This is a genomic window from Martinezella multihospitum (genome assembly GCF_900094585.1).
GTDB lineage: Bacteria > Pseudomonadota > Alphaproteobacteria > Rhizobiales > Rhizobiaceae > Rhizobium > Rhizobium multihospitium.
The window spans coordinates 507,810-620,184 of sequence record NZ_FMAG01000003.1 but is presented as its reverse complement, the minus strand read 5'-3'; the positions used below and the strand labels follow the sequence as shown (position 1 = coordinate 620,184).

At 60.6% G+C, this 112,375-nt stretch carries 106 protein-coding genes and 1 tRNA gene (2 of these 107 only partly in view); 54 read left to right on the top strand and 53 right to left on the bottom strand.

Going from position 1 to position 112,375, the window contains the following annotated elements:
• From pal to glmM, 6 genes are all read left to right on the top strand, one after another.
• Positions 1-320, top strand: partial view of a peptidoglycan-associated lipoprotein Pal gene (gene pal, locus GA0061103_RS14605; RefSeq protein ID WP_092712268.1) — the 3' portion only. 214 nt of this gene lie to the left of the window's left edge; the window shows 320 of its 534 coding nt (coding positions 215-534); its start codon lies beyond the left edge, outside the window; it ends in the stop codon at positions 318-320.
• Positions 321-481: 161 nt separating this feature from the next.
• Positions 482-1,498, top strand: coding sequence for a tol-pal system protein YbgF (gene ybgF / locus GA0061103_RS14600; RefSeq protein WP_092712266.1), 1,017 nt, complete (start codon positions 482-484; stop codon positions 1,496-1,498).
• Between the two features lie 5 nt (positions 1,499-1,503).
• Entirely contained in the window at positions 1,504-2,829 is a 1,326-nt protein-coding gene (gene tilS, locus GA0061103_RS14595; protein WP_092712264.1) for a tRNA lysidine(34) synthetase TilS, read from the top strand.
• 116 nt (positions 2,830-2,945) lie between these two features.
• Positions 2,946-4,889 (top strand): ATP-dependent zinc metalloprotease FtsH, encoded by a 1,944-nt coding sequence (ftsH, locus tag GA0061103_RS14590; protein ID WP_092712262.1) that lies wholly within the window; start codon positions 2,946-2,948, stop codon positions 4,887-4,889.
• A 232-nt stretch (positions 4,890-5,121) separates the two neighbouring features.
• Positions 5,122-5,331, top strand: a complete 210-nt coding sequence (locus GA0061103_RS35350) for a GDCCVxC domain-containing (seleno)protein (protein ID WP_425349506.1) — start codon at positions 5,122-5,124, stop codon at positions 5,329-5,331.
• A 306-nt stretch (positions 5,332-5,637) separates the two neighbouring features.
• Positions 5,638-6,990 (top strand): phosphoglucosamine mutase, encoded by a 1,353-nt coding sequence (gene glmM, locus GA0061103_RS14580; protein ID WP_092712258.1) that lies wholly within the window; start codon positions 5,638-5,640, stop codon positions 6,988-6,990.
• Between the two features lie 86 nt (positions 6,991-7,076).
• Here glmM and GA0061103_RS14575 read toward each other — a convergent pair whose 3' ends face one another.
• Positions 7,077-7,559, bottom strand: a complete 483-nt coding sequence (locus tag GA0061103_RS14575; protein WP_245304751.1) for an SH3 domain-containing protein — start codon at positions 7,557-7,559, stop codon at positions 7,077-7,079.
• Between the two features lie 398 nt (positions 7,560-7,957).
• Here GA0061103_RS14575 and GA0061103_RS14570 point away from each other — a divergent pair, with 398 nt between their 5' ends.
• Together GA0061103_RS14570 and GA0061103_RS14565 are read left to right on the top strand one after the other, a co-directional pair.
• Positions 7,958-8,809, top strand: a complete 852-nt coding sequence (locus GA0061103_RS14570; protein WP_092712254.1) for an outer membrane protein — start codon at positions 7,958-7,960, stop codon at positions 8,807-8,809.
• Positions 8,810-9,052: 243 nt separating this feature from the next.
• Positions 9,053-9,874 carry an outer membrane protein gene (locus GA0061103_RS14565; RefSeq protein ID WP_092712252.1) on the top strand — a complete coding sequence of 274 codons (822 nt, stop codon included), beginning with the start codon at positions 9,053-9,055 and terminating at the stop codon, positions 9,872-9,874.
• A 10-nt stretch (positions 9,875-9,884) separates the two neighbouring features.
• On the opposite strand, the gene GA0061103_RS14560 is transcribed toward GA0061103_RS14565, so the two are convergent.
• Complete coding sequence (locus GA0061103_RS14560; protein WP_092712250.1) at positions 9,885-10,637, bottom strand: glycosyltransferase family 25 protein; 753 nt, start codon at positions 10,635-10,637, stop codon at positions 9,885-9,887.
• A 300-nt stretch (positions 10,638-10,937) separates the two neighbouring features.
• Between GA0061103_RS14560 and GA0061103_RS14555 the strand changes: the two genes are divergently transcribed.
• From GA0061103_RS14555 to GA0061103_RS14515, 9 genes are all read left to right on the top strand, one after another.
• Positions 10,938-12,116: a phosphoserine transaminase gene (locus GA0061103_RS14555; RefSeq protein WP_092712248.1), complete on the top strand. Its 1,179-nt coding sequence runs from the start codon at positions 10,938-10,940 to the stop codon at positions 12,114-12,116.
• Positions 12,117-12,202: 86 nt separating this feature from the next.
• The gene (gene serA / locus GA0061103_RS14550; protein WP_068400412.1) at positions 12,203-13,798 is read left to right on the top strand and encodes a phosphoglycerate dehydrogenase; all 1,596 of its coding nucleotides are present in this window, start codon (positions 12,203-12,205) and stop codon (positions 13,796-13,798) included.
• Between the two features lie 206 nt (positions 13,799-14,004).
• Positions 14,005-14,652: a lysophospholipid acyltransferase family protein gene (locus GA0061103_RS14545; protein ID WP_092712246.1), complete on the top strand. Its 648-nt coding sequence runs from the start codon at positions 14,005-14,007 to the stop codon at positions 14,650-14,652.
• 2 nt (positions 14,653-14,654) lie between these two features.
• The gene (locus tag GA0061103_RS14540; protein WP_092712244.1) at positions 14,655-15,605 is read left to right on the top strand and encodes a phosphatidate cytidylyltransferase; all 951 of its coding nucleotides are present in this window, start codon (positions 14,655-14,657) and stop codon (positions 15,603-15,605) included.
• Complete coding sequence (locus tag GA0061103_RS14535; RefSeq protein ID WP_092712242.1) at positions 15,602-16,003, top strand: hypothetical protein; 402 nt, start codon at positions 15,602-15,604, stop codon at positions 16,001-16,003. Before GA0061103_RS14540 ends, GA0061103_RS14535 begins: the two co-directional genes overlap by 4 nt.
• Before the next feature lie 6 nt (positions 16,004-16,009).
• Positions 16,010-16,678 (top strand): CDP-alcohol phosphatidyltransferase family protein, encoded by a 669-nt coding sequence (locus GA0061103_RS14530; RefSeq protein WP_092712241.1) that lies wholly within the window; start codon positions 16,010-16,012, stop codon positions 16,676-16,678.
• A gap of 276 nt (positions 16,679-16,954) precedes the next feature.
• Entirely contained in the window at positions 16,955-18,154 is a 1,200-nt protein-coding gene (gene mnmA, locus GA0061103_RS14525; protein ID WP_092712239.1) for a tRNA 2-thiouridine(34) synthase MnmA, read from the top strand.
• Between the two features lie 163 nt (positions 18,155-18,317).
• Positions 18,318-18,394: transfer RNA gene (locus GA0061103_RS14520), tRNA-Met, on the top strand.
• 325 nt (positions 18,395-18,719) lie between these two features.
• The gene (locus tag GA0061103_RS14515) at positions 18,720-19,316 is read left to right on the top strand and encodes a hypothetical protein (protein WP_092712237.1); all 597 of its coding nucleotides are present in this window, start codon (positions 18,720-18,722) and stop codon (positions 19,314-19,316) included.
• A gap of 35 nt (positions 19,317-19,351) precedes the next feature.
• Here GA0061103_RS14515 and GA0061103_RS14510 read toward each other — a convergent pair whose 3' ends face one another.
• Both GA0061103_RS14510 and GA0061103_RS14505 read right to left on the bottom strand, forming a co-directional pair.
• Complete coding sequence (locus GA0061103_RS14510; protein WP_069611809.1) at positions 19,352-19,561, bottom strand: hypothetical protein; 210 nt, start codon at positions 19,559-19,561, stop codon at positions 19,352-19,354.
• 226 nt (positions 19,562-19,787) lie between these two features.
• Positions 19,788-20,042: a PilZ domain-containing protein gene (locus GA0061103_RS14505; protein ID WP_092712235.1), complete on the bottom strand. Its 255-nt coding sequence runs from the start codon at positions 20,040-20,042 to the stop codon at positions 19,788-19,790.
• Between the two features lie 386 nt (positions 20,043-20,428).
• Here GA0061103_RS14505 and GA0061103_RS14500 point away from each other — a divergent pair, with 386 nt between their 5' ends.
• Positions 20,429-20,743, top strand: a complete 315-nt coding sequence (locus tag GA0061103_RS14500; RefSeq protein ID WP_245304750.1) for a hypothetical protein — start codon at positions 20,429-20,431, stop codon at positions 20,741-20,743.
• 106 nt (positions 20,744-20,849) lie between these two features.
• Here GA0061103_RS14500 and GA0061103_RS14495 read toward each other — a convergent pair whose 3' ends face one another.
• The 4 genes from GA0061103_RS14495 to GA0061103_RS14480 all read right to left on the bottom strand — a co-directional run bounded on the left by GA0061103_RS14495 (position 20,850) and on the right by GA0061103_RS14480 (position 22,567).
• Positions 20,850-21,101: a DUF6074 family protein gene (locus tag GA0061103_RS14495; protein WP_092712231.1), complete on the bottom strand. Its 252-nt coding sequence runs from the start codon at positions 21,099-21,101 to the stop codon at positions 20,850-20,852.
• A gap of 120 nt (positions 21,102-21,221) precedes the next feature.
• Entirely contained in the window at positions 21,222-21,431 is a 210-nt protein-coding gene (locus tag GA0061103_RS14490) for a DUF982 domain-containing protein (RefSeq protein ID WP_174718628.1), read from the bottom strand.
• A 428-nt stretch (positions 21,432-21,859) separates the two neighbouring features.
• On the bottom strand, positions 21,860-22,111 hold the full coding sequence (locus tag GA0061103_RS35650; protein ID WP_425349505.1) for a DUF982 domain-containing protein: 252 nt from the start codon (positions 22,109-22,111) through the stop codon (positions 21,860-21,862).
• 195 nt (positions 22,112-22,306) lie between these two features.
• On the bottom strand, positions 22,307-22,567 hold the full coding sequence (locus tag GA0061103_RS14480; RefSeq protein WP_092712227.1) for a DUF982 domain-containing protein: 261 nt from the start codon (positions 22,565-22,567) through the stop codon (positions 22,307-22,309).
• A gap of 259 nt (positions 22,568-22,826) precedes the next feature.
• On the opposite strand from GA0061103_RS14480, the gene GA0061103_RS14475 reads away from it, so the two are divergent.
• Together GA0061103_RS14475 and GA0061103_RS14470 are read left to right on the top strand one after the other, a co-directional pair.
• Positions 22,827-23,522 (top strand): DNA-3-methyladenine glycosylase I, encoded by a 696-nt coding sequence (locus tag GA0061103_RS14475; protein ID WP_092712225.1) that lies wholly within the window; start codon positions 22,827-22,829, stop codon positions 23,520-23,522.
• A 54-nt stretch (positions 23,523-23,576) separates the two neighbouring features.
• Entirely contained in the window at positions 23,577-24,608 is a 1,032-nt protein-coding gene (locus GA0061103_RS14470) for a hydroxyacid dehydrogenase (protein WP_092712223.1), read from the top strand.
• A 63-nt stretch (positions 24,609-24,671) separates the two neighbouring features.
• On the opposite strand, the gene GA0061103_RS14465 is transcribed toward GA0061103_RS14470, so the two are convergent.
• From GA0061103_RS14465 to GA0061103_RS14450, 4 genes are all read right to left on the bottom strand, one after another.
• Complete coding sequence (locus tag GA0061103_RS14465; RefSeq protein ID WP_092712221.1) at positions 24,672-25,328, bottom strand: methionine ABC transporter permease; 657 nt, start codon at positions 25,326-25,328, stop codon at positions 24,672-24,674.
• The gene (locus GA0061103_RS14460; protein WP_092712219.1) at positions 25,318-26,403 is read right to left on the bottom strand and encodes a methionine ABC transporter ATP-binding protein; all 1,086 of its coding nucleotides are present in this window, start codon (positions 26,401-26,403) and stop codon (positions 25,318-25,320) included. Before GA0061103_RS14460 ends, GA0061103_RS14465 begins: the two co-directional genes overlap by 11 nt.
• A gap of 362 nt (positions 26,404-26,765) precedes the next feature.
• Positions 26,766-27,614 carry a MetQ/NlpA family lipoprotein gene (locus GA0061103_RS14455; protein WP_092712218.1) on the bottom strand — a complete coding sequence of 283 codons (849 nt, stop codon included), beginning with the start codon at positions 27,612-27,614 and terminating at the stop codon, positions 26,766-26,768.
• 209 nt (positions 27,615-27,823) lie between these two features.
• The gene (locus GA0061103_RS14450; protein ID WP_092712216.1) at positions 27,824-28,327 is read right to left on the bottom strand and encodes a cupin domain-containing protein; all 504 of its coding nucleotides are present in this window, start codon (positions 28,325-28,327) and stop codon (positions 27,824-27,826) included.
• Positions 28,328-28,668: 341 nt separating this feature from the next.
• On the opposite strand from GA0061103_RS14450, the gene GA0061103_RS14445 reads away from it, so the two are divergent.
• A complete protein-coding gene (locus tag GA0061103_RS14445; RefSeq protein ID WP_092712214.1) occupies positions 28,669-29,058 on the top strand; it encodes a BRA0787 family protein in 390 nt (129 codons plus the stop codon).
• Between the two features lie 55 nt (positions 29,059-29,113).
• Here the strand turns inward: GA0061103_RS14445 and GA0061103_RS14440 are convergent, their stop codons facing one another.
• Positions 29,114-29,527: a carboxymuconolactone decarboxylase family protein gene (locus tag GA0061103_RS14440; protein ID WP_092712212.1), complete on the bottom strand. Its 414-nt coding sequence runs from the start codon at positions 29,525-29,527 to the stop codon at positions 29,114-29,116.
• 239 nt (positions 29,528-29,766) lie between these two features.
• Here GA0061103_RS14440 and GA0061103_RS14435 point away from each other — a divergent pair, with 239 nt between their 5' ends.
• The 3 genes from GA0061103_RS14435 (at position 29,767) to GA0061103_RS14425 (ending at position 33,075) form a co-directional block, all read left to right on the top strand.
• Complete coding sequence (locus tag GA0061103_RS14435) at positions 29,767-30,927, top strand: CaiB/BaiF CoA transferase family protein (RefSeq protein WP_092712210.1); 1,161 nt, start codon at positions 29,767-29,769, stop codon at positions 30,925-30,927.
• A 42-nt stretch (positions 30,928-30,969) separates the two neighbouring features.
• Entirely contained in the window at positions 30,970-32,247 is a 1,278-nt protein-coding gene (locus tag GA0061103_RS14430) for an L-fuconate dehydratase (RefSeq protein ID WP_092712208.1), read from the top strand.
• A 78-nt stretch (positions 32,248-32,325) separates the two neighbouring features.
• Complete coding sequence (locus tag GA0061103_RS14425) at positions 32,326-33,075, top strand: dienelactone hydrolase family protein (protein WP_092712206.1); 750 nt, start codon at positions 32,326-32,328, stop codon at positions 33,073-33,075.
• A 102-nt stretch (positions 33,076-33,177) separates the two neighbouring features.
• Here GA0061103_RS14425 and GA0061103_RS14420 read toward each other — a convergent pair whose 3' ends face one another.
• The 3 genes from GA0061103_RS14420 to ggt form a co-directional block, all read right to left on the bottom strand.
• Complete coding sequence (locus GA0061103_RS14420; RefSeq protein WP_092712204.1) at positions 33,178-34,731, bottom strand: VOC family protein; 1,554 nt, start codon at positions 34,729-34,731, stop codon at positions 33,178-33,180.
• Between the two features lie 130 nt (positions 34,732-34,861).
• Entirely contained in the window at positions 34,862-36,316 is a 1,455-nt protein-coding gene (locus GA0061103_RS14415) for an MFS transporter (protein ID WP_092712202.1), read from the bottom strand.
• 355 nt (positions 36,317-36,671) lie between these two features.
• On the bottom strand, positions 36,672-38,414 hold the full coding sequence (gene ggt / locus GA0061103_RS14410; protein WP_092712807.1) for a gamma-glutamyltransferase: 1,743 nt from the start codon (positions 38,412-38,414) through the stop codon (positions 36,672-36,674).
• 389 nt (positions 38,415-38,803) lie between these two features.
• Here ggt and GA0061103_RS14405 point away from each other — a divergent pair, with 389 nt between their 5' ends.
• Positions 38,804-38,986: a hypothetical protein gene (locus GA0061103_RS14405; protein WP_092712200.1), complete on the top strand. Its 183-nt coding sequence runs from the start codon at positions 38,804-38,806 to the stop codon at positions 38,984-38,986.
• A gap of 17 nt (positions 38,987-39,003) precedes the next feature.
• Here GA0061103_RS14405 and GA0061103_RS14400 read toward each other — a convergent pair whose 3' ends face one another.
• Positions 39,004-40,269: a glycerate kinase type-2 family protein gene (locus GA0061103_RS14400; RefSeq protein ID WP_092712198.1), complete on the bottom strand. Its 1,266-nt coding sequence runs from the start codon at positions 40,267-40,269 to the stop codon at positions 39,004-39,006.
• A gap of 151 nt (positions 40,270-40,420) precedes the next feature.
• Here GA0061103_RS14400 and GA0061103_RS14395 point away from each other — a divergent pair, with 151 nt between their 5' ends.
• Positions 40,421-40,849 (top strand): OsmC family protein, encoded by a 429-nt coding sequence (locus tag GA0061103_RS14395; protein ID WP_092712196.1) that lies wholly within the window; start codon positions 40,421-40,423, stop codon positions 40,847-40,849.
• A 210-nt stretch (positions 40,850-41,059) separates the two neighbouring features.
• Here GA0061103_RS14395 and GA0061103_RS14390 read toward each other — a convergent pair whose 3' ends face one another.
• The 3 genes from GA0061103_RS14390 to GA0061103_RS14380 form a co-directional block, all read right to left on the bottom strand.
• On the bottom strand, positions 41,060-41,602 hold the full coding sequence (locus tag GA0061103_RS14390) for a carboxymuconolactone decarboxylase family protein (protein ID WP_092712194.1): 543 nt from the start codon (positions 41,600-41,602) through the stop codon (positions 41,060-41,062).
• Positions 41,603-41,626: 24 nt separating this feature from the next.
• Entirely contained in the window at positions 41,627-42,973 is a 1,347-nt protein-coding gene (locus GA0061103_RS14385; protein WP_092712192.1) for an LLM class flavin-dependent oxidoreductase, read from the bottom strand.
• Between the two features lie 137 nt (positions 42,974-43,110).
• Positions 43,111-44,022, bottom strand: coding sequence for a LysR family transcriptional regulator (locus tag GA0061103_RS14380; protein WP_092712190.1), 912 nt, complete (start codon positions 44,020-44,022; stop codon positions 43,111-43,113).
• A 122-nt stretch (positions 44,023-44,144) separates the two neighbouring features.
• On the opposite strand from GA0061103_RS14380, the gene GA0061103_RS14375 reads away from it, so the two are divergent.
• The 3 genes from GA0061103_RS14375 (at position 44,145) to GA0061103_RS14365 (ending at position 47,243) form a co-directional block, all read left to right on the top strand.
• Positions 44,145-44,885 (top strand): SDR family oxidoreductase, encoded by a 741-nt coding sequence (locus GA0061103_RS14375; RefSeq protein ID WP_092712188.1) that lies wholly within the window; start codon positions 44,145-44,147, stop codon positions 44,883-44,885.
• A gap of 89 nt (positions 44,886-44,974) precedes the next feature.
• Complete coding sequence (locus tag GA0061103_RS14370; RefSeq protein WP_092712186.1) at positions 44,975-45,877, top strand: SDR family oxidoreductase; 903 nt, start codon at positions 44,975-44,977, stop codon at positions 45,875-45,877.
• Between the two features lie 154 nt (positions 45,878-46,031).
• Entirely contained in the window at positions 46,032-47,243 is a 1,212-nt protein-coding gene (locus GA0061103_RS14365; protein ID WP_092712184.1) for an adenylate/guanylate cyclase domain-containing protein, read from the top strand.
• A gap of 18 nt (positions 47,244-47,261) precedes the next feature.
• On the opposite strand, the gene GA0061103_RS14360 is transcribed toward GA0061103_RS14365, so the two are convergent.
• From GA0061103_RS14360 to GA0061103_RS14325, 8 genes are all read right to left on the bottom strand, one after another.
• Positions 47,262-49,220, bottom strand: a complete 1,959-nt coding sequence (locus tag GA0061103_RS14360) for a 3-hydroxyacyl-CoA dehydrogenase NAD-binding domain-containing protein (protein ID WP_092712182.1) — start codon at positions 49,218-49,220, stop codon at positions 47,262-47,264.
• 123 nt (positions 49,221-49,343) lie between these two features.
• Positions 49,344-49,739: a RidA family protein gene (locus GA0061103_RS14355; protein ID WP_075851502.1), complete on the bottom strand. Its 396-nt coding sequence runs from the start codon at positions 49,737-49,739 to the stop codon at positions 49,344-49,346.
• A complete protein-coding gene (locus tag GA0061103_RS14350) occupies positions 49,717-50,148 on the bottom strand; it encodes an acyl-CoA thioesterase (RefSeq protein WP_092712180.1) in 432 nt (143 codons plus the stop codon). The genes GA0061103_RS14355 and GA0061103_RS14350 overlap by 23 nt, the downstream gene beginning before the upstream one ends.
• An 8-nt stretch (positions 50,149-50,156) precedes the next feature.
• The gene (locus GA0061103_RS14345) at positions 50,157-51,338 is read right to left on the bottom strand and encodes an acyl-CoA dehydrogenase (protein ID WP_077469569.1); all 1,182 of its coding nucleotides are present in this window, start codon (positions 51,336-51,338) and stop codon (positions 50,157-50,159) included.
• A gap of 14 nt (positions 51,339-51,352) precedes the next feature.
• A complete protein-coding gene (locus GA0061103_RS14340; protein ID WP_092712178.1) occupies positions 51,353-52,534 on the bottom strand; it encodes an acyl-CoA dehydrogenase family protein in 1,182 nt (393 codons plus the stop codon).
• A 3-nt stretch (positions 52,535-52,537) separates the two neighbouring features.
• Entirely contained in the window at positions 52,538-53,389 is an 852-nt protein-coding gene (locus GA0061103_RS14335) for an enoyl-CoA hydratase family protein (protein WP_092712176.1), read from the bottom strand.
• Between the two features lie 3 nt (positions 53,390-53,392).
• Positions 53,393-54,172, bottom strand: coding sequence for an SDR family NAD(P)-dependent oxidoreductase (locus tag GA0061103_RS14330; RefSeq protein WP_092712175.1), 780 nt, complete (start codon positions 54,170-54,172; stop codon positions 53,393-53,395).
• A gap of 7 nt (positions 54,173-54,179) precedes the next feature.
• Complete coding sequence (locus tag GA0061103_RS14325) at positions 54,180-56,498, bottom strand: bifunctional salicylyl-CoA 5-hydroxylase/oxidoreductase (protein WP_092712173.1); 2,319 nt, start codon at positions 56,496-56,498, stop codon at positions 54,180-54,182.
• Between the two features lie 298 nt (positions 56,499-56,796).
• Here GA0061103_RS14325 and GA0061103_RS14320 point away from each other — a divergent pair, with 298 nt between their 5' ends.
• Positions 56,797-58,410 (top strand): AMP-binding protein, encoded by a 1,614-nt coding sequence (locus tag GA0061103_RS14320; RefSeq protein WP_092712171.1) that lies wholly within the window; start codon positions 56,797-56,799, stop codon positions 58,408-58,410.
• Positions 58,411-58,425: 15 nt separating this feature from the next.
• Here GA0061103_RS14320 and GA0061103_RS14315 read toward each other — a convergent pair whose 3' ends face one another.
• From GA0061103_RS14315 to GA0061103_RS14295, 5 genes are all read right to left on the bottom strand, one after another.
• The gene (locus GA0061103_RS14315) at positions 58,426-59,274 is read right to left on the bottom strand and encodes an ATP-binding cassette domain-containing protein (protein WP_092712169.1); all 849 of its coding nucleotides are present in this window, start codon (positions 59,272-59,274) and stop codon (positions 58,426-58,428) included.
• Positions 59,271-60,143, bottom strand: a complete 873-nt coding sequence (locus GA0061103_RS14310; protein ID WP_092712167.1) for an ABC transporter ATP-binding protein — start codon at positions 60,141-60,143, stop codon at positions 59,271-59,273. The genes GA0061103_RS14315 and GA0061103_RS14310 overlap by 4 nt, the downstream gene beginning before the upstream one ends.
• Positions 60,140-61,033 (bottom strand): ABC transporter permease, encoded by an 894-nt coding sequence (locus tag GA0061103_RS14305; RefSeq protein ID WP_092712164.1) that lies wholly within the window; start codon positions 61,031-61,033, stop codon positions 60,140-60,142. Before GA0061103_RS14305 ends, GA0061103_RS14310 begins: the two co-directional genes overlap by 4 nt.
• A complete protein-coding gene (locus tag GA0061103_RS14300) occupies positions 61,026-62,033 on the bottom strand; it encodes an ABC transporter permease (protein WP_092712163.1) in 1,008 nt (335 codons plus the stop codon). The genes GA0061103_RS14305 and GA0061103_RS14300 overlap by 8 nt, the downstream gene beginning before the upstream one ends.
• Before the next feature lie 228 nt (positions 62,034-62,261).
• Positions 62,262-63,797: an ABC transporter substrate-binding protein gene (locus GA0061103_RS14295; RefSeq protein ID WP_092712161.1), complete on the bottom strand. Its 1,536-nt coding sequence runs from the start codon at positions 63,795-63,797 to the stop codon at positions 62,262-62,264.
• Between the two features lie 357 nt (positions 63,798-64,154).
• On the opposite strand from GA0061103_RS14295, the gene GA0061103_RS14290 reads away from it, so the two are divergent.
• Both GA0061103_RS14290 and GA0061103_RS14285 read left to right on the top strand, forming a co-directional pair.
• The gene (locus tag GA0061103_RS14290) at positions 64,155-66,308 is read left to right on the top strand and encodes a thiamine pyrophosphate-dependent enzyme (RefSeq protein ID WP_092712159.1); all 2,154 of its coding nucleotides are present in this window, start codon (positions 64,155-64,157) and stop codon (positions 66,306-66,308) included.
• A gap of 9 nt (positions 66,309-66,317) precedes the next feature.
• Positions 66,318-67,877, top strand: coding sequence for an indolepyruvate oxidoreductase subunit beta family protein (locus tag GA0061103_RS14285; protein WP_092712157.1), 1,560 nt, complete (start codon positions 66,318-66,320; stop codon positions 67,875-67,877).
• Between the two features lie 277 nt (positions 67,878-68,154).
• Here the strand turns inward: GA0061103_RS14285 and GA0061103_RS14280 are convergent, their stop codons facing one another.
• The 3 genes from GA0061103_RS14280 to GA0061103_RS14270 form a co-directional block, all read right to left on the bottom strand.
• Positions 68,155-68,661 carry a MarR family winged helix-turn-helix transcriptional regulator gene (locus GA0061103_RS14280; protein WP_092712155.1) on the bottom strand — a complete coding sequence of 169 codons (507 nt, stop codon included), beginning with the start codon at positions 68,659-68,661 and terminating at the stop codon, positions 68,155-68,157.
• A 24-nt stretch (positions 68,662-68,685) separates the two neighbouring features.
• Positions 68,686-70,275 (bottom strand): phytoene desaturase family protein, encoded by a 1,590-nt coding sequence (locus GA0061103_RS14275; RefSeq protein ID WP_092712153.1) that lies wholly within the window; start codon positions 70,273-70,275, stop codon positions 68,686-68,688.
• A gap of 72 nt (positions 70,276-70,347) precedes the next feature.
• Positions 70,348-71,130 (bottom strand): cyclase family protein, encoded by a 783-nt coding sequence (locus tag GA0061103_RS14270; protein ID WP_092712805.1) that lies wholly within the window; start codon positions 71,128-71,130, stop codon positions 70,348-70,350.
• 397 nt (positions 71,131-71,527) lie between these two features.
• Between GA0061103_RS14270 and GA0061103_RS14265 the strand changes: the two genes are divergently transcribed.
• Both GA0061103_RS14265 and GA0061103_RS14260 read left to right on the top strand, forming a co-directional pair.
• A complete protein-coding gene (locus GA0061103_RS14265) occupies positions 71,528-73,096 on the top strand; it encodes a phytoene desaturase family protein (RefSeq protein ID WP_092712151.1) in 1,569 nt (522 codons plus the stop codon).
• Positions 73,097-73,193: 97 nt separating this feature from the next.
• On the top strand, positions 73,194-73,709 hold the full coding sequence (locus GA0061103_RS14260) for a MarR family winged helix-turn-helix transcriptional regulator (protein ID WP_092712149.1): 516 nt from the start codon (positions 73,194-73,196) through the stop codon (positions 73,707-73,709).
• Here GA0061103_RS14260 and GA0061103_RS14255 read toward each other — a convergent pair.
• From GA0061103_RS14255 to GA0061103_RS14225, 7 genes are all read right to left on the bottom strand, one after another.
• Positions 73,706-74,380: an amino acid ABC transporter permease gene (locus GA0061103_RS14255; protein WP_092712148.1), complete on the bottom strand. Its 675-nt coding sequence runs from the start codon at positions 74,378-74,380 to the stop codon at positions 73,706-73,708. The genes GA0061103_RS14260 and GA0061103_RS14255 overlap by 4 nt on opposite strands.
• Before the next feature lie 93 nt (positions 74,381-74,473).
• Positions 74,474-75,271, bottom strand: a complete 798-nt coding sequence (locus tag GA0061103_RS14250; RefSeq protein WP_092712147.1) for an ABC transporter substrate-binding protein — start codon at positions 75,269-75,271, stop codon at positions 74,474-74,476.
• Positions 75,272-75,352: 81 nt separating this feature from the next.
• Entirely contained in the window at positions 75,353-76,561 is a 1,209-nt protein-coding gene (locus GA0061103_RS14245; protein ID WP_092712145.1) for a pyridoxal phosphate-dependent aminotransferase, read from the bottom strand.
• A gap of 188 nt (positions 76,562-76,749) precedes the next feature.
• Positions 76,750-77,532 carry an HpcH/HpaI aldolase family protein gene (locus tag GA0061103_RS14240; protein WP_092712144.1) on the bottom strand — a complete coding sequence of 261 codons (783 nt, stop codon included), beginning with the start codon at positions 77,530-77,532 and terminating at the stop codon, positions 76,750-76,752.
• 171 nt (positions 77,533-77,703) lie between these two features.
• Positions 77,704-78,984 carry a cysteine desulfurase-like protein gene (locus GA0061103_RS14235; RefSeq protein WP_092712142.1) on the bottom strand — a complete coding sequence of 427 codons (1,281 nt, stop codon included), beginning with the start codon at positions 78,982-78,984 and terminating at the stop codon, positions 77,704-77,706.
• Positions 78,985-79,086: 102 nt separating this feature from the next.
• Positions 79,087-79,809, bottom strand: coding sequence for a GntR family transcriptional regulator (locus GA0061103_RS14230; protein WP_092712140.1), 723 nt, complete (start codon positions 79,807-79,809; stop codon positions 79,087-79,089).
• Positions 79,810-79,891: 82 nt separating this feature from the next.
• Positions 79,892-80,851: a DMT family transporter gene (locus tag GA0061103_RS14225; RefSeq protein WP_092712138.1), complete on the bottom strand. Its 960-nt coding sequence runs from the start codon at positions 80,849-80,851 to the stop codon at positions 79,892-79,894.
• 135 nt (positions 80,852-80,986) lie between these two features.
• Here GA0061103_RS14225 and GA0061103_RS14220 point away from each other — a divergent pair, with 135 nt between their 5' ends.
• Entirely contained in the window at positions 80,987-81,748 is a 762-nt protein-coding gene (locus tag GA0061103_RS14220; protein ID WP_092712136.1) for an AraC family transcriptional regulator, read from the top strand.
• A gap of 3 nt (positions 81,749-81,751) precedes the next feature.
• On the opposite strand, the gene GA0061103_RS14215 is transcribed toward GA0061103_RS14220, so the two are convergent.
• Complete coding sequence (locus GA0061103_RS14215) at positions 81,752-82,636, bottom strand: sigma-70 family RNA polymerase sigma factor (protein ID WP_092712134.1); 885 nt, start codon at positions 82,634-82,636, stop codon at positions 81,752-81,754.
• Between the two features lie 134 nt (positions 82,637-82,770).
• Here GA0061103_RS14215 and GA0061103_RS14210 point away from each other — a divergent pair, with 134 nt between their 5' ends.
• A complete protein-coding gene (locus GA0061103_RS14210) occupies positions 82,771-83,229 on the top strand; it encodes a carboxymuconolactone decarboxylase family protein (RefSeq protein WP_092712132.1) in 459 nt (152 codons plus the stop codon).
• Positions 83,230-83,281: 52 nt separating this feature from the next.
• On the opposite strand, the gene GA0061103_RS14205 is transcribed toward GA0061103_RS14210, so the two are convergent.
• Positions 83,282-84,193, bottom strand: coding sequence for a LysR family transcriptional regulator (locus GA0061103_RS14205; protein ID WP_092712130.1), 912 nt, complete (start codon positions 84,191-84,193; stop codon positions 83,282-83,284).
• A gap of 234 nt (positions 84,194-84,427) precedes the next feature.
• Here GA0061103_RS14205 and GA0061103_RS14200 point away from each other — a divergent pair, with 234 nt between their 5' ends.
• The 6 genes from GA0061103_RS14200 to GA0061103_RS14175 all read left to right on the top strand — a co-directional run bounded on the left by GA0061103_RS14200 (position 84,428) and on the right by GA0061103_RS14175 (position 94,855).
• A complete protein-coding gene (locus tag GA0061103_RS14200; protein ID WP_092712128.1) occupies positions 84,428-85,240 on the top strand; it encodes an alpha/beta hydrolase fold domain-containing protein in 813 nt (270 codons plus the stop codon).
• Positions 85,241-85,411: 171 nt separating this feature from the next.
• Positions 85,412-86,599: an efflux RND transporter periplasmic adaptor subunit gene (locus GA0061103_RS14195; protein WP_092712126.1), complete on the top strand. Its 1,188-nt coding sequence runs from the start codon at positions 85,412-85,414 to the stop codon at positions 86,597-86,599.
• Positions 86,600-86,727: 128 nt separating this feature from the next.
• Positions 86,728-89,925: an efflux RND transporter permease subunit gene (locus tag GA0061103_RS14190; RefSeq protein WP_092712124.1), complete on the top strand. Its 3,198-nt coding sequence runs from the start codon at positions 86,728-86,730 to the stop codon at positions 89,923-89,925.
• A gap of 275 nt (positions 89,926-90,200) precedes the next feature.
• Positions 90,201-91,085 (top strand): NAD(P)-dependent oxidoreductase, encoded by an 885-nt coding sequence (locus tag GA0061103_RS14185; RefSeq protein ID WP_092712122.1) that lies wholly within the window; start codon positions 90,201-90,203, stop codon positions 91,083-91,085.
• A 7-nt stretch (positions 91,086-91,092) separates the two neighbouring features.
• Complete coding sequence (locus GA0061103_RS14180; protein ID WP_092712803.1) at positions 91,093-92,877, top strand: IlvD/Edd family dehydratase; 1,785 nt, start codon at positions 91,093-91,095, stop codon at positions 92,875-92,877.
• Between the two features lie 145 nt (positions 92,878-93,022).
• Positions 93,023-94,855 carry a bifunctional diguanylate cyclase/phosphodiesterase gene (locus GA0061103_RS14175; RefSeq protein ID WP_092712121.1) on the top strand — a complete coding sequence of 611 codons (1,833 nt, stop codon included), beginning with the start codon at positions 93,023-93,025 and terminating at the stop codon, positions 94,853-94,855.
• On the opposite strand, the gene GA0061103_RS14170 is transcribed toward GA0061103_RS14175, so the two are convergent.
• A complete protein-coding gene (locus GA0061103_RS14170) occupies positions 94,818-95,840 on the bottom strand; it encodes a YeiH family protein (RefSeq protein ID WP_092712119.1) in 1,023 nt (340 codons plus the stop codon). The genes GA0061103_RS14175 and GA0061103_RS14170 overlap by 38 nt on opposite strands.
• Positions 95,841-95,956: 116 nt before the next feature.
• Between GA0061103_RS14170 and GA0061103_RS14165 the strand changes: the two genes are divergently transcribed.
• Positions 95,957-96,838 (top strand): LysR family transcriptional regulator, encoded by an 882-nt coding sequence (locus GA0061103_RS14165; RefSeq protein ID WP_092712117.1) that lies wholly within the window; start codon positions 95,957-95,959, stop codon positions 96,836-96,838.
• 21 nt (positions 96,839-96,859) lie between these two features.
• On the opposite strand, the gene GA0061103_RS14160 is transcribed toward GA0061103_RS14165, so the two are convergent.
• A complete protein-coding gene (locus tag GA0061103_RS14160) occupies positions 96,860-97,669 on the bottom strand; it encodes a DeoR/GlpR family DNA-binding transcription regulator (protein WP_092712115.1) in 810 nt (269 codons plus the stop codon).
• 313 nt (positions 97,670-97,982) lie between these two features.
• On the opposite strand from GA0061103_RS14160, the gene GA0061103_RS14155 reads away from it, so the two are divergent.
• The 4 genes from GA0061103_RS14155 to ung all read left to right on the top strand — a co-directional run bounded on the left by GA0061103_RS14155 (position 97,983) and on the right by ung (position 103,129).
• Complete coding sequence (locus tag GA0061103_RS14155) at positions 97,983-98,861, top strand: choline/ethanolamine kinase family protein (RefSeq protein ID WP_092712114.1); 879 nt, start codon at positions 97,983-97,985, stop codon at positions 98,859-98,861.
• 9 nt (positions 98,862-98,870) lie between these two features.
• Positions 98,871-101,318, top strand: a complete 2,448-nt coding sequence (locus GA0061103_RS14150) for a GcvT family protein (protein ID WP_092712112.1) — start codon at positions 98,871-98,873, stop codon at positions 101,316-101,318.
• A gap of 160 nt (positions 101,319-101,478) precedes the next feature.
• Positions 101,479-102,312, top strand: a complete 834-nt coding sequence (locus GA0061103_RS34755; RefSeq protein ID WP_141694432.1) for a DUF7946 domain-containing protein — start codon at positions 101,479-101,481, stop codon at positions 102,310-102,312.
• A gap of 115 nt (positions 102,313-102,427) precedes the next feature.
• Positions 102,428-103,129, top strand: coding sequence for a uracil-DNA glycosylase (gene ung, locus GA0061103_RS14140; RefSeq protein ID WP_092712108.1), 702 nt, complete (start codon positions 102,428-102,430; stop codon positions 103,127-103,129).
• Here the strand turns inward: ung and GA0061103_RS14135 are convergent.
• The gene (locus tag GA0061103_RS14135; RefSeq protein ID WP_092712106.1) at positions 103,123-103,533 is read right to left on the bottom strand and encodes a type II toxin-antitoxin system VapC family toxin; all 411 of its coding nucleotides are present in this window, start codon (positions 103,531-103,533) and stop codon (positions 103,123-103,125) included. The two genes, ung and GA0061103_RS14135, sit on opposite strands and share 7 nt — an antisense overlap.
• Positions 103,533-103,787, bottom strand: a complete 255-nt coding sequence (locus GA0061103_RS14130) for a type II toxin-antitoxin system Phd/YefM family antitoxin (protein WP_092712104.1) — start codon at positions 103,785-103,787, stop codon at positions 103,533-103,535. Before GA0061103_RS14130 ends, GA0061103_RS14135 begins: the two co-directional genes overlap by 1 nt.
• A gap of 220 nt (positions 103,788-104,007) precedes the next feature.
• Here GA0061103_RS14130 and GA0061103_RS14125 point away from each other — a divergent pair, with 220 nt between their 5' ends.
• Together GA0061103_RS14125 and GA0061103_RS14120 are read left to right on the top strand one after the other, a co-directional pair.
• On the top strand, positions 104,008-104,940 hold the full coding sequence (locus tag GA0061103_RS14125; protein WP_092712102.1) for a VOC family protein: 933 nt from the start codon (positions 104,008-104,010) through the stop codon (positions 104,938-104,940).
• Between the two features lie 15 nt (positions 104,941-104,955).
• Entirely contained in the window at positions 104,956-105,567 is a 612-nt protein-coding gene (locus GA0061103_RS14120) for an alpha/beta hydrolase (RefSeq protein WP_092712100.1), read from the top strand.
• Between the two features lie 51 nt (positions 105,568-105,618).
• Here GA0061103_RS14120 and GA0061103_RS14115 read toward each other — a convergent pair whose 3' ends face one another.
• On the bottom strand, positions 105,619-106,044 hold the full coding sequence (locus GA0061103_RS14115) for a hypothetical protein (RefSeq protein WP_092712098.1): 426 nt from the start codon (positions 106,042-106,044) through the stop codon (positions 105,619-105,621).
• A gap of 243 nt (positions 106,045-106,287) precedes the next feature.
• Between GA0061103_RS14115 and GA0061103_RS14110 the strand changes: the two genes are divergently transcribed.
• The 5 genes from GA0061103_RS14110 (at position 106,288) to GA0061103_RS14090 (ending at position 109,711) form a co-directional block, all read left to right on the top strand.
• Complete coding sequence (locus GA0061103_RS14110) at positions 106,288-107,184, top strand: DMT family transporter (protein WP_092712096.1); 897 nt, start codon at positions 106,288-106,290, stop codon at positions 107,182-107,184.
• Positions 107,185-107,245: 61 nt separating this feature from the next.
• Positions 107,246-107,635 (top strand): RidA family protein, encoded by a 390-nt coding sequence (locus GA0061103_RS14105; protein WP_092712094.1) that lies wholly within the window; start codon positions 107,246-107,248, stop codon positions 107,633-107,635.
• Positions 107,635-108,141 (top strand): VOC family protein, encoded by a 507-nt coding sequence (locus GA0061103_RS14100; RefSeq protein WP_092712092.1) that lies wholly within the window; start codon positions 107,635-107,637, stop codon positions 108,139-108,141. Before GA0061103_RS14105 ends, GA0061103_RS14100 begins: the two co-directional genes overlap by 1 nt.
• Before the next feature lie 118 nt (positions 108,142-108,259).
• Positions 108,260-108,988 (top strand): class I SAM-dependent methyltransferase, encoded by a 729-nt coding sequence (locus tag GA0061103_RS14095; protein ID WP_092712091.1) that lies wholly within the window; start codon positions 108,260-108,262, stop codon positions 108,986-108,988.
• 183 nt (positions 108,989-109,171) lie between these two features.
• The gene (locus GA0061103_RS14090) at positions 109,172-109,711 is read left to right on the top strand and encodes a flavin reductase (protein ID WP_092712090.1); all 540 of its coding nucleotides are present in this window, start codon (positions 109,172-109,174) and stop codon (positions 109,709-109,711) included.
• 74 nt (positions 109,712-109,785) lie between these two features.
• On the opposite strand, the gene GA0061103_RS14085 is transcribed toward GA0061103_RS14090, so the two are convergent.
• The 3 genes in view from GA0061103_RS14085 to GA0061103_RS14075 are tightly spaced (at most 14 nt apart) and all read right to left on the bottom strand, a layout consistent with a single transcriptional unit that may run on beyond the window.
• On the bottom strand, positions 109,786-110,559 hold the full coding sequence (locus GA0061103_RS14085; RefSeq protein WP_092712089.1) for an alpha/beta fold hydrolase: 774 nt from the start codon (positions 110,557-110,559) through the stop codon (positions 109,786-109,788).
• 4 nt (positions 110,560-110,563) lie between these two features.
• Positions 110,564-111,568 carry an NAD-dependent epimerase gene (locus tag GA0061103_RS14080; protein WP_092712088.1) on the bottom strand — a complete coding sequence of 335 codons (1,005 nt, stop codon included), beginning with the start codon at positions 111,566-111,568 and terminating at the stop codon, positions 110,564-110,566.
• A 14-nt stretch (positions 111,569-111,582) separates the two neighbouring features.
• Positions 111,583-112,375 carry the 3' portion of a UDP-glucose dehydrogenase family protein gene (locus tag GA0061103_RS14075; RefSeq protein ID WP_092712087.1) on the bottom strand. The gene runs 530 nt beyond the window's last position, so the window shows 793 of its 1,323 coding nt (coding positions 531-1,323); the start codon falls outside the window, past its right edge; the stop codon is at positions 111,583-111,585.

The following is a 112,375-nucleotide window of genomic DNA, read 5'->3' as shown; positions in this document are numbered from 1 at the left end:
TCGTTGTCGATAGTTCTTCCATCAGCTCCGAAGCTGCCCAGACGCTTGATCGTCAGGCCCAGTGGCTCGCTCGCTATCCGAACTACTCCATCACGGTCGAAGGTCATGCCGACGAGACCGGCACGCGCGAATATAACCTCGCTCTCGGCGCGCGTCGCGCAGCAGCTGCGAAAAGCTATCTCGCTTCGCGCGGCGTTCCCGCGAACCGCATGAAGACGATTTCCTACGGCAAGGAACGCCCGGTCGCGACCTGCGACAATGAATCCTGCTGGTCGCAGAACCGCCGCGCAGTTACCGTGCTCAACGGCGCCGGCTCCTGATCGTCGAAGAAAGACTGATCGAACTATAAAAGGCGGCCCCTGGGCCGCCTTTACTTTTTTGACCACACTTTGGCCGAACTCCGTTGCTTTTTGAGAGCAATTGTAAAAATCTCCTGTTCGAGCCCTCCGGCCCGAAGAATCAATAGGACAGGAAGATCCATATGAAAAAACTTGTCGTGGCGAGCATGCTTTGTCTCGCTGCCGTTATGGGTAGCGAACGCGATGCTTCTGCCTTGTCGTTGTTCGGAATCCATCTCGGGGGCCGCGAGGCTTCCGCGCAATCGGCTTCCGGCAACCCCCAAAGACAAGCACAATACGGTCAGGCACCGGTCATCAACGTTCAAAACAGCGATGCCGAAGTTCGCCTGCAGCAGCTTGAGGACCAGATGCGCCAGCTGAACGGCCGTGTCGAGGAAATGAGCTATCAGCTGCTGCAGATGCAGGAGACGATCCGTAAGGCGCAGGAAGACAACGAGTTTCGCTTCCAGCAGCTTGAAAAGCGTGGTGGCGGCGGTGCTGCTGCGCCGGCTGCCGGCGGCACGATGAAGAAGAGCGAAGCCGATGTGCCCGCGCAGAATGGCGGCGGTCAGCAGGACGATATTGCCGGCGTCATCACCGATTCGCAGAACGGCAGCGCCGCGCCGCGCGGCGCCAGCGGTGGCAAGCCGCCGAGCCAGCTTGGCTCCATCCAGTTCGACCAGAGCGGCGACCAGATCGGTTCCTCGATGACGGGGGCCAACAATGGTTCGGGTGCGCCGCCAAGTGCGGGCTCCGGCTCACAGACGGCTTCACTCGGCAGCGAGAACGACCAATACAAGGCTGCTTACGGCCATGTCCTGTCCGGCGACTATAGCGTCGCCGAACAGGAGTTCCGCCAGTATCTCGACAGCTACCCGAGCAGCTCCCGGGCTGCGGATGCGAATTTCTGGCTCGGCGAAGCGCTTTATTCGCAGGGCAAATACAACGACGCTGCGAAGACCTTTCTGAATGCGCACCAGAAATACAGCACCTCCGAAAAGGCGCCCGAAATGCTTTTGAAGCTCGGCATGTCGCTTGCTGCGCTCGATAACAAGGACACGGCCTGCGCCACGCTTCGCGAAGTGACCAAGCGTTATCCCAAGGCCTCCAAGGCTGTGACCGGCAAGGTTGCCAGCGAAGAGAAGCGGCTTGCCTGCTGATTGCCATGTCCATTGACGCTGTGACCGGCGGTGCCACAGTCCTGATGCCCGAAGCCGCCGCGACGGAATTTCTTCATTCCCTTTCGAAGCCTGCTCATATTTTGGTCGCCGTTTCCGGCGGCAGCGACTCCACCGGGCTTCTGATTGCCCTTGCCGAGCGGCTGAAATCTCATCCTCACAAAGATATTACTCTGAGCGCCGCGAGCATCGATCATGGCCTGCGCGCCGCAGCAGCAGATGAAGCGCGCGAGGTCGCCGCATTCTGTGCTTCGCGCGGCATTTCCCATTTCGTCCGCCGCTGGGAGGGGGAGAAGCCTCCGACCGGCATCATGGCCGCAGCGCGTGAGGCGCGCTACGGGCTGCTTGCAGATCTGGCCTCCGACATTTCGGCCGATGTGATCGCAACAGCCCATACGCTTGACGATCAGCGCGAGACGATGGCCATGCGCAGCGCGCGCCGTGGGCAGGGCGGTCATGGCACAGGTATTGCCGATGCGGTCTTGTTCGATCGGCGCATCTGGATCGTCAGGCCGTTTCTCGCCTGCCGGCGGGCGGATATCAGAGCCTTTCTCGAGGCGCATGGCGTATCCTGGTTCGACGACCCGAGCAATGAGGATATAAAATACGAGCGTGTGCGTACGCGCAGAGATCTCCAAGCAGAGCCGATGGCGGGCGTGCCCGGGGATGGCGGCGCCGATCGCGCCGTTCTTTCCGGGAGGGCGGCTGCATGGCTCGATAATTGGGTCACAATCCACGCACAGGCGCTTTGCGTCATCGACAGAGCCGGACTTTCGGCGGACCAGGTTGCTGTCGCTTATGCGCTATCCCATCTTGCTGCCGTCTTCGGCGGCAAGGCGTATGCGCCCGGACGTGTGCAAATGGAGCGCGTTCTCGAATTTGTGAACGGTGCCAGCCCCGGTCGACGCACGGCCGGCGGCGTAGTCTTCGATCTCAGGCGCGACGGACTCTATCTTATGCGGGAAAGCCGCAATATCGCGCCGCTGCCGCTGTTGCCAGGCGCGAAAAGCATTTGGGATGGTCGCTTCGAGATCAGCAATTCGCGCGAGGCCCCGGTTCGCGTGATCGCCGCAGGCATGGAAAATATGACGATTTTTCCGGCGACTATGCCGAAGGGCGTGGTGCTGCGCGCCCGGGCGGCGATGCCGCTCGCAGTGACGGAAGGGGAGGCAAAGGCGGCAGCGATGACGGTTGTGCCCTATCTTGCGCCCTTCGACCGCTTTTTGACACGATTCGACCTCACATTCGCCAATCGCCTTTCCGCGGCTTTTGGCCGCGAAGCCTATATGCGGCTGCCGCTTTCGGCCCTATAGACGGAAAAAACATGCGGCGATGCGGTTTGCCTTGGCAAGGGCTTGGCGCAACCCTATGTTAGGGATCAAGTAATGCCGTCGCTCAAGCGGCGGAAGTTTCAGTGCTGGGGAGTTCGATGAACCCTAATTTTCGTAATTTCGCTCTGTGGGCAATCATAGCTCTGCTGCTGATCGCCCTGTTCAGCATGTTTCAGAACGCGCCGGCACAAACAGGCTCCAGGGAAATACCGTATTCGCAGTTCCTCCGGGAAGTTGATTCCGGCCGTGTTCGTGACGTGACCGTCACGGGCAATCGCGTCGTCGGCAGCTATGTCGAAAACGGCACGCCCTTCCAGACCTATGCTCCGGTCATCGATGACAGCCTGCTTGAACGCCTGCAGACCAAGAACGTCAACATCGTCGCCCGTCCGGAATCGGACGGTTCCTCGAGCTTCCTGAGCTATCTGGGCACGCTGTTGCCGATGCTCCTGATCCTTGGCGTCTGGCTGTTCTTCATGCGTCAGATGCAGGGCGGCTCGCGCGGCGCCATGGGCTTCGGCAAGTCAAAGGCAAAGCTTCTGACGGAAGCGCATGGCCGCGTCACCTTCGATGATGTCGCCGGTGTCGATGAAGCCAAGCAGGATCTGGAAGAAATCGTTGAATTCCTGCGGGATCCGCAGAAGTTCCAGCGTCTCGGCGGTCGTATCCCGCGCGGCGTCCTGCTTGTCGGTCCTCCCGGTACGGGTAAGACACTTCTGGCACGCGCCATCGCCGGCGAGGCCAATGTGCCGTTCTTCACCATTTCGGGTTCCGACTTCGTCGAAATGTTCGTCGGCGTCGGTGCAAGCCGCGTCCGCGACATGTTCGAGCAGGCGAAGAAGAATGCGCCCTGCATCATCTTCATCGACGAAATCGACGCCGTCGGCCGCCATCGTGGCGCCGGTCTGGGTGGCGGCAATGACGAGCGCGAACAGACGCTCAACCAGCTGCTGGTCGAGATGGACGGCTTCGAGGCCAATGAAGGCATCATCCTGATCGCGGCGACCAACCGTCCCGACGTTCTCGACCCCGCGCTGTTGCGTCCGGGCCGTTTCGACCGTCAGGTCGTGGTGCCGAACCCGGATATCGTCGGCCGCGAGCGCATCCTCAAGGTTCACGCCCGCAACGTGCCGCTCGCTCCGAACGTCGATCTGAAGACGCTTGCCCGCGGTACGCCCGGCTTCTCCGGTGCAGATCTGATGAACCTCGTCAACGAAGCTGCCCTCATGGCCGCCCGCCGCAACAAGCGGCTGGTGACGATGCAGGAATTCGAAGACGCCAAGGACAAGATCATGATGGGCGCCGAGCGCCGCTCTTCGGCCATGACGGAGGCGGAAAAGAAGCTCACCGCCTATCACGAAGCCGGTCACGCGATTACGGCGCTCAATGTCGCCGTCGCCGATCCATTGCACAAGGCGACCATCATTCCGCGCGGCCGTGCGCTCGGCATGGTCATGCAGCTCCCCGAGGGCGATCGCTACTCGATGAGCTACAAGTGGATGGTGTCGCGCCTCTGCATCATGATGGGCGGCCGCGTCGCCGAAGAACTGACCTTCGGCAAGGAGAACATCACGTCGGGCGCATCCTCCGATATCGAGCAGGCCACGAAGCTTGCCCGTGCGATGGTGACCCAGTGGGGTTTCTCCGATGAACTCGGTCAGGTCGCCTATGGCGAGAACCAGCAGGAAGTCTTCCTCGGCCACTCCGTTTCGCAGTCCAAGAACGTCTCGGAAGCAACGGCTCAGAAGATCGACAATGAGGTTCGCCGCCTGATCGACGATGCCTATCGCCAGGCCAAGGACATCCTCACCTCCAAGCACGACGAGTTCGTCGCACTGGCAGAAGGCCTGCTGGAATACGAGACGTTGACCGGCGAGGAAATCAAGGCGTTGATCCGCGGCGAAAAGCCGGCGCGTGACCTCGGTGACGATACGCCGCCGAGCCGTGGTTCGGCCGTGCCGAAGACCGGCGCCAAGAAGGACGGTTCACTCGGTGCCAAGGGCGATGAACCCGAAGGCGGTTTCGAACCGCAGCCGCGTTGACGCACGGAGCCGATTGACCATGTAGACAAAGAGGCCAGTTCTCCTTTGATTAGGGAACTGGCCTTTTTCTTGATGGTTGCGGATGACGAACAGAAGCTGAGGGTTGGTACCGATGATGGCCCGCATCGGAATTGAGCGGAGAATGGGCCGCAACTCGTAAATCGACATTCGGTCGGTCTCGTCGTCGGCATTGCCCTACTGATGATCGGATATCTCCATGCGCAAAGCATCCGTGATCCTCGGTTCTACGATTACCTGCCCGATCTGCGGTTTCAAGGCGAGGGAAACGATGCCAACCGACGCCTGCCAGTATTTCTATGAATGCAAGGGCTGCAATGCCGTGCTCCAGCCGAAGGCCGGCGATTGTTGTGTGTTCTGCTCGTTCGGAACCGTTCCTTGCCCGCCGATCCAGGCTCAAGGCGGGCGGAGCCGTTGCTGTTGATCGGCTGATGCCACAGTGATGACACGGCAAGGGTAGCCCGACGATGCACAATCGTCGTAGCCGAGGGAAGTAATATGGGCAGTTTATGTTGTGAATTGGAATATTGTCCGCCTCCACCCGATGCGGTTTTTTAGTGCTTATTAATGGTAACGCGTTGTAATAGGCGGTCTCGGTAATTTAAGTGCCGAGTTTTACAATCTGTGGCATGAGCCATAGGCATCGATGCTCGAAGCGTCTCTGGATTCGGAGCAGTGCTTTCGATGCCGCTGCATGTTTCGCGAAAATGCAGCAACGACAGGAGTGCATATGAAACGTCGCTATTTCGGAACTGACGGAATTCGCGGTCAATCCAATATCTATCCGATGACGCCGGATCTTGCCATGCGCGTGGGTATCGCTGCCGGCACGATCTTCCATCGAGGCAGCCATCGCCATCGCGTCGTTATCGGCAAGGACACGCGCCTTTCCGGCTATATGCTGGAAAATGCCATGGTGGCGGGATTTACCGCGGCCGGTGTCGATGCCTTCGTTCTCGGCCCTATCCCGACGCCGGCAGTCGCCATGCTGACGCGCTCGCTGCGCGCCGATATCGGCGTGATGATCTCTGCCTCGCACAATCCCTATGAGGATAACGGCATCAAGCTTTTCGGCCCGGATGGCTACAAGCTCTCCGACGATCTGGAAATGAGAATCGAGGACATGCTCGACAAGGACATGTCGGAGCATCTTGCCAAGTCGGAGAATATCGGCCGCGCCAAGCGTATCGACGGCGTGCATGACCGCTACATCGAACATGCCAAGCGCACGCTACCGCGCGATGTGACGCTGCAGGGGCTGCGGATCGCCATCGACTGCGCCAATGGCGCCGCCTACAAGGTCGCTCCGGCCGCTCTTTGGGAGCTCGGCGCCGATGTCGTGACTATCGGCAATGAGCCGAACGGCACCAATATCAATCTGAATTGCGGTTCCACCAGCCCCGTCGCCTTGCAGAAAAAGGTGGACGAAGTCCGCGCCGATATCGGTATCGCGCTGGATGGGGATGCCGACCGCGTCATCATCGTCGATGAAAATGGTACGATCATCGATGGCGACCAGCTGATGGCGGTCATTGCCGAAAGCTGGGCCGAGAGCCAGACGCTGCGCGGCAATGGCATTGTCGCAACCGTCATGTCCAATCTCGGCCTCGAGCGCTTCCTGGACGATCATGGCATGTCGCTTGCGCGCACGGCCGTCGGCGATCGCTATGTCGTCGAGCATATGCGCCAGCACAATTACAATGTCGGCGGCGAGCAGTCCGGTCACATCGTATTGTCCGACTATGGCACGACGGGCGACGGCCTCGTGGCTGCACTGCAGATCCTTGCTGCGGTGAAGCGTACGGGCAAGCCGGTCAGCGAGGTCTGTCGCCGTTTCGAACCGGTACCGCAGCTGTTGCGCAATGTGCGCATTTCCGGCGGCAAGCCGCTGGAGGACATTCAGGTGCGCCAGGCAATTGCCGATGCAGAAAGCGAGCTTTCCCGCAACGGCCGTCTGGTGATCCGCCCTTCCGGCACGGAGCCTTTGATCCGCGTGATGGCGGAAGGCGACGATCGCGGCCAGATCGAGCGCATCGTCGGCGGACTGATCGACGTGATCTCAAGCGTGCGTTCGGCCGCCTGAGCAAACGAAAGAAGTAATTCCGGAATAATACTATGGCCGCCTCATCGAGGCGGCCATAGTATTTTCAACTTGGGAATGACAGTCAGCTACTGGAACATTTCTCCGGGATAGGCGCCCCAAAGCTTGTCCTGCCTCACATAGCCTCTGGCAGAGTGCTCCCGGACCGAAACACGGCACCACGTTCCGGTGCAGGATTGCAGCGAGACCAGCACGTGCGGCTGCAGCTCTGCGATTGCGCTGGCGGCGGGATTCGGATCGGTGCGCAGCATGGCATTCTTCGTCAGCCATGGGGCGATTACGGCCGTACGTGTTCCGGAGAGCAGGGCGCTGTGCATCCAGCCGGTCACTCCGGTATCATCGCGGACCTGTCGCCAATGGCCGTATTCGTCGATGATTTCCAAGGGAAGACCCGGCTTCATATAGATCCACTTCGTGGCATAGATCGTCGACGGCCCGACGCGCATGCGTGCTTTATGGGCTCGGAGCGAAACGTAGCGCGGGATCGGCAAGCCCGTCTCGCGCCCCTTGTTCCAAGCAATGGCCGTGGCCGCTGCCGGCTTGACCGGCATCGCTCCTGCCAGAGTGGCGGGGCTCAGGAAGATGAGAGCAAGGCCCAGGCTGGCCCATATTGTTCGACGGTAAGTCAGCGACTTCCTCCTGAGTTATCTCCCGGCCGAAGCACTGTAATGGTTCGATTCTTGCCAATTGGTTTAGAGGGCCGGGCTTCGGTTTGTGCCCAGACACGGCGCTCCTGTGAGGAAATAAAGGAAGTGGGTAGTCGTATCCTATTCTCTTTATTTAAAAATCAATATTCTCTAATATATAAAATAAAGTATAATTCCTGAATAAACAGGGTAAATATTCGTAGTTAATCAGGTTTTAACTCCTTTTCATCATTATCCCTGTCATGTCTTTTCAATTGGCAAGCATTTGCTGTGCCAAGGGCAAGAAATTTGGAGCCAAAGCCATGATGAAAACCCTGATGGGGGCACTTGCCACTTTGCTTGTCGGCACGTCGGCCTTTTCTGCTGATCTCTATACACCGGAACCGGTTCAGCCCGCGCCGGAAGTGACCGTCGCTCAATCCAGCGGCTGGTATCTGCGTGGCGATGTCGGTTATGCCTTCACGAACCTGCGCGGTGCCAACTACTTCCAGGGTTCCAATTCCAGCCTGGTCGATTTCAACAGTGCCAAGCTCGATGGCAATGTGACGCTTGGCGGCGGTGTCGGTTACCAGATCAACAATTACCTGCGCACGGACTTGACGCTCGACTATCTCTTCAAGTCGGACTTCAAGGGCTCCACGAAGGGCGATTGCGGCGCCTGCGGCCCGGGCTTTACTCCGACTGCGGCAACCTCTCGCGATCTAGCCTCTCTGACGGCCTATAGCTTGCTTGCCAACGCTTATGTCGATCTCGGCACCTACGGCATCTTCACCCCCTATGTCGGTGGCGGTCTCGGTGGCACCTATGTCAAGTGGAGCAATCTGAAGAACACGTCCTGCTCGGACGCCAATCCGGATTCCTGCGACGGGTCGGTCACGCATAACGGCCGCGGCAGCTGGCGCTTCACCTATGCGCTGATGGCCGGTACGTCCATCGACCTGAGCTGCAATCTCAAGGCCGATGTTGGCTACCGCTATCGCCACGTCCAGGGCGGCGACATGTTCGGTTACAACGAGAATGGCGGTCCTGGCTACGACAAGGGTCTGAACCTGCACGAAGCCCGCATCGGTGCCCGCTACACCTTCGGCGGCTGCCAGACCGCAAGTTACATGCCGCCGGCCGATATCCCGGTCCAGCCGTCGGTCTACAAGTAAGCAATATCCATTCCACCTTATTGAAAAGCCGCCCGGTTTCTTCCGGGCGGCTTTTTCTTTTTCCCTTTCCGTTAAGTAATTCCCTGCTGCTTTAAAGCTTCATTAACCATGAATTCCCTATGGTTAATGAAATGAAAATGGCGGCTTTCCCGCATCGGACCCTCTTTCGAGGATGTCGCAAGGAAGCGCAAGCCAGCCGATTCGATGCGCGGGCGTCGGCCCGAGGATGGAAGGCGAGGGGTAATGATCCGTTTTGATGCTTTGGCGCTGGCCGCAGCGATGGCAGGCGCATCGGCGGGTATTGCCTTTGCGGCCGATGCAGCACCGCCGGAAATCAAGATGCCGGAGGTCAGCGTCAAGGATGCCAGGGGATGGTATGTACGCGGCGATGTCGGCTATGCGGTCAACGCCAGCCGCACGGATACGAGATTTCGTGCCTATGATCCGGCTAGCAGCGATTACAGTTCGAGCAGCTTTGATTCGACCCGGTTCGGCGGGGATTTTTCAGGCGGCCTCGGTATCGGCTATCAATTCAACGATCTGTTTCGCGCCGACGTCACCGGTGATTTCTTCAGCGGTGATTTCAATGGCCGCATTTCGAGCGATTCACCCTGTTCCGGCGGGGCCGGCGGCACGGGATGCTCCACGAAGGCCCGTTCCTCCTTCAGGGCCGGCAGCCTAATGGTCAACGGCTATGTCGATCTCGGGACGCTTGCGGGTTTCACGCCCTATGTCGGCGCCGGTCTTGGTGCCACGCGAGTGTCCTGGAGCAGCGTCAATGCCACCGGCTCCTGTCTCGACGGCGCATCGGGTTGCGGTGGCGCCGCATCGGTCAGTGCTCGATATCCCGGCGACAGCGACTGGCGCATGACCTATGCCTTGATGGCGGGTGTCGCCTATGAGGTCGCGCCGAACGTCAAGGTCGATCTCGGCTATCGCTTCTCCCATATCGCCGGCGGCGACATGTTTGGCGGTTCTGCGGCCAGCGCCGGCGCTACCACAGGTCGCGACGGGGCATTGTCGCGTCACGAAATTCGTGTCGGCCTGCGGATTACCACCTGGTAAGGCTTATCGCCTATGGCGTCGTCAGCACATAGGCGATGCGCCGAAAGAAATCCAAGGTTCGAAAAATGTGCGCTGGAAAACGCCGCAGGGCAGAAGATTTGGCCGCTCGATAATCGCGGCGCCAACCGATCATGGTCGTTCTCTGCAGCCGGCTGAAACCGGCAATATTGGCGCGCGTGCTGACGATGGATATATGCATGTCCCAGCCGCGCTCGACAGCCACATCCCAAGGCAAGGACATCACCGAGAGCGATTTCACGATCTTCTCGGCGCCACGGCGCGTGACGAGATAGCAGGCTGTGGAACCCTGTGGGCCGAACAGGCAACGTCCGACGATATCTCCCTTGAGGCTGCGCGCCATGGCCCGAAAGCCGTTCCAACGGTGATTGACAAGCTTGATGAGATCCGCGGCTGGCGCGGCCTCCTTGGCTGCGGTGGCGCGTGCCAGGAAATCGGCATCCAAGGCGACATCGTCTTCGATGATGATGGCCATTTCGTCGCCATTTGCCAGAAACTGGCGAAGCGCCATCAAGTGGCTGCGGTAGCAGCCGTATTCGCCGGGCAGAATGGTCCGGCCATGCCGGCGCTGAAAGCGGTCATGGTCGACATCGATCCATTGGTCGCGCGGGACGAGAGCGCCGTCGACGCCATCGATGCGTTCGAATCGGAAGCCGAATTCATCGCTTTGCCGCTGGATCTCCGCTAGTCGCTCTGCCGCGCGATCGATATTGATCAAATAGACCGGCATAGCCTGTACAGGCATCAGAGGGTTTTCGGCGAGTGCAGTTAGAGACATCGAGCACACTTGTTATTTCTGTCGGCGCAAAATTGGCGCGCGCACCGTCTTATATGATTGCGCGTCTGCACGGAATCCAGTTTTTATGGAGCCAAATTTGGCTTATTTCCATTGCGCGTAACTTGCATGCCATCACACTTTCTGCACGACTTCGTGAGAGAGCGCCATCCGTAATTTTTGCTATTGCGCTTGCGGGCGGCTTCCAATATATCCGGCGGCGGGACACTCCTCCCCAACGAGGAGCTTTCTATCTGAGAGGATAGCATTATGACTAAGCTCGCCAAGCCGGACATCCGTCCGAATAATACCCATTTCTCTTCTGGTCCATGCTCGAAGCGTCCCGGTTGGACGCTTAACGCTCTTTCCGACGCGGCCCTGGGTCGCTCGCACCGCGCGAAAGTCGGCAAAGCCAAGCTGAAGCAGGCCATTGATCTTACCCGCGAAATTCTTGAAGTGCCGGCGGACTACCGCATCGGCATCGTTCCCGCGTCGGACACCGGCGCCGTCGAAATGGCGCTCTGGTCGCTGCTCGGCGAACGTGGCGTCGATATGGTCGCCTGGGAAAGCTTCGGCGCCGGCTGGGTTACCGACGTCGTCAAGCAGCTGAAGCTCAAGGACGTCCGCAAGCTCGAAGCCGGTTACGGCGAGCTGCCTGATCTTTCCACGATCGATTTCGATCGTGACGTGGTCTTCACCTGGAACGGCACCACTTCCGGCGTCCGTGTTCCGAACGGCGATTTCATTCCGGCCGACCGCAAGGGGCTGACGATCTGCGACGCCACATCGGCGGCTTTCGCTCAGAACCTCGATTTCGCCAAGCTCGATGTCGTCACCTTCTCCTGGCAGAAGGTTCTGGGCGGCGAGGGCGCTCATGGCGTCATCATCCTGTCGCCGCGCGCCGTCGAGCGTCTGACCACCTATCAGCCCGCCTGGCCGCTGCCGAAGATCTTCCGCATGACCAGCGGCGGCAAGCTCATCGAAGGCATCTTCACGGGCGAGACGATCAACACGCCGTCGATGCTCTGCGTCGAGGATTATATCGATGCTCTGCTCTGGGCCAAGGATCTCGGCGGTCTCAAGGCTCTGATCGGCCGTGCTGACGCCAACGCCAAGGTCATTCACGACTTCGTCGCCGCCAATGGCTGGATTGCCAATCTCGCCGCCAAGGTCGAGACACAGTCCAATACGTCGGTCTGCCTGAAGATCGTCGACAAGGACGTTGCTGCTCTCGATGAAGACGGTCAGGCGAATTTCGCCAAGGGTCTGGTCGCGCTCCTCGAAAAGGAAGGCGTCGCCTATGACGTCGGCCACTATCGTGATGCCCCGTCTGGCCTGCGTATCTGGGCCGGCGCTACCATCGAGGCTTCCGACATGCAGAAGCTGATGCCTTGGCTCGCCTGGGCTTTCGAAACGCAGAAGGCAACGCTCTCCCAGGCTGCTGCCTGACGTTTGAAGCGTTTACGGCTCCGCCGATAGGGCGGAGCCCAGCATTCCGAATTCATCGTTACCCGACCTTTTTCAGGAGGCCTACCATGGCACCTCGCGTTCTCGTATCCGACGAACTGTCGGAAACCGCCGTCCAGATCTTCCGCGATCGCGGCGTCGAAGTCGATTTCCAGCCGCAGCTTGGCAAGGACAAGGACAAGCTGTTCGAAATCATCGGCAATTATGATGGTCTCGCCATCCGTTCCGCCACCAAGGTGACGGAGAAGATCATCGAGGCGGCGAAGAACCTCAAGGTCGTCGGCCGCGCCGGCATCGGCGTCGACAATGTCGATATTCCGGCCGCATCGCGCCGCGGTATCATCGTCATGAACACGCCGTTCGGCAATTCGATCACCACGGCCGAGCATGCCATCGCGCTGATGTTCGCCGTTGCCCGCCAGCTCCCGGCTGCCGATGCCTCGACCCAGGCCGGCAAGTGGGAAAAGTCGAAGTTCATGGGTGTGGAAATCACCGGCAAGACGCTCGGCATCATCGGTGCCGGCAATATCGGCTCCATCGTCATTGCCCGCGCCCTCGGCCTGAAGATGCACGTCCTTGCCTACGACCCGTTCCTGTCGAAGGAGCGCGCCGAGGAAATGGGTGTGACCAAGGTCGAGCTCGACGAGCTTTTCGCCGGCGCCGACTTCATCACCCTGCACGTGCCGCTGACCGACAAGACCCGCAACATCATCGACGCCAGCGCGATCGCCAAGATGAAGCAGGGCGTTCGCATCATCAACTGCGCCCGTGGCGGCCTCGTCGATGAGGCAGCTCTTGCCGCCGCAATCAAGTCTGGCCATGTCGCCGGCGCTGCGTTCGACGTCTTTGAAGTCGAGCCGGCCAAGGAAAGCCCGCTGTTCGGCCTGCCGAATGTCGTCTGCACGCCGCATCTCGGTGCCTCCACCACGGAAGCACAGGAGAACGTCGCGCTGCAGGTGGCCGAGCAGATGGCCGATTACCTCGTCAAGGGCGCCGTCTCCAACGCCATCAACATGCCCTCGATCACCGCCGAGGAAGCGCCGATCCTGAAGCCGTTCATCAGGCTTGCCGATGTTCTCGGCGCCTTTGTCGGCCAGGTCACGGATGATCCGATCAAGGAAATCGAAATCCTCTACGACGGCGTCACCGCGAACATGAACACCAAGGCCCTGACGAGCGCGCTGCTTGCTGGCCTGATCCGCAATCAGGTCGCCGACGTCAACATGGTTTCGGCACCGATCATGATCAAGGAAAAGGGCGTCGTCCTTGCCGAAGTGAAGCGCGACAAGACCGGTGTCTATGACGGCTATATCAAGCTGACGGTCACCACCGACAGCATGACGCGTTCCGTTGCCGGTACTGTCTTCTCGGATGGCAAGCCACGCTTCATCCAGATCAAGGGTATCAACCTCGATGCCGATGTCGGCAACCACATGGTCTATCTCGCTAATACCGACGTACCCGGCATGATCGGCTTCATCGGCACGACGCTCGGCTCCGCTGGCGTCAACATCGCCAACTTCCAGCTCGGCCGCGACAAGCAGGGTGGCGACGCCATCGCGCTGCTCTATGTCGATGGTCCGATCAGCGATGAGGTGCTTGCCAAGCTGACGGCGCATCACGCGATCCGCCAGGCCAAGCCGCTGGTATTCAACGTCGACTAAACCTCTTCGCCTCTACCAGGGGCGAAGACATTCATCTGCTCCTCCCAAGAGCCAATCCCGAAACCCGGTGCGACGCAAGTTGCGCCGGGTTTCTTTCATTGTTGCAAGGGTTGTGGATAAGTCGTTCCGGCGGACTATCGAGCTTTGCCAAACGGGCCTATCTCTTTGCCATGGAGGCTTTGCGGAAGAACATTCTCGGGGAAGGAATGGGCACGCCGATCGAGTGGTTGGCAAAGCCCGTCTCGATTGCGATCGTGCTTTTTGCGCGGGCGATTACCGCGGTGAGGGCAATCTGGCCCGAGAGCGGCATGAATACCCGCCGCTGCATCTATTTCGCCAATCATTCCAGCCATGGCGATTTCATCCTGATCTGGGCGGTATTGCCACCCAGGTTGCGCCGGCGCGTCCGGCCTGTTGCCGGCGCCGATTATTGGCTCAAATCCTCTTTGAACAGCTTCATAGGCCGCGACGTCTTCAATGCCGTGCTGATCGAGCGGGACCGCGAGGCGCGCAAGGAAGATCCGGTGACGCAGATGACGCAGGCCTTGGATGACGGCTCATCCCTGATCCTGTTTCCCGAGGGCACCCGTAATCTGACCGAGGTGCCGCTGCAGCCGTTCAAGAGCGGGCTCTTTCATCTCGCCCAGGCTCGCCCGGATATCGATCTCGTTCCCGTCTGGATTGACAATCTCAATCGCGTCATGCCGAAGGGCGAGTTCGTGCCCATTCCGCTGATCTGCACCGTTACCTTCGGCGAGGCCCTGCATATCGGCGAGGCCGAAGAGAAGGCGGATTTCCTGGCGAGGGCCGAAGCGGCCCTGCTGGCGCTTGCGCCGAAGCGGGCGGGGGATTGAGCATGAGTGCTGCCAGCGCCGATCTGATCCATCTCGTTCTCGGCATTTTCGGCGTGCTGATCGTCGCCTCCATCGTCGGCTATGTGCTCGAACAGCGCCTGTCGCCCGATGGATCAAATGCGGCGATCGAAAACCTGAATGCGCGCATCAAGGCCTGGTGGGTGATGGTGGTGCTGATCGGCATCGCCTTCGTGGCCGGACGGGCCGGCGTCATCCTGCTTTTCGCCTTCTGCTCCTTTGCGGCGCTGCGTGAATTCGTGACGTTGATCAACACAAAGCGGGCCGACCATTGGGCGCTGGCCGCCGCCTTCTTCGTCGCCGTTCCGGTGCAATACTATCTGCTCTGGGCCGAGCAATACGGCATCTATTCGATCTTCATTCCTGTCTACGCCTTCCTGTTCATGCCGATCATCGCGGTGCTGCGCGGCGATACCGAGCGGTTTCTCGTGCGTATCGCCGAGGTGCAATGGGCGCTGATGATCTGCGTTTTCTGCGCCTCGCACGTGCCGGCGCTGCTGACGCTGCATATTCCGGGCTATGAAGGCCGCAACGTGCTGCTGATCGCCTTCCTGGTGATCGTCGTTCAGCTCAGCGACGTCCTGCAATATGTCTGGGGCAAGCTTTTCGGAAAGACGAAGATTGCGCCGCGGTTGTCACCATCGAAGACGGTGGAGGGTTTTGTCGGTGGCGTCATCAGCGCTTCGCTGATCGGCGCGGCGCTCTGGTGGGTGACGCCGTTTACGCCGCTGCAGGCTGGGCTTCTCGCCTTCGTCATCACGATCATGGGCTTCTTCGGCGGGCTGGTGATGTCGGCGATCAAGCGCGATCGCGGCGTCAAGGATTGGGGCCATCTCATCGAGGGGCATGGCGGGCTGATTGACCGGCTGGACTCGGTCGTCTTCTCCGCGCCGATTTTCTTCCATCTCGTGCGCTTCTGGTGGTCTGTGTCATGAGCGGAAGGTTGAAAGCACTTGCCGGCAGCAGCATCGTGCATGTGCTTTTCGCCTTCCTTGCCATGGGCGGCTGGGCCGTCTTCGCCAATCGTGCGCATCCTATGCCGCGGCTTTTGATTGCTGGCGTCGTGCAAGGTGTGATTTCTGCCTGCCTGACGCTGTTTCTGAAGTCGGTGGTCGAAGCTTTGTCGCGACGGTTCAGCGGCTTCACACGCCTTTGGGCGCCGCCGCTGATCGCCTGCCTGGGCTCGGCAACCATCCTGATCGTCATCCACGCGCTGAGCGGCACGCCGGAGATCCTGAAGACCATCGCCGTGCCGCTGCTGGTCTCCTCCAGCTATGCGGCGATCTACAATTATTCGATATCGGGCGGGACGTTGCGAAACCATGAGAGGTGAGGGGCCATGACAGGCGAGGGCCAGGCAGGCAAGGGAACCGGCGACAGGCGGCCATTGGCAAGCCGCAACACGCGCTGGGCACAGACGCTGGCGCGGCGCATGACGGTGCTTTCGGTAACGCCGAACCAGATCTCGCAGGCGAGCATGGCCATGGCGGCGCTGGCGGGGGCTTCATTCTGGCTTTCCGGCCTCGTTGATGGTGTCGGGATGCGGGTAATCCTGCTGATCCTCGCCGCGCTGTTCTGCCAGCTGCGCCTGCTCTGCAACCTGCTTGATGGCATGGTGGCGGTCGAAGGCGGGAAGGGCGAGGCCGACGGGCCGTTCTGGAATGAGTTCCCAGACCGCGTCGCCGATATCCTGATCTTCGCAGGGATCGGCTATGGCATCGCAATGCCGGGTCTCGGCTGGGCAGCCGCCGCGCTTGCGGTGTTGACAGCCTATGTCCGCGAGCTTGGCCGCGCCACCGGCAATCCCAGCGATTTCGGCGGGCCGATGGCCAAGCAGCATCGCATGGCGGTGACCACGGCCGCCGCTTTGCTCTCGATCGTCGAGGCACTGTGGAGCGGCGGCAGCTGGGTTTTGACGATCGCGCTCTGGATCGTCGCTGTCGGATCGGCAGTCACCGTATTGCGGCGCAGCCGCAATCTGATCGGTCATTTGAAGGCAAAGGGTTGATTCGCGATTTCGCCCACCCCTTGCATGGCTTGGCAATCCTTTCTATATCCGTCCACAATTGAGGCTGGCCGCAGAGATTGGCCAATAGCCCCACATGATGAAAATTCGCCGCTTTTGCATGGCATCTGGCGGCAAGATGCATGATCCCGAAAAGTGTGCAGCGGTTTTTGGATCAGATCATGCGAAATCAAATCGTGAGAGCGTGACGACGTTTCGACGAAAGGTCATCCCGCTCAAGACAGCATCGAAGATCGTTCAAGACTGGCGGCAACGACCGTGAATACACTGGATTTTGACAAGAGGCCGGAAGATACCCGCGTCGTCGTCGCCATGTCGGGCGGTGTCGACAGCTCCGTCGTCGCCGGCATTTTGAAGCGGCAGGGCTATGATGTACTCGGCATCACGCTGCAGCTCTATGACCATGGCGCTGCCGTGCATCGCGCCGGCTCCTGTTGCGCCGGCCAGGACATCGACGATGCGCGCCGCGTCTGCGAGACGCTCGGCATCCCGCATTATGTGCTCGACTATGAAAAGCGTTTCCGCGAGACCGTGATCAATCCTTTCGCCGAAAGCTATGTCGCCGGCGAAACGCCGATTCCCTGCGTCGCCTGCAATCAGACCGTCAAGTTCGCCGACCTTCTGTTGACCGCCAAGGAGCTCGGCGCCGATGCACTGGCGACCGGCCACTACATTCGCTCGCGCCCGAACCCATCCGCCGACAATCCCGGCCGCCGTGCGCTTTATCGCCCGGCCGATGCCGATCGCGACCAGAGCTATTTTCTCTTCGCAACCACGCAGGAGCAGATCGACTATCTGCGCTTTCCGCTTGGCGGCATGCCGAAGGCCGAGACGCGCGCGCTTGCCGAGGAAATGGGCCTCGTCGTCGCCAAGAAGGCCGATAGCCAGGACATCTGTTTTGTGCCGCAGGGCAAATATTCCGACGTCATCGCCAAGTTGAAGCCGAATGCGGCGCTTGCCGGCGAGATCGTCCATCTCGATGGCCGCGTGCTCGGGCAGCACGAAGGCATCCTGCATTACACGATCGGCCAGCGTCGCGGCATCGGTGTTGCCACCGGCGAGCCGCTCTATGTCGTCTATCTCGATGCCCGCTCGCGCCGCGTCATCGTCGGCCCGAAGGAGGCGCTGGAAACGCATCGCGTCTATCTGCGAGATGTCAACTGGCTGGGCGATGAGCCGTTGCTGCAGGCGGCTTCCGGCGAGGGCTTTGCCTGTTTCGCCAAGGTCCGCTCCACCCGCGCGCCGTCCCCGGCCGTGCTGCATGCCGATGCCAGCGGCATCTATGTCGACCTCACCGTTGGCGAGGCCGGCGTGGCCCCCGGCCAGGCCTGCGCGCTCTATTCGGCACCCGGCGACGACGCCCGCGTCTATGGCGGCGGCTTCATCGAGCGCTCGGAGCGCGAGCCGATGGCGGAAGCTTCCTTGAAGGCGCTGCTGGCAAGCCCGGTCGCGGCTTGAAAGAGAGATAAGCTCGGTTTGGAGAAACCACTGATTTTTCCAAATCATCCGCTTGACACCAAGCCGAGCCGCACCTTATAAGCCGCTCAACCGACGGGCCAGCGCTTTTCGAGTGACGGTTCGTTTGACCTTCGTGTTTGGTGTTTGACACCGAGCGCGGCGTGGCGGAGTAGCTCAGTAGGTCAGAGCAGAGGAATCATAATCCTTGTGTCGGGGGTTCAAATCCCTCCTCCGCTACCATGCTTCCCCCAACAGTTTTGCGTGATTGCCCAAGAGAGCGCCTAGGTGGCCGATAACCTCGGCTTCAACGCCTCCGTCTGCCCGATCGTCAAGACTTTCCAGGCGCTCCGCCAATTTATCGACGGATGCGGGATTCTGCTCGCCCTGCAGAACTGTCCGTCGAAAACGGTGTCGCGTGTGCCCCCAAGCGGCCTAACGGCAGCACCTGCCGTTATCGGCAGTCAATGCGCTAATCCATACGGAGTAAGCATATTTGCTTATCCTGCAAACCTTTGACCACCAATCGAGCTTGTGAAATGCTTCCTGAGCACGTGAAGGAGGCGTCATGGGGAAGCCGGTCCGCAGCGTATATCTGATCTTCATCGCAATGGTGTTTTCGCTCGCGGCCCACGGTGCGGGGTCATGCAGCTCGCTTGATGATTTGAATCCTGTGACGCAAACGAAAAAAGCGATAGACAGCGTTAAGAACGGAAATGTGCCACCGCCGCCCGGACCATTGCCGCATCCGAATGTGGTCGTGCATCCGAAAGACGTTATTACGCCGGTTCACTCAAGCATTTCTGATGTGCCCCTCGACCCCGGTTCGCTCGCTAACGCGCTTGCACCAGGTGTCGTGCACGAGATCAACAAGAAGGCTTTCGACCTTCCCGTGAAGGCCGTAACCTGGCCTATAGACGTTGCAAGGTCGGGGTTTCAAAAGATTGCCGACAAGGCAAAGCAGGAAGCAGACAGCTTGTGGAAACGCTTGCTCGACCTGATCCACAATAATCTTCCACTTGCGGTCGCTTACGTTGCCGGCGGCCTGGTTCTGTTAATGGCCGTCGGTACATTCCTGGGAATGGCCTTGTTCAAGTTGGTCGCATCGCTTTTCATGCTTTTCGTCTTCATCTCCCGAAAGATGCTGCGTATCAGAAGCTCTTAACGATCCGCATAGGTCACTTCAGACAAAGGCTGAATTCAGGAACCGGCTGCGCCGATCCCTTTGGGGCCATCGAGACGAGCGACGTCGTCATCCAAGGTCCGTACTGCCGCTGCCAAGGTTGCTAGTGCCGACATCATGAGGGCATGGTCCTGGCCTTCCTGGGATTGCGACTGGGCGAGAGCAAGAGCTCGATCATGAAGCTGCTGGCTGATTGTATCGAGCCGATCGATAGTGTCTTGGTTCATAGCCGTCTCCTTCACAAACCATTTCGACAGAGCGCCATATGCTTGGGCTATCTGGTTGGGAATGCACGGTGCGGCTTATTTGTTCCAGGCAAACCTGATCGATGGTGCGGCAACTACGATCCGGGATATCTCCGACAATTCCATATCGATCAGGTTTGGCTGGGAGCTCTTCCGGTACCTATATTTTGCAAGGCGGCCATAGGTATTGGTCGGCGAGGGACGGCCCTCATACAAACTCGACACCCATGCTGTTGATTTTTCGCCAGCGCACTGCGCAGGCCAACAACCTCTCGTCCGAAAGTTGCAGATTGAAGGCGTTGGGTGCGGCGAGTGGGTTTTCGATTTGGATCATGGCGCCGGTATCGGACAGGTTTCGGACGAGGCAATCGAAGACCGAGTGGCCGTCGTTAAATATGATTTTCGCGCCGAGAAGCGTTCGCTTTCGGGTGGCTACCCGGCCTTCGGGTGAGAATGCCGTCATCGCGCTGGCTCCTTGATTTATATTTTCACTAATATGGCATGTTCTAATATCGAAGATATTAACGGGACGTAGCGAATTGAGCGCTTTCCACCTGTCATAGACAGCGAAGGGGAGTGGCTGCTATCGGCAAGATGCCGGCTGGACGGAGGCGGGCGCAGCCCGGTGCATCGGTACCGCCATGTCTTCGGGAGGCTGGCCTCCGGCGTGATCGCAAGCGGAATATCTCGGCAGAGTCGGATGAAGGTGGGGAACCGGCGAACAAGTCGCCGTCAATTGCGTTGTATTTTCAAACAGCCAATGGAAATCCACGCAACATGTCTTGCAAGACGAAACACGCTCTGGCACCGTGCCGCCATAGGGGATCGGGATTTTCAATGAGATTGTTTTTGGCAGCGGCCACCATGCTGGTGATCGCCAATTCCGCGATGGCTGCAGACGACGCCGTGAGCAACGCGTTCCGGGTCTGCAAGATGATCGACAATACCGGCTTGTTTACCGCGCCGTGCCAGGTTTCCAGCCGGAGGTACGCCGTCATGGCGACCATAGATCTGCCGAGCGCCGATGCCAGAAAGGCCTGCGCGCAGATTACCGGCGTGGTTTCGTCAAAGGGGCTTCATTTTCCCGGAGGAGAATGGACCGTGCAGATCAAGTCACCGACCAGCGGCGACAAGTCCATCGCATTTTGCAGATTGCCGAAATAGAGCAATTCCAGGAAACTGCGTAGCGGTTTTCCGTCCGGCATTGCATAAAAAACAAAGAGATAGAGCGTTTTCGCAATTCGAGGAAAGCGGAAAGACTCTAACACTGTCAAGCCGAAGCGTTCAGTTCCTCTTCGGCATAGGCAAGCTGCAGTTCCATCTGGACCGCATGCATGAAGAGGCCGGCTTGCCGCGAGATTTCGCCGTCTTCCACTCCCTGTTCGCGCAAGGCGTTGGCAAAGATTGCCATTTCCGAACGCCAGAAGCGGTTTGCCGCCTCGCCATTTAGCTGCTGAAGGGCTGTGGCACACCGCCTGACATCACTGGTACGCCTGTCGGCCGGGAATGGTAGAAGCGACATATTCTCTCCGTCATCGGCAGGGCGAATCGCCTGCCTCTGTTGGCAAGATCGCCGGCACTCGTTCATAAAAAGTGAATAATGTCAGAGAGATCCCGCGTGGTGCGGGAAGGATGGATGATTTCACTGCATTACGGATATGCCCGCTTCCCGAGCAGCCTTGATCAAGGCTTCTCTTACGGCTTCAGCAGGGACGGCGCCAAGCATCGCTTCGAGGCAGATCCGCACTGCCGCGACATAGTCTTCGCCATTTGCCACCGGCCAATGTTCCAGCAGCAGCTCTGCAACCTGATGCACCGAATTGACACGGCGGGTTCCGCCGTTCTCTCCCATGACAAGGGTGACAGCTGGAAATGGTCGTAAAGTGTTTCGTTTCAAAACGCATTACCTCCGAAACGTTCATGCTTCGGTAACACAGCAAGAAGCGTTCCGGTTCGAACGCTCTCCCGCCGATGTCATTGAGGCTGGCTCCGTTTCATGCCGTTCTGCGAGCAAATTTAGCTCACAATATCCCGTAATGGTTGTTAAGGCGACGGGTTAATGCACATTTCCCGTAAAACCGGATGTGTCTTGGGAGAGCTTGCGGACACGCAAGTGCTACGTGCTACGGCTTCGGCAGGCCCTATGCCGACCGAACCTCATGACAAAGACGCCGCCCCCAACGCTCGGAGTGGACGCCCACAATGAAGCGCGTGTAGGAGCACGGAGGCTTTGCGTACTTCAACAAGGATCGACAACAGCTCCCATATCGCGAGGGCTATCTAGCAGAGTACACTGGCTTCGATGCAGGCCTCGATGAATACCTTCCTGGCGTACTCGCAAAGAAAGGGGTCAGTCTCGGCTTCGAGGCAGAGACTTCGGGCCGAATCGTATTTTTCGCCTCTGACGGCCGGCCAGCGGAAAAGGAGGTGATTGTGGGCTTCTTTCGGGCTTCTGATTGCTTCCGGCATGCCATGGCCGATGCGCAGATATACGGGCTCAGGCCAGCGGCTTGCGCCGGCACTAAAGATCATTTTCATTTCGATGATGCTCCGACATTGCGACTGAAACTCCTGCCACGGCAAAAAGTTTCGCAATTTCCGGAAAATCGGCCCGCACCATTCCGTGAGAGCGGTGCGGCGCTAATCAGTATGGGCAGCCTGCCAGACTATACGGCAATCTAGCCTGCGAAAACGGTGCGCAGCACGCCGCAAAACAGGACAGCAGTCCTACTGAATCACCGGCATCTCGAGGGGGACGCCAGCCTCCGATGCCGCAGCGACAAAGCTATTGCGGGCCTCCAGCGGTTGTCCCTGACCTCTTTCCACGTCGGCACAGACCTGCAGGGCCATCATGAACGCCTTGCCCTCCGCGACAGGCCATGCGTTCAGCAGCATGTCCAGCGCTTCTTTCGTGTTCGCGACCGTATAGACTTTTCCGGTGCGCTTGCAGATGACCATGATGGGATAATTCCAGTCTTTATTATTCATGGCAGAAGGCTCCGATCCGACGCCGCCGAAATTAACGCTACGGTGTGCGAAATCTCAAGTTAATTTCAAGACGATATCTGGAGCAGTTCGGAACTGTTTCAATCGTCGGCAAATCAAATCGAATGCCAGTGTGATCAACTTTCGCGTCATGACTTTCGGCAGCGTGTTTTTCACAGGAAATCATTGCGTGGAGATTACTTGCGCAGGGCGATGAGATCATAAAAGACTTGTCGCACAGCGTGGCTGACGGGAGAGGGTGATGGGAAGCTTTGCCGAGATCAAGGAGCGGGCCGAGAAGCGCAAGGGCGGCGCCGACGGGTTAAAGGCGCTGATGCCCAAGGCGCCGAACCATGAGGTACTGCGTGCTCTGCCCGATGATCGGATCTTGTCGGAGATGACGCGCTACATCTTCTATGCGGGTTTCGTGCGCAACGTCATCGATTCGAAATGGGCTGGTTTCGAAGCGGCATTCTCCGGTTTCGACCCTGCCTTTCTCAACCTGGCGCCGGATGATTACTGGCATGATCTGACCTTGGATGCACGGGTCATCCGCAACGGGGCCAAGATCATGTCCGTACGGGCCAATGCACAGTTCGTACGCGCGATTGCGGATGAGCATGGCAGCGCCGGCCGTTTCTTCGCCGATTGGCCGCTGGAGGATCAGATCGGCCTGCTTGCTCTGCTGGATAAGCAGGCGAACCGGCTCGGCGGCATGACCGGGCAATATCTCCTTCGGGCGATCGGCCGCGATAGCTTCGTCATGAGCCATGACGTTCTCGTCTGTCTGCGGCTTGTCGGCCTCCCTATCTCTGAAAATAAGCCCACCAAGAAGGACCTGCGGCTGATACAGGATCAGTTCAACGCCTGGCACGCAGAGACGGGCCTGCCGCTCACCTATCTCTCACGCATCTGCGCCTTCTCCGTCGGAATGCCGGGAGAACAGGACGAAGCCTGATTGATCTCATGCATCGAATGATGTTGGATCGCGTCGCGAGACTGGAGGAGCAGAATGACGAACGATAGCAGACCCTTGGCCATCAGCGCACCGGAGCCGCGCTCGCTCGAGCTTATCTTCACCAAGGATGCACTGTCGCTCCTTCATTCGAAATATCGCATCGTCGAGGCGGATCCGGACAATATCGCCGGACTGGGCGACGAGATGCTTGGCGAAGCGCGCTACATCATCGGCCAGCCGCCCCTGTCCAAGGAAACGCTCGACCGCATGCCGCAACTGCGCTGCATCCTGAACGTCGAGAGCAACCTCATCAACAACATGCCCTATGAAGTGCTTTTCGAGCGCGGCATCCACGTCGTTACCACAGGCCTCGTCTTTGCCGAGCCGGTCGCTGAAATCGGCTTGGGATTTGCGCTGAGCCTGGCCCGCGGCATCGTCGATGCCGACCTTGATTTCCGTGAGGGCAGGGAGCTTTGGGGCGGTGATGGCAATGCGAAGGCGCGCCTCGTTGCCGGCAGCGATATAGGCATCGTTGGCTTCGGCGATCTCGGCAAGGCGCTGAACCGCGTGCTTTCCAGCTTCCGCGCCAATATCAGGGTCTTCGATCCCTGGATGCCGCCTTCGATCCTCAGGGAGCATGGCGTTCAGCCGGCCGGATTGGACGAAGTCCTGTCCAACAGCGATTTCGTCTTCGTGGTCGCTTCGGTCACCAGCGAGAACAGGGGCTTTCTCGGTGCCGACGCCTTCGCGAAAATGCGCGAAGGGGCCGCCTTCATCCTGCTCAGCCGGGCCGATGTCGTCGATTTCGATGCGCTGATGGCGGCGGTGGCTTCAGGCCACATCGTGGCGGCAAGCGATGTCTACCCCGAGGAGCCGCTCGGCCTTGATCATCCCGTGCGCAAGCTCAAGGGCTTCCTCCGCTCGGCCCATCGTGCCGGCGCGCTCGACAGCGCCTTCAAGAAGATGGGCGACATGGTGCTGGAGGATATGGATCTGATGGATCGCGGCCTGCCGCCGATGCGCTGCAAGCGCGCCGAGCGGGAGACGGTATCGCGCATGCGCTCGAAGCCGGTGACGCGCAACTGATCTTCAGTCTTCACACCCGGCGCAATGTCTCTCTGCACCGGGAGTGGATTTGTATCGACGGAGCTAGCGGCGATCGAGCCGATTGGCGAGGCGATCGCCCAGCCATTGCATACCCCAGACCAGAATGATCAGGATGATGACGACGGCAATCATGACGCTCGTCTCATAGCGTTGATATCCGTAGCGGATGGCAAGGTCGCCGAGGCCGCCGCCGCCGATCGTGCCGGCCATGGCCGAAGCACCGATCAGCGTTACCATGGTTACGGTGAAGCCGGCGACGATGCCCGGCATCGCTTCCGGTATCAGCACCTCGCGAATGATGGTCCAGCGATTGCCGCCCATGGCGCGCACCGCATCGATCAGGCCGCGATCGACATCACGTAGCGAGACTTCTGCGACACGGGCGTAATAGGGGATTGCGGCGATTGTCAGCGGCACGATCGCGGCCGTCGTGCCGAGCGCCGTGCCGACGATCAGGCGCGTCAGCGGAATCAAGGCGATCAGCAGGATGATGAAAGGCACGGCGCGGAAGCCGTCGACCAGGATGCCGAGGACGCGGTTGATCGCACCCTGTTCGGCGATGCCTCCGCGGCTGGTAACGACGAGGGCGAGGCCGAGCGGCAGGCCGATGATGAGGGAAAGAAAGCCGGATGCGCCCGTCATCCAGATGGTTTGCCAGAAGGAGCGCCAAAGCAGACCGAGGATTACATCAGTTGTCATAGCCTAGAACCTCCACCCGGGCGGAGCGGGCTTTCAAGAAATCACTGACCTGGGTCGGCAAACTCGCGTCGCGCGTCGGCACCGCGACGAAGAAGCGGGCGACGGGCTGGTTCTGGATATGGTCGATGCCGCCATGGACCAGTCGGAAGGAGCGGGGAAGAGCGGCTGAAAGTTCGGCAAAGAGCGCGCCTTGTGCGGCAGGGCCGGCGAGATCGACGCTGAGGACGGCTTCGGCACCCGATGTCGGGGAAAGGCGGGCGGCAATATGGTCTGGGAGTTGCGGACGCGCGCCGCTGAGCAGGCTGGCGGTGATGTCCTGCTGGGGATTGGCGAAGACCGTCCACACCGAACCTTCTTCGACGATGCGACCGGCGTCGATGACCGCGACGCGATCGGCGATCGAGCGGATCACTTCCATCTCATGGGTGATGAGCAGGATCGTCAGGCCGAGCTTGCGGTTGATGTCCTTCAACAATGCCAGGATGGAGCGGGTGGTTTCCGGGTCGAGTGCCGAGGTCGCTTCGTCCGACAGGAGAATGGCTGGCCGAGCGGCAAGAGCGCGGGCAATGCCGACGCGCTGCTTCTGGCCGCCGGACAGGGCGGAAGGATAGGCCCTGGCCTTGTCGGCGAGGCCGACGAGTTCGAGGAGCTCACGGGCGCGCTGCAATCGTTCCGTCTTGCCAACGCCTTCGATCTTCAGCGGCAGGGCGATATTTTCCTCAACGGTTCTGGAGGATAGCAGGTTGAAATGCTGGAAGACCATGCCGATGCGGCGGCGCAGAGGCTGCAGTTCCTTTTCCGACAGACGCGCGATGTCCCGACCTTCGATATGGATTTCGCCGCTATCGGCACGCTCCAACCCGTTCAGGCAACGGATCAGCGTCGATTTGCCAGCGCCGCTGCGGCCGATGATGCCGACGATTTCGCCGCGGCGCGCGCTGAGCGAAATGCCGTCCAGCGCCGGCGTGGTGCCGAACCGGCGGCGGACATCGACCAAGCGAACGATCTCGTCGCCCGTCGAACGTTCAGGCGGTGCCTGTCCGTCTATGGCAGTGGCGGGGGTGAAAGAATTCATAATGCGTCTCTTTTTGTAAAAGCGGCCTTTGAGTTCGTTGAGGCCATTATACCCCCCTCTGTCGCTTTCGCGACATCTCCCCCACAAGGGGGGAGATTGGTAATGTTTGGCAAGCCATCACCAGGAAGTACAGATTGCATACGCGGATGCTTCGCTGATTTGTTTTGCGGTGCGGGCGGCATATTCCCCACGATCTCCCCCTTGTGGGGGAGATGTCGCGAAAGCGACAGAGGGGGGGGTGACACTTTCCACGAACTTCTCAGCCAACGTCATCGCATCCCGAAGGAAAAACACTAAAGGCGGCCCGGGCAAGATGCCCCGGCCGCCTGCCGTTCAGCGCTGTCCCCCGCGCGGCCCTGATATCAGTAGGCGCTCTGGCCCGTGCCCTTGTAGACCTTGTCGAACTCGGCCTTGACGACGTCGTTCTGGTAGGAGGCGACCAGCGTCTTCACCCAGGCTTCATTCTCGCTGCCCTGCTTGACGGCGATGAAGTTGCGGTATGGGTTGCCTTCGGTCTGCTCCTGCGCGATGCGATCCTTCGCCGAGAGCCCTGCTTTCAGCGCCCAGTCGGTGTTGACGACGGCTGCGTCAAGATCATCGATCGAACGGCCGACGATACCGGCATCCAGTTCCTTGATGTCGACGTTCTTCGGATTTTCGGCAATGTCCGCGACCGTAGCGAGGATGCCGGTGCCGTCCTTGAGCTTGATGATGCCCTCATGCTGCAGCACGAGAAGCGCGCGGCCCTCGTTGGACGGGTCGTTCGGTACGCCGATGGCAGCGCCCTTCGGAAGCTCGGCCACGGTCTTGTACTTCTTCGTGTAGAGACCGATCGGCCAGATGCCCGTATAGCCGGCAACGACGATGTGATAGCCGTGCTGCTTGATCTGATTGTCGAGGTAAGGCTTGTGCTGGAAGGCATTGGCGTCGATTTCGCCGCGTTCCAGAGCCTCGTTCGGCTGGGTGTAGTCGTTGAAGACGACCGGCTCGACCGTCAGGCCCTTCTTGGCGGCTTCAGCGACCACGACGCGCCAGACGTCCTCATCCTCACCGCTCATGATGCCGACCTTGATCGTCTTGTCTGCGGCGAAAGACGGCGTAGCGGTTGCCGTCAAGCCGAAAACGGCGACAGCGGACACAAGCATGGCGGCAAGGCCGGCGCGACGGGAAAGGCGCAGCGCGTCGAAACCTCTGGAAAGCTTTTCAGTCATGGGAAATCCTGTTCAGATGATCGAGATCGTCTCTCTTTTGACGATCGGATCATCTCAGACGTGCGTTCAATGCGCGAAGCAGGATCATGCGTTGTGCACCGCAGTTCTGAAAAACTCTTTTCAGTGCAGCGCAAAAGCGCAACTAATTTTCTATAAATGTAGTGGATTATTTATGCGGCAAATAGGCATTTGCTCAAATTTTAGGCGAATTAGCGGTGAATGGGGTCTTTCCAAAGCACCTCTTCGGGCTTTTCGACCGGTTCGATGTCGAGATTGACGACGACCGGCTCCTGGCCGGAGCGGACAAGCACGCATTCCAGCGTCTCGTCGCGGCTGGCATTGATTTCCTGGTGCGGCACATAGGGTGGCACGAAAATGAAATCGCCGGGACCGGCTTCGGCCACGAATTCCAGATTTTCGCCCCAGCGCATCCGCGCCCTGCCTTTGACGACATAAATGATGCTTTCAAGATCGCCGTGATGGTGGGCGCCAGTCTTGGCATTGGCGTGGATGGTCACGGTTCCCGCCCAGATCTTTTCAGCGCCGGCGCGGGCATGATTGATTGCGGTCGCTCGGTTCATGCCCGGTGTCTGCGCCGTATTCGGGTCGAGGGCATTGCCGGGGATGATTTTGATCCCATGTTCACGCCAGTCGATCGGTTGATGGCCGTGATCGTGCCCGTGTTGATGCTCATGTTCATGATCGCCGCACATGATCGTCCTTTCGGCTTCTGCTAGGAGATTCGCATGCCTTCCACAGATGCGCTGTCATTTCACTCTACGTGAAGTCATTCAAAAATAAAGAGAATTGCAGAAAGTTATCATTGAGGCTTTTCAAGTCGAGATTAATCTATAGACTTGATCAAGTTACATGACCGGTGGGAACATTTCGTGTGCGTCCCGCGTTGCGCCGGTCACAAGATGGTTTGCCGCGCCACTTGCCCCCATTGAATGCGTTTTGGGGCGCGCCAAACTGAAGAAGCAGCGCTTGGGTCTCGGGACGGGACCAATCATTTACATATATGCGCCGGACTTCCAATTGAAAGGAGACAGACATGTCGAATGCCTTGCCGCCCCTTCATGAGGGTCATGCCCCCATTACCCTGCAGCAGCTCTTCCGTGAGGCGCTCTACGCCTTTGAGGAATGGGACAGCGAAGTAACCGAGCCGATCGTGACATTCGAGGGGCGTATCCACCCCATCAGCGTCGTGTTCGAAACCATGCGCGAATGCACGGACATCGTGCCCAACAACATCGTCTCGGCTGTGACCGAGCGGCTGACCAAGCCCTGGGAGGGCGAGGGGCCGCTTGACACCATGACCTTTTCGACGGCCGCTCGCGTGATGGGCGTTCTGGTCCGCAAAAGGCTGCTGGCCGTCAACAACGGCCTGAACGTTGCCGCCCTTGCGGCGGATGCGCAGGCGACGGAAAAATCCGACCGCTGAAAACGCTGGAATGTTGACGGAAGGCCCGCTGGTTCGCCTGCGGGCCTTTTGCGTTTCATCGGCCGCCGACATCGAATTCCGGATCGACAGGAATCTGCATCGCCGTGACGAGATGGTTGGTCTGTCCGGCCAGTCCAATGACCGCCAGCAGCTCCCCGTGCTGGGCGTCAGTCATGCCCTTGGCCTTGGCGGCCGCTGTGTGCGAATGGACGCAATAGGTGCAGCCATTGGCGGTTGAGACGGCGATGTAGATCATTTCGCGCACCAGCGGATCGAGTGCGCCTTCCGCCACCATGACTGCTTTCAGGCCTTCCCAGGTGCGTTTGAGCAGCGCGGGGTCATTCGCCAGGCCGCGCCAGAAGTTGTTGACGAAATCTGATTTTCGCACCGCGCGAATGTCGTCGAATACTGCCTTGACCGCCGGGATTGCTTCCGCTTCGGCATCATCGAGCAATTTGAGCGTCGTCATTCCCTATCTCCCTTTCATTTCGGCAATTCTCATTATGTGGAACCATAATATATTTCATGACGACATGGGTGAGCGGACCTTCCATTATCCTCCCTCTTTTCGTTTGCAAAAATCATCCATATGTGAAAATACTATTTACATAAGAAGATTGAGGCTGACGCAGGAACCGGTGACGAGGATAGTCCTCAAGGCGGAGAGGCGCTTTGAGCCGGAGTGATGTCAGGGGAGTGGGAGTATCAATGGCGCTGAAGAGGGACTTGCCGCTGGCCGGACTTGTCGTCGTCGACATGAGCCAGTTTCTGTCGGGTCCCTATTGTTCGCTGCGGCTGATGGATCTCGGCGCCAGGGTGATCAAGATCGAGCGTCCCGGTGGGGGCGATCTCTCGCGTGGGCTCTATCTCAGCGACGATGAAAGCGGTGATTCGACGATCTTTCATGCGATCAACCGCTCCAAGGAAAGCCTGGCGGTCGATCTGAAGAACGAGCGCGACATGAGCGCGCTGCGCAAGCTCATTTCCAAGGCCGATGTCCTCGTGCAGAATTTTCGTCCCGGTGTGATCGAGCGTCTGGGCCTCGATTATGAAGCCGCGCGTACGCTCAATCCACGCCTCGTCTATTGCTCGATCAGCGGTTATGGCGAAGAAGGGCCATGGGTCTCGCGCCCCGGGCAGGATCTTCTGGCGCAATCGCGCTCCGGCGTCATGTGGCTAAACGGCGACGAAGGACAGGGGCCAGTACCCTTTGGCCTGGCGATCGGTGATATGCTGGCAGGTGCTGCGGCAGCGCAAGGCATTCTCGCGGCACTGGTTCGGCGCGGGATCACGGGTGAGGGCGGCCTGGTCGAGACCAGCCTTCTGGAAGCGCTGATCGACCTGCAAGTCGAGGTACTGAGCGTTCACATGAATAGCGGCAACAGGCTGCCGGAACGCTCCCATGTTCGCAGTGCCCACGCCTATCTTTCGGCACCCTATGGTGTCTACCCTGCCGCAGATGGCTATCTTGCCATCGCCATGACGCCGATTTCCAAACTTGCCGATCTGCTTGGCATGGAAGAGCTCGCGCCCTATCGCGATCATGAGAAAAGCTGGTTCGCAGCGCGCGATGAGATCAAGGCGCTGATTGCGGCGCGCATCGTCAGCCGCAACGTTGACGACTGGCTTGCGATCCTCGAACCTGCCGACATCTGGTGTGCCCGCGTACTGAATTGGCCGGAGCTTCTTGGCAGCGAAGGCTTTCGCGTGCTCGACATGCTGCAGACGGTCGGGCGCGATGATGGCGTCAGCCTGCAGACCACCCGCTCGCCCATCCGCATTGACGGGCAGCGGCCGAAATTCGATCGTGCGGCCCCGCACGTCGGCGAGCATAATGCGGCACTCTGGGAGGAGTTCAACCTTGGCTAAAGGGGTCGAGAGGTTGCCGATGAATTTAGAAGGAGTTTCTCTATGACGCGCATCACTAATCTTCGCGTTTTCGATCTGCGCTTCCCGACATCGCAGAGCCTTGACGGCTCCGACGCGATGAATCCGGATCCGGATTATTCGGCAGCCTATGTCATTCTCGAGACCGACAAGCCGGGACTTGCCGGTCATGGCCTGACCTTCACCATCGGCCGCGGCAACGATATCTGCTGCATGGCGATCGAGGCGATGCGGCATCTGGTCGTCGGCACCGAGCTTGCGACGGTTCTGGAAAACCCCGGCAAATACTGGCGGCACCTGACGAGCGACAGCCAGCTGCGCTGGATCGGCCCGGAAAAGGGTGCGATGCATCTGGCAACCGGCGCTGTCGTCAATGCCGTCTGGGACCTGCTCGCCAAGGAAGCCGGCAAGCCGGTCTGGCGGCTGGTTTCGGAGATGGGTGCCGAGCAGATCGCCGATATCGTCGATTATCGCTATCTGACCGACGTGCTCACCCGCGACGAAGCCGTTGCCATCCTGAAGAAGGCGGAGGCCGGCAAGGCTGACCGCATCGCCACGCTCGAGCGCGAGGGCTACGCCTGCTACACGACGTCTGCCGGCTGGCTCGGCTATGATGATGCCAAGCTGCGCCGCCTCTGCCAGGAAGCGATCGATGCCGGCTTCAACCATGTGAAGATGAAGGTCGGCCGTGACCTCGAAGACGATATCCGCCGCCTCACCATTGCCCGCGAAGTGATCGGCCCCGACCGCTATCTGATGATCGACGCCAACCAGGTCTGGGAAGTCAACCAGGCGATCGACTGGGTGCAGAAGCTTGCCTTCGCCAAGCCCTTCTTCATCGAAGAACCCACAAGCCCGGACGATGTCGCCGGCCACCGCAAGATCCGCCAGGCCATCGGCCCGGTGAAGGTCGCGACCGGCGAGATGTGCCAGAACCGCATCATGTTCAAGCAGTTCATCGCCGAGGGAGCGATCGACATCGTGCAGATCGATTCCTGCCGCATGGGCGGTCTCAACGAAGTGCTGGCTGTGCTGCTGATCGCCGCCAAATATGGGTTGCCCGTCTGGCCGCATGCCGGCGGCGTTGGCCTGTGCGAATATGTGCAGCACCTGTCGATGATCGATTACATCGCCGTATCCGGCACCAAGGACGGCCGCGTCATCGAATATGTCGATCACCTGCACGAGCATTTCATCGACCCCTGCATCATCCGCGACGCCGCCTACATGCCGCCGAGCCTTCCGGGCTTCTCGATCGAAATGAAGCCGGAATCGATTGCCGAGTATACGTTCAAGGGTTGATCTGAAACCCGGATCGATCGCTTTATTCCTTGGCAGAAGCCGTGCAATATCTGCGCAATTCTGCCAGGGAATCGATCGATGCGAGCGAGTTTTGCCTTTGTCCTGATGTTTCTGTCGCTCCTTGCCTATGGAAACGCCCAGGCCGGCGAGCGAGAGCAATTCACCGTTGCGACGGCTGGCGGCAATGTTCTAATCGAAGGTTTTGCCAGTACATCGGATACGTCACGCCCGGCAGTCATCATTCTGAGCGGCAGCAAAGGTTTTGCCTCGCCCGCCTATGATGACCTTGGGCGCAGCTTCGATACCGCCGGCATCGACGCTTATCTTGTTCATCTGCTTTCACCTGTCGATGAGCAGGCTATCATCCGTGCAGGCAATTCACGCGCGCGTATCAGCTACTATGCGACACGCCGGCCAGATTGGATCACAACGATCCATAAGGTGGTTGCCTACCTCAAAAGCCGGCCGCACCATACTGGACGGGTTGGCGTGCTTGGCATATCGCTTGGAGCGCAAACGGCTGCTGCCGCTTCGGCTGATACCACCGATATCAGCGCGCTCGTGCTGGTCGATGGCGCATCCCCGGAGGGCTATTCGAAGCAAGTGAGCTCCTTGCCGCCGCTGCTTGTCGTTTGGGGTGACGCCGATCGTACTTTTCCCCTCTCGACAGCGCGAAAGCTGCGACAGATGGCGCAAGGTTTGGGTGGGCCTGTCAGCCTCGATATTCACAGAGGTGGTGCGCACGACTTCTTTCTGAAACCGGGAATGGAAGCGACCGGGGCTCATCGGAGCGTCATCGATTTCTTCCTGTCGCAGCTGTCGAAATGATCTTGGCAGATGCCGCGAAGCATATATCCGTGCAAGGCCGGGATGAACTGATGGAGTGCAATGGATGCCCTCTGGTCATGCAAGCCGATACCGCTGAAGCGCTCAACTCGAGCGCTTCAGCCACTCTTGAATGACCGGCACGTCTGCATCGTCAAATTCGTGACCGGCAGGCACCGTCGCGAGTTCGACCTTGGCGCCCCCATCCCGTAGGCGTTCTGCGAGGGGCTGGGCATAGGGGCCGTATAGATCCTTCTCTCCAGCGACCACCAGCACTTCCGCATCGGACATATCCGCTACCGGCGGATTTTCGAGCACGGCCATGGAGCGCAGCAGCACGGCGCGGCGGATGAGGTGTGGGTGCAGCGACAGCATGGCGCTCAGCAGGTTGGCGCCGTTCGAATAGCCGATATAGACGATGCGGTCCGGATCGAGCCCGTAGGCATGGACCGCGCCATCGATGAAGGCGGCGAAGGCTTCGGCCTCGCTGGCGATGTCGGCCTGATCGAAGCTCATAGGCCCGTTGCGACGGAACCAGCGCGGTGCGCCTTCTTCCAGCGCACGGCCACGTACCGTGAGCAGCGTCGCGTCGGCATCGATCTTGTGGCCAAGCGGCAGCATTGTTGTTTCATTGGCGCCGGAACCATGCAGCAGAACGAAGACATTGCCGTTCGGCTGCTCAGGCGTGAAGAAGCGATGGATGAAGGGCAGGTCGCGATAGATGACGCGCGGCTCTCCGGGCATGGAGAACTGCGGCAGGATCACCTTCAGCTCGGCCAAAAGCTTCGGACTGTCGCCGGGGGCGAAGAGGCGCGTGCCGAGCGTTGCCTCGTCTTCATCAACAAGCATGCCTGGATCATCCGTTGCGAGTTCGAACAGGATGCGGCCGGGTTCGCGGACATAGAGCGAGCGGAAATATTTGCGATCATGCATCGCCGTCGGCCAAGCGCTGATGGCCTGCAGTGCGGTGCGAACCGATTGCAGCTCGGCATCGTCACTGGCGCGAAAAGCGACATGATCGACCGTCCCCGTACCCGGTGCGCTCGCCCAGAAGCCGCGTGCATCGCGGATATCGATGATATCGCCGGGCTCTGAGATGAGCCGGCTGATCGCGCCGCTGGTGGCGAGTGGCCGATAATCGAAGTGATCGACGAGGATCGTCTGCGTTTCATCTGGGGTTTCGCTGAACAGCGTTGCACCACGGATACGGCGGATTGCATGCTCCTGGGGAATGGAATCGCTTACCCACGGCGCTGCCGCTTGCAGGGCATTGGTGCCCACAAGCTTGACGATCGCGCCATCCGGGTCCTTCAGTCGCAGGACCGGCTCGCCGAATTCCTCCGACGGGCCTTCCGGCTTGAGGCCGGCGCTCAGGGCGCGCGTCAGCCAGAAACCGATGCTCGCGGGATCGATGGCGAGCGAAATTTCTCCGACCTGACCGACGCCGGCGCGGCCAGGAGAACCATCTTCCCAGACCAGAAAGGTAATCAGCGAGCCCGGCGAACCCACGGCGTCGCCATAGAGGAGATGAAGCTGTGTGGCGTCCTCGAAGCCACCGGTGCGCTTGACGAGGCGCAGGCCGAGGAAGCCGACGTAGAAATCGACATTCGCCTGGACCTTGCGGGTGATCAGCGTGATGTGATGGATGCCGGCGACCATGAGATGCTCCAGACTGTTATTTCGTTCTGGTCGCTATTTAGGCTGGGGCCATTGTTCAATGCAATGCGCCGTCCGTGAAGGCACTGTTCACAAAAGGCGCCATTGCCTGGGATCGGCAGGCGGCGAACAATCAATGTTCGCCGAGGCTTTCTTCCGGCGATCTACGACGATGGCCGCTGATTTCCGAGCCTGCGGTACGTGAAAAGCTGGCGTTCCAGATCACCGCGAGCAGAGCAATGGCTGTAACGACGACGAAGGCGACGGAGAAGTCGATCATCTCGGCCTTCGTCTCCCCACGCAGCTGCATCGAGCCATGCAGGGCAAGGGCGGCGACGCAGATGCCGAGCGAAAGCATCAGCTGCTGGAAGGTCGAGTAGAAGCTCGTCGCAATGCTCATGCGGTCGCGCTCGATCTCATCATAGGCAATCGTGTTGTAGGCCGTGAACTGGAACGACATGAAGAAGCCGCAGAAGAACAGGATCACGAAGATGACGGGCAGCGGCCAATCCGGTTTGAAGAGGGCGCACATGCCGTAGCCGAGCGTACCGATCAGGCCGAAGACGATGAGGGCGGTACGGAAGCCGAGCGTGCGAAGGATGCGGACTTGCAGCGGCTTCATGGCCATGGAGCCGAGCGCGGTCGCAATGGCGATCTGGCCGGCTGCGGCTGCCGAAAGGCCGAAGCCGAGCTGCAGCATCAGCGGAATGAGGAAGGGGTGAGCGCCCTGGCTGATACGCGTCAGTGAACCGGCAATGACCGAGGTGCGGAAGGTCGGCACCTTCATCAAAGAGAAATCCATGATCGGCGAGGGGTGCTTGCGGGCATGGCGCAGATAGGCGATGCCGAACAGGAGGCCGATGGAGATCAGGAAGACCGCCATATAGCCTTCGCCCTCGCGGCTCGACATTTCAAAGCCGAAGAGCAGCGATCCCAGCGAAATGCCGGACAGGATGAAGCCCGAGAGATCGAAGCGGCCGGTGCGCGGGCCTTTCACCTCCTCGATGAACATCGTCACCAGGATGAAGCCGATGATGCCGATCGGCACGTTGATATAAAAGATCCAGCGCCAGTCGAGATAGGTCACGAACATGCCGCCGATCGGCGGGCCGAGAATGGGACCGACCAGCGCCGGGATCAGCAGCCAGGACATGGCATTGACCATGTCTTTTCGGGCGACGCTGCGCATCAGCACGAGGCGACCGACGGGCAGCATCATTGCGCCGCCGAGGCCCTGAAGAAGGCGCGCGATCACGAGGAAGAACAGGTTCGGCGCCTGTGCGCAGAGAAGCGAGCCGACAACGAAGACCGCGATGGCGGATCGGAAGACGGTGCGCGACCCGAAGCGGTCTGCGATGGCGCCGCTGGCGGGGATGAAGATCGCGAGGCTGAGGAGGTAGGATGTCAGCGAGATACTCATGGCCGGCGCGCTGACGCCGAAGTCTCTTGCCATGGTCGGAAGGGCTGTTGCGAGCACGGTCGCGTCGAGCTGTTCCATGAACATCGCGCTTGCTACGATAAGCGCTACTACACGAAAATTCGGTGCGGCCCGCCGGGTGGGGGCGGCCTGGAATATCTGATCCGACATTGTCGGGAATCGCTCTCGATGGTGCGGAGGGGTCCTAAGACAGAACCGCAAGTCTGGTCATGGCGCGAAGGCCTATTTGAACGGCGGCTTGTATACTCCTGCTTGCGCGCGATTGCTATATCAGAAAGCGCAAATCCTATTCATGGGATGAAAAAAATGACGCACATGCAGGGGCAAACGGCATCAAATGAACGTGAGGTGAATGAATAGGGGCGATATCGCGCCGAAATGCTCACGCTTGGTTTTTTCGCGTAAGATAATGTGCTCGTTTGGCCGGATGCCATAGGCAAAAAGACCGGTGCCAGTTGATGGTGGCACCGATCCGAATCGTCGTTTTCAGCAGGCACCGAGGCGATCAGTAGCCTTCGGCAAGTCCCGAGCCGGCGCGGCTGTCGACGGCGCCGTTGTAGCGGGCGCCACCGCCCTTGGCGATGTCGCTGAGGCTCTTGCCGCCGACAAGGATGCCGGCCGCCTGGCCCCAGATCGGCCAGCTATTGTCGACCTGAACCGTGTAGCCCATGCCGGTCAGAAGCTTGATCGTATCGGGCGAAAGCGCACGCGGCTCCATGTAGACCTTGTCCGGCAGCCATTGGTGATGGATGCGCGGCGCATCGATTGCTTCCTGGATGTTCATGCCGAAATCGATGACGTTGATGATCGCTTCGAGCGTGATGGTGATGATGCGCGAGCCGCCGGGGCTGCCGATCACCATGAAGGGCTTGCCGTCCTTGGTGACGATCGTCGGGCTCATGGAGGAGAGCGGCGTCTTCTTCGGCTGGATGGCATTGGCCTCGCCCTGCACCAGACCGTAAAGATTGGGCACGCCGGGCTTGGAGGTGAAGTCATCCATCTCGTTGTTCAGGAGGATGCCCGTGCCGGGCGCGACGACGCCGGCGCCGAAGGAGCCGTTCAGCGTGTAGGTGACGGCGACGGCATTGCCGTCATTGTCGATGATCGAATAATGTGTGGTCTCGTGGCTTTCGCCGAGACCCTTGGGCATCAGATCCTTGGAGACGCCGGCCTTATAGGGCGAGATGCTGTCGCGGATCTTCTGGGCATAGGCCTTGTCCAGCAGCTTGCTGACGGGGTTGTCGACGAAGTCGGGATCGCCGAGCGCCGAGTTGCGGTCGACATAGGCGTAGCGCATGGCTTCGACCATGTAATGGACCGTGTCGGCAGAGGCGTAGCCGGTATAGGAGAGCGGATATCCCTCAAGCACGTTGAGGATTTCGCAGATGATGACGCCGCCGGAAGAGGGCGGTGGCGAGGAGATGATCTCATAGCCGCGATAATTGCACTTCACGGGCTCGAGCTCGCGGACCTTGTATTGTTCGAAATCCTGGTTTGCGAGAATGCCGCCCTTGTCCTGGCTTGCCTTGACGATGGCGTTGGCGACCGGCCCCTTGTAGAAGCCATCCGGTCCCTGATCGGAAATGCCTGAGAGGGCGTTGGCGAGATCCGGCTGTACCAGCTTGTCGCCCGTCGCGAAGGGCTTGCCGTCCGACTTGGTGAAGATCGCGGCAGTGGCCGGATCGCGCGCGAGCCAAGCCTTGCCCTCGTTCAGCTCGGCGGCATCGGCCTGGTTCAGCGTGAAGCCTTCCTTGGCATAGCGTATGGCCGGCGCGATCAGGTCCTGGCGGGACTTGGTGCCGTATTTTTCGCGGGCGGTCTCGAAGCCCATGACCGAGCCGGGAACGCCGACGGCGAGATAGCCATCGGTGCTGGCGCCTTTGACGATATTGCCTTTATCGTCGAGATACATGCCTTTGGTCGCCGCCAAGGGTGCGCGCTCGCGGAAATCGAGGAAGGTCGTCTTGCCATCGCGCATGCGGATGGTCATGAAGCCGCCGCCACCGATATTGCCGGCGGTAGGATAGACCACCGCCAGCGCATAGCCGACTGCAACGGCGGCATCGACGGCATTGCCGCCATTCTTCAGCACTTCGACGCCAACATCGGTAGCGAGATGCTGAGCGGTGACCACCATGCCATGTTCCGCCTCGACCGGTGGCGGCGCGGCAGCTCTGGCGGTGACGGAAAAGAGAGCAAATGTGACCAGGGTTACCGACGAAATCGCCCGCTGGCGGAAGTGGCGCATGATGAATATGCCTCCCATTGTTATCTTGATGGAAAATCGCCAACGAATGACATGGCGTCGCGCGCGAAAATGGCGATATGCGTTGTCACAATTTTTTAGAGCGTGATGCCGAAAAGTGTAGGCGGTTTTCGGACGACATCACGCTCTACTTCTTTGATTCTAGAGCGGATTCAGATTTTAGGTCGACCCGACCTAAAATCATCCGGCTCTAATGGAGCGATCCCGCCATGGGCCGGAATTTGGCGCACTATGTCTTCCATGCACTACTGCGGATAATTTTGGTCCTCCTCCCGCACAGAAAATCGCTTCGCACTTGCAATATTTCTTTTATTAGTTGAGCCTATTTTAGATTGTTGCTTGTCGAGGCGAGTATTGCGTGGAGGGTAATCATGGCCGTGACGAAGCTCGAGCAATGGAAGAGCGAGCGCAGGATCAAGACCAGGCCATTCATCGTTGGCGAAAGGACGCATGTCGTCGAAATCGAATGCGACCATTGCAGCCGACATTTCCTCAGGTGGGTGTCGACTGCAGCCGCCTATTGGCGCTGTGACGATTGCACCGCAATTGTCTAAACCACCGGTTCCGGTAGTTACGCGATCAGGATGGCGCGGAAGTCGTTGACGTTCGTTCCCGTCGGGCCCGGGACGAAGAGATCGCCAATGGCGTTGAACGCTGTCCAGGCATCGTTGTTTGCCAGCATCTCGGCCGGCACCATTCCGGCTTCGCGCAACCGCGCCACGGTGTTTCCGTCGGCAAAGGCGCCGGCATTGTCCTCGCTGCCGTCGATGCCATCCGTATCTGCGGCCATGGCGTGAATGCCGGCGTGGCCGTCGATATCGATGGCGAGTGACAGCAGGAACTCCGAGTTTCGTCCGCCTTTGCCCTTGCCTTTGAGCGTCACCGTGGTTTCGCCGCCGGAGAGCAGCACGATCGGCTTGGCGAAGGGTCGGCTGCGATGCAGCACTTCGCGGGCGATGGCGGCGTGGACATGCGCGGCTTCGCGGGCCTCGCCCTCGATGGCGTCTGAGAGTATGGCGGCTTCGATGCCGGCGGCGCGCGCGACTTCGGCGGCGGCTTCCAGAGAGACGCCGGCGGATGCGATGAGATGCACTTCGTTGCCGGCAAAGCGCGGATCGTCCGGGCGCGGCGCATCGGCCTCCGCCTTCTCGATATGGGCAAGAACGGCCGGCGGCAGTTCGATGCGGTAGAGACGGATGAGATCGAGCGCGTCGGCGCGCGTGCCGGTGCCCGGCACAGTCGGGCCGGAGGCCACCAGGGCCGGATCGTCGCCGGGAATATCCGAGACGACGAGCGAGACGACCTTGGCGGGATAGGCCGCAGCTGCCAGCCGGCCGCCCTTAATGGTCGACAGGTGCTTGCGAATGACATTCATCGCCGAGATCGGGGCGCCTGAAGCGAGCAGCGCCTTGTTGACCGCAATCTCGTCGGCGAGGCTCAGCGAGCCGGCCGGCGAAGGCAGCAGCGCCGAACCGCCGCCCGAGATCAGGGCGATCACCAGATCGTCCTCAGCCAGGCCCTCGACGAGTTTGAGAAGGCGGCGGGAGGCGACGAGGCCTGCTTCATCCGGCACGGGATGTGCGGCTTCGATGATCTCGATCTGGTGGCAGGGGGCGGAAAAGCCGTATCGCGTCACCACCAGACCTTCGAGCGGCCCATCCCAGCATCGTTCCAGCGCGGCCGCCATCTGGGCAGACCCCTTGCCGGCACCGATGACGATCGTCCGGCCCTTCGGTTTGGCAGGTAGATGCGCGCGGATGCCGGTCAAGGGATCGGCTGCACGAACGGCGGCATCGAAGAGTGAGGTCAGGAAGGCGCGGGGATCGGTAACGGTCATGTCGAATTGCCTGTCTTGCGATGAGCCTGTAACCATTTGGTGGCTTAACTGGCTGGAAGACGCAAGGGGCGGGAACTGCAATTGTGTCGGGCACCGCGAATCCCTATGTAGAAGACAAGAGTTTCCCGCTTTTATTTCAAGGATTTTCGACATGGCCGAACTGAGAGTGAAGACGAGGCAGACGGGCGCCACCGCTACGGTCGGCCGCACCGGTTTTCCGCATGTGACGTCGGTGACGGGCGGCGAAATCGACATCGTCACCTCGCCGTCACAGCCCGGTTTCAACCCGCTCGACCTGCTGTATTCCTCGCTGTCTGCCTGTCTGGTCTTAAGTGCCCGCATGGCGGCGAGCAGCCTCGGCGTGCTCGACAAGCTTACCGAAGTCACCGCCGTCGTCACCGGTGAGAAGGCGACCGAAGGCCTCTCTCGCGTGGAAAAATTCAACATCGCCTTCACCATCAAGGGCGATTTCGGCGACGAGATCCGCAACGCGATTGCGCACGCTGCCGAAGATGAGATTTGCACGGTGAGCAATACGATCCGCGGCAATCCGCAGTTCGAGACGGTGATTTCGGGGTAGGGTGCGAGCCCCTCATCCGCCCTGTCGGGCACCTTCTCCCCGTTTTGACGGGGAGAAGGGGAGAGCCGCGCCATCAGCGTTCCTTCTCTCGCGCTGAGTTTGGCGAGGGTGAGTAAATCATCCTATTCCTACACACGGCAGAAGAGATTTAGGCGGGGTAGTCCCCTCTCCCCGCGTGCGGGGAGAGGGTTAGGGTGAGGGGCAATTTCGTCACTTCGCCGGAAACTCAAACCCTTCAAGATAAGGGCCAAGTTCCGGATCGATATCCACCTTCACGGCATTGTTGTAGATCGCTGTCGCGATCATGATGCCGGCGAAGGCGACGAGGTTGGCGAGCGTAGGCTCGTCGTAGCGCGCCTTCAATCGATCCCAAATCCCCTCAGGAATCGCATTGGAATCCCTGGCGATCGCCTTGCCGAACTCGATCAAAAGCGCCTCATCTTCGGTGGGCACAATCGTTTCCGGCGTCAGGCCAGCATTGATAAGCGCGCGCCGGAAGAAGCCGACCGGGATGATCGAGCGGCATTCGATTGCGATGGCATGGCAAAGCAGCCAGACGGCGCGATCGTCCAGAGCCGGGCGCAGCTCCTCGCGCAGAGGAAACCATTCCGCATAGATGCGATGCGCCACCGGCGAATGCAGCAACGTCCGCTTCATGTTGGTCATGCGGCCACGTAGCTGCACTTCGCGGTCATGCTCGGCGCGCACGGCATCGGAAGCGGTCTCGTAGTCGATCGGGGTGATATGGCTCATGTTATTCTCTTGTGACGGGCTCTCTTACTGCGCGGCTTCTGCGGCAGCCTTGAAAAAGCGGTTTTCCGGACGCGGCAGGCCGAGATGTTCACGCAATGTCGTGCCTTCGTAGTCGCGGCGGAAGATGCCGCGGCGCTGCAGCTCTGGAACGACGCGGGTGGTCACGTCAAGCAGGCCCTGCGGCAGGAAGGGGAAGACGACGTTGAAACCATCCGAACCTTCCTCGTACAGCCATTGCTCCATCTCGTCAGCTATGCTCTGCGGCGAACCGACGAAGGCAAGGCCGGCATAGCCGCCAAGGCGCTGGGCAAGCTGGCGCACGGTGAGTTTTTCGGCTTCGGCAAGGGCGATGACCCGCTCGCGGCCGCTCTTGCTGGCGTTGGTCTCCGGCGTTTCGGGCAGCGGCCCGTCCGGATCGAATTTGGAGGCGTCGTGGCCGAGCGAGATCGACAGGGATGCGATGGCGCTGTCGTAATGGACGAGGCTGTCGAGCTTTGCCCGCTTGGCCTTCGCCTCCTCGATCGTGTCGCCGACGACGATGAAGGCGGCAGGCAAGATCTTTAGGTGATCCGGGTTGCGCCCGATCGCCTTCATCCGTCCCTTGATGTCGGCGTAGATCGACTTGCCGTCGGCGAGATTGCGAGGGGCTGCGAAGACGGCTTCGGCCGTTTCGGCGGCAAGCTGACGGCCTGCGTCGGATTGCCCAGCCTGGACGATGACCGGCCAGCCCTGCGGCGGGCGAGCGATATTGAGGGGACCGCGAACGCTCAATTCCTCGCCCTTGTGCCCGAGGACATGCATGCGTTCCGGATCGAAGAAGATGCCGCTTTCGGCGTCGTGGAGGAAGGCATCGTCCGCAAAACTGTCCCAGAGGCCGGTGACGACGTCGTAGAACTCGCGGGCGCGATGGTAGCGCTCGCCATGTTCCATATGCTCCTCGAGGCCGAAATTAAGGGCGGCATCCGGATTGGAGGTGGTGACGATGTTCCAGCCGGCGCGGCCGCCGCTGATGTGGTCGAGCGAGGCAAAACGCCGGGCGATGTGATAGGGCAGGTCGAAAGTGGTGGATGCGGTGGCGACGAGGCCGATCCTGTCAGTGATGGCAGCGAGCGCCGAAAGCAGGGTGAAGGGTTCGAACGAGGTGACGGTGTGGCTGCGCTTCAGGGCCTCGATCGGCATGTTGAGAACCGCGAGATGATCGGCCATGAAGAAGGCGTCGAATTTCGCCTTTTCCAGTTCCTGCGCAAAGCTCTTGATGTGCTGGAAATTGAAGTTGGCGTCCGGATAGGCGCCGGGATAACGCCAGGCACCGGTATGCAGGCTGACGGGACGCATGAAGGCCCCGAGCTTCAATTGCTTCTGTTCGGTCATCGGCTCTCTCTCGAAAATCGTCGGGCTGTCATGACGTCGTAACGGTATGGCCCGCGGTACAATGCATTACGAGGTAGGTGCGCTCCTCGCCTATTCAAAGAGCCGATTTCTTTTATTTGATCGCTTTCATGGAATATTCATCCGACCTCGGTTTCGGCGGCGTTTTGTCCGGCGAAAACCTTGACCAGCCAGTCTATGAAGACTCGAACCCGCGGCGAAAGCTGGCGGCTGCGCGGATAGAGCATCGAGACGGGCGTTCGCGTCGGTGGATAGTCCGCAAGGACATGCAGCAGCTCGCCCGATCGTAACGCTGCCTCAGCGTGGTAGCGCGGAACCTGGATGAGGCCGAGGCCGAGTTTGGCTGCGGCGAAATAGCTCTCGGCCGCGTTAACGGAAATGGTCGCCGGTAGAGTGATTTCGCGCACCGTGCCGTCGATCTGGAATTCCAACGGCAAGAGCCCACCCGTCGCCGACGAGCGGAAGCCGACCATGCGATGGCCGTCGAGTGTGTCGAGATGGGCCGGCATGCCGAAACGCTCAACATAGGCGGGTGCCGCTAGCGTCACTTCTTCCAGCATCGCGACGCGGCGGCCGATCATGTCGCTATCCTGCAGCGTGCCGACGCGCAGCACGCAGTCGATCCCCTCGCGGATCAGGTCGACGAACCGGTCGCCTTCGGTGATCTGCAGTTCGATATCGGGATAGGTTTCGAGGAAGGAGGGCAGGTTTGGCAGCACGAAGTGTCGCGCCAGCGTACCATGCACGTCGACACGCAGCACCCCCTTCGGCTTTGCACCGGCAAAGGCGCCTTCGGCATCCTCGATATCGGAGAGGATGCGCAGGCAGCGCTGGTAATAGGCTTCGCCGTCGAGCGTCGGGCTGACATGCCGTGTCGTCCGTTGTAGCAGGCGCACGCCGAGACGCGCTTCGACCTGCTTGATCGCATCCGTCACCGTCGAGCGGGGCAGGCCCGTATCCTCGGCTGCCAGCGTGAAGCTGCGCCGCTCCACGACCCGGCAAAACACCCGCATAGCATCGAATCTGTCCATATTATTTGTTCGCTAATTTCGGATAGTGATGCCGATTAATGGCTGATTATCCGCATCCTGAAAAGGAGCATCTTCTCCTCATCGAAACGCGCTACGGCGCAAAGCAATGAAGGATGAGGAAAATGAGCAGCAATTCCAACAAGGTAGCGATCGTCACAGGCGCATCGCGCGGTATCGGTGCGGCGATTGCCGAGCGTCTGGCTGAGGATGGCTTCACCGTCGTAATCAACTATTCCGGCAGCGAAGCCGCCGCAGAGGAACTCGCCCGCAAGATCGAGGGAAAGGGCGGCAAGGCGCTGACCGCGAAGGCCGATGTTTCCGATGTCGACGCCGTGCGCCGCATGTTCGACGCGGCGGAAGCTGCCTTTGGCGGCGTCGACGTGCTGATCAACAACGCCGGCATCATGCAGCTTGCCAAGATTGCCGATGCGGACGACGCCCATTTCGACCGTCACATCGCCATCAACCTCAAGGGCACGTTCAATACGCTGCGCGAAGCCGGCAAGCGTCTCCGCGACGGTGGCCGCATCGTCAACTTCTCGACCAGCGTCGTCGGGCTCAAGCTCGAATCCTATGGTGTCTATGCCGCAACGAAGGCCGCCGTCGAGACACTGACCGGCGTCATGTCGAAGGAGCTGCGCGGTCGCTCGATCACCGTCAATGCGGTCGCTCCCGGCCCGACGGCGACTGATCTCTTCCTCAACGGCAAGAGTGACGAGCTGATCGACCGCATGGCCAAGATGAACCCGCTGGAACGTCTCGGCACGCCGCAGGATATCGCCGCCGCCGTTTCCTTCCTCGTCGGCCCGGACGGCGGCTGGGTCAACGGTCAGACGCTGCGTGCCAATGGCGGCATGATCTGAGCCAATCGGGCGACAGAGCAATGCCTGCCGCCGGCCTCCGCCTCTCAATCAATCGTCAACAACAGCCAATTCAGCAAAGGAACAGGATCATGAGCAAGCAAATCATCGTCATCACCGGCGCATCGAGCGGCTTCGGCGCTCTGACGGCGCGCGCTCTCGCAAAGGCAGGCCACACGGTCTATGCCGGCATCCGCGAAACCCAGGGGCGCAATGCCGCGCAGGTGGCAGCCGCAGCGGCATTTGCCGCAGAGAACGACGTCGATCTGAGGACCGTTGAACTCGATGTCGCCTCGGACGCCTCCGTCGAAGCCGGCATTGCCGCCGTCATCGCCGAGCAGGGCCGTATCGACACCATCATACACAATGCCGGCCATATGTCCTTCGGCCCGGCAGAGGCCTTCACGCCGGAGCAGTTCGCCGAGCTTTACGACATCAACGTGCTCAGCACCCAGCGCGTCAATCGTGCCGTGCTGCCTTACATGCGCAAGGAAAGGAAGGGGCTGGTGGTTTGGGTCTCCTCGTCCAGCACACGCGGCGGCACGCCGCCCTATCTCTCGCCTTACTTCGCTGCCAAGGCCGCCATGGACTCGCTTGCCGTTTCCTATGCGTCCGAATTGACCCGCTGGGGCATCGAGACCGCTATCATCGTGCCCGGCGCCTTCACCAAGGGCACCAACCACTTTGCCCATTCCGGTTCGCCGGCCGACAAGGCCCGAGCCGCTGAATATGACAATGGCCCCTATGCCGGCGTTCCGGATCAGGCACTGAAGGGGCTTGCCGCGCTGGAGCCGGCGAACGCCGATGCGGCCTCCGTTGCTGTCGCGATCGTCGATATCGTTGATATGCCGTTTGGTTCGCGGCCGTTCCGTACCCATATAGATCCTTCAGAGGATGGTGCTGAGATCGTCAATGGCGTTGCCCACCGGGTCCGCGCAGAGCTCTTCCGGCGTATCGGTCTGGAAGATCTGCTGAAGCCGCACGCAAAGGCCTGATGCCAACAATCATCCTTCGAACGTGTCAAATCGCCGCTTCTGTGCCACAGAAGCGGCGATCTGTTGCGTGCATCAGGGCTATTTTGCGTTGTACGGCATTCCAAGCCTTAGATTTTCGTACTAAAGCGAATCCTTCAGAGGGTCGGAGATATCCATGGACGCGAAGGACATTGGCGAAATTGCCAGCTGGCTCATGCAGGCCGGCCTTAAGGGTATGGCGGAAGTCGATATCCTCTCCGGCTTCTGCGAGCAATGCCGTCAGCATGGCCTCAATCTCGATCGGGCTATGGCGCTGATGGACACGCTGCACCCGGTTTATGAAGGTCGCGCCTTCCGCTGGGATGGCAATCAGGTGATCGAACGCGAGTTCGAATATGGCCCGTCGCATCAGGGGATTGCCTCCGAGAACTGGCTGCGTTCTGCCTTCTATCACATGCTGACGACGGGCGGAGACGAGGTGCGCCGGCGCATCGGCTTCGGCGAGCCGACCGATTTCTTCGGCCTCGACAAGCTGAAAGAGGATGGCCACACCGACTACATCGCCATGGTGCATCGCTTCGAAGAGGGCGGCACGATCGGCGAGATGGACTGCTTTTATTCCAATTTCGCGACCGCAGCCGATGTGGGCTTCCCGGAAGAGGATCTGCGCGTGTTGCGCAAGCTGACGCCGGCGCTGGCCCTCGCAATCAAATGCACCGGCATGAGCCGCATCGCCCGCACCATTGCCGAGGTCTATCTCGGTGAGGATGCTGCGCGGCACGTCCTCGAAGGCAAGATCACCCGAGGCAAGACGGAGCGGATTTCGGCGGCCCTCTGGTTTTCCGATCTCGCCAACTACACCCGCATCTCGGATACCGCCGAGCCGGATGAAATCATTCCGATGCTGAATGCCTATGCCGATGCGGTCATCTCCTCGATCCATGAGGCAGGCGGCAACGTGCTGAAGCTGATCGGCGACGGCACGCTGGCGATCTTCAAGGCTCGGAATTCGGCCGATGCCTGCACCGCCGCGCTGATGGCGGAATCGCTGCTGCGCCAACGGCTGCGCGATCTCAATTCTCAGCGGCAGATCGAGGGCAGGCCCGTCACCGACGTCTACCTCGGCCTGCATATCGGCGATGTCTTCTATGGCAATATCGGCAGCATGGACCGGCTGGACTTCACCGTCATAGGCCCGGCCGTCAACGAGGTCAGCCGCATCGCCTCGATGTGCCGGTCGGCCGATCGCAACATTCTGATGTCGTCGAATTTTATCGAGGCACTGTCGGGCCAGCAGAGTAACGATCTCGTTTCCGTCGGGCGTTACGCGCTGCGTGGCGTCAAGCGGCCGCAGGAACTGTTCACGCTGCTCTCTTCGGCCGCCTGACCGTCTAAGCAACCGCGTTCAGCGGCGACCGGCGGCAAACATCGGGCCACCCTTGCTGGCGGGAAAGCCATAGCCGTTGATCATGACGAGATCGATATCGCTTGCGCGGGCGGCGACGCCTTCCGAAAGCAGTGCTTCGCCTTCGCTGGTCATGGCCTTCAGCAGGCGAGAGACGATCTCGCCTGCCGGGAAATGCTTCGGCGTGATGTTCTTTTCGGCGCGAGCGGTTTCGATGATGTCCGTCACCGCCGGATCGACGGTGCGCTTGCCATCGGGATAGGCATACCAGCCGAGGCCGGTCTTCTGGCCGAAGCGGCCGGCTTCGCAGAGCCGGTCCGGGATGACGACGTAGCGCTCAGCCGGATTACGGGTTGCCGCCTGCCGCTTGCGGCGCGCCCAGGCGATTTCCAGACCCGCCATGTCGAAGACGGCGAAAGGACCCATCGGAAAGCCGTAGGCTTCCAGGGCTGCATCGATCTCCTGCGGCGAGGCGCCGTCCTCGAGCATGTATTCGGCTTCGCGGCGATAGGCGGAGAAGATGCGGTTGCCGATGAAGCCTTCGGTGACGCCGGAGACGATCGGCAGCTTGCCGAGCCGCTTTGCCAGCGCAAGGGCGGTTGCCAGCACATCGGGTGCCGTCTGCTTGCAGTTCACCACTTCCAGCAGCCGCATGATATTGGCGGGTGAGAAGAAGTGCAGGCCGATGATGCGCTCAGGCAGTTTTGTGGCCGCGGCAATGGCATCAGGATCGAGATAGCTTGTATTGGTCGCAAGGATCGCGTCGATGCGGACGATGCCATCCAGGCGCTGGAAGAGTTCCGTCTTGACCGTGAGATCATCGAAGACGGCTTCGATGACGATATCGGCCTTTGCGAGCTCTTGAATCTCTGCCGTCACAGTCAGCCGACTAACGCGGTCCTCGCGGCCAGCCGCGTCGAGACGGCCGGATTGCACCGATTTGTCGAGCAGGCCGGTGATGCGCTCGCGGCCCTTGTCCGCCGCCTCGATGGTCTGCTCGATGCCGATAACGCGAAAGCCGCCGTTGAGCGCCGAAACGGCAATGCCCGATCCCATAAGGCCGGTGCCGACGATGCCGACGGTTTCGATCTTGCGTTCAGCAACTCCCTCCAGCCCTTCGACCTTGCCGGCGGCCCGTTCCGCGAAGAACACATGGCGCAAGGCTGCGGCCTCCTCGCTGTCGCGAAGCGCCAGGAAGGTGCGGCGTTCTTCGGCAAGTCCTTCCGAAAGCGAGGCGGTTGCCGCCAGGCGTACGAGACGGACGGCCTCGGCCGGTGCGCGCTGACCGCGCGCCTTGCGCAATGCGTCCGAGGCCGCCTTGTCGATGGCATCGGAAGTTTCCGGAGGAACAGTCAGCGATCCCGTGCGGCGCGTCGGTACGGCGATGGCGTCGGCAATGGCCTGAGCGATAAGTTCGCCCTTGGCAATACCGTCGACAATGCCGAGCTTCAGCGCTTCAGCCGACGATATGATGCGCGCATTGGCGATCATGTCGATGCCGGCGGCGATGCCGGTCAGGCGCGGCAGGCGCTGCGTGCCGCCAGCACCCGGCACGATACCGAGCTTGACTTCGGGAAGGCCGAGTTTTGCGGCGGGTGCTGCAACGCGGCGATGGCATGCGAGCGCCACTTCCAGGCCGCCGCCGAGCGCCACACCGTTGATCGCGGCGGCAACGGGTTTGGCAAAAGTTTCGATGCGGGCAATGACATCAGGCAGCAGCGGCTCGACCGGCGGCTTGCCGAATTCCTTGATGTCGGCGCCGCCGATGAAGCTGTTGCCCGCGCCCGTCAGCACGACGCCGGTGACATCCTCACTCTTCTCGGCATGCGCGAACGCAGCCATCAGGCCGCCTCTCACATCGGCGGAGAGCGCATTGACGGGCGCGTTGTCGATGGTGACGACGAGGATGCCATCGGCCAGCGTCGCCGAGATGGTGTCCGAAAAGCGCAGTGCCGACATGAGCTGATCCACCTGTCTGGAGCATTTTCGCTTTTATTCGAATCGCGAAAGCGCTCTATCTCTTTGTTTTTACGCATTCCGGACGAAAAACCGCTGCGCACTTTTCCTGGAAATGCTCTTGCATTATTCCGGGATGACGGCGGTTGCCTGGATCTCGATCTTGGCGCGATCTTCGACGAGGGCGACGACCTGCACGGCGGCCATGGCCGGGAAATGCCGGCCGATGATCTCGCGATAGGCTTGGCCGAGACCCTTCAGATTGCCGAGATATTCCTGTTTGTCGGTGAAATACCAGGTCATCGAGGTGATGTGCTTCGGCTCGGCGCCGCCCTCGGCAAGGATGGCGACGACATTCTTCAGCGTCTGGCGCACCTGTTCGACGAAATCGTCGCTTTCGAATTCGCAGGCGGCATTCCAGCCGATCTGACCGCCGACGAACACCGTGCGCCCCGTCGCCGCTACGCCATTGGCATAGCCGATCGGCTTGGCCCAGCCTTCAGGTTGCAGGATGGTGTGCATCGGTCGTCTCCAGATGAGAGGTCAGCGCGGCGCGGATATCCTCCGGCCATTCAAGGGATTTATGCGTATCGAGCGAGGTGGCGACGACGCGGTGTTTGGCGGTCCAAAGCACATGGCCATTCGCGGAGATCTGATGTTCCAGATCGAGCGAGGAACGGCCGACGCCGCGGACCGCAAGCAGGAATTCGAGATCGTCGCCCTGCAGGCCCGGCTTCACGAAGGTCAGATCGAGCCGCACGGTGGGGACACCGATGCGGCGGTCGTCGATCAGCTTTCGCCAGGAAAAGCCGAGCGAGGCGAAATAGTCCTCCAGCACCCCGACGAGGATGTTCAGATACGACGGGAAATAGGCGATCCCCGAGGGATCGCAATCTCCGAAGCGCAGCGGTCTGGTGGTTCTAAACGCCACGGCCGTCCTCAGTTCGAAAAGGCGGCGATGCCGGTGATGGCGCGGCCGAGAATGAGAGCGTGGATGTCGTGGGTTCCTTCGTAAGTGTTGACCACTTCGAGGTTGACGAGGTGGCGGGCGATGCCGAATTCATCCGAGATGCCGTTACCGCCGAGCATGTCGCGGGCGGCGCGGGCGATATCCAGCGCTTTGCCGCAGCTGTTGCGCTTGACGATCGAGGTCAGTTCCACCGGCGGATGGCCGTCTTCCTTCATGCGGCCGAGACGCAGGCAACCCTGCAGGCCGAGCGTGATCTCGGTCACCATGTCGGCGAGCTTCTTCTGGATCAATTGGTTGGCGGCAAGAGGACGGTCGAACTGCTTGCGATCGAGCACATATTGGCGCGCCTTGGCATAGCAATCCTCAGCCGCGCCGAGCGCGCCCCAGGCAATGCCGAAGCGCGCCGAGTTGAGGCAGGTGAACGGGCCTTTCAATCCGGAAACGTTCGGCAGCAGGTTTTCCTCAGGCACGAAGACATTCTCCATGACCACTTCGCCTGTGATCGAGGCCCGGAGGCCCACCTTGCCGTGGATCGCCGGCGCAGACAGTCCCTTCCAGCCCTTTTCAAGGATGAAGCCACGGATGAGGCCATCCTCGGTCTTTGCCCAGACGACGAAGACGTCGGCGATCGGCGCATTGGAGATCCAGGTCTTGGTACCGGTCAGGCTGTAGCCGCCATCGACCTTCTTTGCCCGCGATGCCATCGAGCCGGGGTCGGAGCCATGGTTCGGTTCGGTGAGGCCGAAGCAGCCGATCCACTCGCCGGTCGCAAGCTTCGGCAGATATTTCTGCTTCTGTGCTTCTGAGCCGAAAGTATCGATTGGCACCATGACAAGCGAGGACTGCACGCTCATCATCGAGCGATAGCCGCTGTCGACGCGTTCGACTTCACGGGCGATCAGGCCGTAGGCGACATAGCCAAGGCCGGCGCCGCCATATTCCGGCGCGATCGTCGGGCCAAGCAGGCCGAGTTCGCCCATTTCACGGAAGATCGTCGGATCTGTCTTTTCGTTGCGGAAGGCTTCGAGCACGCGCGGGCTGAGCTTCTCCTGCGCATAGGAATGCGCGGTATCCAGCACCATGCGTTCATCGTCGCTCAGCTGCTCGGTAAGCCGGAACGGATCGGCCCAGTCGAAAATCTCGCGGCTCATGCTCGTGTCTCCCATTAATTGGTCTTCAGAAGTTCGCGCGCAACGATGAGTTTCTGAACTTCCGTCGCACCTTCATAGATGCGAAGCGCGCGGATCTCCCGATAGAGTTTTTCCGTTATCTCGCCCGATTTCACGCCCCGCCCGCCAAAGAGCTGGACGGCGCGGTCGATGACGCTCTGCGCGGTTTCCGTCGCCGTCATCTTGGCCATGGCCGCCTCGCGCGTTGTCGGCAAGCGCTGCACGTCGCGACGCCAGGCTGCCCGGTAGGTGAGCAATGCCGCCGCGTCGATGCCGGTCGCCATATCGCCGAGGGCGGCCTGCGTCAACTGAAGGTCGGCAAGGGCAGCGCCGAACATCGGACGTGACCGCGCATGAGCAAGCGATTCATCGAGTGCACGGCGGGCAAAGCCGAGGCCGGCAGCGGCAACCGAGGCGCGGAAGATATCGAGCGTGCGCATGGCGATCTTGAAGCCTTCGCCGGGTGCGCCGAGACGACGCGATACGGGAATGCGGCAATTGTCGAAACGGATCGTCGCCAGCGGGTGCGGCGCGATCACCTCGATGCGTTCGGCAATCGAGAAGCCGGGGTCGTCTGCAAAGACGACGAAGGCCGAGATGCCGCGGGTTCCCGGCGCTTCGCCGGTGCGCGCGAAAACGGTGTAGACGTCGGCGATGCCGCCATTGGAAATCCAGGTCTTCTCGCCGTCGAGAACGTAATGATCGCCGTCGAGGCGGGCAGCGCAGCTCATCGCGGCGACGTCGGAGCCGGCATCCTTTTCCGACAGTGCGAAGGCGGCAAGCCATTCGCCGGAGCGTACCTTGGGCAGGACGCCCCAACGCAATTCGGGCGAGCCGGAGAGGCCGATGGCGCCGGTGCCGAGCCCCTGCATGGCAAAGGCGAAGTCGGCAAGGCCGTCATGCCAGGCCAGCGTTTCGCGGGCGAGGCAGACCATGCGGGAATCGATCAGCGGTTCGCTGTCGGAGGAGCCCGTCGCGGCGGTCAGAAGCCCGGCGTTGCCAAGTGCCTTGACCAGCTTTCGGCAAGCGCCATCGACGTCGGCATGATCGATCGAAGCCATGACGCCGGACTTTGCGAAGGCATCGACCTCGGCGGTGAAACGGTGATGACGCTCCTCAAAGAAGGGCCAATCCAGATGATCGCGTGTCGGGCCGGGGAGGCTGCTTGCCGTGGACATCCCTCAATCCCCCTCAAATTCCGGCCGACGCTTGGCCGCGAAGGCTTCGAAGGCGCGGCGGAAATCCTGCGTCGCCATGCAGATCGCCTGCGCCTGCGCTTCGGATTCGATCATTTCCTCAATGCCCATCGCCCATTCCTGGTTCAACATGGTCTTGGTCATGCCGTGGGCGAACCAGGGACCGTCGGCAAGCGAGCGAGCGAGCTTGACCGCTTCCTGCTCCAGATCGGCGCTGGCATGCAGGCCATTATAGAAGCCCCAGGCCTGTCCTTCCGTTGCCGTCATCGAACGGCCGGTAAAGAGAAGCTCGGCGGCGCGGCCTTGGCCGATGATGCGGGGCAGGATACCGCAAGCGCCCATATCGGCACCGGCAAGGCCGACGCGTGTAAAGAGGAAGGCCGTCTTGGCCTCAGGCGTTGCGAGCCGAAGATCGGAGGCCATGGCAAGGATGGCGCCGGCGCCGGCGCAGATGCCGTCGACCGCCGTGATGATCGGCTGCGGGCATTTGCGCATCGCTTTGACGAGATCGCCGGTCATGCGCGTGAAGGCCAGTAGCTCGGGCATCGCCATGCGCGTCAGCGGCTCGATGATCTCGAAGACATCGCCGCCGGACGAGAAGTTGCCGCCGGCGCCGGTCAGCACGATGGCGCGGATATCGGAGGCATAGGCGAGATCGCGGAAGAGGTCACGTAGCTCGGCATAGCTGTCGAAGGTCAGCGGATTCTTACGTTCCGGTCGGTTCAGACGGATGGTGGCAACACGGCCGTCTTCGCTGACATCCCAGAGGAAGTGCTCAGGCTTATAATCCTTGAAGGGCTTCAGGTGTCCCTTCATCGTCATGTCCCGATCGCTCATTCCTCAAATCTCCCCACCGGCAACCGCAATTGCCTGTCCATTGATCGATGCTGCGGCCGGCGAGGCCAGCCATATCACGGTATCGGCGACTTCTTCAGGCGTCACGAGCCGCCCCTGCGGATTGGATTTCGTGAACTCGCTGAGTGCCTGCTCGGCCGTGCGCCCGGTCTTGGCGACGATCGTCTCGATCGAGCGCTGGATGATAGGCGTGTCGGTGAAGCCGGGGCAGACGGCGTTGACGGTGATGCCGGTTTTTGCCAGTTCCAGCGCTAGCGAGCGGGTGAGGCCGACGACGCCATGCTTGGCGGCGACGTAGGCCGAGACGTAGCCATAGCCCTTCAGGCCGGCCGTCGAGGCGATGTTGATGATGCGCGCGCCGGAGCCGCGAGCCTTAAGATCTGAAAGGGCAGCCTGCGTCACTACGAAGACACCGGTTAGGTCGACCGAGAGGACATGGTTCCAGGCCTCCAGCGTCGTGTTCTCGAAGGAGGCGCTCGGTGCTTCTCCGGCATTGTTGACGAGGATATCGACCGGGCCGAACTCGTCGCGTGCCTTGGCGATGCCTTGGGCCACGGCGTCTGTGCTGGTGACATCGAAGCCGTCAACCACGAATGCCTGAGCGCCGATTTCGGCGGCAATCGCTTCCAGCGGCTCCCGGCGGCGACCGGCGAGACTGACGCGCGCGCCCTCGGCGGCGAGCGCCCTTGCGATCGCCGCACCGATGCCGCTGCCGGCTCCGGTGACGAGGGCGTGACGGCCAGCGAGTTTGCCCGAAGTCGTCATTCGATCCTCATTTCGCCGGGGCTGATGTGGCCGCTCGGGCGAGGTTGGTTTCATACTGAGTCTTGCCGGAAAGATATTGCTTCGGCCAGGGAATGGAAGTGAGCCCGATCTTGGCAGCTTCATGCAACGCCCAGGCTGGGTCGGCCAGATGCGGACGGGCAACGGCGCAGAGATCGGCACGGCCGGCGGCGATGATCGAATTGGCGTGATCAGCTTCCGAGATCGCGCCGACGGCAATCGTCGGGATGCCGATCTCGTTGCGGATCTTGTCGGAGAAGGGCGTCTGGAACAGGCGGCCATAAACCGGCTTTTCTTGCTTCGACACCTGGCCAGAGGAGCAGTCGATCAAGTCGGCGCCGGCCTCCTTGAACATGCGCGCGAAGATCGCAGCATCCTCTGGCGTGTTGCCGCGATCGGTCCAGTCATGGCAGGAGAGGCGGATCGAGATCGGCTTGTCTGCCGGCCAGATCGCGCGCATCGCCTTGAAGATCTCAAGGGGATAGCGGGCGCGGTTTTCGTGGCTGCCGCCATATTCGTCGTCGCGCAGATTGGTGAGCGGCGACAGGAAACTCGATAGCAGATAGCCATGGGCGCAATGCAGTTCCAGCCAATCGGCGCCGGTCTCAATCGCCAGTTCGGTCGAGCGGATGAAGTCGGCCTTGACGCGGTCCATATCGGCGCGGTCCATGGCCTTCGGCACCTGGCTGTTCTTGAGGTAGGGAACTGATGACGCCGAGATCAGCGGCCAGTCGCCTTCGGCCAGAGGCTGGTCGATGCCTTCCCACGCGAGCTTCGTCGCGCCCTTGCGGCCGGCATGGCCGATCTGGATGCCGACCTTGGCGGCGCTGTTCATGTGAACGAAATCGACGAGGCGCTTCCATTGCGTCACCTGCTTCTCGTTCCAGAGGCCGAGGCAGCCGGGGGTGATGCGCGCATCGGGCGTGACGCAGGTCATTTCGGCAAAGATCAGACCTGCGCCGCCAAGTGCGCGTGAGCCGAGATGGACGATATGAAAATCGTTCATCACGCCGTCTTCAGCCGAGTACATCGCCATCGGCGACATGACGATGCGATTGACGAGCTGGACATCGCGCAGCCGATAGGGCGTGAACATCGGTGGCAGGCAGCGGTCGTTGGCGACCTCAAGGCCTGATTTACCGGCGAACCAGCGCTCATAGCCTTCAAGCCAGGTCTTGTCGCGCAGCCGCAGATTTTCGTGGCTGATGCGCTGCGAGCGGGTCAGCATCGAATACATGAATTGCGGCGCTTCGAGCGTATCGGCATAGCGGCGTCCGACGACCTCAAACCATTCCATCGCATTGCGGGCGGCATTCTGGATGCGGGCGACGTCGACGCGGCGGATTTCCTCGTAGGTTTCGAGAACGGCCGGTATCCTGTCCTTCTCGTGCCCGTGGATCTGGAACTGCCGGGTCAGCTCGATGGCGTCATCGATCGCGAGCTTGGTGCCCGAGCCGATGGCGAAATGGGCGGTGTGAGCGGCGTCGCCCATCAGCACGACATGTGAGTTGCCGTTGAAGTGGCTCCATTTGCCGCAGATCAGGCGGTTGAAGTTCAGCCAGGCCGAGCCGCGGATGTGGCGGGCATTGGTCATCAACGAGGCGCCGTCGAGCACTTCGGAGAAGAGGTTTTCGCAGAAGGCGATGGAGCCGTCCTGATCGATCTTGTCGAGGCCGTGGCCCAGATAGGCTTCCTCGGTGGTTTCGACGATGAAGGTCGAGGTCTTGTCGTCGAACTTGTAGATATGCGACTGGAACCAGCCGTGATCGGTGCGGCGGAAATCGAAGGTGAAGGCGTCGAAAAGCTTGTTCGTGCCGAGCCAGATGTAGCGGTTCGGCCGGGTGATCATATCCGGCTGGAAGACTTCCGGATAATGATTGCGGATCTTGGAGTTGAGGCCGTCCGAACCGATGATGAGATCGGCGTCCGGATAATCGAGATCGGAATTGACGTCCGTCTCGAAGATCAGCTCGACGTCCAGCGCCTCGCAGCGCTTCTGCAAGATATTCAGCAGCTTCTTGCGACCGATGCCGACGAAGCCATGGCCCGAGGTGCGCTGGCGCGTGCCCTTGAACAGGACTTCGATATCGTCCCAGTGATTGAAGGCATCCTCGATTTCGGCGGCACTTTCCGGGTCCCACTCGCGCATGGAAACCATGGTCGCGTCGGAGAAGACGACGCCCCAGCCGAAGGTATCATAGGGACGGTTGCGCTCGACGACACGGATCGAATGTTCGGGATGGAGCTTCTTCATCAGAAGCGCGAAGTAGAGCCCTGCGGGGCCGCCGCCGATACAGACGATGCGCATCGCCTTTCCCTCCTCTTCAGGCCGAAGCCGACCTCAAAATCATTTGAACTTAAAATATCTTGTCGGCGTCGTTCGTCAAGACTTTTCCTGCTCGAATGTGCGATCCATTAGCGATTGCGATAGCACTGAATCCGGAGATAATCTTTTTAAATCAAAGAGAAGTCAAAAATATTTTAGGCTTAAAATTTCTTGCTTGAACATTTCGTTCTTCGGTGCGATCTTTTTTGCAAAGCCACATGTGCTGCAGGGGAAACGGCGATGGTGGCGATTTGAGCGAGAAGAATGTGGGAGCAAGGCAATGCTGGGACCGACCGGTCATACCGATACATTCACGCGAGACAATCTGCCGCCTTTCGACGAATGGCCCGAGCTGTTGATGGACGGTTTCGACTATCCTGAATGGCTGAATGCCGGTTTCGAGCTCAGCGACCGCATGGTGGAAAAAGGCTTTGGCGACAACGTGGCGCTCATCGGCAATGGCCGCCGCCGCACCTATAAGGAGCTGGCGGACTGGACCAATCGCATCGCTCATGCGCTTGTCGAGAATTTCAGCGTCAAGCCCGGCAATCGCATCCTCATCCGCTCCGGTAACAACCCCGCCATGATCGCCTGCTGGCTGGCCGTGACCAAGGTTGGCGCCGTTGCCGTCAACACCATGCCGATGCTGCGGGCGGGCGAGCTTTCCAAGGTCATCGACAAGGCGGAAATCTCGCTGGCGCTTTGCGATACGCGGCTATTGGAGGAGCTTGTCGCGGCGGCCAAGGACAGCCGCTTCCTCAAGCAGGTGATCGGCTTCGACGGCACCGCCAATCACGATGCCGAGCTCGATCGTATCGCGCTCAACAAGCCCGTTCGCTTCGAGTCGGTGAAAACCGGTAGAGACGATGTGGCGCTGCTCGGCTTCACCTCGGGCTCGACGGGCGTGCCGAAGGCCACCATGCATTTCCATCGCGATATCCTGATTATCGCCGATGCCTATGCCAAGGAAGTGCTGCAAGTGACGTCCGACGACGTCTTCATCGGCTCGCCACCGATCGCCTTCACCTTCGGGCTTGGCGGCCTCGTGGTCTTCCCCTTGCGCTTCGGGGCGTCGACGGCCCTGCTCGAAAACGCCTCGCCGAAAAACATGGTCGAGATCATCCAGGAGTATGGCGCGACGATCAGCTTCACCGCACCAACAGCCTATCGCGCCATGCTGGCGGCGATGGAGGAGGGGGCGGATCTTTCCTCGCTGCGCATTGCTGTTTCCGCCGGCGAGACGCTACCGGGACCGATCTTCGAGGAGTGGACGCGCAAGACCGGCAAGCCGATCCTCGATGGCATCGGTTCGACCGAGCTGCTGCATATCTTCATTTCCAATCGTCTTTCCGATGCCAAGCCGAACTGCACCGGCAAACCGCTGAGCGGTTATCAAGCGCGCGTCGTCGATGACGAGATGAACGAGTTGCCGCGCGGCACGATCGGCAAGCTGGTGGTTCGCGGGCCAATCGGCTGCCGCTACCTCGCCGATCACAGGCAGGCGGATTATGTCCGCGATGGCTGGAACCTGACGGGGGACAGCTTCATCGAGGACGAGGAGGGCTATTTCCATTTCGCCGCCCGTTCCGACGACATCATTCTTTCGGCTGGCTACAATATTGCGGGGCCGGAGGTGGAGGCAGCGCTTCTATCGCATGCCGATGTGCTTGAATGTGCCGTGATCGGCAAGCCGGACGAAGAGAGAGGCCATATCGTTCAGGCGCATGTGGTGCTGGTGGCCGGCGTTACCGGATCGGATCTGCTGGTCAAGGCGCTGCAGGAGCATGTAAAGGCTGTCATCGCGCCTTATAAATATCCCCGTTCCATCGTCTTCGTTGAGGCTCTGCCGAAGACGGAATCGGGCAAGATACAGCGTTTCCGCCTGCGCAACTGAACGCCCGGGTGCCTATCAGGCAGCGTTTTCCTGCTCCGGCTCACGGGTCAGCCAGTGCGGATCGATTTCCGGCAAGGGAATCGCATCGAGCAGCATGCGCGTGTAGGCTGACGTGGGTGCGGTAAAGACGCGCTCGCAATCGCCTCCCTCCTCGACGCGGCCGTGGCGCAGGACGTAGACCCGATCGCAGACGGCGCGGATGACCGAGAGATCATGGCTGATGAAAGCCATGGAGAGGCCGAGATCGCGCGAAAGATCCTTTAGAAGATTGAGAACCTGCGCCTGTGTCGACACATCAAGGCCGGAGACGATCTCGTCGGCCAGCACGAAATCCGGCTTCAGCAGGGCCGCCCGTGCAATGCCGATGCGCTGGCGCTGGCCACCGGAAAGCTCATGCGGATTGCGGTCGAGGCAGGCCTGCGGCAGCGTCACCCGCTCGAGGATTTCAGCGACGTGACGTTCAGCCTCTTTCCGGTCCGAAGCAAGCCTATGCAGGAGCAGCGGCTCGACGAGGATGCGACGGATCGTGTGGCGCGGATTGAGCGAGGCCATCGGGTCCTGAAAGATCATCTGCATGCGCCGACGCAATGGCCGCATGTCGGCATCCGGCAGGTGGGTAATGTCCCTGCCATCGAAATGGATGCTGCCCGCGGTTACGTCGACCAGCCGCAGCAGGGCGCGGCCGAGAGTCGTCTTGCCCGAGCCGCTTTCGCCGACAATGCCGATGGTCTCTCCACGGCTGATATCGATATCGACGCCGTGCAGCACCTTGATGCCCAAGCCCGGCGGTCCGAAAAGATGCTGCTTGGCGCCATAGGTGACCTCGATGCCTCTGGCCGACAGGAGAGTATCGGAAACGCTCATTGGCCGCCCTCCGGAATGCCGATTTCGCGGCGCAATTGTTCGAAGACCGCTTGCGGAACCGGTGTCAGCCCGGCATCCGGCCGGTCGTAACGCGGCCCGGCCGATATCAACGACTTCGTGTAGATATGCCGGGGATGCGTCAGCACGTCGCTTGTGCGCCCGTCTTCGATCACCTTGCCGGCGTAAAGCAAGGTCACGCTGTCGCAGATCTGGGCGACGACGCCGAGATCGTGCGTGACGAAGATGACCGCAGTGCCATGCGCCTCCTGCAGGCCGCGGATCAGCCGCAGGATCTGCTTCTGCACGGTGACGTCGAGCGCCGTGGTCGGCTCGTCAGCAACGACCAGCTTCGGCTCCAGCGCGAAGGCGGCGGCGATCAGGATGCGCTGGCGCATGCCGCCGGATAATTCATGGGGATAGGCGCGCAACACGCGCTCGGGATCGCGGATCTGCACCTCCTCCAGCAGCTTCAGTGCGCGCTGGCGAGCATCGCTTGAGGACATGCCTCTTTTCAGCCGCAGGCCGTCGGTCAGTTGCGCTTCGATGCGACGGCCGGGGTTGAGCGCGGTTTGCGGGTCCTGCGGGATGAGCGAGATTTCGCTACCCATGATATCTCGCAATTCCCTCGCGGAAAGCTTGAGGAGATCGCGGTTCTCGAAAAGGATGGAGCCGCCGGTGATGCGGACGCTGCGTGGCAGGATGCCGAGCAGCGCCTTGGCGATGGTCGATTTTCCGGCGCCGCTTTCGCCGACGAGCCCGCGCACCTCGCCGCGTTCCAGTGTCAGAGAAACATCGCGCAGGATCGGGGCGCCGCCGTCGCGGTCGGATATGGCGCTGAGGCCTGTTATGGAGAGAAGCGGAGATATCATCGGCGCATCACCGGATCGAGGGCGCGGCGCAGGCCGTCACCGAGTTGATTGAAGGCAAGCACCGTCGCGAAGAGCGCGATCAGCGGCACGACCAGCACCCACCAGCCCTGATAGATCATCTGCCGTCCCTCGGCGATCATGCCGCCCCAGGTCGGCGTGTCGGAGGAGACCGACAGTCCGACGAAGGACAGGATGGCTTCGACGATGACGGCAATGCCCATCTCGAGGCTGACGAGTGCGATCAGCACCGGCGTCACATTGGGCAGGATTTCGCTGAAGAGGATTCGCATCCGCGAGAAGCCGATGGTGTGGGCGGCGGTGACATAATCCATCCGCGCCTGGGCCTGCGTTTCCGAGCGCACGACGCGACAGAAGCGGGTCCAGTCGATGATGACGATGGCTGATATGACCGAATGCACGCCGGAGCCGAAGACGGCGACCAGCAGGATCGACAGCAACACCGGCGGGAAGGCCATCCAGATATCGACGAGGCGGGAGATCACCTTGTCGATCCAGCCGCCGTACCAGCCGGCGAGGAGGCCGAGCAGCGTGCCGATGAAGGCCGCGAGCCCGGCTGCGACGAAGGCGACCGTCAGAGCAATGCGGGTGCCGAAGATCACGCGGGAGAGCACGTCGCGGCCGAGATCGTCGGTGCCGAGCAGAAAGCCGGGATCGGAGCCCTCGATCCATGCCGGCGGCAGGGTACCGGACATCAGATCCTGCTCCAGCGGGTCCTTCGGCGCGATATAGGGCGCGAAGATCGCAAGGATGAGGAGGATGAGAATGAAGCCGCCGCCGAAGATCACCTTCGGCTCCGAAAGCAGCGCGCGGACGCGTTTCGCCAGCCTCGATGGTGGTTGCGGTATGGCGGGCGAGGTGACGTCAGCCATGGGCGAGCCTCGGATTGAAGGCCGCGACCAGCAAATCCACAGCCAGATTGACCAAAATAAAGAGAGCGCCGAAGACCAGCACCAGCCCCTGGATCAGCGGCAGGTCGCGGTTGATGACGGCGTCGATCGCCATGTTGCCGATGCCGGGATAGGCGAAGATGCGCTCGACGATGACGGTGCCGCCGATCAGGAAGGTGAATTGCACGCCGGTCAGCGCGATCGTCGGGCCGACGGCATTGCGCAGCGCCTCCTGCAGCACGAGCCGCAACTCGGACATGCCCTTGAGCTTGGCGAGCAGGACATAGTCCTGCACCATGGCCTCGGAGAGCGCTGCCTTCAGCACGCGGGCGATGATGGCGGCGAGCGGCAGGCCAAGCGCCAGGACCGGCATGACCATATGCGCGCAGATATCGGCGAAGATCGCAAGGCGAAGCGTCACGAGGCTTTCGATGAGATAGAAGGGGGTCGCAAGCTGCGCGTCGATGCTCGGATCAATGCGGCCGGAAAGCGGGAAGAGCGGAAAGAGGACGCCGAGGACGAGGACCAGCGCCAAGGCCCAGACGAAATCCGGAACCGCCAGGAAAAGGCCGTTCAAGCTATCGATCACGGGCTCGAAGATCGTGCGACGGGCAAGCGTACCGATGATCGCGACTGCGCCGCCGAGAAGAACCGCCAGCATCAGCGCGGCAAAGGCGAGCTCCAGTGTCGCGGGGAGGCGCTCTCCCAGCAAGGACAGTACATCGCGCTTCAGGGAGATCGATGTCCCGAAGTCGCCTATCAGAACCGATTTTAGCCAGAGCCAGAATTGCGTGGTCAGGCTCGCATCGAGGCCGTAATGGGCACGGAGTGCGGCGATGTCGGCAGGGCTTGCGCCCGGCGAGATCATCATCGCGATCGGATCTCCGGGTACGACGCGCAGCAGGACGAAGACGATCACCGCCACGCCGAAGAGCGTAATGGCGGCCATGACGAGGCGGTTCAATATGGAGACTGCTATCATTCGTTATGAGTTCCGATGGCATGTATTGACTGCAAATGAGAGTACAGGCCCCTCATCCTGCCTATCGGCCACCTTCTCCCCGTTTTGACGGGGAGAAGGGGACAGACGCACCCGCTGCCTTCCTTCCCACCGCCTTCTTAGGCGAGGGTACAAAGGTCGTCCCCTCTCCCCGTTAAAACGGGGAGAGGGCTAGGGTGAGGGGCAGCCACATACTCAAAGCCCGACGTATCAAGCCTTCGACACCAGCGTCGGCTGCAGGGCGCCGGAGACGTTCGGCGTGACCTTGAGGCTCGATTTGTAGACGATCGGCTGGGCATATTGCAGCAGCGGGATCACATAGCCTTGCTCGGCGATATATTTGATCGCCGCCTTCCAGCCGGCAATGCGCTTTGCCTCGTCCTTTTCGCCCCAGAGCGGCCCCAGCATGTCGTCGACATCCTTGGTCTTCCAGGCCGAGTGCGGCGAGGGTCCGAACATGGCAAAACCGGTCGAGGTCGTCGGGTCGCCGATGGCGTTGCCCCAGTTGTAGAAGGCGGCCGGGCCAAGCTGATGGGCAGCGCGCAGCTCGTAGTGCTTGGCGATTTCGTAGACTTCGATGTCAGCCTGGATGCCCACCTTGCGCCACATGCCGACGATCGCCTGGATCATCTCGTAATCCTTCGGCTTGAAGCCGCGGGTGGTCTTGATGCTGAATTTCACCGGCTTTTCCGGCGAATAGCCGCTGGCGGCCAGAAGCTTCTTCGCCTGTTCCGGGTCGTAGGGGATTTTGACCGACGCGTCGTAGGCCTCATATTCCGGCGCTTCCAGCGTCGACAGGGCGTTGCCGTAACCGCGCAGCAAACGCTTGATGATCGCTTCCTTGTCGATCGCCATATTGGCGGCGAGACGCACATTCTTGTCGAGCATCGGATCGACATTGCTGATGAAGATCATGCCGATATCGGAGATCGGGGTTGCGACGCCCGCAAGACCGGATTTCTTCTTCAGCCGGTCGAAATCCTCGTAGGGGATTTCCAGCGTCACGTCGGAGGAGCCGGATTCGATCTCGGCGACGCGGCTGGTCGTATCCGGCACGAATTTGAAGATGACTGTGTCGAAGGCCGGCTTGCCGCCGAAATAGTTGGGGTTTGCCTTCAGGCGCAGATAGGAATTGCCCTCATAGGCATCGACCATATAGGGGCCGGTGCCAACTGGCTTCTTCTCAAAGCCTTCCGCACCCACCTTGGTATAATAGTCCTTCGGCAGGATGTAGCTGGTGAGGAATGCCATCCATTTGAAGAAAGTTGGCTCGAAGCGGACGACATCGCCGGTGATGCGGTTGCCTTCCACCTTGTAATTGTTGGCGGTCGACCAGATGAACTGGATCGGATTGCCCGTGTCCTGCTTGGCGGCGCGCTCCAGCGACCAGACGACATCATCAGGCGTGAACTTGGAGCCGTCGTGCCAGGTCACACCTTCGCGCACGTCCATCCAGACTTTTGTCTTGTCATCGTTCCAGCCCCAGGCCGTCAAAAGGCCCGGCTGGAACTTCAGGTCCGGTCCCTGGCCGATATACTGGTCGAAGATCGAGCGATAGATCGCCTGGATCGCCGGATTGACGGCGGATGGGCCGGTCGTCGGATCGAAGGATGGCAGGTTGACGTTGAAGGCGATGGTCAGCGTGCCGGCTTCGGCAGCTTCCACAGATGTTCTGCCTGCTAAAATCCCAGTAATAAATGCAGCTGCGCCGAGGCTGAGTGCCTCGCGCCGAGTAAGCTTAGTCATGGTCACTCCGTTCCCCTGTTAAGCGACAGAAAAGCATGACGCCCGACTGCCGCTGGCGATTTATTGTCGGAATGTTTTAATCTTAAAATACGTCTTTCAGAGCGGCAAGCGCTTTCTCTGGTGCTTTCAAAGAATCCGGCATCTATTTTGCGCCTAAATTCCATGCGTGTGCATATATCTATGTTGCTGGCTGCCGTTCGAAGCTTCTGATCTCGGAAAACGGATGCGCTGGCACCACTGTGGATCGGCAATCCATTCAGCTGCATCTCATATTTGTTCGTTGACAGTTCAAGGAAGTTCAAAATATGATTTTGCAAATGATTTAAAACAAGCCCACAAGGGTAAAGGGGTAACGTCATGGCCGAGCGATCGTTTGCGCGCGAGGTCGAGGATCTGAAGCTCGGGGAAGGTGACATCTTCCGCGGTGAGGGTATTCTCGCGATCACCAAGGCACTTTTGCAGTCCGGTGTTTCCTATGTCGGCGGCTATCAGGGCTCTCCGATCTCCCATCTCATGGATGTGTTGGCCGACGCCAAGGACGTGATGCAGGATCTGGGCGTCCATTTCGAAACGTCCGCCTCGGAAGCGGCCGCGGCCGCCATGCTGTCTGCCTCCGTGATGTATCCGGTGCGCGGCGCCGTCACCTGGAAGTCGACGGCCGGCACCAATGTCGCCTCCGACGCGCTTTCCAATCTGTCTTCGGGCGGAGTGACGGGCGGCGCGCTCATCATCATCGGCGAGGATTACGGCGAAGGCTCCTCGATCATGCAGGAACGCAGCCACGCCTATGCGATGAAATCGCAGATGTGGCTGCTCAATCCGCGTCCGAACCTGCCGTCGATCGTGCAGGCGGTGGAGGAGGGTTTTGAGCTTTCCGAGGTGTCGAACACGCCCGTCATGCTGCAGGTCGGCATCCGCAGCTGTCATGTGCATGGCCAGTTCGTCGCCAAGGACAATAAACGACCGGCCTATACGCTGAAGCAGGCGCTGGAAAATCCGGTTCGCGACGTCAACCGCATCGTGCTGCCGCCAGCTTCCTTCATGCATGAGAAGGAGAAGCTGGAGAAGCGCTGGCCGGCAGCGGTCAATTTCATCAAACAGCGTCAGCTCAACGAGTATTTCGGCCCGTCCGAAGGCGAAGTCGGCATCATCCTGCTTGGCGGTGCTTACAATGGTGTCATGCGCGCGCTGCAGCAGCTCGGGCTTGCCGATGTCTACGGCAATTCCGCCGTGCCGCTTTACGTCCTCAACGTTGCCTATCCGCTTGTTGATGATCAGCTCGCCGAATTCTGCGTCAACAAGAAGGCGGTGCTGATGGTGGAGGAGGGCGCGCCTGAGTATATCGAGCAATCCCTGAATACCATCCTGCGCCGCCGCGATATTCAGACCAAGGTTGCGGGCAAGGACGTGCTGCCCATGGGCGGCGAATATACCGCGCCAGTGCTGATGAAGGGCATCAAGAATTTTCTGGAGATCCATCAGCGCGTGCTGCTCGGCAACCAGCCGCCGCTGCCGGATCCGTCGCCCGTTCTCAACGATCCGAAGATCAAGGCGCTCGCCGAAGTCGTGCCGCCGCGTCCGCCCGGTTTCTGTATCGGCTGTCCCGAGCGGCCGATCTTCGCTGCCATGAAGATGGTGGAGAGCGAACTCGGCCAGCATCACATCTCCGGTGATATCGGCTGTCACCTCTTCTCCATCCTGCCGCCCTTCAACATTGGCAGCACGACCATGGGCTATGGGCTCGGGCCGGCTGCTGCCTCTGCCTTTAATGTCGCGGCGGACAAGCGCGTGATCTCGGTCATGGGCGACGGCGGCTTCTGGCACAATGGCCTTGCAACGTCGGTCGGCAATGCGGTCTTCAACAAGCAGGATGGCGTCATCCTCGTCGTCGACAACTATTATTCGGCGGCGACCGGCGGGCAGGACATACCGTCATCGCGTGCGCTCAACCCGCGCCGCAAGACCAACAATTCCATCGTCAATGCCGTCAAGGGTATCGGCGCGACCTGGGTGCGCCAGATCGACCGTACCTATGATGTCGCCAAGATGCGCGACACGCTGCGCGAGGCTTTAACCTCGAAGGAGCCAGGCCCGAAGATCATCGTCGCCTCCTCGGAATGCATGCTCAACAAGCAGCGCCGCGTGAAGCCGCAATTCGCCAAGGCGGTCAAGGACGGCAAGCGCATGGTCAAGGAGCGCTTCGGCGTCGACGAAGACGTCTGCACTGGCGATCACGCCTGCATCCGCCTTTCCGGCTGTCCCTCGCTGTCGGTCAAGCATACAGACGATCCGCTGAAGGACGATCCGGTGGCGGCGATCGACAATAATTGCGTGGGATGCGGCAATTGCGGTGAGGTTTCGGAGGCCGCGGTGCTCTGTCCTTCCTTCTACCGGGCCGACATCATCCATAACCCCACGGGTTGGGATCGCTTCGTCGCCCGTATGCGTTCCCGTGTCATCGGTTGGCTGCAGGCACGCCGCCGTGCCGGCCGTATCGTCTTTTCGGATTGAGAGGGCGCTATGAACGAGCATGTGAGCATGAGTGATCTGGGCGCCAGCAGACTTTCCACGGACAAGCCGCTGTCGCTTGCCATTCTCGCCATGGGCGGGCAGGGCGGCGGTGTGCTGGCCGACTGGATCGTCGGCCTTGCCGAAGCCGAAGGCTGGATGGCGCAGACGACCTCCGTGCCGGGCGTTGCCCAGCGGACGGGCGCGACGATCTATTATATTGAAATGCTGCCGGCAAAGGATGGTCATGCGCCGATCTTCTCACTGATGCCGACGCCCGGTGATGTCGATGTCGTCATGGCGGCGGAGCTGATGGAGGCTGGCCGCTCGGTGCTGCGCGGTCTGGTCACACCGGACAAGACCCTGCTGATCGCCTCGACGCACCGCTCCTTTGCGGTTGCGGAAAAGGAAAAGCCGGGCGATGGCATCGGCAATGCCGAGGTGGTGGTCGATGCCACGGATTTCGCCGCCAAGCGCACCATCGCCTTCGACATGGAAACGATGGCTGTCGGGAACGGCAGCGTGATTTCCGCTTCCATGTTCGGCGCTTTGGCCGGTTCGGGTGCACTGCCGTTCGGCAAGCAGGCCTTCGAGGCGATGATCCGCGCCGGCGGCAAGGGTATCGAGCCAAGCCTCAAGGCGTTCAATGCCGCGTTTGACCGGGTCAAGGAGAAACCGCGCGATGCGGTTTCCGCAACGCCGCCGAAGCATTTCGATGCCCTGCCGGAGACGGCTGGCCACCCGGCTTTAGATCGGCTGGTCCATCGCATCCGCGCCGAATTTCCGGAGGTTGCCTGGCCGTTATTGTTTGCCGGCGCCAAGAAGCTGACAGATTATCAGGATCCGGCCTATGCCGATGAGTATCTGAGCCGCGTTGCGGCGCTTCATGCGCTGGATCGCAAGGCCGGTGGCGCGAACAAGGATTTCGCTTTCACCGTGCAGGCGGCGAAATATGTCGCCGTCGCCATGGCCTATGACGATGTCATCCGCGTCGCCGATCTGAAGGTGCGTGGCTCGCGCTTCGAGCGCGTGCGCAAGGAGGTCGGCGCCAAGGACGACCAGATCGTCTACATGACCGAGTATATGCATCCGCGCATGGATGAGGTCTGCGGTACGATGCCGAAAGGCATGGGGCTCTGGATCGAAAACCGGCCGCGCCTGTTTGCTCGGCTCGACCGCTTCATTAACAAGGGGCGGCGTGTTCAGACCGGAACGCTGTTCTGGTTTCTTGGCCTCTACATGGTCTCGGCGCTGCGCCGCATCCGTCGCGGCACGCTGCGGCATGCGCGTGAAGTGCAGCATCGCGAGGCGTGGCTGACAGCGGCATGCAATCTGCTGGCCGCGAATTACGATCTCGCCGTCGAGGTGCTCGGCAACCGCCGGCTCGTCAAGGGCTATTCGGATACGCATGCGCGCGGGCTTTCCAAGTTCGATCGGGTCATGTCGGCTTTGCCGCTTTTACGCGATCGTGAGGACGGAGCCGCATGGATGCGGCGGCTTCGGCAGGCGGCACTGCTGGACGAGAAGGGCACGGCGTTGGACGGCGCACTGAAGACGGTGGAGACGCTGTGAGGTTGCCACGAGCGCGGGGCCTTATCTCGCCCTTGGCGGGCGAGAAAGCAATTTCACTGGCTTAGCAATTGCGACACAGACGCTGCCACTCATTCACAAGCTCATCGCAATTTCTAAGTCATTGAAATTGCTAGAGCGGCGTCCGCTTCTTGTTCGTCTTTGTCGCGGGGATTCATGCGTCCCTGCCTACCCCCGCCCTTGCAAATTCTAACACTTAGCCTTGCGGCTAAATGTAAGAATTTGCTTTCCCGCCCGCCGGGGGCGGGATAAGCCCGCCTCAGATCTCGTGCTTGCGGATATTGTGCAGCACCTTATGCAGGGTCGAGATGAAGGTACGATACTCAGCTTCCTCCACACCATCGAACATTTGCAGGAAGAGATCGTACATGGTCGGCCACACCTTCTCGAAGGCGGCGCGGCCCTCTTCAGTGATCGAGACGTCGCGGATACGCATGTCTTCGGCGCGGGGCTGGCGGCGGATGTAGCCCTGCTGTTCGAGGGAATCCAACGTGCGGCTCATCGTCGATTGCTCGGTGACGGCGAAGACGGAGAGTTCGTTGATGGTGACGCTGGAGGAGACGCTGAGGACGGCGAGTGTCCGCATCTTGGCGGTCGTCATATCGTATTCGCGCAGCTCTTCGGACAGGTTGGCGTTCCAGCGCGCCATCAGCCGGTTCATCAAATAGGGCGCGAAGTGATTGAGGCCGATTTCGCCCATGGTCGGGCGCTTGGCGTTCTCATCGCGCTTGCGCCTCAAAACGGTGCCTGAAAACCGCTCTTCCATCGACGATGCTCCCTAGGAAACGTGTTACTTCAGCGATGATGCGAGCAGGAAACCGGAGCCTCCGCCGAGGCCTGGACCGGGATGCGCCGAAGCGCCGATATGGTACAGGCCAGATATGTGGGTGCGGTGGTTAACAGATGACTTGAAGGGGCGCCAGATGAAATACTGGTCGAGGCCGCAATAGCCGCCATAGGGATCGCCGCCTACAAGGTTCATGTTCATCGCCTCCAGATCACCCGGTGAATAGGCGCGGCGAGCCAGTTTTATGCCGGAGAAGTTCTCGATATGGCTCGATAGCAGCGCCTCGATGCGGTCGGCATAGCGCTCGCGCACCTCTTCCGTCCAGCGGCCGTCTTCCGGCGTTGCGATCTCGCCTGCGGCATCGCCCTTGATATGGCGCGGCGCTTCGGGAAGCTGCAGCCAGAGGATCGATTTTCCTTCCGGCGCGCGGCTGGGATCGAGCGCGACAGGCTGGCCGACGCAGACGGTGGGCTCGGCCGGCAGAAGCCCGCGCTCGCATTCGTTGGCGGCGCGCGAGACACCGTCGAGGCCCGACGTCAGGTGCAGCAGCGCCACCTTGCCGAGTTCGGCATTGGCCTTCCAGCGCGGCGGCTCGGAAAGCGCGTAGTGGATCTGCATGTCGCCCTTGCCGTAACGGTAGCTGGCAACGCCCGATTTGACCTCTGGCGGCAGCGGATCGGGCCAATCCTTCATCAGCCGCTCGTAGAGCTGGTTGGGCGTGACCGAGCAGATCACCCCCGCCTTCGCCCTCAATGTTTCACCATTGGCAAGACGCACGCCATCGGCACTGCGATTGGTGTCCGGAATGATGGCCGCGACATCGGCGCTCACGCGGATTTCGCCGCCATTGTCGGTAATCAGCCGCTCGAAGGCGGTCAGCAGCTTCTCGGCGCCACCCTTGACGATCGGCGCTCCGCCCATCTCAAGCGCAAAGCCGATCACCTTCAGCATTTCACCGGAGTAGGCGCTTTCGGGTCCGAGGCCGCAATGCAGCACCCAAGGCGCCCAGAGCGCATGGATATCCTCGGACCTGTAGTTGGTTTCGAGATAGCCGCGAGCCGGCGTCAAGGCATCGCCAAACCAGGCGGCGAGCTTGCGCAGGCCGCGGTTCCAGCCCTGCTTGCCGATGGTCTTGAGGGTCGATCCTGACCACAATGCGCCGCCCAGCAGGGAAAACAGGAATGGCGCATCGGCGCCCAGCGCATCCATCTCACGCGAATAGGTCTGCCCGTCGCCGAGCGACAGTTCGTCGAAGGTGGCAATATTGCGCCGCCTGTCCTTGGAGAAGATCACGTGCGAGCCGTCGGGCCTGAGCACGCCTGTAGGAAGGTCGGCGTGGGCGAATGCCAGGCCCCGTGCTTCCAGATCCTTGCCGATGGCGCCATAGGCCGGCGAGGTGAGGAACAGCACCATGGTCGTCGCCATGACGTCGTGAATGAAGCCGGGCTCGGTGATTTCCTCGGTGCGCAGACAACCGCCGATGCGGTCGTTGCGCTCGAGAACGAGCACCTTGTGGCCCTTTTTGCCGAGCATGGCGGCTGCGACCAGCGCATTTATGCCGCTGCCGACGATGATGTAGTCATGATCGCCCATTGCTGCCGCCCCTCACTAGCAAGATGAACGGAAAGGAGGAGCCCGCCCCCAGACTCCTGCCTTTCCAGCCTGTCATGCAATCAATGCCAGTGCGCGGACCGGCGAACCGGTGCCCTTGACGAATTTCAACGGCGCGGCGATGAGAACAGCGCCCTTGGCCGGAAGCTGGTCGAGGTTCGAAAGGCTCGCCAAGCCATAGCGGTTGGCCTTGTGCATCAGGTTGTGTGCCGGGAAGGGCGGGTTCATGCCGCCGGCGGAACCGGCATCGGTGCCGATCGTTTCCTGACCCCAGCCGATGATACCCTTGGTGAGTAGATACTCGATCGCCTCGGCCGTCGGGCCGGGGGAATGCGGGCCGTTTTCATCGGCATTCAGGAAGGTCTCGGTTGAGCCGTTGCGCTTGTACCAATCGGTGCGCAGCAGAACCCAGCTGCCGGCTTCGATCGCGCCGTTCTGTGCTTCCCATTCCTTGATGCTCTCGACCGTCAGCAGATAATCGGGATTCGCGGCGGCTTCCTTGGAACGGTCGATGACATTGACCGGAGCCACGAAGTTCTGCGGCGGAATGGTATCCGTCGTGTTGTTCGGATGGTCCTTGCCGGTGATCCAGTGACAGGGCGCATCGAAATGCGTGCCGGTGTGCTCGCCGAGTTCCAGCCAGTTCCAGGCCCAGAAGGGGCCGTCCTGGTTGTATTCGGAGATCGTATGGACCTTGACGTTCGGCGTGTTCTTGCCGAACTGTGGCGGCAGGTAGAGCACTGGTGTATCCGGGCCGAGCGGCGCGGTGAGATCGACGACCTTGACGGAGCCCGAAAGCAGGGCCGAGGCGAGGCTGGCGAGTGTGGTAGCTGTCATATGCTTGGTTCCCCTTGTTGTCGCGTGATCCCATGCGGAGAGCCGCCAGGCGGACCTTCCGATTGGGATCAGGCTTGAAGTCAGCATCGCCAGGCGTGGGGTGCCTTTCCTCCTGGCACCGGCTCCGCGCGGCGGCGGAATAGGGGGAGCCTATGTCACAATATATGATATTGCAAGCATTCCGGCAGAGCTTTTGAGGTCGATTTTGATCTAAATCCAACCACTGCAGTGGCTTTGTAAGCTGCTGAAGTAAAACAGTATTCTTCGAGGTAATTTGGCGAGATGCCATCTTCGGTTGCGTTATATCTGGGGAATTCGCGCTGACAGATACTTGAAGCTTAAAACTCAAAATGTATGCATGTGATGATAATAATCGCAGAGCAAAAAGGGGCAGACGATGAGCTATGATGCGATCATAGTCGGGGCCGGTCATAACGGCCTGGCGGCGGCGGTGCATTTAGCCGCCAAGGGCTGGAAAGTCGCCGTCATCGAGGGCAATGCGGAGGCCGGCGGTGCGGTCAAGACGCGTGAGGTGACGCTGCCCGGCTTCCGGCACGATCTTTGCGCCATGAACCTCTCGATGTTTGCTGGCTCGGCTTTCCTTGCGCAGTATAAGAACGAGTTGCAAGCCGAAGGTCTGGGCTTTGTGCCGGCTGCGGATTGCTTTGCCAGCGTCTTTCGCGACAATACCCATCTCGGCGTCAGCACCGATCTGGAAAAGACCGCGGGCGCCATCGCCGATATCTCGCCGCAGGATGCTGCAGCCTGGCGCAACATGCTCTCTGAGTTCGGCGCGGATGCCCCCCATATTTTCGGCCTGCTCGGCTCGCCCATGCCGTCCATAGCCGCGGCCAAGGTTGTCTGGAAGGCTTGGCGCGAAAAGGGGACTAGCTGGGTCTATGATACCGCGCGCATGCTCTTCGCCTCGCCGCGTGATTTCCTCGATGCCCGCTTCCAGAATGCCAAGCTGAAGACGATGATGGCGGCCTGGGGGCTGCATCTCGACTTTGCTCCCGATGTCGCGGGCGGCGCGCTGTTTCCCTATCTTGAATCCATGGCCAATCAGGCGTTTGGCATGGTGATCGGCAAGGGCGGGGCCGATACGATCATCAAGGCGATGGTAGCCGTGCTGAAGAGCAAGGGCGGCGAGCTGATGCTCGGCACGCGTGTCGACAAGATCGTCACGTCGGGTGGCAAGGCGACCGGCGTCGTTCTTGCCGATGGGCGCCGCTACGAGGCGAAGCGCGCCGTCATCGCCAATGTCCACCCGCAGATCCTGTTCGGTAAGCTTCTCGACCAGGACCCGGCGCGCCGGGAATTCGACGGCAAGGTCGAGCGCTTCCGCGCCGGTCCCGGCACGATGATGATCCATCTGGCGTTGTCGGGCCTTCCGGACTGGGCAGCGGGCAAGGCGCTGCAGAATTTCGCCTATGTGCATATCGCGCCGGATCTCGAAATGATGTCGCGCGTCTATGCCGAGGCTATGGGCGGTCTGCTGCCGGCAGAGCCTGCGTTGGTAGTCGGGCAGCCGACGGCGATCGATCCGTCACGTGCGCCGGATGGCCAGCATGTGCTCTGGATTCAGGTGCGCGTGCTGCCTGCGGAATTCCATGGTGATGCGGCAGGCGAGATTTCCGGTGCCAGCTGGGATGAGATTAGGGATGCCTATGCCGAGCGTGTTCTTGATATCATCGAGCGCTATGCTCCGGGCCTGCGCGGCAAGATATTGGGCCGCTCGGTGTTTTCGCCCGTCGATCTCGAACGCGAGAATCCGAACCTCGTCGGCGGCGACAATCTCTCGGGCAGCCATCACCTCGACCAGAATTTCCTGTTTCGCCCCGTTGCCGGCTATTCGCGCTACAAGACGCCGGTCGCTTCGCTCTACATGTGCGGGGCATCGACATGGCCGGGGGCGGGTACGGGCGCCGGCTCCGGATTCATGTTGGGGAAAATGCTGGCAAAGTGACAATCACATGACTTGACGCCCAAACCTTTGACATTTCAAATATCGTTCCCTAGATCGCTTAGAATAGTGATGCGGAACGACAGGCCGAGGCGACGTCATGACAGAGTCCGAGAGTGCTACCGTTGACCTGGAGATCATCGTTCAGGGAGCGCAGGAAGGCAAAAAGCTGGAGCTGCGGCTCTGGTTGCGCATGCTCTCGACCACGAAGTTGATCTCGCAGGAAATCCGCCGCCGACTGCGCAACGAGTTCGGTGCGACCCTGCCGCAATTCGACCTGATGGCGCAGCTCTATCGTGAGCGCGAGGGCTTGCGGCTCGGAGAGCTTTCCAAGCGCACCATGGTTACCAACGGCAATGTCACCGGGCTTGTCGAGCGGCTGGAAACGGATGGCCTCGTGCAGCGCGTGACGCCCGATGGCGACCGGCGCGTGACGGTCGCCAAGCTCACGGCGAAGGGTGAGACCCAATTCAGCGCCATGGCCGCCGCCCATGAAGGCTGGCTGCGCGACATGATGGCGGATGTGGAGCCCGCGATCGTCAGCGAGTTGTGGCGGGATATCGGCGCGGTGAAATCATCGGTCAGCAACCATCTTTCGGGTGCCGACTTCGATTAACGGGCGCGCTCGTCCTTGAACTTCTTCTCAAGCACGCTGACGAGGCGCACCATCGGCCAGAGCAGGATGACGTAGATCAGCGCGGCCATGATCAGCGGCGAGGGGTTGGCATAGAAGCCTTGCGCGTTCTGCCCTTCTTTCAGCAGTTCCGGCAGCGCCACGGTCGAGGCCAGCGACGTGTCCTTGAACATGGATACGCAGTTACTCGTGGTCGGCGGGATGACGATACGGACGGCCTGAGGCAGCACGACCTTGTAAAGCGTGATCAGGAAAGGAATGCCGAGAGCGGCGGCGGCCTCGAACTGGCCGCGCGGTACGCTTTCGATGCCTGAGCGGAAGACTTCGGCCGAGTAGGCGGCCAGTACGATCGAAAAGCCGAGGATCGCCGACCACCAGGCCGAAAAGCTGATGCCGACGAAGGGCAGCGCGTAATAGATCAGGATCAGCACGACCAGCATCGGCATGGCGCGCATGATGTCGATATATGCGATCATCAGGAGCTGCAGCGGCTTGGGGGCATAGAGGCGGATCAGGCTGACGATGAGGCCGGCCGTGACGCCGATGAGGATGCTGACCACGCCGAGCGCGATGGTCATCCAAAGCCCGCGCAGCAATTGCGGGAAAGCCGAGATCATGACGTCGGAATTGAGGAAGGTATCGACGAAAGACATTGGCACTCCCGCGTGCGAAACGAAGACGAGGTTTCCTGCATCCACGCCGGCCGCAGAGGCCGGCGTAGTCTCATTTCAATGATGATCTTTTGATCACGCCTTGGGGATCGGCAATTCGGTGATGGTGGAGGAGCCTGCGGGCGCCTTGCTGCCGAACCACTTCTCGTGGATCTTTTCCAGCGTGCCGTCCTTCTTCATCGCCGTGATCGCATCGTTGATCTTGGCGACGAGCGGCGAATCCTTGGTCATCATCAGGCCGTATTGTTCGCCGGTCTTGATACGATCCTTGATGGCGAAGCCCTTGGTCTTGACGAAGAGATACTGCATGCCGGGAATGTCGCTGACGACGGCATCGATGCGGCCGGCACCGAGATCGAGGAACATGTCCTGCTGCGAGTTGTAGCCCTTGACGTCGGCAAAGCCCTGAGCGGCCTTGTTGTCATTGACCCATTTTTCGCCCGTCGAACCCGACAGCACGCCAACGACAGTGCCCTTGAGATCGGCAAGCGCCTTGATCTTGCTGCCTTCCTTGGCGGCGACGCCCATGTCGGAATCGTAGTAAGGCTGCGTGAAGGACTGCGACTTCAGGCGCTCCGGCGTAATGGTGATGGACGAGATCGCCACGTCGATGCGCTTGGAGCTGGTTGCGGCAAACAGGGCCTGGAAGCCGTAGTCGGCGATGTTCGTGGTCATGCCGGCGCGCTTGGCCGCCTCGTTGACGATGTCGACCTCGAAGCCTTCGAAGCCGCCGTTCGCGGTCTTGTATTCGAAGGGCGGGTTGTTCGGATAGGAGCCGACGTTCAGCACATCGGCGGCATAGGCAAAATGGCTTCCGCCGGCCAGGCCGACGGCGGTCGCTAAGACCAGCAGACTGCGACGAGTAATGGGCATTTTCTTAGTCTCCCTCTGGTTATGGCTACGGGCTTTTCCTCTTGCCCGCGGTATTCCCCGTCCGCCCGACCGGCGGCCGTGTCATGTCATCGCATCGACCATGCGGTCGAGCGCGATACGCATCTGTTCGGTTTCACGGAAGGTGCACATGCGCAGGAATGCGCGGGACGACTCTCCGAAATGGTATCCGGGCGCCAGGCCGACGCGCGCCGTTTCGAGGATGCGCTCACATAGCGCCGTCGCATCGGGCTCACCCTGTAGCGAGAAGAAGGCATACATGCCGCCGCGCGGCTTTTCCGGCAGGATCATGCCCGGTATCTTCGGCAGCTTCTCATACGCCAGATCGAGGCCGGCCTTGATCCGGTCGCGGATTTCCGCGACCAGCGGCTCGCCTTCGCGCAGGGCGGCAGCAGCACCCGCTTGAACCATGGCCGAGGTGCCGCTGTTGATGTACTGCGTCATCGCGCCGAGCTGGTCGGCGACGGCCGACGGGTGCGTGAGCCAGCCGACGCGCCAGCCGGTCATGGCCCAGGCTTTGGAGAAGCTGTTGATGGCGATGACGCGATCACCATCCTCGGCCACCTGCAGGATCGAGGGCGCGATATCGCCATCGAAATAGAGGCGGGCATAGACTTCGTCGGAGATGATCCAGATGCCGGTGCGGCGGCTAAAGTCCAGCAGCGCCTGCATTTCCTCGCGCGATGCTGTCCAGCCTGTGGGGTTGGAGGGCGTCGACAGGAAGATTGCGCGGGTGCGGGCATCGCAGCGAGCGAAAAGCTTGTCGAGGTCGAGGCGCCAGTCGGTATCGAAATCGAGCGACACGGCGCGCGGCTCGCCGCCGATCAGGTGGATGGCATTATGGATGTTAGGCCATTGCGGCGCGACGTAGACGACGTTGGTGCCGACATCGACGAGCAATTCGAGCGCCATGTAGAGCGCCTGCATGCCGCCGGGCGCGACCGTGGTGCGTTCGATCGGGATAGGGCGGCCGTGCCAGTGCGTCTGATAGTCCGACAGCGCCTCGTTCAAGGTCGCGAGGCCGCGCATGTTCGGAACATAGAAGGTGGCGCCGTCGTCGAGCGTCTTCTTTGCGGCATCGCGGATGAATTCCGGCGTCACCATGTCGCCTTCGCCGAACCAGAGCGGGATGACGCCGCCGAGTTCGCGGGCGCGCTTGGCGAGTACGGCGATGTTGTCGGTGCGCATATCGCGGATCTGGGCACGGATGCCTTCGAGGGCGTCGCGGCCCGATATCGCGTTCGGCAAGTTATGCTGCGGTAGAAGAGACAAGGAATTTCCCCTGGGAATTCTGCATTGGAGGGTTCAAATGACTGCGGCGGCTTTCACTTGAGCAACCCCTCAATTTCGAATGGTTATCCAAAAACAACTGCATTTCAAGGACAAATTTTAAGCTTAAAAAGTCTACCTTCCCGCTCGATTTTCCATTGCCCTTCGAAGTGGTAACACTCTGAAAGAAATTATCTTTCTTTCGTCTCTGCCATATGCTTGCCCTGTTTTGCGGCATCGACGCCGGCGGCCAGACTGGCGCCGAGAAACATCGTGTCGCTCGCGAGAATGAAGAAGCTGATACCGGCGTCCGACCATGTGCCGACATCGTCGGGCGAAGGGCGGAAGATGCCGACCGCGCGGCCGGCAGATAGGGCCGTTTCGGTGACGGTTCTGATCGCTGCGTTGAGCTTTTCCTTGCCCGCCGGTCCCATGGCATCGATCGAGACCGAGAGATCGCCGGGGCCAATGAAGAGGAGATCGACGCCATCGACGGCGGCGATTTCGGCGATATTGGCAAGCCCTTCCGCCGTTTCGACCTGGATGGCGAGCACTAGCTCCTCATTGGCCTTGGCGAGGTAATCCGGAATACGGTAGCCATAGGCGGCGGCGCGGCCGGGGCCGACGCCACGCGCGCCGATCGGGGGATAGCGTGTGGCCTTGACGGCGGCGCGTGCTTGCTCCGCCGTCGAAACACGCGGCACGAGAACGCCCGCGGCGCCGGCATCCAGAACGGCCGCGATATCCTCAGCCGCATGACCGGGGACGCGGACCATGGCGGGAACGCGGTGGACGTCGGCGGCGCGGATCAGATCCTCGATGCGTTCGCGGCTGATCTGTGAATGCTCCCAGTCGATGCAGAGGAAATCGACGCCGGAGGCGGCGGTGACTTCGATGGCGACCGGATGCGGGATGGCCGCAAATGTACCGATGAGCAGCTTCTGCTCGATACAGTTCCGGCGGAAATCGCTCATCGTCACACTCCTATTTCAGCGGTCCCCTCAACGAGGGATAGACCGAAAGATACAGCTGCGAAGCGGCAATCTGCCCTGAATTTCGGGCAGCTTCCGTGCCGATCTGTTGCCGGCACGGAGGCATTGCGGTGGCGGAGTTGTTCGGGCGCCGCCACCGCTCACAGGCACGGCTTACTTGCGCCGCGCCATGATCTCGGTCAGGACCGCGTCGAACCGCGCGATCTCTTCTACCTTGTTATAATGCACCAGCGACACGCGGATGGCACCTGTTTCCATTGATAGCCCAAGGCGCTTCATCAGGCGCGGTGCGAACATGTGACCGTCACGCAGGCCGATGCGCTGCTTGCCCATCTCGTCGGCAAATTCCTGCGGCGTGATGCCAGGCATATTGAAGCAGATTGTGGGAACGCGCTGTTCCAGGCGGTTCTCGTCGGAGATGCCGTAGATGGTGGCGCCATGGCGCTTCAGCACCGCGATCATCTCGCGCGACAGCATCAGCTCGTATTGGCGGATCGCGCCCATGGCGGCAGCCAGCGCCTCGCGGCGGCTATGATCGCCGCTCGACAGGAATCGGCGGCCGAGGGCTTCGAGATATTTGACCGCCGCGTTCATGCCGGCGACGTTCTCGTAGGTAAAGGTGCCGACCTCGATCTTGTAGGGCGGGACATCGGGAATGAAGTCTTCCTTGAATGTGGGAAGCTTGACCAGTGCGTCGTAGCGGCCCCAGAGGAAGCCCATATGCGGCGAAAAATTCTTGTAGCCGGAGCAGACGAGATAGTCGCAGCCCCAGGCCTGCACGTCGATCAGGCCATGCGGGCCGTAATGGACGCAATCGAGGAAGGTTTCGGCGCCGGCTGCCTGAGCCAGTTTGCAAACGGCAGCGACATCGACGATCGTGCCGATCGAATGCGCCGTGACGGTGCAGGCAACGAGGCGGGTCTTGGCGTTGAGCAGCGGCTTCAGGTCTTCCACATGCAGCGTGCCGTCCTCGCGCATGCGCCACCAGACGATCTTAGCGCCGTCCGCTTCCAGCGCCATCCAGGTGGCGATGTTGGCGTCGTGATCCATGTCGGTGACGACGATCTCGTTGCGCTCGCCGAGCAGCTTGGCAATGCCGAGGCTGACAAGGCGGATGAAGGAGGTGGCGTTCTGGCCGAAGGAGATTTCCTCCGGGCAATAGGCATTGACCAGCATGGCGACGCTTTCGCGCGCCTCTTCCAGATTGCGGTCGACGCCTTGGCTATGCTGGTATTTCGCCATGCGCTGGACGTTGAAATCGATGAGGTGGTTGGCAACCGCATCGACCACCGTCTGCGGCACCTGCGCGCCGCCGGCATTGTCGAGAAAGACGAAATCGCCGGCCTTCTGGATGGCCGGAAACATGGCGCGGACGTCGTCGACCGGGAAGCTGTTATGGCCGGCGAATTGCGATGCGGAAGCGGCGGAGCTCATGGGGATCTCGCTCTGGATGTTGGGATTGAAACCTCAATTTTGATCATTTGATCACAAAATACTTTAAGGTTCAACCAAATTTCTGGATCTCTTTCGGGATGCTTAGCGGCGGCCGGAGCCGGAGCCCTTGCGCGGCTCATCCTGCGTGGCCGGGCAATAATCCTGCAGGATTTCATGGGTGCGTCTGATATCGGCGACGACACCATCGCGGGCGGCTGTGAAGTCTCCTGTCTTCAGTGCCTTGACGATGGCAACATGCTCGCCGGCTGGGTCTAGTTCGCCGCTGCGCATCAAAGGTTCGACGGAGGCGGAGAGCATGCGCATATAAGGGCCGAAGCGCAGCCACAGCGTCTCGATGAGCTGCAGCAGCACCTCGGAACCGGAGGCGCGATAGATGGTGAAGTGGAACTGCTGGTTCTTGGCCATCAGGTCGTAGACATTGGCGCCGAGGCCGATCACATGCTGCTCGCCGGCGATGCGCTCCAGCGTCGCGATGTCGGTCGGGGTGAGGTTCGGTATGCCGAGCTCGGCGGCGAGCCCTTCCACGGCGATGCGGGCGCGGCAGAGGTCGTCGAGGCGGGCGAGCGTGACGATGGGGATGCGGGCCGAGCCGTTGGCGGCGACCTCAAGCGCGTTTTCGGCGGCAAGCCTACGCAAGGCTTCGCGCACCGGCATGTTGCTGGTGCCGAAGGTTTCGGCGAGCGAGGCGATGGTCAGCGTCTGGCCGGGATCGAAATTGCCAGCCATCAGCGCATTTCGGAGCTGCTGATAGACGCTCTCCTGGATCGTCGTTCTGGAGGACACCGGTTCCAGGGCTATGCGCACGCTCGCTTCCTTTTCGCTTCGCAGGACTCGTTCATGGTAGAACGAAGGGCGGGCGAAAGGAAAGGGCCTCTCGGAGCGGCGCTCAGGCCTCTTCGGCTTCCCACTCCGGCTCATCGGTTGCGGCGGATGTTTGATCGTTTTTTGCCGGAGCCTTGCGTAAGCCGACGCCGACGCCGACGAGGGCAAGCGCGCCGCCGATCGCATGATAGGAATGCAGCTGTTCTCCCAGCAGTGCCCAAGCGAGCGCCGCAACGATGATGGGCAGGAGATTGATGAGCAGCGAGGCGCGGCCCGCGCCGAGTTTGTGGATACCGATCATCCAGCAGAAGGGGGCGATCAGCGAGGTCGGGATTGCCGCATAGAGGATCAGCGGCAGGTTTGCCGTGGTAACCGGCGAAATTTCGCCTGCCAGGAAGACCGGGATCAGCAAGAGGGTGGAAAAGCCGATCTGCCAGAAGAGCTGTTGCCACAGCGAAAGCGGCATCGCCCAGCGTCTCAGCATGACGCCATAAAGTGCATTTGCCAGGACGGCGATGATCATCAGGCCGTCGCCGATGTGAAAGCCGCCGTTCACAAGTATCATCGGATTGCCCCGCGACGTCAGATAGACAAGCCCGATCAACGAAATCGCGCCGCCGGCCAGGCTGGCGATCGTAAGCCGTTCACCTGCCAGCAGGCCCGCGAGCAAGGTCGACAGCAACGGCATCAAAGCGAGCATGACACCCATGTTGACGGCCGAGGTGGTCTTGGCTGCCTCATAGGCGAGGCTTTGGTAGATCACCATGCCGAGCGCGCCGAGGATGGCGAGTTTCAGCCAGTGCTCGCGCAGCAGCGCGCGGTTGCGCCATGCGGAGCGGCCGACGAAGGGCAGGAGCACGATGAAGGCGAGCAGCCAGCGATAAAAGGAGATGGAGCCCGGCGAAATCACGCCGGCCGATGCCTTGGTGACGACGGTGTTGCCGGACCAGATGAGCACCGTCAGCAGCGGCGCGAGTCCGGCGGCACTGATCATGGAGGCTGACGAGTTCGGCTGGCTGCTCATGTTATAGTCTCCCGAGGTCATTCGACGTCGATGGAAAGTGAAGATGGGCGAAGGTTCGCTCGTGTGAGGTTCTTCTACTCCTTGTCCGAATATTGGTATATAACGAGAATAAGACAGAAGTAGCGAAATGAGGACATGCCAGACAGACTCCCCCGCATCGAGGGCGACCCGCCGCACCCGATCTCCTTTCGGACTGAGAATTATGAGGCGGGTACGGTTTTTCCCAAGAAGAGCCAGCCTTGGGGCGAGCTCAATTATGCGCTGGTTGGTGTCTGCGAGTTCGATATCGAAGGTGCGCGTTATCTGTCGCCACCGCATTATGCCATCTGGTTGCCGCCGGATACGATGCATGGCGCCCATAACCAGCACGATCTGCGCTATGTGACCGTCTACGTTGAGCGTTCCCTCTGCGCGGATCTGCCGGACAAGCCTTCGACGCTCAGCATCAGCCCGCTATTGAAGGCGGTCCTCGCGGATTTCGCCGCGCGGGATGTCACCATTCCGGAAACGGCCGAGGATCTCAGGCTGGCGCATGTGCTGGTCGACCAGATTCGCCTGGCGCCGCGCTGCGAGAGCTATCTGCCGCTTTCCGATGATCCGTTGTTAGGTCCAGTGCTGAGTGCGTTACAGGCCGAGCCGGGCGACCGGCATTCCCTGGCGGAGTGGGCGCGCCGGATGGGGACGACCGAGCGCACGCTGTCGCGCCGCTGCCAGGACGATCTCGGCCTTTCCTTCAACGAGTGGCGGCAGCGGCTGAAGCTCGTTGCCGCTCTGGCGCTGATCGAGGCCGGCGAGCCCGTGCAGAGGATCGCCGTGCAGCTGGGCTACAGCAATGCGTCGGCCTTCATCGCCATGTTCCGCCGGCTGACCGGTACGAGCCCGACCCAGATGCGCTAGGTCTCATGGCTCGATCAAAACGATCTCCAGCTTGCGCAGTTCTTCCGGATCGGCCATCGCGTCGATGACTGTGATCATACCATCTGCATTGAGGGTGCAGCGAAGGGCGATGCGCAGCTGCCCGCCGATAACAACGATGGCACCGACTGCGCCGTTGATGACGGCCAGCCGGGCTCCTCGTGCGCGGCCCTGGAAGGTCTTGGCAACATCGGCGCGCCCGCGGATTTCTCCGGCAGATCCCATGCGGGCCGCAACCGCATCCGGGCGGAAGACGGCTTCTGGATCGAGGACGGCAAGCAGCGCCTGCAGGTCGCCGTCACGCGAGGCCGTGAAGAAGGCCTCGACGACGTGGCGCTGATGTGTGAGATCAGCATCCGTCGCCGACGGCGTATCCTGCACGCGGCGGCGGGCACGGCTTGCGAGCTGGCGCGTCGCGACCGTCGTGCGGCCGACTATCGGCGCGATATCATCGAAAGAAACGTCGAACATATCATGCAGCACAAAAGCAAGCCGTTCGGCCGGATTGAGCTTTTCGAGCACCACCAGCAGCGCAAGGCCGACGGAATCAGCCAGCAGGGCGTCCTGTTCCGGGTCGGTGCCGTTGCCTGCCTCATGCGTAACTGCCGGCTCGGGGATGCGAAAGGTCAATGGTTCCTCGCGGCGGGATTTGCGGGTCCGCAGCATGTCCAAGCAGATGCGAGCCGTTACGGTCGTCAGCCAGCCGCTCAGATTTTCGACCTCGGACGTATCGCTGCGGACGAGGCGTAGCCATGCTTCCTGGACCGCATCTTCGGCCTCGACGCGCGAGCCGAGCATGCGATAGGCGACGGCGCGCAGATGCGGCCGGTTCGCCTCGAATTTCTCCGCCTGCCACTTTTTTTCGTCCATCGGTCACATCTCCTCATCCTGTTCCGTCAAACCCATGACGAACGAAATCCGGCCGGTGTGACATCGGATCGGCAGGAAAGTGCATCGTCGGGAGATGAGCCGCAACAGGGCTCTCACAACCAGAGGAAAGAATTATGCAAGCTCGTATGAAGAATCCGGTCCTCATCCTGCCTGAAACGCTGCAGGCTCTTTTGGCTGTCAGCAATTCGATTAAGGACCGCGGCCTGTCGGAAAACATCATGGATCTCGTGCATCTGCGCGTCAGCCAGATCAATGGCTGCAGCGTCTGCACCGACATGGGCTTTCGCAAGCTGCAGAAAGATGGTGAGACAATGGAGCGTATCGTTGGCGTCTCCGCCTGGCGAGAAATGCCCTATTTCTCCGATGCCGAGCGCGCCGCTCTGGCGCTTGGGGAAGCGGTCACCCGGCTTGCCGACCGGCCGGATGCCGTCACAGATGAGATCTGGAGTGAGGCCGCAAGACACTACGACGAAAAGGCACTCTCTGCCCTCATCGTTGCAATTGCGATCGACAATGTCTGGAACCGGCTGAACTCGACAGTACGTCAGCCGGCGGGTGCTTCGTGGAATTGATGGGTTGCAAAAAAGTATCCTTCTCCCCAGCGGGGAGAAGGTGGCCTGCCTCTCAAGCTTCGCCGACCCGCGAGGTGGCCAGCAGTTTCGCCAGCCAGTCGACGAAAACGCGCACCTTGTTGCTCAGATGCCGGTTGGGCGGATAGACGATATGCATGGGCAGCGTCGGACGTGTCCAACTGGAGAGGATGGGCACGAGATCGCCTTTGGCAAGTGCATCCCGCGCCATGAAGCTTGGAACTTGAGCGATGCCGAGGCCGGTCATGGCTGCTTGCAGATAGCTGCGGCTGTCATTGACCGAGAGGATGTAGCGCGGGGTGATTTCCAGCGACTCGTTGCCGTGTTCGAACAGGAAAGGAATCGTGCGGCCGGTTTGGGCGCGAAAATAGCTGACCGCGTAGTGATTGGTCTCCAGTTCCTCCGGGCGTTCCGGGAAGCCGTGCTTTTCGATGTAAAGCGGGGCGGCGCAGGTGACGAGATGGATCTCGCCGACACGACGGGCGATCAGCGACTGGTCGCTCGGCATGCCGGCGCGCAGCGCGCAATCGACATTTTCCGCCAGATAATCCACCAACCGGTCGCCGACGCCGAGGTCGATATGGATATCCGGATAGCGCTGATGGAAGTCGCAAAGCGCCGGCATGACGATCTTCTCGGCGAAGGCGCCGGCCATTTCGACGCGCAGGCGGCCGCTCGGCAGGCTTTGCGAATTGCTGATGCTGCCGTCGAGTTCCTCGATTTCCGAAAGGATCTGAATGGCGCGCTCATAATAAAGAGCGCCGTCCGTCGTCACCATGACGCGCCGGGTCGTCCGGTTCAGAAGCTTGGCATGCAGATGAGCCTCCAGCGACTGGATGAGCGTCGTCACCGTCGCCTTCGGCATGGAGAGGGCGGCCGCGGCGCGGGTAAAGTTACCCGTCTCCACCACACGCGCGAATGCCCGCATTGCTGATAACTGGTCCATTCCATGATGTCCCTCGACCACGATGAAAAGAGGTCGATTGTTTGTAATGGTGAATAGTCTGATCGAATATAGGCTACTTATTCTCGAAGCGGAATAACAATATGTTCTTTTCAAGATTGTTGCAATGCGGCACGGGGGCGCTGAAAACCGCATTATCGAGAATATGATTGCCAAGCATGCTAGAGGGTTGCTGCATTGGATCATATTCACTCGAACAGACAGGGATTTGGGTCGATGAGTGCGCCGTGGAAAGATGTTGTGCTGGAAAACGTGCCTACGGGGCCGGTGGAAGCGCGGATCTACAACGGTGAAGGTTTGAAGAAGGCGGCACCCCTCGTGCTCTATCTGCACGGAGGCGCTTTTCTCGATACCTGCCACGCGACCGAGAGACCGGTGGCGGCAAGCCTCGCAGAGGCCGGCGCCATCGTGGTTGCAGCGGATTATACGAGTTGCAATCAGAATGCTTTTCCGAAGGTGCTGGAATGCGCCTACGGGCTTCTCGCCTACCTCAGCAACAAGCGGAACATGCTTGCGCTGGGTGGGGCGAAAAAATCGCTGCTGTTTGTCGCCGGAGAGGAATCGGGTGGCAATGTCGCGGCGGGCGTCGCTTTAAAGGCGCGCGATCAGATGCCCGGTTCGTTGGACGGACAGGTGCTGATATCGCCTTTGCTCGATCCATTCATGGGATCGAAATCTTTCCTCCAGGCGGAGGAAAGCGGCATGCGCGAGCGCTGGACGGAGGGTTGGAACCGTTACCTGGGTTTCCTGGGCGGTGTCTGTCACCCCTATGCAGCGCCTCGATACTGTTCGCGGCTTTCGGGCCTCGCGCCGGCATTGGTGCTCACGGCCGAGGACGACCCGCTCCGTGACGAGAGCATGGAATACGGCAGTCGGCTGAAAGCGGCTGGCGTCCGTGTTCGCCAGCAAGTCCTCCCCGCCGGGACAGGCTGGCCCACTCTCTATGGCGGGCAGTCGAAGGACAGGGCTTCGTGGCAGCAGGATATCTGCTGTTGTTTCAAGGGCTTTGTCGAAGACGTGCAGGCTTGATCGACTAGGGTATCCGGTCCGCAAGGGATCAATGCGGGATCGGACTGATGTCGAAGGCATGAGACCGGAGCGATGGTCACGCGAATGCGCGGTGCTTCGGCCCCCGATTTTATTGAGACGATAGGAATTTGCGGTCCCGTGTCCCAAGACGGGGCCAAAGGAGAAACCAACATGAAGTCCAACGGTAAGAGCTGGGCCCTGTGGGGCGCCGGCATGGGTGTTGCTGCGGTTGTTGCAGGCGCAGCCTTCTATCTTGAGCTGCCGCGCGGCGCTCAGGCAACCGAGGCGGCGAGCCAGGCGGCACCGCCGGCCATCCCCGTTACGGTTGCTGCCGTCGAGCCGCGCGACGTCACGTCATGGCAGGAGTTTTCCGGCCGGCTTGAAGCCATCGACCGCGTCGAGATCCGACCGCGCGTCGCTGGCGCAATCCAGTCTGTGCATTTTCGCGAAGGTGCCTTGGTCAAGCAGGGCGACCTGCTTGTCACGATCGATCCCGCGACCTATGAGGCGGCCGTCGCCCAGGCGCAGGCTCAGGTTGGAGCAGCGAAAGCCACTCTCAATCTGACCAAGGTCGAAGTCGATCGCGGCCAGAAGCTCTTCGACAACAAGACGATCTCGCAGAGCGACATGGATACGCGTGCTAGCAATTACGCTGCGGCGGAAGCCAATCTGAAGGCTGCACAAGCAACCTTGCAGACGGCGCAATTGAACCTCGACTATACGCAGGTCCGTGCCCCGATTGCCGGCCGCGTCGGCAAAATTGCTGTCACCGTCGGCAACCTCGTAGCTGCCGGCGCGTCCTCCACGGCGTTGACGACGCTGGTTTCGGTCGATCCGATCTATGCAAGCTTCAGCGCCAACGAGCAGACCGTCACCCAGGCCCTTGCCGAGCTGCCCGCAACCAACGGTGCGGTTCCGCCAGTCGAGCAGATCCCCGTGCAGATCGGTACGGCCAGCGATGACGGCACGCCGATCAAGGGCAAGCTGCAGCTGATCGACAACGAAGTCGATGCGGCAAGCGGCACCGTCAGCGTTCGCGCCGTGTTCGACAATCCCGGCGGTCGTCTCATCCCCGGCCAGTTCGTTCGGGTCCGCATGGGCCAGCCGAAGGCCGAGAGCAAGCTGGTCATCAGCGACCGCGCAGTCGGCACCGACCAGGACAAGAAGTTCGTCTTCGTGGTTGATGGCGACAACAAGGTCAATTACCGGCAGGTCCAACTCGGTTCGCTGGTCGACGGCCAGCGGGTGATCGAGGACGGCCTGAAAGTCGGCGAAAAGGTCGTTGTCAACGGGCTGCAGCGGATTCGCCCAGGCGCCGTGGTCGATCCGAAGCCGGAAGACAAGGTTGCCGCCAAGTAATTTAATCGACCGGAAGGCTTAGCTTCCGGTCGTCGTTCCAATGTTTCGATTTTGCAATGCTCGTGGCGCCTCCTGGGCCGCGGGCGCGGACTTCGTGTCCCGTGTTCACTCGTAGAGAGGGTTCTGCCATGAACATCTCAAGATTTTTCGTCGACCGTCCGGTCTTTGCCGGCGTGCTGTCGGTCCTCATCGTGGTCGCCGGCCTGATCGGCCTCAGGGCGCTGCCGATCTCCGAATATCCGGAGGTCGTGCCGCCGTCGATCGTCGTGCGCGCCACCTATCCCGGCGCCAACCCGACCGTCATCGCCGAAACGGTGGCGACGCCGCTCGAAGAGCAGATCAACGGCGTCGAGGGCATGCTCTACATGTCCAGCCAGGCGACGTCCGACGGCGTTCTCAACGTGACGGTAACCTTCAAGCTCGGCACCGATCCGGACAAGGCGCAGCAGCTCGTACAGAACCGCGTTTCGCAGGCCGAGCCGCGCCTGCCCACGGAGGTCCGCGCCCTCGGCATCACGACCGTCAAGAGCTCGCCCGACTTCATCATGGTCGTCAACCTCGTCTCGGACGGGGCCGACCACGACATCACCTATCTGCGAAACTACGCAACCCTGAACGTCAAGGATCGGCTCGCCCGCATCGAAGGCGTCGGGCAGGTGCAGGTCTTCGGCGCCGGCGACTATTCCATGCGCGTCTGGATCGATCCGCAGAAGGCGGCCGAGCATAATCTTGCCGCCAGCGACATCAGCAATGCGATCAGCTCGCAGAACGTCCAGGCTGCGGCCGGCATCATCGGTGCCTCGCCCAGCCGGCCGGGCGTGGACATGCAGCTCAACGTCAATGCCCAGGGCCGCCTGCGCTCACCCGAGGAGTTCGGCAACATTATCGTCAAGACGGGCGCCAACGGCGAGATCACCCGACTTCGCGACGTCGCTCGCGTCGAGCTGGGTGCGGAAGACTATACGCTGCGTTCGCTGCTCGACGGCAAGCCGGCCGTCGCCGTCGCCGTTCTCCAGGCGCCTGGTTCGAACGCGATCGAGATCGCGAACAATGTGCGCTCGACCATGAACGAACTGCAGCAGGCCATGCCGGCGGGCGTCAAGTACGATATCGTCTACGATACGACGAAATTCGTCCGCGCCTCGATCGAGAAGGTGATCGACACGCTGCTCGAAGCCATCGCGCTGGTCGTTCTCGTCGTCATCCTATTCCTGCAGACATGGCGCGCCTCGATCATCCCGCTGATCGCCGTTCCGGTGTCGATCATCGGCACCTTTGCGGTGATGTATGTCTTCGGCTTCTCGATCAATGCGCTCAGCCTGTTCGGCCTGGTGCTGGCGATCGGTATCGTCGTGGACGACGCGATCGTGGTGGTCGAGAACGTCGAACGCAATATCGAGAACGGGCTCAGTCCGCGCGACGCCACCTACAAGGCCATGAAGGAAGTCTCCGGTCCGATCATTGCGATCGCGCTGGTCCTCGTCGCGGTCTTCGTGCCGCTCGCCTTCATCTCCGGCCTGTCCGGTCAGTTCTACCGCCAATTCGCGCTGACGATCGCCATCTCGACCGTCATCTCGGCCTTCAACTCGCTCACCCTGTCTCCGGCACTGGCATCCCTGCTCCTGAAGGGGCATCATGCGCCGAAGGATCGGTTGACGCGGGTCATGGACGCGATCTTCGGCTGGTTCTTCCGTGGTTTCAACCGGGCGTTCGGCGCCGGTTCGAAATACTACGGCAAGGGCGTCGGCGGCCTGCTGTCGCGCAAGAGCATCGTCATGGTGATCTATCTCGCGCTGGTGGGAGCGACCTATAGCCTATTCACGACGGTTCCAGGCGGCTTCGTTCCGTCGCAGGACAAGCAGTATCTGATCGGCTTCGCACAGTTGCCGGATGCCGCAAGCCTCGACCGCACGGAAGACGTGATTAAGCGCATGACGGACATCGCGTTGAAGCAGCCGGGCGTCGCCAATGCGATTGCCTTCCCGGGCCTGTCGATTAACGGCTTCACCAATTCCTCGAATGCCGGCATCGTTTTCGTCACGCTGAAGGACTTCGATGAGCGCAAGACACCCGACCTTTCGGGCGGGGCGATCGCCATGGCGCTGAACCACAAGTTCGGCGCCATCCAGGATGCCTTCATCGCCATGTTCCCGCCGCCGCCAGTCAACGGTCTCGGCACGACAGGCGGCTTCAAGCTGCAGATCGAGGATCGCGCCGGCCTCGGCAACCAGGCGCTCGACCAGGCGGCCAAGGCAGTGATCGCCAAGGCCTACCAGACACCGGGACTTGCCGGCATCTTCTCAAGCTTCCAGATCAACGTGCCGCAGCTTTTCGCCGATCTCGACCGGGCCAAGGCCGAGCAACTCGGGGTCTCCGTCACCGACGTCTTCCAGACGCTGCAGATCTATCTCGGTTCGCTCTATGTGAACGACTTCAACGCCTTCGGCCGCACCTATAGCGTCCGCGTACAGGCCGATGCCAAGTTCCGCGCCCAGCCGGAGGATATCGGCCAGTTGAAGGTTCGTTCGGCATCGGGCCAGATGATCCCGCTTTCAGCTTTGCTGAAGGTCGATGCCACCACCGGCCCGGAGCGTACGAACCGCTATAACGGCTTCCTTGCGGCCGACATCAATGGCGGCCCGGCGCCCGGCTTCTCGTCGGGTCAGGCGCAAGCGGCGATCGAGAAGATTCTGCATGAGACGTTGCCGGCCGGCATAGACTTCGAGTGGACGGATTTGACCTACCAGCAGATTCTGGCCGGCAATTCCAGCGTCGTCGTCTTCCCGCTGGCGCTGCTGCTGGTCTTCCTCGTGCTGGCCGCCCAATACGAGAGCCTGACCTTGCCGCTCGCCATCGTCATGATCGTGCCAATGGGTGTATTGGCGGCGCTGACCGGCGTCTGGCTCACGGGTGGAGACAACAACATCTTCACCCAGATCGGCCTGGTGGTGTTGGTGGGCTTGTCGGCGAAGAACGCGATCCTGATCGTGGAATTTGCCCGCGAGCTGGAATTCGAAGGCCGCACACCGGTTCAGGCCGCGATAGAGGCCAGCCGCCTGCGTCTGCGTCCGATCCTGATGACTTCCATGGCCTTCATCATGGGTGTCGTGCCGCTGGTCACCTCGACCGGCGCCGGTGCCGAGATGCGCGCCGCCATGGGTATTGCGGTGTTCTCGGGCATGATCGGCGTCACCTTCTTCGGCATCTTCATGACGCCGGTGTTCTACGTGCTGATCCGCAGCCTGACGGGCAACCGTCCGCTGAAGCAGCACCCGCACAACGACAACGAACATTCGGCGGAGGTACTCCCGATCGCCGCCGAATAGGGGCCATGCCGAACCGACCTCCAGTCATCGACAGGCCAGGGGCGGGACCGTAAGGTCCCGCCTTTTCTTTATCTACGGTCTATTCCGAATTCAGCTTCGAAGATTTTTCGGCCAGGTCACCGATTTTCTTTGCATGCTGGCACCATAGGTTTATCAAGCTCTTGGATGATTTGATTGACGTACATCGGGCATGAGGAGTGGCCCGTTGGCGCTAGGACCTAAAGGGCGATAGCATATAGCCTCGGGGTTGGTGCGTTGTATTCGGAGGATAGTCCATGAGCGGCAGGAAGATCGCTTTTCTCGGCACGGGATTGATGGGTGCGCCGATGGCGCGGCGTCTGCTGGCCGCCGGGTTTGCCGTGACCGTCTGGAATCGCGATCGTAGCAAGGCGGAACCTCTGGCTGCCGATGGCGCAACCGTCGCGGATACGGCGGTGGAGGCGGCGCGGGGAGCCGCGGTGCTTTTCACCATGCTGACGAATGGCGGGGCTGTCGGCGAAGTCCTTTTCGGCAGCGGCGTGGCCGATGTATTGGAGACTGGAGCGATCGTTATCGACAACAGCTCGATATCGCCGGCTATTGCCCGCGAGCATGCCTTCAAGCTCGCCGAGCGCGGCATCCGGCACATCGATGCGCCGGTCTCCGGTGGCGTGGTCGGGGCGGCTGCAGGAACGCTCGCGATCATGGCTGGCGGCGAGGCCAGCGTCATCGACAACGTCCGTGATATTATGGCGCCTCTCGGGCGCGTAACCCGTGTTGGTCCGAGCGGGACCGGCCAGCTCGCAAAGCTCGGCAATCAGCAGATCGTTGCCGTAACCATCGGGGCCGTCGCGGAAGCGATGCTGCTGGTCGAAGCAGGCGGCGGTTCGCGCGAGGCGTTTCGCGACGCTATTCGCGGCGGCTTTGCCGAAAGCCGAATTCTGGAGCTGCATGGCCAGCGCATGATCGAGCGCAACTTCGAGCCTGGCGGCACTGCCCGCAACCAGCTGAAGGACCTCGATACGGTGCTGGCGGCGGCGCAGAATCTGTCGCTTCATCTGCCGCTGACCGAAGTCGTGCGAGCCGAGTTTGCCGAATTCGTCGAAAATGGCGGCGGCGAGCAGGATCACAGCGGCCTGCTGCAGCATCTGGAAGAAAAGAATGCCCAGGGAAAGGCGTGAGGAAGAGATGAGCGATAAGGGTGCATCCAAGCGTCGTTTGCGTTCGCAGGACTGGTTCGACAATCCGGATCATATCGATATGACGGCGCTCTATCTCGAGCGCTTCATGAACTATGGCATCACGCCTGAGGAGTTGCGCTCCGGCAAGCCGATCATCGGTATCGCCCAGAGCGGCAGCGATCTCACGCCCTGCAATCGCCATCACCTCGATCTCGCCAAGCGCGTGCGCGACGGCATTCGCGATGCCGGCGGTATTCCGATCGAGTTCCCGACCCATCCGATCTTCGAAAACTGCAAGCGGCCGACGGCGGCACTCGACCGCAATCTCGCCTATCTCGGCCTGGTGGAAGTGCTCTACGGCTATCCGCTCGACGGCGTCGTCCTGACGACCGGCTGCGACAAGACCACGCCGTCTGCACTGATGGCGGCTTCGACCGTCAATATTCCGGCCATCGTTCTCTCCGGCGGCCCGATGCTTGATGGCTGGCATGAGGGTGAGCTTGCCGGCTCCGGCACGGTGATCTGGCGCTCGCGCCGCAAATTGGCGGCAGGCGAGATCGACGAGGAAGAGTTCATGGAGGCTTCGCTCGCCTCTGCCCCATCGATCGGCCATTGCAACACCATGGGAACGGCCTCGACCATGAACGCCATGGCGGAAGCGCTGGGCATGTCGCTGACCGGCTGCGCCGCCATTCCCGGCGCCTATCGCGAACGCGGGCAGATGGCCTATCGCACCGGACGGCGCGCGGTCGAACTGGTCCTTGCCGATATCAAGCCTTCGGACGTGTTGACGCGTGAGGCCTTCCTCAATGCGATCAGGGTCAATTCCGCCATCGGCGGTTCGACCAATGCGCAACCGCATCTGGCGGCCATGGCCAAGCACGCCGGCGTCGAACTTTATCCAGACGACTGGCAAGTGCATGGCTTCGATATTCCGCTGCTCGCCAATGTGCAGCCGGCGGGTGCCTATCTCGGCGAACGCTTCCATCGTGCCGGCGGCGTTCCGGCCATCATGTGGGAACTGCTGCAGGCCGGAAAGCTGGATGGAAGCTGTCCGACGGTCACGGGCCGGACGATGGCGGAAAACCTGAAGGGGAGGGAGGCGACCGATCGCGAGGTCATCCGTCCCTTCGCGGAGCCGCTGAAGGAGCGCGCCGGCTTCCTGGTGCTCAAGGGCAATCTGTTCGATTTCGCCATCATGAAGATGAGCGTCGTCTCCGAGGAGTTCCAGAGCCGCTATTTGCAGGAGCCGGGCCACGAAGGTGTGTTCGAGGGCAGGGTAGTCGTCTTCGACGGGTCAGAGGATTATCACAAGCGCATCAACGATCCCGATCTCGACATCGACGAAAAGACCATTCTCGCCATCCGCGGCGCCGGGCCGATCGGCTGGCCGGGATCGGCCGAAGTCGTCAACATGCAGCCGCCGGATCATCTTCTTAAAAAGGGTATCAAGAGCTTGCCGACGATCGGCGATGGGCGCCAATCTGGCACGGCCGACAGCCCCTCCATTTTGAATGCCTCGCCGGAAAGTGCGGCCGGTGGCGGGCTTGCCTGGCTCAGGACCGGGGACATCATCCGCATCGATTTCAATCAGGGGCGCTGCGACATGCTGGTGGACGAGGCGGAGATCGCGCGTCGCAAGGGCGACGGCATTCCGGCGGTGCCGCCAGATGCGACGCCGTGGCAGCGCATCTATCGTCGTTCGGTCACGCAACTTTCAGACGGAGCCGTGCTGGATGGCGCCGCCGATTTCCGCGACATCGCGGCCAATCCGCCGCGGCACAACCATTGACAGGCGCCGGCCGCTGGCAAGGATTGCAGCGTTGCTGTTAATTTGGGTAGCTTGCGCAGCCATTAAAGTTCGCGAAAGGGAGTAGTGCAACTATAATTGGCTGCGGTTAGTTAGTCTCTTCAGTTTCCGAAGGGGGTGGTGCTCTTTGGCAGAGACGACATCAGGACGAAGCGAAGAAGAGTTCCAAGACCTTTTAAGGAGGCTGGAGCTGGCGCTGGAGGCGTCTCAAATCGGTGTCTGGCAGCACAATGTCAACGAGCAGGAATTGCTCTGGGACTCGCAGATGCACAAGCTCTACGGGACCGGGCTCCATGAGCACAGGGTTTCCTCCGACGTCTGGATGAACGCGCTGCATCCCGAGGATATCGAAGGGGCCGTCCACGACTTCGATGTCGCGCTGGCCAGGAAGGGTTTCTATAATTCCCAGTTCCGCATCATCCTGCCCGGAGGCGAGGTGCGTCATCTGCGTTCGCGCGCGCATTATTATGAGGATGCCGACGGGGCGCCTTCCTTCATCGGCGCGGAATGGGACGTCACCGCTGATGTTTTGCTCAACCGCGAGCTGAGCGGCCAAAAAGCCATCGCCGAAGCGCGTGCCGTTGCATTGGAGCACAGCCGCGCGCGAATAGAACATGCCGCCGATCACGATTATCTCACGGGTCTTCCGAACCGCCGCTATTTCGACCGGCGTCTCGCCGAGTTGCGCAACGATGGGTCTATCGGAACCCTGGCGATCCTCCATATCGATCTCGATGGGTTCAAGGAGATCAACGACAAATGGGGTCATGCGGCCGGTGATGCCACATTGCAAAGCGCTGCTGCCCGCATTTCCGGAGCGATAACCGCTAACGACATCGTCGCCCGCATCGGCGGCGACGAGTTCGTGGCCGTGCTGGTCAATATCGGCAGTGTCGAGAGGCTTCAGGCGATCGCCGACGATATTCTATCGAGATTGCGCCGCGAAGTGCGTTTCGGCAACGAGATGCTGAAGATCGGCGCGTCCATCGGCGTGGCGATGGGCCAGACGAGCGGCGCAGGCAATCTCTTGGCAGAATCCGATGTCGCTCTTTTTCAGGCCAAGAAACTCGGCCGCAACCGGGTGGAGTTCTTCACGCCGCAGCTCCAGTCCGATCTGCATGCAGAACGCCGCCTGGCCGACGAGTTGCGATTGGCGCCGGTGCTGCGGCAGATCGAGCCTTTCTATCAGATCCAAGTGGACGCGCAGAGCCGCCGCATCGTCGGCCTGGAGGCGCTGGCACGCTGGCGGCATCCGGGAAGAGGATTGCTGAGCCCCGTGGCCTTCCTCAAGGTTGCCGATGAATATGGATTTACCGCAGAGATCGATGCGGCCGTGCTGAAGCGCGCGCTGGCAGATCGGGCAGCCTGGGTTTCGCAGGGTCTTTCACCGCCGCGTATCGCTGTCAATATCTCCGGTCGCAGGCTTGCGGATCCCGACCTGATCGATGGATTGAGGGCGCTCAGAATACCGCGCCACGCCATCGCCTTCGAGCTGGTGGAGACTATTTTCCTGGATGAGCCCGACGAGGCAGTGCTTGCCAATATTGCCGGCATCAAGGAGATGGGAATTGATATCGAGATCGACGATTTCGGCTCAGGTCATGCCTCGCTGATCGGCCTCGTCAAGCTGAAACCGAAGCGGTTGAAGATAGATCGCCAGTTGGTGACTGCCGTTACGGTTTCCGAGGAGCAGCGTCGTCTTGTCGGCTCTATCATCGAAATCGCACGCACATTGAATGTCGAGGTGGTCGCCGAAGGGGTCGAGACCGAGGATCACGCGCTCGTTCTGGCCGAGGTCGGCTGCGATGAGCTTCAGGGTTATGCCATCGGCTATCCTTCTTCCGAAAGCGAGACCGCAGCTTTGCTGAAGTCAGCCCAAGCGTCGAGCCCGGGGCGGTCTTCAGCCAGTGTTGTCGCGCATGCTACTGAATCTGCAGGGCGAGGATCAGACCATAGCTGATGGCGCCCAGCGTCAACAGCGATAGTGTCGCTGCGGCGATCACCCGGCCGCCGGCATGGGCGACGGAGCGGATGTTGACCGACAGGCCGAGCGCCGCCATGGCGATGACGGTCAAAATGCCGGAAACGGTTTCCATCGGTGCCACCAGCGCATCCGGGATCAGTCCGAAGGAGCGCAGCGCCATCAACCCCAGGAAGCCGCAGATGAACCAGGGAACCAGAGAATGGTGATGGCCGCTGCGTTCATCGCTGCCTGAGGCTTCAGCCTTGGTGAGGATGCCGAGCAGGAAGATGACCGGACCCAGCATCAGGACGCGGACGAGCTTGACGAGCGTGCCGGTCTGGACGGCGAGCAGGCCGACGGGGGCGGTCGCCGCCAAAACTTGCGGCACGGCATAAACCGTCAGTCCGGCAAGGGTCCCGTATTGCGGTACACTCATGCCGAAGTGGAAATAGAAAAGCGGCAGCAGGAACACGGCGGCAATGCCGAGGACGGCGGTGAAGGCAAGCGCTGCGGCGATCTCCTGCGAGTCGGCCTCGATCACGGGCGCGACGGCCACGATCGCTGAATTGCCGCATATCGAGTTGCCGCAGGCGATCAATGTCGCGAGCTTCGGCGGCAGGCCGAGTGCCCGGCCGATGAGATAGGTGGCGGCGATCGACAGCACGACGACGATGGCAATACCGGCGATCAGCCAGACGCCGGCGCCGCTGATCGCCGAAAGGCTGATGGACGCGCCGAGAAGGACGATGGCGATTTCCAGAAGGAACTTGGCGCTGAAATCGATGCCGGGCTTCATGACTGGCTTCAGTGGCTTGATCGTGCACACAGCGATGCCGAGCGCGATGGCAAGCACCAGGCTTTCAATCCACCGGCCGCCGAGAAGGTCCACTTCAACATGCTCCGCCGCATAGGCCAGAAGGGCGACGGCCGCAGTGAGTGCGAGGCCGGGAAGGATGGTGTTTGCGCGTTGAGCAATGGACATGGCGTGCCGTCATTCGTTTGTTATGCTTTGGTGACGGCTGGAAAGTCTCATCTGTCGATGTCGACATCCATCGAATATTATCCTATGTTTCATTCGATAAATTAGAATGATTTCCCATGACCTTCGAACAGCTCGCCATTTTCGTCGCCGTCGCGGAACGAGAGCATCTGACCAATGCCGCCGAAGCGATCCATCTGACACCGTCTGCCGTCAGTTCCGCGATCAAGAACCTCGAAGCCTATTACGGCGTCGAGCTCTTCCATCGTGTCGGGCGGCGGATTGAGTTGACGGAAACCGGCCGCTCCTTCCTGGGTGAAGCCAAGGCGACGCTTGCGCGCGTGCGCTCGGCAGAACTCATGCTTTCGGAATTGGGCGGGCTGCAGCGCGGCCGGCTGAGCCTCTATGCCAGCCAGACCATCGCCAGCTACTGGCTGCCGCCGTTGCTGATGCGGTTTCATAGCGACTATCCCGGTATCGAACTCGATCTTACGATCGGCAATACGCGAACCGTCACCGAGGCCGTTATCGACGGTGCGGCCGAACTGGGTTTCATCGAGGGCGAAGTGGATGCGCCGGCACTGTCGATGAAGATCGTTGCACAGGATGCGCTCGTCATCGTCGTGCCACCACATCATCCCTGGGCTGATGGTCGACGATTGACGGCGGCCGATCTTGCTACGGGCACCTCCTGGGTGATGCGGGAGGAGGGCTCGGGCACGCGCTCCGAATTCGAAAATGCGGTTGCCAAGCTCGGGGCTTCACCACGAGACCTCGACGTGGCGCTGGTCCTTCCCTCGAATGAGGCAGTGCTCTCCGCAGTCTGCAGCGGGCAAAGTGCTGCGGCTATTTCCAGCGCTGCAGCGAGAGCCTATCTCGGGCAGGGGCTGCTGGTTCAGGCGGCATTCGATCTGCCCGCCCGGAGCTTCCGGTTGCTGCGCCACAAGGAGCGCCATGCGAGCAAAGCGGCGCTGACTCTGGAAGCCATGTGCAAGGGCTGAGTGCCCGATTTGACGGTCCTGCTACCGTCGCTCGCCCCGTTGCCGGTTGGCGATGACGAGCTCGATCTCGTTGCGCTCCAGCATGGCGTAAATATCGGCCGGTGGCGTGTCGTCGGTGACGAGCACGTCGTAGGTTGCGGGGTCGCTCAGCACGATCGGCGCGCTGCGGCCGAACTTGGCGCTGTCGGCGACGACGATGCGGTTTTCGGCGCGGCTTGCCGCTTCCCGTGAATACTCCGCTTCTTCCAGATCGTGCAGCATGAAGCCGGAGGCGGCGTTGATGGCGCCAACTGAGAGAATGGCATGGCGCACGTTGAAGCGGCGCAGGAAATTGGCGGCTTCCATGCCGAAGGTGCCGCCATCATGCCCGCGCAGTTCGCCGCCGGCGAAGAAGACGCGATTGCCGTTGCGGGTGGCGAGCGCATGGGCGACGGCGACGGCATTGGTGACGACGAAGAGGTTCTGATGCTTCTGCAGGGCGACGGCGATGAAGGCGGTGGTCGAGCCGACATCGAGGAAGAGCGCATCGCCATCCTCGATCATCGCGGCGACGGCGGCGGCGATCATCCGCTTGGCTTCCGCATTCTCGTTCATGCGCAGGTGCAGCGGCGGTTCGTTCATCGAGTCCTTGATATGGACCCCGCCGTGAACCTTCGTCACAAGCCCGTTTGCCTCGAGGCTGCGGATGTTGCGGCGGATGGTTTCCTCGGAAACGCCGAGCCGTTCGGCCAGGAACTGGATGCGGCTTGCGCCGCCGGCCAAGCGCAGCTCTTCCAGTATTTCGCGCTCGCGGTGATTGGAGTGAAGTGGTGGCTGGGATGTGCCCGACATGGTTCCTGATCCTATTGAGGGTATTGATCCCAAACTTGTATGGCTTTCGACTGGCTGGTTCCGTTGCTGCCGGAGACCTTGATGCACGCAACCTTCATCTGGTTGCCTCGCGCCTGAGTTTTTAAGACAAATCTCACCTACGGTGAAGCACAGTCTTTAGGATATCCATAGCTCATCCTATTGGAGATGGCTGCTCGATTCCAACAAAAAGCCAAATATTCGTTTCATTTTGTGGGTCAATTCTTGACAGCTTTACGTTTGTGGGGAACCTTCCACATCAGAAGGATGCTCAGCAGCAGGACCGGAGGGGGGAATGACTGCGACGGCGGAAAACAGGATACATTCTCTCAGCATCTGGCGCGGGCCGATCGACATCGAACCGCTGGTGGGCGGCATTACCAATCGCAACTATCTGGTCGGCAATGATGGTCGCCGCTTCGTCGTGCGGCTGGGGTCGGACATTCCCGCTCACCATATCAGCCGTACCAATGAGGTGGCCGCAAGCAGGGCCGCCCATGCAGCCGGTCTTTCGCCTGCTGTGATCCATCACGAGCCCGGCATACTGGTGCTGGACTATATCGACGCAAGGCCGCTATCGGCCGATGATATAAGAAATCCAGCCATGATGAGCCGGGTCGTGCCGCTCGTCCGATCCTGTCATCGGGAAGTCGCCAGGCACTTTCGCGGACCGGCGGCGATCTTCTGGGTCTTTCATGTGGTCAGGGATTATGCGGCTCTCCTGGAGGCTGGCGGCAGTCGCCACAAGCCGTTGCTGCATTCCTTTCTCGAGATCGCCGACCGGCTCGAACGCGAAGCCGGTCCCTTCGAGATCGCTTTCGGCCATAACGACCTGCTGGCAGCGAATTTCCTCAATGACGGCAAGCGGCTTTGGCTGATCGATTGGGATTATGCCGGCTTCAACACGCCGCTTTTCGATCTTGGCGGCCTTGCCTCCAACAATGAATTTTCCGAGGCGCAGGAAGAGGCAATGCTGGAGGCTTACTATGAGGCTCCCGTCAGCGACGATCTGCGCCGGCGCTATCGGGCGATGAAATGCGCCTCGCTCCTGCGCGAGACGATGTGGAGCATGGTTTCGGAAATCCATTCCGACATCGAATTCGATTATTCTTCCTATACAGCTGAAAATCTCAGGCGCTTTGAGAACGCCTGGCAGGATTTTCGCAAGTCTTGAGGTGACACGATGAAGGACCTGCCTGCTACCGCAAAGACCGTCGTCATCGGCGGCGGCATCATCGGCTGCTCGACCGCCTACCATCTCGGCAAGCTCGGCTTCACCGATACCGTGCTTCTGGAGCGCAAGAAGCTGACCTCGGGGACCACATTCCATGCCGCCGGTCTCGTCGGCCAGTTGCGCACCAGCGCAAATATCACGCAGATGCTCGGCTACTCCGTCGATCTTTACAAGAAGCTCGAGGCGGAGACAGGACTTGCCACCGGCTGGAAGATGAATGGCGGCTTGCGTCTCGCCTGTAACGAGGAGCGCTGGACGGAGGTGAAGCGGCAGGCGACGACGGCGCAGTCCTTTGGCCTGCAAATGCATCTGTTGACGCCCAAGGAGGCTTTCGATCTCTGGCCGCTGATGGATGTCGACGATCTCGTCGGCGCTGCCTTCTTGCCGACCGATGGCCAGGCCAATCCTTCCGACATCACCCAGGCGCTGGCGAAAGGCGCCCGCATGAGCGGCGTCTCGATCTTCGAGGATACCGAGGTTCTCGACCTGGAGATCGACAAGGGCCGGATCCGCGCCGTCATTACGGAGAGAGGCCGCATCGAATGCGAGCGCGTCGTCGTCTGCGCCGGGCAGTGGACGCGGAGCTTCGCCGCCCGCTTCGGCGTCAACGTGCCACTCGTCTCGGTCGAGCATCAATATCTCATCACCGAATCCTTCGGCGTGCCCTCCAACCTGCCGACGCTGCGCGATCCCGACCGGCTGACCTATTACAAGGAAGAGGTCGGCGGGTTGGTCATGGGCGGCTATGAGCCGAACCCGATCCCGTGGGCGCTCGACGGCATCCCTAGGGATTTCCATTACACGCTGCTCGACAGCAATTTCGATCATTTCGAGCAAATCATGGAACAGGCGCTGGTGCGCGTGCCGGCGCTGCAGACGGCCGGCGTCAAGCAGCTGCTTTGCGGGCCGGAGAGCTTTACGCCCGACGGCAATTTCATTCTCGGCGAGGCGCCGGAGCTGAGGAATTTCTTCGTCGGCGCCGGCTTCAACGCCTTCGGCATTGCTTCTGCCGGCGGGGCGGGCATGGCGCTCGCCGAATGGGTCGCCAAGGGCGAGCCGCCTTACGATCTCTGGCCGGTCGATATCAGGCGCTTCGGCCGCCCGCATTTCGACACCGACTGGGTGCGTATCCGCACGCTGGAGGCCTATGGCAAGCACTACACCATGGCCTGGCCCTTCGAGGAGCATTCCAGCGGCCGTCCCTGCCGCAAGTCGCCGCTCTACGACCGGCTGAAGGCACAGGGTGCCTGCTTCGGCGAAAAGCTCGGCTGGGAGCGGCCGAACTGGTTTGCCGATCTCTTCGCTGGCGAGGAGCCGAAGGATATCTACACCTATGGCCGTCAGAACTGGTTCGATGCTGTCGGCCGGGAACATAAGGCCGTGCGCGAATCGGCCGTCATTTTCGACCAGACTTCCTTCGCGAAATTCGTGCTGAAGGGCAGGGATGCCGAGGCAGCGATTTCGTGGATTGCTTCCAATGACGTCGCCAAGCCTGTCGGCGCCCTGACCTATACCCAGATGCTGAACGACCGCGGCGGCATCGAATGTGACGTCACCGTCGCCCGCGTCGCCGAGAACGAATTCTACATCACCACGGGCACCGGCTTTGCCACGCATGACTTCGATTGGATCGCCCGCAATATTCCGTCCGAAATGCATGCCGAGCTGGTGGATGTGACCTCCGCCTATTCCGTGCTGTCGCTGATGGGACCGAAATCGCGCGAGATATTGCAGGCCGTGACCTCCGCTGACGTTTCGAACGCCGCATTCCCCTTCGGCAAGGTGAAGACCGTCGGCATCGCCGGCTGCCCTGTCAGGGCGCTGCGCATCACCTATGTCGGCGAACTCGGCTATGAGCTGCATGTGCCGGTAGAATATGCCGCCACCGTCTATGACGTACTGATGGCCGCCGGCCGCGAACATGGCCTCGTCAATGCCGGCTATCGCGCCATCGAGAGCTGCCGACTGGAGAAGGGCTATCGTGCCTGGGGTTCGGATATCGGGCCGGACCATACGCCGGTCGAGGCCGGGCTTGCCTGGGCGGTGAAAACGAAGAAGGACATTGCATTCCGTGGCCGGGAGGCAATCGAGCGTCAGCTAGCCTCCGGCGTCAAGAAGATGCTGGCCTGCTTCGTGCCCGACGATCCTGAAACCGTGCTTCTCGGCCGCGAAACGATCTATCGCGACGGCCAGCGCGTCGGCTGGCTGTCGAGCGGCGGCTATGGCTACACGATCGGCAAGGCGATCGGCTATGGCTATGTCCGCGATCCCAATGGTGTAACGGAGGACTTCGTGCTGTCAGGCCGCTATGAGCTCGATGTCGCGCAGAGCCGTGTCCCGTGTCGGGTGTCGCTGAAACCGCTCTATGATCCGCAGATGGCGCGGATCAAGGGGTGATTGGGGCCAGGGTGGTGTTGGGCAGCATAAATTCGCCTATGGCCATATAAAGTAGTGCATAATATTCTATTATGATCGTTTCAGTGGAAAACAAAGATCGCGCGAGTATTGACTCCGCCCCCTGGCTTTACAACCATGGAGGTAGGGCGGAGATTGGTTAATGGAAACGTTAAAATACGAGTTAGTTTACGATGGCGGAACAGCATCTGAGAGTCGTTTACCTGCTCACAGCGGAGCTACTTCCCTCGAAGGGATGACATGGACTTTCGCACTAATAAGCCACTACGCCGCAACTGGTAAAATTCGCACTCGCGGCGAGCTATCGCCTGATATCCGTATCTACCTGGCACCTTCACGCCAAGGTAGTTACATACAGGAGCTTTGGGTTTTTCTAACGGAACCAAATAGCTTGTTTTTAACCTCTGTTGCGGGAAGTTATATTGCCGGCACTGCCAGCCAAGCCGTTAATAGCCTAGTAACGAGCACAATAAGACAGGTGTGCGGGCTAACCGTGACCCTTTTAAAACGGGAAGAAGATACATTGAATCTCCTTCCTTCAGGTGACAGGGAAGCTTTGATCGACAAGATTGAGCCCTCTATGCGGCGTGCCCATTCCGTTATAGGAGACGGCGCCACTACATTAGAGCTAAAGCAGGAGCGTAAGTCTCTTTTGCAACTCGATCAAGTAACCAAAGATTATGTTAACGCCGATTTCTTAACCGACGAAACTCTGATGGTAGTTAGCGTTGGAGCATACAACGCTAACTCTGGTAACGGGAGTGCTTATCTGCCAGATGTAGGTAAGACAGTGCGCTTCTATGCACCCAAAGGCTTAGATTCTGATACATATGCCGCCTTGAGCTACAGTCTGGACAAATATGTTAATAGGCTGCCTAGCGAAATTCAGATTGCCTGCGTGCCCACAATTTCCCTAGATAGTAGATACAAGCGGTTGAGAATCGTTAGAGCATTTAAGACGATCTTGCGGACTTGAAGCCACGCCACCTCCCGAAAACTGTGATTCCCTGCTGCAGTCACCGCCATTTTCTTGACACGCCGGCTCTTTCATCCTCAATCGACATGCTGACAACAGACGGAGGCCGGAAACGATGGCGGAAGCGAACATCAAGCTTGAGGAAAGCTGGAAAGAGGCGCTGTCTCCGGAGTTCGAAAGTCCTTACATGCAGCAGCTCAAGGCTTTTCTCGTCGAGGAGAAGCAGCGCGGCAAGGTGATCTTTCCGCGCGGGAGCGAATATTTCCGGGCGCTGGATCTGACGCCACTTGACGAGGTGCAGGTCGTCATCCTCGGGCAGGATCCTTATCACGGTTTCGGGCAGGCGCATGGGCTCTGCTTCAGCGTGCGTCCCGGCGTGCGCATCCCTCCGTCGCTGGTCAACATCTACAAGGAGCTGGAGACCGATCTCGGCATTCCGCCGGCCCGCCACGGTTTTCTCGAAAGCTGGGCGAAGCAGGGCGTGCTTCTGCTCAACAGCGTGCTGACGGTCGAGGAATCGCAAGCCGCGTCGCATCAGGGCAAAGGCTGGGAGCGTTTCACCGACGCCGTCATCCGCCAGGTGAACGACGAATGCGACGGCGTCGTCTTCATGCTCTGGGGCTCCTACGCGCAGAAGAAGGCCGCCTTTGTCGATACCGAGCGCCATCTGGTGCTGAAGGCGGCGCATCCGTCGCCGCTGTCGGCCCATAATGGCTTCCTCGGCTGCCGGCATTTCTCCAAAGCCAATGCCTATCTCTCCGAACACGGCAGAGATCCGATCGACTGGGCACTGCCGAGCAATCCGGATGCTCAGTAAGGCGCCTGGTCCCAGGGGTTGACGATTGAAGCGCCGGTGTCGTCGAAATCGCCGATGTTGCGAGTGACGACCATGAGGTCATGAACGATCGCCGTTGCCGCGATGAGCCCATCGGCGTCTCCACGCGGTCGCTGTGCCGCGATACGTCCCCATTCGACCGCAATCTGATCGGTGATGGGAAGAATGCGATTGCGATGGTCGTGCCGGAGCTTGCGCAACCATTCCTCCAGATGTGCTGCGGTACGCAGGTCTGATTTTTGCTTGAGCGCAATCCCGCGCATGATCTCTCCAAGTGTGATGACACTCAGATAGATAGTGGAGGGATCGACCGAGCGCAGCCACGTAATCGCTTGGGAATTACCGCGCCGGATTTCCGAGACGACATTGGTGTCGACCAGATACATCAGAAAAGGACATCCCGGCTTGGCGTTTTATCTCGTTTAGATACGGCCTCGGCCATTTCATCGTCCCAAGCCGGCCCTGACAGCAAATCATCGGCAAGGCTTGGTTTGCCAGCCAGAAGTGCATCGTAGTCTTCGGCAGACAGAACGACCGCCGCGGGCTCGCCGCGCAAGGTGACGATTTGCGGGCCTTCGCTGCGTGCTTTCTGTACGACTTTTGAAAACTGGTTCTTTGCATCCTGCAATGGCCAATTCATCGAGACCTCACTAGCTAGACTGTCTAGCTTAAACTAATGTTGTCCCTGTTTGGAATCAAGAGATGAGAGCGATGCTGCATCAAGGTGAACGATCTGAATTTATCGTTCACTGATTGAAGACAATCCGTTTGGCTATTCGGGGCTATCGAAACGAGGCCCACAAGACCATCTTCCGCCCATGAGAAACGCCTGTCGGTGCAGGCGAGCAAAGGGGTTTAAGATGCTTAACCAGATCAAAGGTCTTCACCACGTTACCTCGATGGCGGAAGACGCCCGGACCAACAACAAGTTCTTCACGGATACGCTCGGCCTGCGCCGCGTCAAGAAGACCGTCAACTTCGACGCGCCCGATGTCTATCACCTCTACTATGGTGACGAGATCGGCACGCCCGGCACGATCATGACCTATTTCCCGTTCCCGAAGATGGCACGCGGCCGTCCGGGCACTGGTGAAGTCGGCAATACGGTCTACTCCGTTCCGGAAGGCTCCATCGGCTACTGGACCGAGCGGCTCGGTCAGCGCGGTGTCGAAGGCCTGAAGGCCGATGAATCTTTCGGCCAGAAGCGCCTGCATTTTTCCGGCCCGGATGGCGATGGCTTTGCGCTTGTCGAGGTGAAGGACGACAACCGTCTGCCCTGGACCCATAACGGCGTCGATGCCGAGCATGCCATCCGCGGCTTCCATTCCGTCGCCATGCGGCTGCGGGACGAGGGCGCTACGGCCGAGCTGCTGAAGTATATGGGCTACGAGGTCGTCGACACGCATGAAGGCGTCAAGCGGCTTGCCATTCCCGGCGGCAACGGCGCCGACTATGTCGACCTCGAAACCATGCCGAACATCAACCGCGCGCTTCCGGGCGCCGGCTCCGTCCACCATGTCGCCTTCGCCGTCGAGAACCGCGCGAAGCAGCTCGAAGTGCGCAAGGCGCTGATGGACACGGGCTATCAGGTGACGCCGGTTATCGACCGCGATTACTTCTGGGCGATCTACTTCCGTACGCCAGGCGGCGTGCTGTTCGAAGTCGCCACCAACGAACCCGGTTTCAACCGTGACGAGGATACGGCCCACCTCGGCGAGGCGCTGAAACTGCCGGAACAGCATGCGCATCTGCGCGGTCTGATCGAGCAGCATCTCGAACCGCTGGAAGGCTAATCCAGGAGAGAAATCATGACCGATACGACTTATGTGCACCGGCTGCGTGCCGGTGCATCCGGGAAGCCGATCTTCTTCACCTTCCATGGCACCGGCGGCGATGAGAACCAGTTTTTCGATTTCGCGAGCCGCCTGCTACCGGATGCAACTATCGTCTCGCCGCGCGGCGATGTCTCCGAATATGGCGCGGCGCGTTTCTTCCGCCGTATGGGTGAGGGGGTCTACGACATGGCCGATCTTGCCCGTGCCACGGAAAAGATGGCGAGCTATGTCTCGGAACTGGCGGCTGAGCACGGTGCGTCGCAGGTGCTTGGCCTTGGCTTCTCCAACGGCGCCAATATTCTTGCCAACGTGCTGATCGAGCATGGCGATCTCTTTGATGCGGCCGTGCTGATGCACCCGCTGATCCCGTTCCAGCCCAAGGATAATTCAAGGCTGGAAGGGAAGCGCGTGCTGATCACGACAGGCGAGCGTGACCCGATCGCGCCGGCTCCGGTGACCAAGGCGCTGGCCGATTATTTCGCGCGGCAGAGTGCCGACGTCACGCTCGAATGGCATCCGGGCGGCCACGACATCAGGCCGAATGAGATCGAGGCAATCCGCGGTTTCCTTGCGCCTTACGCCTAGAACCTGCGAAAAAACGGGCCGCGTGGCAGAAGACCTCTGATGCGCGGCCTGCTATTTGCCGATTAGACCTGCCATCGCTTTTGCTTGCGAGGCGGCTGCGAGTTTTCCCCGCTGGTCGACATAATCGGTTCCGCAGAAGCGGTTGAGATTGGCAAAATCCATGCTGTCTGGTTGGGCATGCCTTGCTTCGGCAATGACCATGCGCCAGGCGCAACCGAGCATCTTGTCAGGCTGGATTGCCTGATCGCAGCCTGTGCTCAGGCATAGAGCGACATGTTTCTGCGCTCGGTATCCACCTGCTATGGCTTCCTCGTAATCGGCCTTCCAGCTATCGCGGGTATGCTCGCAGCGGGCCGGATTGCTGCTCTGGCTGCATTGCACGGTCTTGTCGACATAGGTTTGCGCCGGCGGCCACATCGGGCCGTCGACCAGACTGACGCAGCCGCAGGCAAACAAAGTGGCTGACAGCAGGCGCAACTGATTCTCCTTCGACGCAGACCGCCAGAACCGTAGAGCGATCACAAATATGTTCAAGATCAATATGATCCAGCCAATACCAATGGGTAGGTAGGCGTCTCCCGGTTGCCAGCCGGAAGGGGCGTGGCCTTCCTGCAACCCTTGTCATCTTCCGGTATCCGCGACACGCAACGGCGCAAGCTTTGCTTGTGGGCGCCATTGCCGCCGGCTAATGCTCTGCCGCTACGGGGTGGAGGATTCGTCGTGACGCTGGCGGAACAGCAGCAGTACAGGCTCGGCGTGATTTACGTGGCGCTCTCAGCGCTCGCCTGGTCGACGTCCGGCCTGTTCGTGCGCGCAATCCATGCCGATCTGATGACCATTCTGTTTTGCCGTGGAATCGTCTCCGGCTTTGGCGTCTTCGCGCTATTTTTCTATATCGAGCGCCGCAACGCCTTTCGCATATTGCGTTCCATGCGCGGCCCGTCGCTGGCGGCGACGATCTTTTCCACCGCATCCATGATCAGCGGTATCGGTTCGATTTATTATACCTCGGTTGCGGATGCCATGGTCATTTATGCGACCGTGCCTTTCGTCACGGCCGGCGTCGCCTTTCTTTTCATCGGCGAGCGCCCCAATATGAGGACGCTGATTGCCAGCGGCGTCGCCTTCATTGGCGTGCTCGTCATGCTTTCCGGGCATGGGAGCGATGGCGGCAGTTGGCTCGGCAAGGGACTCGCCGCCATCATGACACTGACGGTCGCCGCCCTTGCGGTGGTCATGCGCCAACATCGCAACGTGCCGATGCTGCCCGCAATGGCGCTTTCCGCCTGGCTCTGCTCCTTCGTGACCTTCTGGTTCGCCTCGCCGCTTTCGATCTCCGGCCAGGATCTCGGTCTGATCATCGCTTTCGGCATCATCCAGAATGCCATGGGCCTAAGCCTCTACACCTTCGGTTCGCGGCTGGTGCCGGCCTCGGATGCCGCCCTGCTGACTGCGCTCGAAGTGCCGCTGACGCCGCTGTGGGTCTGGATGATCTTTGCCGAGCGCCCTTCGACGGCGACGCTCATCGGCGGGCCGATCGTGCTTGCTGCGCTTTTCGGACATATCCTGTTGGAAGTACGGCGAAATCGGGTAGTGACATCGACACGGACGCACTGACCGTCTTGCCCCTTTCATCTCAAAATGCTGAAATCGGCTTAGTCATCAGGAGTCGGAATCGATGAAAAAGGTCTTCAATCCCGCATCTGTCCGCCGCCCTTTCGGCAATTACAATCACGGTCTGCTGGTGCCGCCGGGTGCCAGCCTTCTCGTCACCTCAGGCCAGCTCGGAATCGGTCTCGACGACCGCATCCCGCATGACGTCACGGCCCAGGCCGAACTATGTTTCCAAGCGATCAATGCCATCCTCGATGAGGCCGGCATGAGCTTTGCCGATGTCATCCGCATTGCCGGATTCGTCACCACGCGCGAGGATTTTCCTGCGTATATGGCCGTGCGCGACCGCTATATTCAGGATCCCAAACCGGTTTCTACATTGCTGATCGTTGGCGGGTTTACCCGCTCCGAATTTCTGGTCGAGGTCGAGGTCACGGCGGCGAAGGTGATGTGATGACGATCGGTCATCCCGAGCGTCCGGCCGATCCGTCGATCCCCCGCATTCTGGGGCTTTACGAGACCCATCTGACGGTCGCCGACCTCCAGCGCTCGATCGCATTCTATCGTGACATCTTGAAGCTGGAGTTTGCAACCATCATCGAGAGCAGGAATGTTGCCTTCCTTTGGATCGACGATAAGCGGATGGGTATGCTCGGTCTTTGGGAAACGGGCAGCTCTCCCCTCAAGATGCGCCTCCATATTGCGTTCAGAACCTCTCTCGCTGATGTACTCGGCTGCGCTGCTGCATTGAAGGCTCATGGCATTCAGCCGAAGGGTTTCCATGGCGAACCGCTTGATGAGCCGGTCGTCGCCGGTTGGATGCCGGCCGTCTCGCAATATTTCTCAGATCCAGACGGGCATTCGATTGAGTTCATCCATGTGCTTGAAGAGGCGGCCGATCCGGGTTTCGGCGTGAAGCCCTATTCGCAATGGCTGTCGCGGCCGAAACCGGCGGCTTGATCGATACTGACCCAACCTCTCTCACAGCCGCCTTTTCGTCGAGCTCCTGATGGTCTATGCGGAGGAGACATGAGTGATACGGTCAATTCCAGGCCGTACAGAGGCATGGAAGACGAGCATGACACAAAATATCTACGACGATCCGGGTTTCTTCGAAGGCTATAGCCGCCTGCAACGATCCGTAGACGGGCTGGCGGGTGCCGCCGAATGGCCGGCCATCCGCGCCTTGATGCCTGACCTGAAGGGTCTCGATATCGCCGATCTCGGCTGCGGTTTCGGCTGGTTCTGCCGTTGGGCGGCCGAGCAGGGGGCCGCCAGCGTATTGGGGCTCGATGTCTCGGAAAAAATGCTGGAACGTGCGCGTGCGGAAACGGCGGATGCGCGGGTTCGCTACGATCAGGTCGACCTCGAGAAACTTCAGCTTCCGAAAGCGAGCTTCGATCTCGTCTACAGCTCGCTCGCCTTCCACTATATCGAGGGTTTCGCTGGCCTGTTGGCCACGATCCGGCAAGCACTCAAACCGGGTGGCCGGCTGATCTTTTCGATTGAGCATCCGATCTATATGGCGCCGCGGAGACCGGAATGGCTCGATGATGCCGAGGGTGGCAAGGTCTGGCCGCTCAGCGCCTATCAGATCGAAGGGCCGCGAGTGACGAACTGGCTCGCCGAAGGTGTCGTCAAGCAGCATCGCACGATGGGCACGACGCTCAACCTCTTGATCAAGTCCGGTTTCACCATCGCGCATGTCGAAGAATGGTCGCCGAACGATGACGACCTTGCCGCGCATCCCGATTGGGCAATCGAGCGCGAGCGGCCGATGTTTTTGCTGATCTCCACCCGGACCTGAGGGGTTGCTTTAGCATGACGCGGCAGCTTCGAATCCAGCGATCGGTCCATTTTTCTTTTTGTTGATAGATTTTATAGAAAATTAATTGCTCGCGAACGGCCGGTTCTGCAAAATGTCGTTTCTTGAGGCGCATTCTCCGCATCGATAGTGTGCGATGACTGGCGCGAATTAGGGGACAGTGCGATGAACATGAAAACCTCCGTGGCAATCGAGAAGGCGGTACCCGTCGCCGATCCCGATATTGCACGCACCGAGTTTCGCAATGCCATGGCGCGAATGGCAGCAGCCGTGAATATCGTCACGACCAATGGCGCGGCCGGGCTTGCCGGCTTTGCGGCGACCGCTGTCTGCAGCGTCACGGACAGCCCGCCGACCTTGCTTGTCTGCCTCAATCGCGGCGCTTCGGTTCACCCGGCCGTCACGCAAAACGGCGTGCTCTGCGTCAATGTTTTGTCGGAAGCGCATCAGGAGCTGTCGCGGCTCTTCGGCGGCAAGACGCCGGTGGCCGAGCGCTTTGCTGCGGCCGCATGGTCCGAACTCTCGACCGGCGCTCCGGTGCTGGAAGATGCTCTCGTCTCGTTCGATTGTCGCATCGTCCGTCAGGCCGATGGCGGAACGCATGAGATCCTGCTTTGCGAGGTCGATGCTATCCGCCAACGCGACAACGGCCAGGGGCTCATCTATTTCGACCGGGCCTATCATCCTGCTGGTCAGGCTGAATAGGCCTGCTGTCTAAGCCTTTTCCGAAATTATCCACGCTGCCAAGGTCTTCGTCGTCTTGCGGCGAACAGGACTGTTCACGCCAGAAAGTCTTCGATCGCCTTTAAGACCAGAGCAGGGTGCTCGCGGTGCGGCACATGCCCGGTATCCGGCATGATATAGACCGGACCACGCCCGGCGGCGATCCGGCGCGGATGGGCTTCGGAGCCATATTCGTCGCGGTCTCCGTGAATGGCGAGCACCGGGCAATGGAGCTTTTCAAGGGCCGGATCGAGGGTCCATCCGGCTCGCTCCGGGGCGAGCCAGGTGTCGATCCAGGCGTGCAGCACCCAATCGGCCTTGCTGCCGTGATATTTGGCGAGCCGGGCGAAGGTTTCGGCCGATTTGAATTCCTGCTGCGCGATCCGGATGCCCTGCAGGGTCCGCTCCTCCACGAAGGCCTGCGCGGCGATGGTGATGACGGCACGGCAGCGTTCGCCAAACCTTGCCCCCGTCTCCGCCGCCATGCCGCCGCCGACGCTGTGTCCGCAGGCGACGAAGTCCCGAATGGCCAACTGCTCGCAAAGAAGCGACACGAAATGTTCGGCCTCCGATGCAATGAAATCCTGCGTCAGAAGATCGTTGCGGGCATCGGACCGACCGAAGCCCAGCCGATCATAGGCGATGACACGACGACCGAGGGAACGGGCGAGTTGCTCCGGGAAATCCCGCCAGAGCGTGACGCATCCGAGGGAGTCGTGAAACAGGATGATTGGTTGCTGCGACCTCAGGACGATTGGCGTCCATGATTTGGCATAGAGGCGCCCGCCAGGGCTCTCGATCCAATGGTCCGTTTCCGCGATCTCTGCCATTGCTTTAGTAGTTTTCCTGATACCACTCGACAAAGCGGCGCACGCCTTCATCGACTTCGATCTGCGGCTTGAAGCCCGTCAGCGCTACCAAGAGGTCCGGCACGGCATAGGTGTTGTGGACGTCCCCGGGCTGCATCGGCAGCATCTTGCGGATCGCCTTCTTGCCGAGCATCGTCTCGATTGTCTCAACGAAGGTCATCAGCCCGACGGGCTGACCGCCGCCGATATTGACGATGCGGAACGGGGCATTCTTCGAGAGAGTGTCGATGACCGTGTCCGACACGACCCGGTTTTCTTCCGACGGTACGACGCCGATCAGCCTGACGATGCCCTCGACGAGATCGTCGATATAGGTGAAATCACGGCTCATCTTGCCTTCGCCATAGATCTCGATCGGCCTGTCGTTCTTGATGGCGTCGACGAATTTGAACAGGGCCATGTCCGGGCGGCCCCAGGGGCCGTAGACCGTGAAGAAACGGAAGGCTGTCGTCGGTATGTTGAAGAGATGGGCGTAGCTGTGCGCCATCAGCTCCATGCTCTTCTTGGTCGCCGCATAGATCGTCATCTGCTCGTCGGCCTTGTCGCTTTCGGCAAAGGGGATCTTTTCGTTGGCGCCGTAGACGGACGAGGTTGACGCCAAGAGCAGGTGTTTCGGCTGCAAGTTTCTTGCCAGCTCCAGAATGTTGAACGAACCGACGAGGTTGGAATCGACATAGGAACGCGGGTTTTCGAGGCTGTAGCGCACGCCGGCCTGGGCGGCGAGATGGACGATCACATCGGGCTCGGCGAGTTCGGCTGCATGATCCAGGGCGGGCTTGTCCTCCAGCATGCCCGTCACGGCCTTGAAGCCGTTGGAGCGGGCGAGGATGGCGGTGCGCTTTTCCTTGAGCCTGACGTCGTAATAGGGCGTCATGCCGTCGAAGCCGACGACGAAATGACCTTCGTCGAGCAGGCGCTTGGCAAGATGGAATCCGATGAAGCCGGCAGTGCCGGTGATGAGATAACGCATGGTTCCGCCCTTACTTACAATGTTGCGTCGCTGGAGGGTCTGCCGACGCTCGTATAGGCGAAGCCGTGCTTTGTGACCTCGTCATGGCGGTAGATGTTTCTGAGGTCGACGAGGACCGGTGCCTTCATGACGGATTTCAGCCGGGCAAAGTCCAGTGCGCGGAACTGGTTCCATTCCGTCACGATGACGAGCGCGTCGGCGTCGCGGGCAGCACCATAGGCATCCTCGGCATAGGCGATGTTGTCGATCACCTGCCGGGCATTGTCCATGCCTTCGGGGTCGTAGCCCGTCACGGTGGCGCCGGCATCCTGCAGCGTCTGGATGATCGAGATCGCCGGGCTGTCGCGCATGTCGTCGGTGTTCGGCTTGAAGGTGAGACCGAGAACGGCGATCGCCTTGCCCCTGATATCGCCGCCCATGGCCGCGATCACCTTGCGGCCCATGGCACGCTTGCGGTTGTCGTTGATCGATACGGTGGTTTCGATCAGGCGCACGGGGCTGTCGTAATCCTGCGCCGTCTTGGCGAGCGCCAGCGTATCCTTCGGGAAGCAGGAGCCGCCATAACCTGGGCCGGCATGCAGGAACTTCGAGCCGATGCGGCCGTCGAGGCCGATTCCGCGTGAGACTTCCTGCACATTCGCGCCTACCTTCTCACAGAGATCGGCCATCTCGTTGATGAAGGTGATCTTCATGGCGAGGAAGGCGTTGGCAGCGTATTTGATCAGCTCGGACGTGCGGCGGGAGGTGAAGAGCAGCGGCGCCTGGTTGAGGTAGAGCGGCCGATAGACTTCGGTCATGACGCCGCGG

Excerpts from the sequence above, each read along its gene's own strand:
- ybgF (WP_092712266.1), top strand. The coding sequence starts at position 482 with ATGAAAAAACTTGTCGTGGCGAGCATGCTTTGTCTCGCTGCCGTTATG.
- tilS (WP_092712264.1), top strand. The coding sequence starts at position 1,504 with ATGTCCATTGACGCTGTGACCGGCGGTGCCACAGTCCTGATGCCCGAA.
- ftsH (WP_092712262.1), top strand. The coding sequence starts at position 2,946 with ATGAACCCTAATTTTCGTAATTTCGCTCTGTGGGCAATCATAGCTCTG.
- glmM (WP_092712258.1), top strand. The coding sequence starts at position 5,638 with ATGAAACGTCGCTATTTCGGAACTGACGGAATTCGCGGTCAATCCAAT.
- GA0061103_RS14575 (WP_245304751.1), bottom strand. The coding sequence starts at position 7,559 with ATGCCGGTCAAGCCGGCAGCGGCCACGGCCATTGCTTGGAACAAGGGG.
- GA0061103_RS14570 (WP_092712254.1), top strand. The coding sequence starts at position 7,958 with ATGATGAAAACCCTGATGGGGGCACTTGCCACTTTGCTTGTCGGCACG.
- GA0061103_RS14565 (WP_092712252.1), top strand. The coding sequence starts at position 9,053 with ATGATCCGTTTTGATGCTTTGGCGCTGGCCGCAGCGATGGCAGGCGCA.
- GA0061103_RS14560 (WP_092712250.1), bottom strand. The coding sequence starts at position 10,637 with ATGCCTGTACAGGCTATGCCGGTCTATTTGATCAATATCGATCGCGCG.
- GA0061103_RS14555 (WP_092712248.1), top strand. The coding sequence starts at position 10,938 with ATGACTAAGCTCGCCAAGCCGGACATCCGTCCGAATAATACCCATTTC.
- serA (WP_068400412.1), top strand. The coding sequence starts at position 12,203 with ATGGCACCTCGCGTTCTCGTATCCGACGAACTGTCGGAAACCGCCGTC.
- GA0061103_RS14545 (WP_092712246.1), top strand. The coding sequence starts at position 14,005 with ATGGGCACGCCGATCGAGTGGTTGGCAAAGCCCGTCTCGATTGCGATC.
- GA0061103_RS14540 (WP_092712244.1), top strand. The coding sequence starts at position 14,655 with ATGAGTGCTGCCAGCGCCGATCTGATCCATCTCGTTCTCGGCATTTTC.
- GA0061103_RS14535 (WP_092712242.1), top strand. The coding sequence starts at position 15,602 with ATGAGCGGAAGGTTGAAAGCACTTGCCGGCAGCAGCATCGTGCATGTG.
- GA0061103_RS14530 (WP_092712241.1), top strand. The coding sequence starts at position 16,010 with ATGACAGGCGAGGGCCAGGCAGGCAAGGGAACCGGCGACAGGCGGCCA.
- GA0061103_RS14515 (WP_092712237.1), top strand. The coding sequence starts at position 18,720 with ATGGGGAAGCCGGTCCGCAGCGTATATCTGATCTTCATCGCAATGGTG.
- GA0061103_RS14510 (WP_069611809.1), bottom strand. The coding sequence starts at position 19,561 with ATGAACCAAGACACTATCGATCGGCTCGATACAATCAGCCAGCAGCTT.
- GA0061103_RS14505 (WP_092712235.1), bottom strand. The coding sequence starts at position 20,042 with ATGACGGCATTCTCACCCGAAGGCCGGGTAGCCACCCGAAAGCGAACG.
- GA0061103_RS14495 (WP_092712231.1), bottom strand. The coding sequence starts at position 21,101 with ATGTCGCTTCTACCATTCCCGGCCGACAGGCGTACCAGTGATGTCAGG.
- GA0061103_RS14490 (WP_174718628.1), bottom strand. The coding sequence starts at position 21,431 with ATGGGAGAGAACGGCGGAACCCGCCGTGTCAATTCGGTGCATCAGGTT.
- GA0061103_RS35650 (WP_425349505.1), bottom strand. The coding sequence starts at position 22,111 with ATGATCTTTAGTGCCGGCGCAAGCCGCTGGCCTGAGCCCGTATATCTG.
- GA0061103_RS14480 (WP_092712227.1), bottom strand. The coding sequence starts at position 22,567 with ATGAATAATAAAGACTGGAATTATCCCATCATGGTCATCTGCAAGCGC.
- GA0061103_RS14475 (WP_092712225.1), top strand. The coding sequence starts at position 22,827 with ATGGGAAGCTTTGCCGAGATCAAGGAGCGGGCCGAGAAGCGCAAGGGC.
- GA0061103_RS14470 (WP_092712223.1), top strand. The coding sequence starts at position 23,577 with ATGACGAACGATAGCAGACCCTTGGCCATCAGCGCACCGGAGCCGCGC.
- GA0061103_RS14465 (WP_092712221.1), bottom strand. The coding sequence starts at position 25,328 with ATGACAACTGATGTAATCCTCGGTCTGCTTTGGCGCTCCTTCTGGCAA.
- GA0061103_RS14460 (WP_092712219.1), bottom strand. The coding sequence starts at position 26,403 with ATGAATTCTTTCACCCCCGCCACTGCCATAGACGGACAGGCACCGCCT.
- GA0061103_RS14455 (WP_092712218.1), bottom strand. The coding sequence starts at position 27,614 with ATGACTGAAAAGCTTTCCAGAGGTTTCGACGCGCTGCGCCTTTCCCGT.
- GA0061103_RS14450 (WP_092712216.1), bottom strand. The coding sequence starts at position 28,327 with ATGTGCGGCGATCATGAACATGAGCATCAACACGGGCACGATCACGGC.
- GA0061103_RS14445 (WP_092712214.1), top strand. The coding sequence starts at position 28,669 with ATGTCGAATGCCTTGCCGCCCCTTCATGAGGGTCATGCCCCCATTACC.
- GA0061103_RS14440 (WP_092712212.1), bottom strand. The coding sequence starts at position 29,527 with ATGACGACGCTCAAATTGCTCGATGATGCCGAAGCGGAAGCAATCCCG.
- GA0061103_RS14435 (WP_092712210.1), top strand. The coding sequence starts at position 29,767 with ATGGCGCTGAAGAGGGACTTGCCGCTGGCCGGACTTGTCGTCGTCGAC.
- GA0061103_RS14430 (WP_092712208.1), top strand. The coding sequence starts at position 30,970 with ATGACGCGCATCACTAATCTTCGCGTTTTCGATCTGCGCTTCCCGACA.
- GA0061103_RS14425 (WP_092712206.1), top strand. The coding sequence starts at position 32,326 with ATGCGAGCGAGTTTTGCCTTTGTCCTGATGTTTCTGTCGCTCCTTGCC.
- GA0061103_RS14420 (WP_092712204.1), bottom strand. The coding sequence starts at position 34,731 with ATGGTCGCCGGCATCCATCACATCACGCTGATCACCCGCAAGGTCCAG.
- GA0061103_RS14415 (WP_092712202.1), bottom strand. The coding sequence starts at position 36,316 with ATGTCGGATCAGATATTCCAGGCCGCCCCCACCCGGCGGGCCGCACCG.
- ggt (WP_092712807.1), bottom strand. The coding sequence starts at position 38,414 with ATGCGCCACTTCCGCCAGCGGGCGATTTCGTCGGTAACCCTGGTCACA.
- GA0061103_RS14405 (WP_092712200.1), top strand. The coding sequence starts at position 38,804 with ATGGCCGTGACGAAGCTCGAGCAATGGAAGAGCGAGCGCAGGATCAAG.
- GA0061103_RS14400 (WP_092712198.1), bottom strand. The coding sequence starts at position 40,269 with ATGACCGTTACCGATCCCCGCGCCTTCCTGACCTCACTCTTCGATGCC.
- GA0061103_RS14395 (WP_092712196.1), top strand. The coding sequence starts at position 40,421 with ATGGCCGAACTGAGAGTGAAGACGAGGCAGACGGGCGCCACCGCTACG.
- GA0061103_RS14390 (WP_092712194.1), bottom strand. The coding sequence starts at position 41,602 with ATGAGCCATATCACCCCGATCGACTACGAGACCGCTTCCGATGCCGTG.
- GA0061103_RS14385 (WP_092712192.1), bottom strand. The coding sequence starts at position 42,973 with ATGACCGAACAGAAGCAATTGAAGCTCGGGGCCTTCATGCGTCCCGTC.
- GA0061103_RS14380 (WP_092712190.1), bottom strand. The coding sequence starts at position 44,022 with ATGGACAGATTCGATGCTATGCGGGTGTTTTGCCGGGTCGTGGAGCGG.
- GA0061103_RS14375 (WP_092712188.1), top strand. The coding sequence starts at position 44,145 with ATGAGCAGCAATTCCAACAAGGTAGCGATCGTCACAGGCGCATCGCGC.
- GA0061103_RS14370 (WP_092712186.1), top strand. The coding sequence starts at position 44,975 with ATGAGCAAGCAAATCATCGTCATCACCGGCGCATCGAGCGGCTTCGGC.
- GA0061103_RS14365 (WP_092712184.1), top strand. The coding sequence starts at position 46,032 with ATGGACGCGAAGGACATTGGCGAAATTGCCAGCTGGCTCATGCAGGCC.
- GA0061103_RS14360 (WP_092712182.1), bottom strand. The coding sequence starts at position 49,220 with ATGTCGGCACTGCGCTTTTCGGACACCATCTCGGCGACGCTGGCCGAT.
- GA0061103_RS14355 (WP_075851502.1), bottom strand. The coding sequence starts at position 49,739 with ATGCACACCATCCTGCAACCTGAAGGCTGGGCCAAGCCGATCGGCTAT.
- GA0061103_RS14345 (WP_077469569.1), bottom strand. The coding sequence starts at position 51,338 with ATGAGCCGCGAGATTTTCGACTGGGCCGATCCGTTCCGGCTTACCGAG.
- GA0061103_RS14340 (WP_092712178.1), bottom strand. The coding sequence starts at position 52,534 with ATGTCCACGGCAAGCAGCCTCCCCGGCCCGACACGCGATCATCTGGAT.
- GA0061103_RS14335 (WP_092712176.1), bottom strand. The coding sequence starts at position 53,389 with ATGAGCGATCGGGACATGACGATGAAGGGACACCTGAAGCCCTTCAAG.
- GA0061103_RS14330 (WP_092712175.1), bottom strand. The coding sequence starts at position 54,172 with ATGACGACTTCGGGCAAACTCGCTGGCCGTCACGCCCTCGTCACCGGA.
- GA0061103_RS14325 (WP_092712173.1), bottom strand. The coding sequence starts at position 56,498 with ATGCGCATCGTCTGTATCGGCGGCGGCCCCGCAGGGCTCTACTTCGCG.
- GA0061103_RS14320 (WP_092712171.1), top strand. The coding sequence starts at position 56,797 with ATGCTGGGACCGACCGGTCATACCGATACATTCACGCGAGACAATCTG.
- GA0061103_RS14315 (WP_092712169.1), bottom strand. The coding sequence starts at position 59,274 with ATGAGCGTTTCCGATACTCTCCTGTCGGCCAGAGGCATCGAGGTCACC.
- GA0061103_RS14310 (WP_092712167.1), bottom strand. The coding sequence starts at position 60,143 with ATGATATCTCCGCTTCTCTCCATAACAGGCCTCAGCGCCATATCCGAC.
- GA0061103_RS14305 (WP_092712164.1), bottom strand. The coding sequence starts at position 61,033 with ATGGCTGACGTCACCTCGCCCGCCATACCGCAACCACCATCGAGGCTG.
- GA0061103_RS14300 (WP_092712163.1), bottom strand. The coding sequence starts at position 62,033 with ATGATAGCAGTCTCCATATTGAACCGCCTCGTCATGGCCGCCATTACG.
- GA0061103_RS14295 (WP_092712161.1), bottom strand. The coding sequence starts at position 63,797 with ATGACTAAGCTTACTCGGCGCGAGGCACTCAGCCTCGGCGCAGCTGCA.
- GA0061103_RS14290 (WP_092712159.1), top strand. The coding sequence starts at position 64,155 with ATGGCCGAGCGATCGTTTGCGCGCGAGGTCGAGGATCTGAAGCTCGGG.
- GA0061103_RS14285 (WP_092712157.1), top strand. The coding sequence starts at position 66,318 with ATGAACGAGCATGTGAGCATGAGTGATCTGGGCGCCAGCAGACTTTCC.
- GA0061103_RS14280 (WP_092712155.1), bottom strand. The coding sequence starts at position 68,661 with ATGGAAGAGCGGTTTTCAGGCACCGTTTTGAGGCGCAAGCGCGATGAG.
- GA0061103_RS14275 (WP_092712153.1), bottom strand. The coding sequence starts at position 70,275 with ATGGGCGATCATGACTACATCATCGTCGGCAGCGGCATAAATGCGCTG.
- GA0061103_RS14270 (WP_092712805.1), bottom strand. The coding sequence starts at position 71,130 with ATGACAGCTACCACACTCGCCAGCCTCGCCTCGGCCCTGCTTTCGGGC.
- GA0061103_RS14265 (WP_092712151.1), top strand. The coding sequence starts at position 71,528 with ATGAGCTATGATGCGATCATAGTCGGGGCCGGTCATAACGGCCTGGCG.
- GA0061103_RS14260 (WP_092712149.1), top strand. The coding sequence starts at position 73,194 with ATGACAGAGTCCGAGAGTGCTACCGTTGACCTGGAGATCATCGTTCAG.
- GA0061103_RS14255 (WP_092712148.1), bottom strand. The coding sequence starts at position 74,380 with ATGTCTTTCGTCGATACCTTCCTCAATTCCGACGTCATGATCTCGGCT.
- GA0061103_RS14250 (WP_092712147.1), bottom strand. The coding sequence starts at position 75,271 with ATGCCCATTACTCGTCGCAGTCTGCTGGTCTTAGCGACCGCCGTCGGC.
- GA0061103_RS14240 (WP_092712144.1), bottom strand. The coding sequence starts at position 77,532 with ATGAGCGATTTCCGCCGGAACTGTATCGAGCAGAAGCTGCTCATCGGT.
- GA0061103_RS14235 (WP_092712142.1), bottom strand. The coding sequence starts at position 78,984 with ATGAGCTCCGCCGCTTCCGCATCGCAATTCGCCGGCCATAACAGCTTC.
- GA0061103_RS14225 (WP_092712138.1), bottom strand. The coding sequence starts at position 80,851 with ATGAGCAGCCAGCCGAACTCGTCAGCCTCCATGATCAGTGCCGCCGGA.
- GA0061103_RS14220 (WP_092712136.1), top strand. The coding sequence starts at position 80,987 with ATGCCAGACAGACTCCCCCGCATCGAGGGCGACCCGCCGCACCCGATC.
- GA0061103_RS14215 (WP_092712134.1), bottom strand. The coding sequence starts at position 82,636 with ATGGACGAAAAAAAGTGGCAGGCGGAGAAATTCGAGGCGAACCGGCCG.
- GA0061103_RS14210 (WP_092712132.1), top strand. The coding sequence starts at position 82,771 with ATGCAAGCTCGTATGAAGAATCCGGTCCTCATCCTGCCTGAAACGCTG.
- GA0061103_RS14205 (WP_092712130.1), bottom strand. The coding sequence starts at position 84,193 with ATGGACCAGTTATCAGCAATGCGGGCATTCGCGCGTGTGGTGGAGACG.
- GA0061103_RS14200 (WP_092712128.1), top strand. The coding sequence starts at position 84,428 with ATGAGTGCGCCGTGGAAAGATGTTGTGCTGGAAAACGTGCCTACGGGG.
- GA0061103_RS14195 (WP_092712126.1), top strand. The coding sequence starts at position 85,412 with ATGAAGTCCAACGGTAAGAGCTGGGCCCTGTGGGGCGCCGGCATGGGT.
- GA0061103_RS14190 (WP_092712124.1), top strand. The coding sequence starts at position 86,728 with ATGAACATCTCAAGATTTTTCGTCGACCGTCCGGTCTTTGCCGGCGTG.
- GA0061103_RS14185 (WP_092712122.1), top strand. The coding sequence starts at position 90,201 with ATGAGCGGCAGGAAGATCGCTTTTCTCGGCACGGGATTGATGGGTGCG.
- GA0061103_RS14180 (WP_092712803.1), top strand. The coding sequence starts at position 91,093 with ATGAGCGATAAGGGTGCATCCAAGCGTCGTTTGCGTTCGCAGGACTGG.
- GA0061103_RS14170 (WP_092712119.1), bottom strand. The coding sequence starts at position 95,840 with ATGTCCATTGCTCAACGCGCAAACACCATCCTTCCCGGCCTCGCACTC.
- GA0061103_RS14165 (WP_092712117.1), top strand. The coding sequence starts at position 95,957 with ATGACCTTCGAACAGCTCGCCATTTTCGTCGCCGTCGCGGAACGAGAG.
- GA0061103_RS14160 (WP_092712115.1), bottom strand. The coding sequence starts at position 97,669 with ATGTCGGGCACATCCCAGCCACCACTTCACTCCAATCACCGCGAGCGC.
- GA0061103_RS14155 (WP_092712114.1), top strand. The coding sequence starts at position 97,983 with ATGACTGCGACGGCGGAAAACAGGATACATTCTCTCAGCATCTGGCGC.
- GA0061103_RS14150 (WP_092712112.1), top strand. The coding sequence starts at position 98,871 with ATGAAGGACCTGCCTGCTACCGCAAAGACCGTCGTCATCGGCGGCGGC.
- GA0061103_RS34755 (WP_141694432.1), top strand. The coding sequence starts at position 101,479 with ATGGAAACGTTAAAATACGAGTTAGTTTACGATGGCGGAACAGCATCT.
- ung (WP_092712108.1), top strand. The coding sequence starts at position 102,428 with ATGGCGGAAGCGAACATCAAGCTTGAGGAAAGCTGGAAAGAGGCGCTG.
- GA0061103_RS14135 (WP_092712106.1), bottom strand. The coding sequence starts at position 103,533 with ATGTATCTGGTCGACACCAATGTCGTCTCGGAAATCCGGCGCGGTAAT.
- GA0061103_RS14130 (WP_092712104.1), bottom strand. The coding sequence starts at position 103,787 with ATGAATTGGCCATTGCAGGATGCAAAGAACCAGTTTTCAAAAGTCGTA.
- GA0061103_RS14125 (WP_092712102.1), top strand. The coding sequence starts at position 104,008 with ATGCTTAACCAGATCAAAGGTCTTCACCACGTTACCTCGATGGCGGAA.
- GA0061103_RS14120 (WP_092712100.1), top strand. The coding sequence starts at position 104,956 with ATGACCGATACGACTTATGTGCACCGGCTGCGTGCCGGTGCATCCGGG.
- GA0061103_RS14105 (WP_092712094.1), top strand. The coding sequence starts at position 107,246 with ATGAAAAAGGTCTTCAATCCCGCATCTGTCCGCCGCCCTTTCGGCAAT.
- GA0061103_RS14100 (WP_092712092.1), top strand. The coding sequence starts at position 107,635 with ATGACGATCGGTCATCCCGAGCGTCCGGCCGATCCGTCGATCCCCCGC.
- GA0061103_RS14095 (WP_092712091.1), top strand. The coding sequence starts at position 108,260 with ATGACACAAAATATCTACGACGATCCGGGTTTCTTCGAAGGCTATAGC.
- GA0061103_RS14090 (WP_092712090.1), top strand. The coding sequence starts at position 109,172 with ATGAACATGAAAACCTCCGTGGCAATCGAGAAGGCGGTACCCGTCGCC.
- GA0061103_RS14085 (WP_092712089.1), bottom strand. The coding sequence starts at position 110,559 with ATGGCAGAGATCGCGGAAACGGACCATTGGATCGAGAGCCCTGGCGGG.
- GA0061103_RS14080 (WP_092712088.1), bottom strand. The coding sequence starts at position 111,568 with ATGCGTTATCTCATCACCGGCACTGCCGGCTTCATCGGATTCCATCTT.